The following is a 110,623-nucleotide window of genomic DNA, read 5'->3' on the forward strand; positions in this document are numbered from 1 at the left end:
GAGGCTGCGCCGGTTTCGCATCATTGCGGAAGGATGCGGCTTTATAGCGGCGATTTTCGCAAAAGCAAGGCGATTCGGTGGAACCCGCGCGGGGGCAGGCGCGTTTCGGCGTTTTGGAAGGAGTTATCCAGATGAAACGGACGATGATTGCAGCCGCCTTTGCCGCGGCCCTGCCCGTGGCGGTTCTGGCGCAGGATGCGCCCGAAAGCGGAACCTATGTGTTCGACAGCGATCACGCGCAGGCGCTGTTTTCGTGGAGCCACATGGGCTTTTCCACCAGCTATGGCATGGTGAACGGCATTGAAGGGCAGGTTGTTCTGGACGCTGAAAACCCGGAAAACTCGACCGTCGAGGCACGTTTCCCAGCGGTGTCGATGCAGACCGTTTCCCCCGGTCTGGACGAGCATCTGAAATCCGAGGATTTCTTTAACGGCGACGGTGGCGAGGTGACTTTCGTTTCCACCGGGGTCGAGCCGGGCGAAGGCAATCTGGCCCGCGTCAGCGGCGATCTGACCCTGAACGGGCAGACGCAGCCGGTGGTGCTGGATGTGGTGCTGAACCACAGCGGCGAAAACCCGATGGCGCAAAAGCCTGCCGTCGGCTTTACCGGCACCACGGTCATCAAGCGGTCCGACTTTGGCCTGGGTGCCTTTGTGCCGGCGGTCAGCGACGAGGTTCAGGTGACGCTGAACATCGAGGCGATGAAGGAATAATCCTTGCCCGATCTGGCGATCAAGCGCGCCTATGATCCGCCCGCGCCCGATGACGGGGCGCGGGTTCTGGTGGATCGGCTGTGGCCGCGCGGCCTGACGCATGAGGCATTGGCGCTGGATCTGTGGCTGAAAGACATCGCCCCCAGCGATGAGCTGCGGCGTGAATTTCACCACGATCCGACCCGCTGGCCCGAGTTTCAGCGGCGCTATGCCGCCGAACTGGCCGGGAATCCTGCGGTGCAGACCTTGTGCGATCTGATGGCCAAGGGGCGTGTGACACTGATCTATGCGGCCAAGGATCAGGTTCATAACAACGCCGCCGCATTGCGGGACTGGTTCAGGGGGCACTGACGCGCGGGTTGCGAGGCAGCGCCCCAAGGTGCGTATTTAGGCAAACAGGAAGCCGGCGGTCACTCTGAGGGAGGGGCCGCTTTTTTCGTGGTTTTTCGGGTTGTGGCTTTTTTGGCGGCGGGTTTTTTCGCGGTTGCCTTTTTGGTGGTCGCCTTGGATTTGGCCGCTGCCTTTTTCGGGGATTTTGCGGCTTTGGCGGCGATCAGTTCCAGCGCCTGTTCCAGCGTGATGTCTTCGGGGGTGACATCGCGGGGCAGGGTGGCGTTGATCTTTTCCCATTTCACATAAGGGCCATAGCGGCCATTCATCACCTGAATGGCGCCGCCATCGGGGTGATCGCCCAGTTCTTTCAGTGGTGCGGCGGCGGTGCGGCCTCGGGTCTGTTTGGCTGCCAGCACCTCGACCGCGCGGTTCATGCCGATGGTGAACACCTCGTCCACATCGGGCAGGTTGGCATATTTCGACCCATGTTTGACATAGGGGCCAAAGCGGCCGATGGCGGATTCGATCATCACCCCGTCTTCGGGATGAGGGCCGATCTGGCGTGGCAGGTTCAGCAGCATCAGCGCGCGATCCAGATCGAGGCTGGCGGCGTCCCAGCCCTTGGGGATCGAGGCGCGGGGTGGTTTCGGGGTATCCTCGGTCGCCTCGCCGCGCTGGACATAGGGGCCAAAGCGGCCCACCCGCAGGCTGATTTCATCGCCGTCGTCATGGCCCAGCACGCGGTCGCCCACGGGGTCTTGGCCATCGGGGGCCGACAGCGGGCGGGTATAGCGGCATTCGGGGTAATTGCCGCAGCCGATGAAGGCCCCGCCCGAGCGTGCGGTTTTCAGGTTCAGCCGCCCCTTGCCGCACAGCGGGCATTCGCGCGGGTCGCCGCCATCGGCGCGCGGCGGGTAAAGATGCGGCGCCAGAGCGTCGTCGATGGCGGTCAGCACCTCGGAGATGCGTAGTTCTGACGTGCCTTCGAGCGCCTTGGTGAAGTCGCGCCAGAATCGGGTCAGCACCTCGCGCCACAGGCGGTCGCCGGCGCTGATTTCATCCAGCTCGGTTTCCATTTCGGCGGTGAAATCATAGCTGACGTAGCGCGGAAAATATTCGGTCAGGAACACCGTGACCAGCCGCCCCTTGTCCTGCGGGATCAGGCGTTGGCCATCCTTGCGCACATAGTCGCGATCCTGAATCGTGGTGACGATGCTGGCATAGGTCGAGGGGCGGCCGATGCCCAGTTCCTCCATCCGTTTCACCAGCGTCGCTTCGGTATAGCGGGGCGGGGGCTGGGTGAAATGCTGGCGCGCGGCGGTGGCGGCGCTGGTGGCCGCGATCAGGCCGGGGGCGGTTTTCATGTCTTGCGGGGCGTCGGGCAGGTCGCCGCCCTTTTCCGCCGCCTTGGCCAGTTCGGCGGTAAAGCCGCCCGCGACGGGCTGCGCGGGTTCGCCCTTGGCGATCTGCGGCAGGCGGGCGCTGTCTTCGCCGTCGTCATCGTCGCGGCCCTGATCGTAAACGCGCAGAAAGCCGTCGAACAGCATCACCTGCCCGGTGGCGCGCAGGCCTACCTGAGCGTCGGGGCTGGCGATTTCGACCGTGGTGCGTTCCATCCGCGCGGCTTCCATCTGGCTGGCCAGCGTCCGCTTCCAGATCAGGTCATAGAGCTTGCGCTGATCTTCGGCGGTGACGCGCAGCTTGTCGGGGGACAGCATCATATCCGTGGGGCGGATACATTCATGCGCCTCCTGCGCGTTCTTGGCCTTGTTCTTATACATGCGCGGGCTTTTCGGCAGGTATTGGTCGCCGAATTTCGTCTTGATCGCGTCGCGGGCGGCCATCACCGCCTCGGGGGCCATGTCGATGCCGTCGGTCCGCATATAGGTGATGTAGCCCGCCTCATACAGGCGCTGCGCGGTGGACATGCAGGCCTTGGCGCCCATGCCCAGCTTGCGGCTGGCCTCTTGCTGCAAGGTGCTGGTCATGAAGGGCGGCCAGGGGTTGCGGCTGGCGGGTTTGGCGGTGACATCGGTCACAACCAGATCGCGGCTGGAAACGGCGCTGACGGCCATGGCGGCGGCCTGCGCATCGGGCAGATCGAAGCGGTCCAGCTTTTTTCCCGCCAACGTAGTCAGCGTGGCGTCATATTCATCGCCGCCCGGCGTGGCCAGACGGGCATGGACCGACCAGTATTCGCGGGCGCGGAATGCCTCGATCTCCATTTCGCGGTCAACGATCAGGCGCAGGCAGACCGATTGCACCCGGCCTGCCGATTTCGCGCCGGGCAGCTTGCGCCACAGCACGGGCGACAGGTTGAAGCCGACCAGATAATCCAGCGCGCGGCGGGCCAGATAGGCATCGACCAGCGCCTGATCTATCTGGCGCGGGTTGGCCATCGCCTCGGTCACGGCGGATTTGGTGATGGCGTTAAAGGTGACGCGGCTGACCGCTTTGCCCTTTTTCAGCGCCGGGGCCAGGGCCTGTTGCAGATGCCAGCTGATCGCCTCGCCCTCGCGGTCGGGGTCGGTGGCCAGGATCAGGCGGTCGTCCTGGGCCAGTGCGTCGCGGATCGCCTTGACGTGCTTTTTCGAGTCTGCGGCGATTTCCCATTTCATATCAAAGTCATGTTCGGGATCGACGCTGCCATCCTTTGGCGGCAGATCGCGCACATGTCCAAAGCTGGCCAGCACCTTGTAATCGCCGCCGAGGTATTTTTCGATGGTTTTGGCTTTGGCCGGAGATTCGACGACGACGACGGGCATGGGCTTCTCGCTAAGGCGCTGCAATCGGGGCGTGAACATGGGGGGCGGGCGGGCGGCTGTCAACTGTCACGCTGAGGCCGGGGTGGCAAGGCGGGGCTGGAACCGGCGGTGAAACGGGTGATACTGGCCCGGCACAACAAGGAGTCCGCCATGTCTGACACCCCCCGCCTGACCGGCGCGCCCGTGCCGGATTTCACCCCGCCGCCTATGCCCGGCCCGGCCCGGATCGAGGGGCGTTTCGTGACGCTTGAACGGCTGGACCCGGCGCGCCATGCCGAGGCAATCTGGCAGGCGGCACGGGGGGCGGACTGGATCTGGGATTATCTGGGCTATGGTCCGTTTGCCGCGCCAGAGGATTACCGGGCCTGGGCGGATGGCGTTGCATCGGGGGCGGACCCTTGTTTCTATGCGGTCTTGCCGGATCAGGATGCGGCGGGGGTGGCGTCGTTCCTGCGCATCGACCCGAACAACGGCGTGGCTGAGCTGGGGCATATCCTGTTGACGCCACGGGTGCAGCGGACCCCGGCGGCGAGTGAGGCGCTGATGCTGATGATCCGCTGGGCGTTTGAAAATGGTTATCGCCGGTTCGAATGGAAATGCGATGCGCTGAACGCGCCCTCGCGGCGGGCGGCGCTGCGGCTGGGGTTTACCTTCGAGGGCGTTTTTCGCAAGCATATGATCTATAAAGGGCGCAATCGCGATACGGCGTGGTTTGCGATCACCGATGATGAATGGCCGGCGCTGCGTGGGGCCTATGATGCGTGGCTGGCACCTGCGAATTTCGATGCCGAGGGGCGGCAGCGGGAAAGCCTTTCGGCGCTGACCGTGCGGGCCTTGCCGGGGCGGGGCTGAGACGCGCCGGCGTGGCGGGGCGGTTCGGAAATGGCAGCGCGGCGTTGGCTGCGCCGGAGTCATGCGTATTTGGGCAAACAGGAAGCCGGCGGGGTTCTGCGGGATAAAGGTGGCCCCGGAGGAGCGGTCCGGGGCCGGGCAGGGTCACGGGGTTCGGATGCCGTGGCTGCCTAGTTATGCGTGTGTGTGCCGGTTGTGTGGGGGTGGGGTTCAGACCTCGCCCACGGCGGCCAGACGGTCCTGCACCAGGCCGCTGATCCGCGCCAGATCGCCTGCGACGGCGTGGCCCGCTTCGTGGTCGCGGGCCAGAGCGGTGGCGGCCTGTTCCAGCGGTGCGTCATGGGCCGAGCGGGCGACGCCAGCCAGAAAGCGGGCGATATAGTCGATCGCGGCGGTGTCGGTTGCGCCCGACAGAACCTCGGCCACATGGGCCAGATCGTCGCGCAGTGCGGCGGAATCGGGCGAGATGACGTCATCGGGCAAAAGGCGTGGTCCTGCCGGTTGCGATTCGGCGGGCAGGGCCGACAGGATCGCCTGTTGAAAGACGGCAAGGCTTTCGACCGGCTTGGCCAGAAAGCCGTTGGCCCCGGCCGCCATCGCTGCCGCTTCGTTATCGGGATCGCCAGACAGGCCAAGGATCACCGGCACACGCGGTTCGGCGCCGTGGATGCGCGCGATCAGTTCGGCACCGTTGCCATCGGGCAGGCCCATATCCGCGATGACCACCGCCGGACGATAGGTCAGCAGGTGGCGCGTGGCCGATTTCAGGCTGTCGGCGCGGCGAATGCGCGCGCCCGAGCGCAGGCACAACAGGCGCACCGCCTCGCTGGCAAAGCGCGAATCTTCGACCACCAGCACGGTCAGGCCCGTCAGCGGGCGCCCCGGCAAGCTCATCCTCCAGGCGGGCAAGCTGCCCATGCCGGTTCCGACTTCTGTCTGCATCGCCATTCCCCTGCGAATCGTCATCTGATCCCTTGGTAGCGCGGCAAACACTAAGATCGGGTTAACGGCGGCGGGTTTCTCTTTCCCTTGGCGGCCATGATCCGTAAACACGGGGAAACGGAGGATACCATGATCGGACGCCTGAACCATGTCGCCATTGCTGTGCCTGATTTGCAGGCTGCCGCGGCGCAATACGAAAACACGCTGGGGGCCACCGTGCGCCCGCCGCAGGACGAACCCGATCACGGCGTGACAGTGGTGTTCATCGAACTGCCGAACACCAAGATCGAACTGCTGTATCCGCTGGGTGAAAACAGCCCGATTCAAGGGTTTCTGGACAAGAACCCTTCGGGCGGGATCCATCATATGTGCTTTGAGGTCGAAGACATCATCGCCGCCCGCGACAAGCTGAAATCCGAAGGTGCCCGCGTTCTGGGCACCGGCGAGCCCAAGATCGGCGCGCATGGCAAGCCGGTTCTGTTCCTGCATCCCAAGGATTTCAACGGCTGCCTGATCGAGCTGGAGCAAGTCTGATGAACCTGACTGGCGGCATCGTTCTTTATACTGTGCTGTGGTTTCTGGCGCTGTTCGTGATTCTGCCCATCGGGCAGCGCAGTCAGGCCGATACTGGTCAGGTGGTGCCCGGCACGCCTGCGGGCGCGCCGCATGACCCCCGGCTTGGGCGCAAGGCGCTGATCGCGACCGGGGTTGCGGCGGTGATGTGGGCGGTGATCGCCTGGCTGATACTGGGCGATGTCGTCACCCGCGCCGACATCATCGCGTTCGAGGCGTGGTTGCGCGGATAAGGTGAAACAGGTGCGTAAAGGCCGCGGCGGCCAGCACCGGCACCACGATATTCAGCACCGGCACGGTCAGCAGCAGCGCGATCAGCACGCCCGCCCATGTGATGCGGGTGTTGTTGACCTGACGCAGCGCCGTCGCCTGTGGTTCGTGAAGGTGACGGCGGGCGGCCATCTGGAACAGCTCTCGTCCCAAAAGCCAGCCGTTGGCGCCGTAGAACAGCACCGGCGAAAATGGCCCTAGGATCGGCATGGTTATCAGCGACAGCAGCGCCACCACGATCACCGCGCCCATCACCGCCATGGATTCCAGCAGACCGTCCATGAAATCCAGCGATTGGCCCTTGGCGTGGGGATAGTGCGTCTCCTCGACCGCATTTGCGACGTTTTCGGCGAACAGGCCCGAAAAGGCGGCGGCGACCGGGGCCATCAGAAAGAACCCGATCAGCGGGAACAGCGCCAGCGAAGCCCATGACAGCGCCGTGCCGAAATCAATCGGCCCCCAGAAGGGCAGGGTGAAACCGCCCGGAACAAAGGTTCGGATCAGGAAAAACACCACCGCTTGCAGCGCGATGAACAGGCCGATGGTCAGCGCGATCCCCGTCAGCACAATGCCAAAGATGCGCGGACGCAGCATGTCGGTCAGCGCGCGGCTGAGGGCGATGAAGACCATTACAGCCACCCGGTTTTGGCGGCGATGTCGGGGCGGGGACGGTCGGGCGGGGCTTCGCCCCGGCTGCCGATGTGGATCAGGCCGGCGACACGCTCGCCCGGTGTGACGCCAAGATGCGCGGCGGCGAAATCCTGATCGAGTGCGGCAAAGCCCGTCAGCCACGCAGCCCCCCAGCCCGAGGCCAGCGCGGCATTGACCAGACCCAGACAGACCGCCCCCGCCGACAGGACCTGTTCCCACTCGGGCACTTTGCCGCTGGGCACGGGGGACGAGATCACGGCGACGATCACCGGGGAATCAAAGGCCGAGGCGGCTTTGTCTGCGGCGGCCTGATCTTGTGTGGCCTGAAGGACGGCGGCGTGCAGGTCGGGCTTGATCCGGTCCAGCGCGTCGCGGCTGATGACGACAAAGCGCCATGGTTCCAGCTTGCCGTGATCGGGGGCGCGGGCGGCAAGGGTCAGCAGGTGCATGATCTGGTCGCGGTCGGGGCCGGGTTCGCGCAGCATCTTGGGCGGGTGCGAGCGGCGGGTGGCCAGAAACGCCTGCGCGGCGTCGTTGCGGTGATCCATGGCTGTCTCCTTTTGTCGCGATGGATGTAATGGCGGCGGGCGTGGTTGAACAGGGCTTGCGGGCGGTTCGGCACGGGCCGATGATCGCAGCATGGACGATCTGACGCATCTGGCCCGGCCGGGCACCGAAATCGCTGTGCGGGTGACGCCGCGCGCCGGGCGGAATGCCGTGGTTGCGGCTGATGGCGTGCTGCGGGTCTATGTCACCACCGTGCCCGAGGACGGCAAGGCCAATGTCGCGGTGCAAAAGCTGTTGGCCAAGGCCATCGGCGTGGCGCGCACGCGGCTGGTTCTGGTGCGCGGGGTGACTGCGCGCGACAAGCTGTTCCGGGTTGAGGGGTAGCGCCCCAAGGTGCGTATTTAGGCAAACAGGAAGCCTGCCTATGGGCGCATGACGTAATTGCCTTGGGGCAGGTTCAGGGCGGCGCGCAGTTCCTGTAACTGTTTCATGCTGAAGACGACGGTGGCCAGGGAGTCGCCCTCGGGCGAGAGTTGTTCGACCAGCACCCGGTCGTCAAAGGCGGTGATGACGATATCTTCGCTAAGCGGGCGGGTGCCCGGTTCGGCTTCGTCGATCAGGGTGATGACGGTCGAGTCAAATTCATGCTCGATGGTAAACATGGGTTATTCTTTCAAATTTTCGGCACAATAGGGCCAGCGGTTGCCTGTTCGCGGATTGCGGCACTGGTGCGGTGCGGGTCATGCCGTTAGATTGGCCGCAAAGCCGTATGGTCGGCAAGGGGCAGTTCGGGGGGCAGAACATATGCACAAGCGCAGCAAAATTGCAGCTATCCTTACCACGGCCTGTGTCGGGCTGGCAGGCTGCGTTGTGCAGGTGCCGGTCGATGGGGCAGGGGGGGGCACCCCGCAGCCTTCGGCGCCTGCGCCCTCGACCAGCGCGCCGAACCCCTATCCCGCGCAGGCGTCGGCCACCCCGGTTTCCAACAATCCGCAGGCTGCGGCGCGGGCTTTCGTGTCGGTGATGCAAAAGATGGAGCCGGCGATCGAGCGTGAGTGCATGACCCGCCGCACCCGGCCCATCAACTGCGATTTCCAGTTCGTCGTCGATGATCGCCGGGGGCAGGAGCCGAATGCCTTTCAGACCATCGACGGGCAGGGGCGTCCGGTGATCGGCTTTACCCTGTCGCTGATCGCGGCGGCGCAGAACACCGATGAGCTGGCCTTTGTCGTCGGGCACGAGGCCAGCCATCACATTCTGAACCACCTGTCGCAAAAATCCAGCGCGGCCACGGCGGGGGCGGTCATTCTGGGGGGGCTGGCGACGGTCTATTCCGGCAACCCCACAGCCGTGAACACAGCCAGCCGTATCGGGGCGACGGTCGGATCGCGCTATTACTCGAAAGAGTGGGAGCTGGAGGCGGATTATCTGGGCGCCATCATCACGCTGAACGCCGGTTATGATCCGCAGCGGGGCGCGGCCTTCTTTGCGCGGATGCCTGATCCGGGCGATCAGATCCTGGGGTCGCATCCGGCCAATTCGCAGCGTGTCGCGCAGGTGCGCCGCGCTGTTTCGGATGTTCGCTCGGGCCGCGCGCGCTGATTTGATCTGGATCATTTTGCGCCTGCGGCCCTGCCATGCCTGTGCAGTGGTCGCAGGTGATTCGTCGATATTGAACCCGTTTTCCAAACTTTGCAGTTCAATATCGCAATGGCAGCGAAATGAATTCAACCATAAGGCGTAGAGGCCGCTGCCGAGGCCGAAAGTTAAGATGTGGTAAATTTACCACTGACCCTTTGATGGAAGGTCATGAAGGCTGACTAAAAAAAATTTACTCCACTGGCCGGGAACCTGTCCAAATAGTCAGGCGTTCTGCCCTTCATGAAGTTCGATGCCGGTCTGCATTCCTTTCAGTTCATGTAATTTTTCACCGGTTTTTCTGATTCGCACTGTGCAACTTCTGTCCGGGTCGCGCGGCGTTGTGACCTTGCGTCACAAGATGCCGAACAGCCTGCCATCCCCGCTTGCAAAGATGTAGTTTACCCAGGGTAAGCGTACGGGATTGCGAGGAAATTAAACCAAAATTCCAAATCATGGCTTTACTCGGATTTGGATGAACATATGATCCAACTTGCGAACAGGGACACCGGCAGATTCTGAATGCCGGTTCGGAGAGGAAGGACCATCAGAAGATGATCGGCGTAGTGGTGTGGAGCAGTGCAGACCGTGAAAAGGCGGTCATCTGGTGCGAGGATCAGGGGGCACTGGCCTATCTGCAAGGGCGTGAAAATCTGGCGATGCCGGGTATGGGCTGGCCCGAGGCCGGCGACCTGATGGAACTGGAAACCGAATTTCTGGCCTCGCTGCGTCATGCTCGCCACGTCGCTCTGTTAAGCGAGGCGGAATGCCCTGGCCTGCCCGACGCGCTGCGCCGCGCACCCGAACCCGATGAGATGCGGCTTCGTCTGGTGTCTTCGCGCGAGGATGCGCCGAAGGCCAAACCAGCGTCGGCGCACGCCCCGCTGCGCCGCGTTACGGTGACCTCTGTCGCAAGCTGATACTGCCCGTCACGGCACGAAAAAAGGCGGCGCGGAGCAATCCGGCCGCCTTTTTCATGTCCGCCGTCGCCCCTAGTGGCCGCGCGCCAGTGCCGCAACGCCGGTGCGGGCCATGTCGATCAGCCCCAGCGGGCGGATCAGATCGGCAAAGGCGTCCAGTTTCTGCGGCGCGCCGGTGATTTCGAACACAAAGCTTTCCAGCGTCGAATCCACGACCTTGGCGCGGAAAATCTCGCCGATGCGCAGCGCCTCGACCCGCTTTTCGCCTTGGCCCGCGACCTTGAACAGACCCAATTCCCGCTCAACCGAGGCGCCCTCGACCGTCAGATCGTGGACCTCGTGAACGGGGACGATGCGGCCCAGTTGCGCCTTGATCTGTTCGATCACCGCAGGCGTGCCGCGGGTGACAACGGTGATGCGCGACCGATGGCCGGTGTGGTCCACCTCGGCCACGGTCAGGCTGTCGATGTTGTATCCGCGCCCGGAAAACAGCCCGATGACGCGCGCCAGCACGCCCGGTTCGTTTTCCACCAGCACCGCCAGCGTATGGCTTTCGCGCAGGTCCGCGTTCGGGTCGCGCAGGTCATAGGCGGAATGGCTGGATGCGCCGCGTTCGATTTTCAGTGCCGACATGGGATCAGCCCCTTCTTGATTGTCCAAATCCTTGGGCATCCGGGGGCAGCCCCCCGGTCTGCGTCACACCAGAACCGCGCCGTCAGCCTTGATCGCGCCTTCGGTCGAGGCCTCGCCCAACAGCATCTCATTATGCGGCTTGCCCGAGGGGATCATCGGGAAACAGTTTTCGTGCTTTTCGACCAGCACATCCAGAATGAACGGGCCGTCGTAATCCAGCATTTGCTGGATCGCCGCGTCCAGATCGGCCGGGTCGCGCACCTGCGCGCCCTTGCAGCCGAAGGCCTCGGCCAGTTTGACGAAATCGGGCAGGCTTTCCGACCACGACTGGCTGTAGCGTTCACCATGCAGCAATTGCTGCCATTGGCGCACCATGCCCAGCCGTTCGTTGTTCAGGATGAACTGCTTGACCGGGGCGCGGAACTGAACGGCGGTGCCCATTTCCTGCATGTTCATCAGCCAGCTTGCGTCGCCAGCGATGTTGATGACCAGCGCCTCGGGGTGGGCGACCTGCACGCCGATGCTGGCCGGCAGGCCATAGCCCATCGTCCCCAGCCCGCCCGAGGTCATCCAGCGGTTCGGCTGATCGAAGTGCAGGAACTGCGCCGCCCACATCTGATGCTGGCCCACCTCGGTCGCGATATAGCGGTCGCGGCCCTTGGTCAGCGCCTCAAGCCGTTCCAGCGCGAATTGCGGTTTGATGACGCTGGTGCTGTTGGTGTAGGACAGGCATTTCCTGGCCTTCCATTCGTCGATCTGTTGCCACCACTTGCCCAAGGCGTCGGTGTTCACCTTGCGCCCGCGCGCCTTCCAGATTTTCAGCAGGTCTTCCAGCACATGGCCGACATCGCCCAGAATCGGCAGATCGACGCGGATCACCTTGTTGATGGATGACGGGTCGATGTCGATATGCGCCTTGACCGATTGCGGGCTGAAGTCGGCGGTGCGGCCTGTGATGCGGTCGTCGAAACGGGCACCGATGTTAATCATCAGGTCGCAGCCGTGCATGGCCAGATTGGCCTCATACAAGCCATGCATCCCCAACATGCCCAGCCAGTTGCGCCCCGAGGCCGGATAGGCCCCCAGCCCCATCAGGGTCGAGGTGATCGGAAATCCGGTCGTATCGACCAGTTCCCGCAAAAGCTGGCTGGCACCGGGGCCAGAGTTGATGACGCCGCCGCCGGTATAAAAGACCGGGCGTTCGGCACGCTCGATCAGTTCGGCCAGCCGCGTGATCGCGTCCTGATTGCCTTTGCGCGGCGGGGCATAGTTGCTGTTGTCGGTCTGGCGCGGGCCGGTATAGGTGCCTTCGGCGAATTGCACATCCTTGGGGATGTCGATCAGCACCGGGCCGGGCCGCCCCGAGGTGGCGACGTGAAACGCCTTGTGGATCGTTTCGGCCAGCTTGTCGGTGTCTTTGACCAGCCAGTTATGCTTGGTGCAGGGGCGGGTGATGCCCACGGTATCCGCCTCTTGGAAACCGTCGGTGCCGATCATGAAGGTCGGAACCTGCCCCGACAGCACCACCAGCGGAATCGAATCCAGCAGCGCATCGGTCAGCCCGGTGACGGCATTGGTCGCGCCGGGGCCGGATGTCACCAGAACGACCCCCGGTTTGCCGGTCGAGCGGGCATAGCCTTCGGCCATGTGAACCGCGCCCTGTTCGTGGCGCACCAGAATGTGCTTGATGTCGTTCTGCTGGAAAATTTCGTCATAAATCGGCAAGACGGCCCCGCCGGGATAGCCGAATACGGTATCGACGCCCTGATCGCGCAGCGCCTCGACCACCATCCTCGCACCCGTCATTGTTCGGGACATTGCCGTATCTCCAGTTTTGAACAAACAAACGCGCAGCCCCTTGCTGCGCCGCCGCAAATTATGGCCGGTGCGGGGGATCGTCAATGGCTGGGGCTGGATAAAATGGCGCGGTGTGGCGATTTTTTGAAACTATCTTGCGCCCGCGCCATCCATGGCGAAACTATTTGTCTGGCTGCGGCAATTGTATGCGCGCCACCTGTTCGACGATCGGATCAACCGACAGCGGATGCGCCTCGCTGTTGTGGCTGGCGGGGTTGCCGATGGGCTGCCAGACGCCGCCCTTATAGATTTCCAGCGCCGAAAATTTCGCCTTGTAGTCCATCTTGCGGCTGCCCGGCACCCAATAGCCCAGATAGACAAAGGGCAGGTTGGCCGCCCGCGCGATTTCAATATGGTCGAGGATGATATGCGTGCCAAGGCTGGCCTCGGTCAGGGCCGGATCATAAAAGCTGTAAACGAGGCTTAGCCCGTCATCCAGCACATCGGTCAGGCAGACGGCAGCCAGATGTTCCGACCCGGCGATAATCTGTCCGTCATCGGCCAGATCAGCGCAGCGGTATTCGATCACGCGGGTCTTGACCGGCGTTTCCTCGATCATGGCGGCGAATTCAAAGATGTCCATGTCGGCCATACCGCCATCGGCGTGGCGGTGGTCCAGATAGCTGCGGAACAGGTCATACTGTTCCTCGGTCGCCCATGCGCTGGTGGCCAGCCGCCGGATTGCGGCATTTCGTCGCATGATGCGCCGCTGCGTGCGCGAGGGCGTGAAATCGGCCACCCGGATGCGGGCCGACATGCAGGCCACGCAGCTTTCGCAACTGGGACGATACAGCACGTTCTGCGACCGCCGGAACCCCTGTCGCGACAGGGTATTGTTCAGCGCATTGGCGTTTTCGCCATGCAGGGCGGTGAACAGTTTGCGTTCGGCCCGCCCGTGCAGATAGGGGCAGGGCTGAGGGGCCGTTACATAAAACTGCGGCACTTGGGGAAGGGTGTGGCGCATCAGCGATCTTGCGTTGGAATCCGATAAGGTCAGACGTTACCCAATAACGCGCCGTTTAACAGCACAAATCTGACAAGTCAGCTAACAGTCTGTTTACGGATGCCCCGGCGCGTTCCCGCGTTGACGCGGCCCGGTGCCACGTTATCGTGCGCGATCATGAGCTTTGTCGATCAGATCCGCCGCCAGCCCGTTCCTCTTGACCCGACCCGCGCCGATGCCGTGCGGCAGACCGCTGCGGGCGCGCCGCCTGCGCTGGTTGACCTGATGGCGGGGGCGGCGGGGTCCAGCCCCTATCTGGCCGGGCTGATCGACCGCGAAGGCGCGTGGTTTCTGGAACAGCGCGATCATGCCGATGTGGTCGTCCGCGAAACGGCAGGGTTCGACGAACTGGACGCCGACGATCTTGGCCCGGCGCTGCGCCGCGCGAAACGCCGCGTCGCGCTGTATGCCGCGCTGGCCGATCTGGGCGGGGTCTGGGAATTGGAGCAGGTCACGGGCGCGCTGTCCGATCTGGCCGACCGCGCCGCCGATCTGGCGCTGCGGGTTCACATCGCGGCCGAGGCGCGGCGCGGCAAGCTGCCCCTGTCGCGCGACGGCACCGATGCGGGCGGGCTGTTCGCGCTGTCCATGGGCAAGGGCGGCGCGCGCGAGCTGAATTATTCGTCCGACATCGACCTGATCGTGCTGTTCGACGATGCCGCCTATGATCCCGATGACGTCCCCGAGGCCCGCGCCGCCCTGATCCGCGCCACGCGCAAGGCCGCCGCGCTGCTGTCGGATGTCACCGAACACGGCTATGTCTTTCGCACCGACCTTCGGTTGCGCCCCGATGCGGCGGTGACGCCGATCTGCATGTCGGCATCCGCCGCGCTGACCTATTACGAGGCCGAGGGCCGCACATGGGAACGCGCCGCCTATATCAAGGCCCGCCCGGCGGCGGGCGATCTGGCGGCGGGGGCGCGGTTCCTGCGCGACCTGCGCCCCTTTGTCTGGCGCAAGCATCTGGATTTCGCCGCGATTCAGGATGCCCACGACATGCGGCTGCGCATCCGCGATCACAAGGGGCTGGGCGGCCGGCTGGCCGTGCCGGGCCACAACATCAAGCTGGGCCGCGGCGGCATCCGCGAGATCGAGTTCTTCACCCAGACCCGGCAGTTGATCGCCGGCGGGCGCGACCCCGACCTGCGCTGCCGCGATACGGTGGGCGGGCTGGCGGCCTTGGCGGCCAAGGGCTGGATACCGCAGGCCGTGGCCGAGGAACTGACCGCGCATTACCGCGAACACCGCGACATCGAACACCGCATCCAGATGGTCAACGACGCGCAGACCCATTCGCTGCCCAAAGATGACGCGGGTCTGGCGAAAATCGCCGCGCTGATGGGCGAAACCGATGTGGCGGCGTGGTCCGACCGGCTGCTGGCGCGGCTGGAGCGGGTGCATGACCTGACCGAGAATTTCTTCGCCCCCGGCGAGGCCGACGACCTGCCCCCCGTTTCGGACGAGGCGCAGGCGATCATCGACCGCTGGCAGGGCTATCCCGCGCTGCGCACCGAGCGGGCGCAGCAGATCTTTCGCCGGGTGCAGCCCGAACTGCTGTCGCGCATGTCCCGCGCCGCCCACCCGGACGAGGCACTGGCCCGCTTTGACAGCTTTCTGGCCGGACTGCCCGCCGGGGTGCAGTTGTTTTCCCTGTTCGAGGCCAACCCCTCGCTGATTGCGCTGATCGTGGACATCTGCGGCACCGCTCCGGGGCTGGCGGCCTATCTGGCGCGGCATCAGGGTGTGCTGGATGCTGTGCTGGGCGGGTCGTTCTTTGCCCCGTGGCCGGGCGCCGAGGGGCTGCGCGCCGAACTGACCGCCGTGCTGGACAGCGCGCTGAATGCGCCGGGCGGCGGCTATGAAGCCGCGCTGGATACCGCCCGCCGCTGGGCGCATGAGTGGCATTTCCGCATCGGCGTGCATCACCTGCGCGGGCTGATCGACGCCGACGAGGCGGGCGGTCAATATGCCGATCTGGCCGATGCGGCGATCGCGGCGCTGTTCCCCGTGACCGCCGCCGATTTCGCCCGCCGCCATGGCCCGCCGCCCGGTCGTGGCGCGGTGGTGCTGGGCATGGGGTCCTTGGGCGCGCGGCAGTTGAACGCCGGTTCCGATCTGGACCTGATCGTGATCTATGACGCGGATGGGGCAGATCAGTCGGATGGCCCGCGCCCGCTGGCCGCGCGGCCCTATTATGCAAGGCTGACGCAGGCGATGATTACCGCCGTGTCCGCCCCGACCGCCGAAGGCCGCCTTTACGAAGTGGACATGCGCCTGCGCCCCTCGGGGCGGCAAGGCCCGGTGGCGACCTCGGTTCAGGGCTTCGAGAATTATCAGATGAGCGAAGCCTGGACATGGGAGCATCTGGCCCTGACCCGTGCCCGAGTGGTGGGCCGGGCCGGGCCGGATGCGGATGCGCTGGTCGATCAGGTGGAATCGCTGCGCCTGTCGGTGCTGAAGGCCAAGGGCGGCGCGGCACAGGTGATGCCCGATCTGGCCGACATGCGCCGCCGCATCTTTGCCGCCAAGCCGGTCAATGGCGCGTGGGAAGCCAAGGTCGGTCCGGGCCGCCTGCAAGACATCGACCTGCTGGCCCAATCCTACGCTCTGCGCGCCGGCGACCCGGCCCGTGGCACGGCAGCGCAACTGCGCACCGGCCGCCGCGCCGGGCTGGCCGACAAAGCCGCGACCGAGGTGCTGACCAGCGCCCACCGCTTCCTGTGGCGCCTGCACGCCTCGGCCCGGCTGCTGACGGAAAAGCCGCTGGATATGGCCGAAATCGGGCACGGCGGGCAGGAATTCCTGCTGCGGGAAACCGGCAGCGAAACGCTGGATGCGCTGGCCCACAGGCTGGCCGACCACACCAATGCCGCCAGTGCCCTGATCGCAGCCGAATTGCCGCATGACGATGGTGAACAGGGCGAATCAGACGCCCGACCCTGACCAGCCGATCAAAACGCCTGATGGCACCGCCGCCTGCTAATCTGCCCCCTCTGGTCAGGCGGCCCGGGCAGGAGCCTCCGGCGGGGGGCGCAAAGCCCCCCCCTGCGACCGTTCGCATAGATCGGGAGCGGTTCAGCCGAGGTGGTCAGATCAGCCCGGCATGGGCCATGGCGGCGTCGATCTGTTTGCGGGTTGCATCGGTCAGGCCGACCAGCGGCAGACGCACCCTTTCGTCGCACAGGCCAAGGCGTGACATGGCATATTTCGCGCCCACCAGCCCCGGTTCGACAAAGATGGCGATGTGCAGCGGCATCAGCTTGTCCTGATATTCCAGCGCGGTTGCATAATCGCCGCGCAGCGTCGCTTGCTGAAATTCGGCGCAGAGCTTGGGCGCGACATTCGCCGTGACCGAGATGCAGCCGACACCGCCATGCGCGTTGAACCCCAGTGCAGTCGCATCCTCGCCCGAAAGCTGGATGAAGTCGGCCCCGCAGGTCATGCGCTGGCATGATACCCGCTCCAGCTTGCCGGTGGCGTCCTTGACGCCGACGATCCGTGGCAGGCGGGCCAGTTCGCCCATGGTTTCCGGTGTCATGTCGATCACGGAACGGCCCGGAATATTGTAGATGATGATCGGAATATCCGCCGCTTCGTGCAGTTCGGTGTAATGCGCGATCAGCCCGGCCTGAGTCGGCTTGTTGTAATAGGGCGTCACCACCAGCGCGGCATCGGCACCCACCTCGGCGGCGAATTGCACCAGCCCGCGTCCTTCGCGCGTCGAGTTCGACCCGGCCCCCGCGATCACCGGCACCCGGCCTGCAGAGACATCGACCACCACTTCGATCACTTTGCGGTGTTCGTCATGGGTCAGGGTCGGGCTTTCGCCGGTGGTGCCGACCGGCACGATGGCGTGGCTGCCTTGGTCTATATGCCACTCGACCAGCTTTTTCAGCGTGTCCAGATCCAGCTCGCCGTCCGGTGTGAACGGCGTGATGAGGGCAGGCATCGACCCTTTGAACATGACACGCTCCTGTGTGGTTTCGCGATGTGGTTTGTCTGGCTTAGCGCCGCTGGCCGGTCTTGCCAAGGATGTGTCTTGCTTATCTGCGCCATGGCCCGCACAACAGGCCGCAATGAAACAGCCGTTCCAAAACCTGTCCCGCGCCGCCCTGCTGGCGTTTGGTATGATTGCCCCCGCACAAGCCGAAAACGCGGGCGCGATGGCGCTGGCCCTGTCCGCCGCCGAGGCGCGCGACTGGACCACCGCCCGCGATGCCGCTGCGGCATCCGGCCCGCTGGCGGAAACCATTGTCGGCTGGCAGGCGCTGCGGTCGGGGCATGGCGAATTTGCCGATTATCTGGCCTTTGTGCGCCGCCATCCCGATTGGCCGGGGCTGGATCTGTTGCGCCAGCGCGGTGATGCCAAGCTGCGCCCCGGTCTGCCCGCGGCCGATGTGATCGCCTGGCTGGATGGCCGCCCGCCGCAAACCCTGGCGGCCGAACAGGTGCTGCTGGCCGCGCTGCCCCCCGATCAGGCGGCGGCGGAACGCGCGCGGTTCTGGGCGCAGGCCGCGCTGTCGGTGGCGGATGCGGCGGCGTTTCTGGCCGCTTATCCCGATCTTGCCCCGCTGACCGGCGCGCGGATCGCCTATCTTCTGGATCAGCAGGAATGGGCCGCAGCCGAGGCCTCCTTGCCCCTGCTGCCCGAGGCCGACCGCGCGTTGCCCGCCGCGCGCATCGCCTTGCAGGCGGGGCGGCAAGGGGTGGACGATCTGATCCTTGCGCTGCCCGACGATCAGCGCGCCGACCCCGGCCTGACGCTGGATCGCTTTTTGTGGCGGGTGCGCAACCGCAATGCCGACGGTGCCCGCGCCCTGATGCTGGACGCATCCACCAGCGCCGAGGCTCTGCGCCGCCCCGAGCTGTGGGGATCGCGCCGGGCCGATTATGCGCGCGCGGCGATGCGGGCCGGCGACTGGCCGCTGGCCGAGCGGTTCGCGGCAAACCACTTTCTGCCGCAGGGCGACCGGAACTATGCCGATCTGGAATGGCTGGCTGGCTATGCCGCGTTAAGGCAGGGGGCCGCGGATCGGGCGCTGGACCACTTCCTGCATCTGGAAACGCAGGTCGGCGCGGCGATCAGCACATCGCGCGCGCTGTATTGGCAGGCCCGCGCGCTGGATGATCTGGGCCGGTCGCGCGATGCGCAGGCCACCTTTGCCCGCGCGGCGCAATTCCCGGGCACCTATTACGGCCAGCTTGCGGTCGAACGCAGCGGCGCGGCCATGCCCGCCGGTTTCGCCGTCACCGGACCGGCCATCGACACGCTGCCCGACTGGCGCGGCAGCGATCTGCGCCGGGTTGAACCCTTTCGCGCCGCGCTGTGGTTGATCGCCACCGGCCGCCGGGACGAGGCGCAGCGGTTCCTGATCCACCTTGCCGCCACCGCCTCGCCGGATGACATCGCCCGCATGTCGCGCCTGATGTATGAAGCCGGTGCGCCCTGGTTCGGCCTGCGCCTGTCGAAACAGGCGGCCAGCAAGGGGGTGATCTTTCCGGCGGCGCATTTCCCGCTGACCGATCTGGCGGACAAGGATCTGGGCGTGCCCACCGAACTGGCGCTGTCCATCGCCCGTCAGGAAAGCGAGTTCAACCACCGCGTCGCCAGCCACGCCGGGGCGCAGGGGCTGATGCAGGTCATGCCCGATACCGCCCGCGACATGGCGCGGCGCATAGGCGAACCCTATGACCTGTCCCGGCTGACCAGCGATCCGGCCTATAACGCCCGTCTGGGCGGGGCCTATCTGCGCGGGCTGCGCGACAGGTTCGGGGCCTCGGTCGCGCTGGTCGCTTCGGGCTATAACGCCGGGCCGGGGCGGCCTGCACGCTGGCTGGGCGATTTCGGCGATCTGCGGCAGGGGGCCGATCCGGTGGATTGGGTCGAACTGATCCCCTTTGACGAAACCCGCAACTATGTGATGCGCGTGGCCGAGGCGCAGCCGATCTACCGCGCCCGCCTGTCGGGCAAGCCCGCGCCCATCGTGCCGACCTTTGACCTGACCGGCGGCGGGATCATGCCACCCCCGCCGCTGCGGCTGACGCTGGCCATGTCGCGCCCGCCAGTGGCCAAACCCTTTATCGGCCCGCAACTGCCGCCCGACTGGCGCCCGCCCGTAACACCGCAGGATGTGATCTGGCCTGAAACGGCGGCCGGGCTGGTGCCGCCCGGAACAGGCAGCGCCTCGCTCAGCTTTGGCGGCGCTGCCGGGTCCGCCACAAGGTGAACAGCCCGGCGGCCACCACGATGGCCGCGCCGATCACCACATTCAGCCGCAGCGTTTCGCCAAAGATCAGCACGCCGATAAAGCTGACCCAGACAAGCTGCGTATAGGCAAAGGGTTGCAGCGCCGAGGCCTCGGCCAGCTCATAGGCTTTTATCAGCATGAAATGCGATGAAATCGCCGTCACGCACAGCAGGGCCATCCAGATCCAGTCGCCCGGCGCCAGCCAGACCCATTCGCGCAGCCCGACAAAGGTGATCGCAACCGCCCCGGCAATCCCGGTCCAGAAAAAGCTGACCACCGCCGGATCGTCACGGGCCACCAGCCGCGTCAGCAGGCCGTAAACCGCAAACATCACCGCCGCGATCAGGGGCAGGGCGGCAGCCGGGGCAAACACCGTCCCGCCAGGGTTCAGCACGATCAGAATGCCGACAAAGCCCACGCCGATGGCCAGCCACCGCCGCCAGCCGACCTTCTCGCCCAGAAAAGGCCCCGACAGCGCCGCCACCAGCAGCGGATACACGGTAAACACGGCGTGGGTCTCGACCAGCCCCAGCCGCACAAAGGATTCGACCATCACCACGACTTCCGCGACCAGCAGAACGCCGCGAAAGATCTGCGTCACCGGCCGCTTTGACCGGATCGCCCGGCGCAACCCGCCCGGCTGGCGCGACACCAGCCAGATCACGAACAGCGCAAACACCCAGAACCGCAGCATCACGATCAGCACAGGGGGATAGTCGCCCGCCAATTGCCGCGATAACCCGTCCTGCATCGCAAAGATCAGACTGGTCGCGCACATCAGCACGATGCCCAATCCCGTGCGATCCCGTATCGGAGCCGCAGGGGGCGGCACGGCGGTCTGCGGCAGAGGCGTGGTCTTGTCGGGCATGGCGGCCTCTTGGCAGGTCAAAATCTGTGCGTGACGCAAACCATCGGCCCAAGCCGCCGCAGAATCAAGGCGCGGAAACGGACAAATCCGGGATAACCGCCCGCCCCCCGCACAATATAAAAACAGCCCGGCAAAACCCGCGCCGGACCCGATCTGCGCCTTGAACCAGACAGGCGCATCTTTGGTCGTCAAATATCCCACAGGGGGTCCGGGGGATGTGAAATCCCCCGGCCTTCGGGCGGGTCAGTTCCGCGCCCGGTCCACCATCTTGCCCTTGGAAATCCACGGCATCATCTCGCGCAGCTTGGCACCGACCTGCTCGATCTGATGTTCGTCATTGATGCGGCGGGTCGCCTTGAACGAGGGCTGGCCGACGGCGTTTTCCTGCATGAAGTCGCGCACGAACTTGCCGGTCTGGATGTCGCGCAGAACCGCCTTCATCCGCGCCTTGGTTTCGTCATAGGGCAGGATGCGCGGGCCGCTGACATATTCGCCATATTCGGCGGTGTTGCTGATCGAATAGTTCATGTTGGCGATGCCGCCTTCATAGATCAGATCGACGATCAGCTTCACTTCGTGCAGGCACTCGAAATAGGCCATCTCGGGTTCATAGCCCGCCTCGACCAGCGTTTCAAAGCCCATGCGGATCAGTTCGACCAGACCACCGCACAGCACCGCCTGTTCGCCGAACAGATCGGTTTCGCATTCCTCGCGGAAGTTGGTCTCGATGATGCCCGAACGCCCGCCGCCAATGGCCGAGCAATAGGACAGCGCGATGTCCATCGCCTTGCCGGTCGCGTCCTGATGCACCGCGACCAGGCAGGGCACGCCGCCGCCTTTGGTGTATTCGCCGCGCACGGTGTGGCCGGGGCCTTTGGGGGCCATCATGATGACATCGACGCCGGGCTTCGGCTCGATCAGGCCGAAATGCACGTTCAGGCCGTGGGCGAATGCAATCGCCGCGCCTTCGCGCAGGTTGTCATGGACGTATTTCTTGTAGGTTTCCGCCTGCAATTCGTCGGGCATGGTGAACATGATGAGGTCGGCCCATTTGGCGGCCTCGGCGATTTCCATGACTTGCAGGCCCTCGCCCTCGGCCTTGGCGCGGCTGGGGCTGCCTTCGCGCAGGGCGACGACCACGTTCTTGGCACCCGAATCGCGCAGGTTCAGCGCGTGGGCGTGCCCCTGAGAGCCATAGCCCAGAATGGCGACTTTTTTATCCTTGATAAGGTTCACGTCGCAGTCGCGGTCATAGTAAACGCGCATGATCTTTTCCCTGATAGCGTTTCGATGCTGTCTTTCTAGGGCGAGTGGGCATTCAGGTCTGTTCATTTTTCACGGATTATGCGTAACTATCGTCGAATTCATGCCGCTATTTGGAGTTTTTCGAAAAAATCATGCCTGATGCCACGGACCGCCGGATTCTGCGCCAGCTTTTGGCCGACCCCGATCTGCCTAATCCCGAACTGGCGCGCCGTGCCGGGGTGACGGCCGCCAGCCTGTGGCGGCGGCTGGAACGGCTGCGCGAAACCGGCGTCTTGCAGGGGGTCGAAGCGCGGATCGACTGGCGCGCCCTGGGGTGGGAGGTCGAGGTCAGCTTGCGCTTTACACTCGATAAAACCAACCCGCGCGCCTTTGACGAATTTCTGGCCGCCGCGCGCGAGGTGCCCGAGGTCACGGAAATCCAGACTTTTCTGGGCAGCGTGGATATTCGCCTGTCGGTGATTGCGCGCGATATGGCGCATTGGCAGCAGATCTATCGCGACCGAATCCTGACCTTGCCGCATGTGTCCGACAGCGATGCGCTGATGCTGGTGTCCACCATCAAGAACAGCGGAGCCTTGCCGCTATGACAGCCGATGACACCGATCTGGCGATCCTGCGCCTGCTGGCGGCGGATGCGACGCAAAGCGCGGCGGATATTGGCCGCGCGGTCGGCATCGGCCAGCCGGCGGCCTGGCGGCGTATCCGGCGGCTGACCGATGCCGGCGTGATCCGGGGGCGGCGCGTGGTGCTGGACAGCGCCGCGCTGGGGTTCGGGGTGACGGTGTTTCTGGGCATCCGGCTGGCCACCAAGGGCCGCACCAGTCTGGAAGATTTCGAACGCGCCGTCACCGCCATCCCCGAGGTGCAGCTGGTTCAGCATGTTCTGGGCCAGTTCGATTACCGTCTGCGCATCACCGCCCGCGATATTTCCGACTTTGAACGCATCCTGCGCCGGCGGATCATGACCTTGCCGGGGGTGGGGCAGGTCGAGGCCAATGTCATGCTGTCCGAGGAGCGCCGGCCCGGACCTTTGGGGGGGTAGGCGGGGTCGTGCCCCAAGGTGCGTATTTGGGCAAACAGGAAGCCATGGTCCGGGTTGCGGCGGCGTGTGCGGAATATGTGCCGGGTGATATTTTTCCTCTTTTCATCGCGGTTTGGGGGCGGCATAGTTCGCGGCATGACCCGGACCCGACATATCATTGTTCAGACAGGGGCGCATTCCTGCGCGCCCGTTGCCGTGAACCTCCGTGGTCTGCTGCTGCTTACGCTGCGCTGAGCGGGTCCGCCGGGCCGCCGCTCAGTCAGGTTGGTGCCCGGTTTCCCCGAGAACTCAGCGAAAGACAGCGTTATGACCGACAAGAACCGCGTTTACATCTTTGACACCACCCTGCGCGATGGCGAACAGTCGCCGGGTGCCACCATGTCCCATGCCGAAAAGCTGGAAATCGCCCAGATGCTGGATGATATGGGCGTCGATATTATCGAGGCCGGTTTCCCCATCGCATCCGAGGGCGATTTTGCCGCCGTGTCCGAGATTGCCCGGCAGGCGCAGAACAGTGTCATCTGCGGGCTGGCGCGGGCGCAACTGCCTGACATCGACCGCTGCTGGGAGGCGGTGAAGCACGCCCGTCGCCCGCGCATTCACACCTTTATCGGCACCTCGCCCCTGCATCGGGCGATTCCGAATCTGGATATGGACCAGATGGCCGAGCGGATCGAGCAGACCGTGACCCATGCCCGCAACCTGTGCGACAATGTGCAGTGGTCGCCGATGGATGCGACCCGGACCGAACATGATTACCTGTGCCGCGTGGTGGAAATTGCCATCCGCTGTGGCGCGACGACGATCAATATTCCCGACACCGTGGGCTATACCGCGCCGCGCGAATCCGCCGATCTGATCCGTATGTTGCTGGAGCGGGTGCCGGGGGCGGATAACATCATCTTTGCCACCCATTGCCACAACGATCTGGGCATGGCGACGGCCAATGCCTTGGCGGCGGTCGAGGCGGGGGCGCGGCAGATCGAATGCACCATCAACGGTCTGGGCGAACGCGCGGGCAATACTGCGCTGGAAGAAGTCGTCATGGCGCTGAAGGTTCGCCACGACATCATGCCCTTTGATACCGGCATCGACACGACGAAAATCATGGGGATCAGCCGCCGCGTGGCGCAGGTCTCGGGCTTTCCGGTGCAGTTCAACAAGGCGATCGTCGGCAAGAATGCGTTCCTGCATGAATCCGGCATCCATCAGGATGGCGTGCTGAAGAATGTCGAGACCTTTGAAATCATGCGCCCCGAGGATATTGGCCTGACTGCCGCCAATATCGCCATGGGCAAGCACTCGGGCCGCGCCGCGCTGCGGTCCAAGCTGGCCGAGCTGGGCTTTGACGTGGGCGACAATCAGCTGAAGGATGTGTTTGTCCGCTTTAAGGCGCTGGCCGACCGCAAGAAGGAAATCTTTGACGAAGACCTAATCGCGCTGATGCAGGACAGCGCCGCGAATACCGGCGACGATCATTTGCAGGTCAAGCATCTGCGCGTGGTCTGCGGCGGCGGGGAACCGGCACTGGCCAGCCTGTCGATGGCCGTGGATGGCGAGGAAAAGACCGTCGAGATGCACGGCGACGGGCCGGTGGATGCGGCCTTTAACTGCGTCAATGCGTTGTTCCCGCACAAGGCGGTTCTGCAACTGTATCAGGTCCATGCCGTGACCGAGGGCACGGATGCGCAGGCCACCGTTTCCGTCCGGCTGGAGGAAGACGGCCGGATCGCCACCGGGCAGGCGGCGGATACCGATACGATTCTGGCCAGCGTCAAGGCTTATGCCGGGGCGCTGAACCGGCTGATCGTGCGCCGTGCCATGACCGGGCCGGATGCGGATGCGAAACAGATCAGCATGTATTCGCATTGAGGGATGTGCCGGGGGCGTCTGGTGACGGCCCCGGTTTCACTATGCCCAATGGGCGGGGCGCAGGCTTTCCAGGTCGATCCCGGCAAGATAGGGGAAATGCCGGTTCAGGCTGGCGTCAAAGGCCGTGCGGTCCAGCCGGGTCAGATGGGGTGGCAATTTGTTCAGATCCAGCGCGCGCGAATCTGACGGCCAGCGCAGCAGCAGGGTGGCCGGGGCATCATGCACGATCAGGCTGGTCATCAGTTGACCGACGCGGAAATGCGGGCGGGTAAAGATGCTGAGCCGCGGGTTGGCCACGCGCATCGCCAGCCCGCCGCCCAGAAAGGGCAGGTTCATCGCCAGCAAGGTCGTGGGCTGGCCCGGATACAGCGCCACGTTCAGCCCGAGGGCAAAGCTGATGGCGTATTGGCTGATCCCTGCCAGCCGCCGGGCGTTCGCGCGCAGGCGGATGATATAATCGGCGGCCAATGCGTCGTCGTCATCCAGCCGGAACTGCACCAGATCGCCGCCGCTGGCCTTGTGCAGCTCCAGCAGGGTGGGGCGCAGCGCGTCGCTCAGATCGGTTTCGTCTGTCACCAGCAGGTGAATTTCGTCATGCCCGTCGCACAGGTCGCGCAGCCGGCTCAGCCAGTGGCCGGGCATCCGGGCCGAGGTGACGATCAGGAACACGAACCCCGGCTGTTGTTGCGCCAGAACCGAGGGCAGGCAGATGGTCTCAAAGGCGTGAAACCGCGCGGCCATGCGGTCATCGGCATAAAGATTGGCGGCGGCGCCGGTCAGAAACGCCTCGGTCCGTTCGGGGCGGCCGCGAAAAGCCGCGAAATCCGACTGTCCCAGAAAGGAAAACCGGCAGATGCCAAGGATGACAGGGTGGGGCATATGGACCTCGGGTGCGGCTAATCGGGTTGCTGCTGGGTAACGGCGGCACCTGCTGCGGTCAACAGATGGCGAAACCCCGCCCGTTACACGCTTAACGGGCTTTCGCACCGGCGCGCGGGCCTCTATACGGGGCCACGCCATGGCGTGGGGCGATTCCGCGCCGTCCGCACATGGGCGCGGGCAAAATCAGACGGGCAGACGGCAGGCCGGAAAACCGGCGTGAAAGGATAGCAGGCATGGCATTCGGCGGGTTGTTTTCGACCGACATCGCGATTGATTTGGGCACGGCCAACACGCTGGTCTATGTCAAGGGCAAGGGGATCATCCTGAACGAACCCTCGGTCGTGGCCTATCACGTCAAGGACGGCAAGAAACAGGTGCTGGCCGTGGGCGAGGACGCGAAACTGATGCTGGGCCGCACCCCCGGCAGCATCGAGGCGATCCGCCCGATGCGCGAAGGCGTCATCGCCGATTTCGACAGCGCCGAGCAGATGATTAAGCACTTCATCAAAAAAGTGTTCAGGCGCACGACGTTTTCCAAGCCCAAGATCATCGTCTGCGTGCCGCATGGCGCGACTCCGGTCGAAAAGCGGGCGATCCGGCAGTCGGTTCTGTCGGCTGGCGCGCGCAAGGCGGGGCTGATCGCCGAACCCATCGCGGCGGCGATCGGGGCGGGGATGCCGATCACCGAACCCACCGGCAGCATGGTCGTGGACATCGGCGGCGGCACCACCGAAGTGGCGGTTCTGTCGCTGGGCGATGTGGTTTATGCGCGCTCGGTCCGGATCGGCGGCGACCGCATGGACGAGGCGATCATCAACTATCTGCGCCGCAACCAGAACCTGCTGATCGGGGAATCGACGGCGGAACGGATCAAGACCAGCATCGGCACCGCGCGGATGCCCGATGACGGGCGCGGGGCCACGCTGATGGTGCGCGGGCGCGATCTGCTGAACGGTATTCCCAAGGAAATCGAGATTACCCAGGCCATGGTCGCCGAGGCGCTGTCGGAACCCGTGCAGGCGATTTGCGAGGCGGTGATGGTCGCGCTAGAGGCGACGCCGCCCGATCTGGCCGCCGACATCGTGGATCGCGGTGTCATGCTGACCGGCGGCGGGGCGATGCTGGGCGATCTGGATCTGGCGCTGCGCGAACAGACCGGCTTGTCGATCACGCTGGCCGATCAACCGATGAGCTGCGTTGCGCTTGGCACCGGCAAGGCGCTGGAATACGAAAAGCAGCTGCGCCACGTCATCGACTACGACAGCTGACGGGCGACGCGCCGTGGCAGCCAGAGGGCCGGACTATATCACGCCGCTGCGGCGGGTGCTGATCGCCCTGCTGGCGCTGGTTCTGCTGACCATGTTCCTGTTCTGGCGCATCGACAGCCCGCGCGCCGAACGGGCGCGGGTGGCGCTGATCGACCGTTTCGTGCCCTCGTTCGAATGGGCGCTGGTGCCTGTGACCCGGCTTAGCCAGATGGTTGCGGGTTTTCAGTCGTATTCGCGGCTTTATGAACAGAATCAGGAACTTCGCCGCGAATTGCAGCGGATGACGGCGTGGAAGGAAGCCGCCGTTCAGCTAGAGCAGGAAAACGCCAAGCTGTTGGCGCAGAACAATGTGCGGATTGATCCGGCGCTGACCTCGGTCACGGGAATGGTGACAGTGGACAGCGGCACGGCCTTTCGTCAGTCGCTGTTGCTGAATGTCGGCGCGCGTGACGGGATCGTGGACGGTTGGGCCACGATGGACGGGCTGGGGCTGGTCGGGCGCATTTCCGGCGTGGGCGAACGCACCAGCCGCGTTCTGTTGCTGACCGATCCCAGCAGCCGGGTGCCGGTGACGATCCAGCCCTCGGGGCAGCACGCGCTGCTGAGCGGCGATAACACGCCGCGCCCGGTGCTGGATTTCATCGAGGGGCCGGAAAACGTCCGCCCCGGCGACCGGGTTGTGACCTCTGGCGATGGCGGGGTGTTTCCGCCGGGCCTGCTGGTCGGGCAGGTGGCGCAAGGGGCCGACCGGCGGATGCGGTTAAGCATGGCGGCGGATTACGGGCGGCTTGAATTTCTGCGCGTCGTCCGCAGCCAGCCGGGCGAGGTTCTGCCCGACAACGGATCGCTGATTACCCAAGGCGTCGTGCCCTCGGCGCCCGAACAGGACATCGACCTGATGCCCGGCTTTAACGGCGCGTCACCCGCCGCCCCCGCGGATGCGGCAGATGATTGAGGGCGCGCGCGGGCGGATGCTGGCGGGCACCGGCCTGTTCTGCATCTGTATCCTCGGGCTGCTGTTCATGCGCCTTTTGCCGCTGAACGGCGGGCTGGTCAGTTGGCCCGGTCCCGATCTGGGCCTGTGCCTGACCTTTGCCTGGCTGCTGCGCCGCCCCGCGCAGGTGCCCGCGCTGCTGATCGCGGCGCTGTTTCTGCTGGAAGACGTGATGCTGTATCGCCCCATCGGCCTGTGGGCGCTGATCGTGCTGCTGGGGTCTGAATCAGCACGCTTGCGTGAACACCGTTGGCGCGAGCATCCCTTCATGGTTGAATGGTTGCGCGTGTCGATCCTGATCGGGCTGATGATGCTGGGGTATCGCATCGCGCAGGTGCTGGTTCTGCTGCCGGTTCCGGCTTTGGGGCAGGTGATGCTGCAATATATCGCAACCGTAGCGGCCTATCCGCTGGTGGTTGTCGTGGCGCGCTGGACCCTCGGCCTGCGCCGCGTCAGCCCGGCGGATGCCGACAAACTTGGGTGGTCGAGGTGAAGAAATCTCCCCGCGAAATCATCGAAAGCAGCCGCCAGATCGGGCGGCGCGGCCTGTTGCTGGGGGCGATGCAACTGGGCGTCGCCGGGGCGCTTGGCTGGAAAATGCGGTCGATGCAGCTTGACCATGCCGATGAATACCGGCTGCTGTCTGACGGCAATTCGATCAAGATCAGGCTGCTGCCCCCGGCGCGCGGGCTGATCCACGACCGCAACGGCGTGCTGGTGGCGGGGAACGAACAGAACTACCGCGTGACCCTGACGCGCGAGGATGCGGGCGGCGATGTCGAAGGCGTGCTGCGCGCGCTGTCGCGGCTGATCCCGCTGCCCGACGACCGTATCGCCGCGCTGTTAGAGGAGTTTTCCAAACGCAGCGCCATCACGCCGATCAGCATCGCCGACCGGCTGACATGGGATCAGTTCAGCGCTATCGCGGTGAACGGCCCGGCCCTGCGCGGGGTGACGCTGGAATCCGGCCTGTCGCGCAGCTATCCGCGCAAGGGCGATCTGGCGCATGTGATGGGCTATGTCGGGCCGGTCAGCGATTACGACCTGTCCCGGATCGAGGAACCCGATCCGGTGCTGCGCTTGCCGGAGTTCCAACTGGGCAAAGTCGGTATCGAATCCAAGCTGGAAGACGTGCTGCGCGGCAGCGCCGGTGCCCGCCGGGTCGAGGTGAACAGCGCCGGCCGCGAGATGCGCGAACTGGGCCGGCAAGAGGGGATTCAGGGCAGCACCGTGCAACTGACCATCGACGCACGGCTGCAAAACTATGCCGAACAGCGCCTTGGCGAAGAAAGCGCGGCTGCCGTCGTCATGGATGTGCGCACGGGCGAGCTGATCTCGATCACCTCGGCCCCGACGTTCGATCCGAACGCCTTTGTGCGCGGCATCTCCAGCGCCGATTACCGCTTTTTGATGGAACACGATCACCGCCCGCTGGCCGACAAGACGGTGCAGGGGGTTTACCCGCCGGGGTCCACCTTCAAGATGGTGACGCTGCTGGCCGGGCTGGAATCGGGGATCATCAACGCGGGCTGGCGGTCGTATTGCCCCGGCTATACCACCGCAGGGGGTCGCCGCTTTCACTGTTGGAGCAGGGGCGGACACGGCAGCGTGGACGCGATCAAAAGCCTGGAAGAAAGCTGCGACGTTTACTATTACGACCTGTCGCAGCGCATCGGCATCGACCGTATTGCCGCGATGGCGCGCAAGCTGGGCATCGGTGTGCGCCACGATCTGCCCATGTCGGCGGTGGCCGAGGGGATCGCCCCCGACCGCGCGTGGAAGCGCGCGCGTTACGATCAGGAATGGCAGGTCGGCGACAGTCTGAACGCCTCGATCGGGCAGGGCTATGTGCTGGCCTCGCCGCTGCAACTGGCGGTGATGACGGCGCGTATCGCCTCGGGGCGGGCGGTCGAGCCGCGGCTGATCCGCGCCATCAACGGCGTGTCGCAGATCCCCGACACGCCCTTCCCGGAACTGGACATCAGCGCCGCCAATCTGCGCGTGGCCCGGCGCGGCATGGATGCGGTGATGAACAGCGCGCGCGGCACCGCAAAACGGTCGCGCATCCTGCCTGATGAGTGGCGCATGGCGGGCAAGACCGGCACCAGTCAGGTGCGCAACATCACCGCCGCTGAACGGGCGCGCGGGGTGATCCGCAACGATCAACTGCCGTGGAACCGGCGCGACCATGCGCTGTTCGTCTGCTATGCGCCGTTCGATAACCCGCGCTATGCGGTGTCGGTGGTGGTGGAACATGGCGGCGGCGGGTCCACCGCCGCAGCGCCGATTGCGCGCGACATCCTGCTGTTTGCGCTGGCGGGCGGGCTGCCGCCGCTGAATGCGGTGCCATCCGATCAACAGGTGCCGATGCGCGACCGCAACGAAGCGATGGAGCTGTTCGAGCCGGAACCCGCCCCCGCCGCGCGGACACGGGCATAAGGGGCGCGGCATGTCGTATCTGAACTATCAGGTTGCCCAGACCCCGACCGGGCTGCGCAAGTTTCTGTTCATCAACTGGCCGCTGGTATTCCTGATTACGGCGGTTGCCTGCACCGGGTTTCTGATGCTGATCTCGGTCGCCGGGGGCAGGGCGGACACCTGGGCCGAGCCGCAGATGTATCGCTTTGCCGTCGGTATGGTGATGATGATCGGGCTGGCCTTTGTGCCGATGTGGTTCTGGCGCGGGATCTCGGTCCCGTTCTATGTGCTGTGCTTTCTGCTGCTGGTGGCGGTGGATCTGTTCGGCACCATCGGCATGGGGGCGCAGCGGTGGATCGACCTTGGCCCGATCCGGTTGCAACCATCGGAATTGATGAAGATCGCGCTGATCCTGCTGCTGGCGGCCTATTACGACTGGCTGGACCCGGACCGGGTGTCGCGCCCGCTGTGGGTGCTGATCCCGGTGGTGCTGATCCTTGTGCCAACGGCGCTGGTGCTGATCCAGCCCGACCTTGGCACCTCGATCATGCTGGTGACGGGCGGCGGGATCGTGATGTTCGCGGCGGGGGTGTCGCTGTGGTATTTCGGCGTTGTGATCGCCATGGCGGTCGGGCTGGTGGTGGCGGTGATGCAAAGCCGGGGTACCGACTGGCAGTTGCTGAAGGATTACCAGTTCCGCCGCATCGACACCTTTCTTGACCCGACCGCCGACCCGCTGGGGGCGGGATACAACATCATCCAAAGCCAGATCGCGCTGGGGTCGGGCGGCTGGTCGGGGCGCGGCTTTATGCAGGGCACACAGTCGCGGCTGAACTTTCTGCCCGAAAAGCACACCGACTTTATCTTTACCGTGCTGGCCGAAGAATTCGGCTTTATCGGCGCGTCATCCTTGCTGGCGCTGTATCTGCTGATCGTGGGCTTTTGCCTGTATTCGGCGCTGACCAACCGAGACCGCTTTGCCAGCCTGATTACCATCGGCATCAGCGGCACGTTTTTTCTGTATTTCGCCATCAACATGGCCACGGTAATGGGGCTGCTGCCGGCCAAAGGCTCGCCGCTGCCTCTGGTCAGCTATGGCGGCACCTCGCTGATGATTCTGATGATCGGGTTCGGGCTGGTGCAATCGGCCCATGTCCACAGGCCAAGGTGACATCATGCGCGTTCTGTTTTCCGCCCCCGATGCATACTGGCCCGCATGGGCACCCGCCCTGCACGCGGCCTGCCCGGATATGGACCTGCGCCGCGATGGCCCGCCCGACACGTTCGACGCCATCATCTATGCGCCGGGCGGGCTGACCGACTTCGCGCCCTATACGAATGCGCGACTGGTCCAGAGCCTGTGGGCCGGGGTCGAACGCATCATCGGCAACCCGACGCTGACGCAGCCGCTGGCGCGGATGGTCGATCCGGGGTTGCGGCAGGGAATGGCGGAATATTGCACCGGCTGGGTGATGCGGGCGCATCTGCATATGGACGCCTGTGTGCAGGATGGCGTCTGGCGGGGCGGGCAGGTGCCGCCTCTGGCCGCTGATCGCCGCGTCACCGTGCTGGGCATGGGCGAACTGGGCAGCGCGGTGGCCGCCATGCTGCGCGGCATCGGCTTTGATGTGGCGGGCTGGTCGGCATCCGGGCGCGGGGCGGAATTTGCCGGGGCAGAGGGCCTGCCCGACGCGCTGGCGCGGGCCGAGGTGCTGATCTGCCTTTTGCCCGATACGCCCGACACCCGCGATCTGCTGAATGCTGCGCGGCTGGCGATGCTGCCGCGCGGGGCGTGGGTCATCAATCCGGGCCGCGGCACGCTGATCGACGACGATGCGCTGTTGTCTGCGCTGGATACGGGGCAGGTCGGCCGCGCCGTGCTGGACGTGTTTCGGGCCGAACCGCTGCCGCCGGACCATCCGTTCTGGGCGCATCCGCAGGTGTTCGTCACCCCGCATATCGCGGCTGAAACCCGGCCTGCGACGGCGGCGGGGGTGGTGGCCGAAAACCTGCGCCGGGTGATGGCGGGGCAGGTGCCGCTGTATCTGGTGGACCGGGCGCGCGGCTATTGATCGCGCGGGGGGGCGGGGGGCTGTTCGTGCAGCCTGGCGGCCTCGGCCCGTGCCCTGGCGATGCGGGCCTCCATCTTGCGGACGCGGCGGTTGTGATAGGCGCGGATCACCGGCACGGTCAGGTAATGACAGGTTACGGCCGCGATCAGGCCGGGGCCAAGGCCGCCGATCAGATAGGGCAGGAACACCTGCTCGGAAAAATGCGCCAGATGATCCCAATGCGCCGTGGCCTCGGTGAACAGGGCCAGAAAATTGTGCCAAAGCTGCGCGGTCGCGCGTGAGAACTCGCCGAAAATGCGCTGAGGGCTAAGCTGGCCGGGCAGGCCCAGCATCCAGCGGCCCAGGGTCAGCGACACCGCCGCGATAAAGGGAAAGGTGATCGGATTGCCGACAAAGGTGGCCAGCAGCGCGGCCAGAATATTGCCCCGGATCAGCCAGGCAATCAGCGCCGAGGCAAGAAAATGCAGGCCGAACAGCGGCGTGAACGAAATGAACACCCCCGCCGCCACCCCGCGCCCGATGCGGTGCGGCTGGTCGGGCAGGCGGCGGACGCGGTGCAGGACATAGGTGGCAGCCCGCCGCCAGCCGCCGCGCGGATAGACAATATCCGATGCCATCTGGCTGTAGCTGCGCGGTTTGCGGCGTTTGAACAAAGCGCCCCCCTGGACTTGTTACACGGCGGCCCGGCCCGGCGGTCAGGGTTTGCGGTCCGGGTCGCGCACCCTTGCAACCTGCGCCACATCGCTTTCGGCCTCAAGGGCTGTCAGCAGATTGTGCAGATGTTCGCGGTCGCGCAGGGCGACCTCGATGCGCAGGCGATAAAAGTCGGGCTTGCGGTTCACGAATTCGAGGTCGGAAATATTCGCCCCCTGCGTGCCGATCAGCGTGCAGATGCGCCCCAGAACGCCGGCGTCGTGGCGGATCGTCAGGTTAAGCACGGTGGAATAGGCGGCGGGGTGGTGCCCCTCGCGCCAGCGCAGATCGACCCAGCGGTCGGGGCTGTCCTCGTATTCGGCCAGAACCGGGCAGTCGATGGCGTGGATCACCACCCCCTTGCCGCGATAGGTGATGCCGACGATTCGTTCCCCCGGCAGCGGGTTGCAGCAGGGCGCACGCTGAAAGCTGGTGTCGGCCTCTAGCCCGGCAAAGGGGCGGCGGGCGTCCACCTCGTCCTGGCGTTGGGCCAGTTCGGGATACAGCGTGGACAGCACCGCCTGCACCGAGACTTCGGCGCTGCCGATCCGGGCCAGCAGTTCGTCGCCGTTCGGCAGGCCCATCTGCCGCGCGGCGGTGCGCAGCGCCTTGTCGGTGACGCGGCGCCCGACATGTTCAAAGCCCACCCGCGCCAGTTCGGCGCCAAGGCGGATAAAGCGGCCACGGTCTTCCTCGCGCAGCGAGCGGCGGATCGCGGCCTTGGCGCGGCCCGTCACCACGATGTCCAGCCATGTCGCCTGCGGTCGCTGACCGGCTGCGGCGATCACCTCGACCGACTGGCCGTTTTTCAGCCGCGTCCACAGCGGCACGCGGATGCCGTCAACCTTGGCGCCAACGCAGGAATTGCCCAGACGGGTGTGGATCGCATAGGCAAAGTCGATCGGGGTTGCCCCGCGCGGCAACTGGATCACGTCGCCAAGCGGCGTAAAGCAGAAGACCTGATCGGAATACATCTCAAGTTTGACGTGTTCCAGAAATTCGTCGTGGTTTTCCTCGCCAAAGCGTTCGGTCAGGGTGGCGATCCATTCCGCCGGATCGACGGCAAAGGGGTTCTGCGTGCGCACGCCGTCGCGATAGGCCCAATGTGCGGCCACGCCCGCCTCGGCCACTTCGTGCATCTGGCGGGTGCGGATCTGAACCTCGACCCGCTTGCCGTCGCGCCCCGATACAGTGGTGTGGATCGAACGATAGCCGTTGACCTTGGGCTGGCTGATGTAATCCTTGAACCGCCCCGGCACCGCGCGCCAGCGATGGTGGATGATGCCAAGCGCGCGGTAACAATCCGTTTCCGACCGGGTGATGATCCGAAACCCGTAGATGTCGGATAACCGGCTGAACGCCAATTGTTTTTCCTGCATCTTGCGCCAGACCGAGAACGGCTTTTTCGCGCGGCCGTAAACATCGGCGTCGATGCCTTCGCGTTCCAGTTCGCTGCGGATGTCGGCGGTGATCTGGCCGATCACATCGCCCGATTCCTTTTGCAGGCTGACAAAGCGGCGGATGATCGAGTTTCGCGCCTCGGGGTTGATGACCTTGAAGGCAAGGTCTTCCAGTTCCTCGCGCATCCATTGCATCCCCATGCGCCCGGCCAGCGGGGCGTAGATGTCCATGGTTTCACGCGCTTTTTGCAACTGTTTGTCGGGGCGCATCGACCGGATGGTGCGCATGTTGTGCAGCCGGTCGGCCAGCTTGACCAGAATAACGCGCAGATCGCGCGACATGGCCATGAACAGTTTGCGAAAATTTTCGGCCTGTTTGGACTGTGCGCCTGACAATTGCAGGTTGGTCAGCTTGGTGACGCCATCGACCAGATCGGCAATATCGCGCCCGAACAATTCCCGCACCTCTTCCCAGGTGGATCGGGTGTCCTCGATCGTGTCATGCAGCAGGGCGGTGACGATGGTGGCGTCATCCAGCCGCATTTCGGTCAGAATCGCGGCGACGGCAACGGGATGGGTAAAGTAAGGCTCGCCCGAGTGGCGAACCTGACCTTCGTGCATTCGCTGGCCGTAATCATAAGCAGCGCGGATCAGTTCCTGATTCGAGCGCGGGTTATAATTGCGCACCAGAACAATCAGGTCTTCGACATCCATCATTGCCGCCGAAGATCCCATTCTGGCGTTAGTCGCGCTGGTTCGCTTCCAGCATCATGCGCAGCATCCGTTCCTCGGATTCTTCATCGGCGGGCTTGGGACGGTCGATTTCCGCGCCAAGCAGCAGGGCCATCGCGTCCTCTTCCGGTTCGTCCACCTCGATCTGGGTCTGGCTGGATTCGATCATCCGTTCGCGCAGGTCATCGACGGGCTGCGTTTCTTCGGCGATTTCGCGCAGGGCGACCACCGGGTTCTTGTCGTTGTCGCGGTCCAGGGTCAGCGTTGCACCTGCGGCAATTTCGCGCGCACGATGCGATGCAAGCATCACCAGATCGAACCGGTTCGGAACCTTGTCAACGCAATCCTCGACGGTTACGCGGGCCATGAATCACCTATTGTTTGCGAATCGCACATCCGGGGCGAAAACGCATAACTGATGGCCTGCGCAGCAAATGTCAAGCCCGGACCATGCCTTGCAGCGCCTGCGGCGGCAGCGCCGCCAGCATCTGCGCCACTGTCTGCCCGGTGCGCGGATGCCGCCAGCCGGGCGCGATTTCGGCCAGCGGCAGCAGCACGAATCCCCGGTCCTGCATCCGCGGATGCGGCAGGATCAGTTCGCCGGGCGTTTCGGCCTGCTGGCGGTCCGGGGGCAGGGCGCGCCATTCGTCCTGAGTCTGCGCATCAGGCAAAACCAGCCCGTTCCAGCCGATCAGATCCAGATCGGCGGTGCGCGCCGTCCACCGCCCTTGCCGCTGACGATCCAGCCGCGCTTCGGTATCGTGCAGTCGCGCAAGCAATTGGTGCGGCGTCATGGCGCAGGTCAGAATCGCGGCTGCATTGCAAAACTCTGGCCCACTTCCTGCGGGATGTGCAGGAGTTGCCCAAAAGTGACTGATTGCACGGATTGAAACTTCTGGCTGCGCGTGCATGATCGCCAGCGCGGTTCGCAGTGTCTGTGCAGGATCGCCCGCCCGGGACGGCAGATTCGCGCCAAGCGCAAGCAGGATTTGTGATGATTGCTTCAATTGTCTGCCCTGACCGTCCGGCCGATATGAATTTGTAGCCGAGCAGTCAGTTTCACCCAGCACGCAGCAAAAACGAAGGCCAAAAACGAATGTTCTACAAAGACGACAGGCTTGCACTGTTTATTGACGGATCGAACCTCTATGCCGCCGCCAAGGCACTGGGCTTTGACATCGACTACAAGCTGCTGCGACAAGAATTCGAACGCCGGGGCAAGCTGATCCGCGCCTATTACTACACCGCGCTGCTGGAGGGCGAGGAATATTCGCCCATCCGCCCGCTGGTCGATTGGCTGAACTACAACGGTTATTGTCTGGTGACAAAGCCGGCCAAGGAATACACTGACGCCATGGGCCGCCGCAAAATCAAGGGCAACATGGACATCGAGCTGTGCGTCGATGCGATGGAGCTGGCCCCGCGTCTGGATCACGCCGTGCTGTTTTCCGGCGACGGCGATTTCCGCCCGCTGGTCGAGGCGTTGCAGCGGCAGGGCCTGCGGGTTTCGGTCGTGTCCACCATCCGCAGCCAGCCGCCGATGATCGCCGATGAATTGCGCCGTCAGGCGGATAACTTCATCGAACTGGACGCGCTGCGCGACATCATCGGCCGCCCCCCGCGCGAGAATGCCGCGCCCGAGGCGTGATCGGATAAAATCGGGGGCGAAATCTGCTTGACGCCCCCGACGCCGGGGGCTAATCACCCCCCCACGCCGAGGCGTTCGACACCAGTCGATCACATCGGGGGCGACGTGCTGCAAGGTGCGGCAGCGGACTGTAACTCCGCCGGGGAGACCCATGCCTGGTTCGATTCCAGGGTCGCCCACCATTTCCATTTTCATTCCGGTTCTATGGTGGCCTTTATTGGCATCACCCTGCGGCATATGCGCGCGCTGTGGTGTCAATTGCGGCTGATGTGCCGGCGGCATGGATTGCGTCCATTGCCACCGGCTGATTTGCCGCCCCGGCGCGGTTACTGCCCGGCCAGATGGGTTGCCAGCGCGCGGCTCTGCCAGTCGGTCAGTGCCTGATCTGCCGCGCGGTCGCGGGCTGGACGCCAGTCGGGATCACTGCCAAAGCGGGTGTCCAGCCGCGCCATCAGCCCCTGTGCGGTCCCATCGCCCGCAGCCCCGGCCAGCGCGGCCAGCCGCCATGCCATCAGATAGCCGCGCGGCACGCCGCTGCCTTGCTCATAGGCCAGTGCCGCGTCGCGCAGCGCCGTGATCGAGGCAAAGGTGTCATCGGGCAGGGCGCTGTCCACGGCGGGTTGCGCGGCCAGCAGGTCGGCCATGGGCAGATGCGACTCGATCCGGTCCAGCATGGCCAAGGCCCCGGCTTGCCCCGCCTGCGCCGCGCTTTGCGCCAGCGCATAGGCCGCCGCCGGGTCGGAGGCCAGCCGCAGATCGGCCAGAACCAGCGCCACCTCGGGGTCGTCGTTGGCCAGCGGGGTCAGCAGATCAATGGCGCGCGCGGTGTTCTGCGGCAGGCCCTGACCCCGCGCCAGGGCCAGCCCGGTGGCGCGCGCGTCGCCCGCATCGGGCGCGGCCATCAGCGCAAGGGGCGGCACCGGCGCTGTGTTGGAAAAGCGCGGGCGGAACAGGTCGGCGGCCATATCAGACGTTTGCCACAGGGTCGTGTCAAAGCTGACCGGCTGATCGGGGCGGATCTCTGCGGTGATCTGGCCCGGCTGCGCGACAAAGCTTTTCAGCGCGGCGACAAACCCCTGTTCCATTTCGTGCCGGGCGGTGCCGGGGGCGGCTGTCACCATCTGATCCAGCGCGGCAGGGGATGTGGCATGGGGCGGCAGCATCGGCTGCACGCGCTGCCACAACCCGTTGTCCTGCACGGTCAGATGCGCCGATCGCAGCGTGCCGCGCAGCCCGGCGTCCTGCTGCGATGGGGGTTGCACCTCGCCGACCATATCGCGCAGCAGCGAGGGGGCGGTCAGCGCCAGATAGTCGAAATCGGCGGAGGCCTCGATCCGGGCAAGGTCGGGGGCGATCATCACGATGTCGGCGGCATAGGCCCCGCTGCCGCTGCCTTGCCGGATGTCTGCCGACAGATGCGACAGGTTGATCTGGCTCTGCCCGGTAAAGGCGGAAATCATGATCGCATTCGGGCCAAAGCAGTTGTTGGCGATGCTGACCCCGGCGGCATCGGCGCGCATCGCCAGATCGTCGCCGCCCCAGAACGACAGCCCGGTCAGGCTGATGCGATCCACGGAAATGTCGCAATTGGCATTGTTCACGACGGGGCCGATATGCAGATCGCGGATCGTCAGCGCCCCGCGCGCGGCATCGGCTTCCAGCGCGCCATAGCGCACATCGGCAACCATCCGGGCATAAGTGACCACGATCCGCAGCAGACCCGCGCCAATATCCGCCGCAGAAATCACCGGCTGCGGCTGGAGGGCTGGCTGCGCTGCCGCCATCATCGGCAGGGCCGGACAAATCAGCGCGCCCATGGCGCAGGTGGACAGCAGGCGTTTGACTGTGATGTGCATCCGGGGTTCCCTCTTGGCGTGGCGGCAGGTTGACATGAGCCTGCGCTAAATCCAAGCAGAGAGCAGGTTCAGGCGCAGGGTCCAACCTGAATGCGGCAACAGGAAAGAGCGGATATGTTCAATATTCTGGCGGTGGTGCAGCACGGACGGCTGGCGTTTGAATCGCTGATTCTGACGGCCTCGCTGCGCGCCAATGCGCCCGATTGGCAGGGCCGCCTGATTCTGGCCGAGCCGTTGCCTCAGGGTGCATGGGCCGGGCATGACACCGCCATCAGCGATCCGATCCGCGATGCGCTGACCGACATGGGGGCCGAGATCGTGCCCTTTACCGCGCATCATTTCGGCGCCGCCTATCCCTTTGGCAACAAGATCGAGGCGCTGTCGGCCTTGCCCGCCGATCAGCCGTTTCTGTTTCTGGATACCGACACGCTGGTTATGGGCGCGCTGGATCAGGTGCCGTTCGATTTCGACCGCCCCGCCGCCTCGATGCGGCGCGAGGGCACATGGCCGGAACCGCCGCTGTATGGCCCGGATTACGCGGCGATCTGGCGGTCTCTGTATGATCGTTTCGGGCTGGAATTCGACAGTTCGCTGGATACCCGTCAGCCGGCGGATCACTGGGAGCGGTTTCTCTATTTCAACGCCGGCTGGTTCTTTGGTGCCGATCCGGCTCGGTTCGGGCAGCGGTTTCTGGATTGGGCCTTGGCGGTGCGCAACGATCCGGGCGATGCGCTGGCCTGTCAGTCGCTGGACCCGTGGCTGGATCAGATCGTGCTGCCGCTGGTTGTCCACTCGTTCGGGGGCGGACGCCCCGGCCCGGAACTGGCCGGGCTGGATGGCGACGTGACCTGCCATTACCGCAACCTGCCGCTGTTATACGCCCGCGAAAGCGATGCGGCGGTCGATGCGCTGGAACGGGCCGTCGCACCCAACCGCATCAAAAAGCTGCTGCGCGATTGGGAACCGGCGAAAAAGCTGATCTATCAGGGCAAAGGCCGCGAAAAGGTGCGCAGCATGTTTCAGGGCGCGCCGCTGCCCAGCCGGGAACAACCCCTGCGGCACCGGATCAAGAACGCGGGCTGGTGGCTGGTGTGACCGAGGCAAGGGCAGGGGCAGGGGCCTGAGGCCGCATCGCGGCGCGCCACGTTTGCGGCGCGCCGGATCGTGTCAGCCCAGAACCTGATTACAGCGGGCGCAGGTGCCGGGGTGGGCGTGGGTTCCCACATCCGGCAGGATTTTCCAGCACCGCTGACATTTTTCGCCATCAGCCGTTTCAAAGACCACGCCGATGCCGGGGATTTCCGGCAGGCGGAACGCCTCGGCGGGCAGGGGATCGTCGGTCAGGTGAATGCCCGAGGTGATGCAGATGTCGTGGAAATTCACCGACTTCAGCGCCGCCAGCGTGGCCTCGTCGCGGATATGCACGACCGGGGCGGCTTCGAGGCTGGCGCCGATCACCTTGTCGCTGCGCTTGATTTCCAGCGCCGCCGTCACCACGCGGCGGGCACGGCGCACCAGTTCCCATTTGGCGGCCAGCGGCTCGTTCAGCCAGTCGGCGGGGGTGGTGGGGAAATCGTGCAGGTGAACGCTGTCGTCTTGGGACGGAAAGCGGGCCAGCCAGACGTCTTCCATCGTGAACGGCAGGATCGGGGCCAGCCATGTCACCAGCCGATGGAACAGGATGTCCAGCACCGTCCGCACCGCCCGTCGCCGCGCGCTGTCGGGACCGTCGCAATACAGCGCATCCTTGCGGATGTCGAAGTAAAAGGCCGACAGGTCCAGCGTGCAGAACTGGAACAGCGTCTGGAAAACGCCCTGAAAATCATAGCTGTCATAGCCGCGCCGGACGGCGTGATCCAATCCGGCCAGCCGGTGCAGAACCCATTGTTCCAGTTCCGGCATCTCGGCGGGGGCGACACGTTCGGATTCGTCGAACCCGGCCAGCGCACCCAGCAGGAACCGCAGCGTGTTGCGCAGGCGGCGATAGGCGTCGGCGGTGCCTTTCAGGATTTCCTTGCCGATGCGGCTGTCGGCCGTGTAATCGACCTGCGCCACCCACAGGCGCAGAATATCGGCACCGTATTCCTTGACCACATCGGCGGGCAGCACGGTATTGCCCAACGATTTGGACATTTTCATGCCCTTTTCGTCCAGCGTGAACCCATGCGTCAGCACCCCGCGATAGGGCGCGCGCCCGCGCGTGGCGCAGGCTTGCAGCAGCGAAGACTGGAACCAGCCGCGATGCTGGTCGGTGCCTTCCAGATACAGATCGGCGATGCCATCGGGCGTGCCATCGGCCCGGTCGCGCAGCACAAAGGCGTGGGTCGATCCGCTGTCGAACCACACGTCCAGCACGTCCATGACCTGTTCATAGTCGTCGGGGTTCACGATCCCGTCCAGCATCCGCGCCTTGAAGCCGTCCTGATACCAGACATCCGCGCCGCCCGCCTCGAACGCCTGAATGATGCGGGCGTTCACCCGGTCGTCGCGCAGCAGAAAGTCGTCGTCGGTCGGCTTGACCCCCTTGCGCACAAAGCAGGTCAGCGGCACGCCCCACAGCCGCTGGCGCGACAGGTTCCAGTCGGGCCGCCCCTCGACCATGGAAAAGATGCGGTTGCGCCCGGTCTGCGGTGTCCATGTCACCAGCTTGTCGATGCTGGTCAGCGCGCGGGCGCGGATCGTGTCGCCATATTCGTCCATGCCATCGGCCAGAGGCTTGTCGATGGCGGCGAACCATTGCGGCGTGTTGCGATAGATCAGCGGTGCCTTGGACCGCCAGCTATGCGGATAGGAATGTTTCAGCCTGCCCTTGGCCAGCAGCGCGCCCGCCCCGTGCAGGGCCTTGATATTGCTGACATTGCCCGGGCCTTCCTTGCCGTCCGGCTGAACGATCAATTGCCCGCCGAACAGCGGCAGATCGGCGCGATAGCTGCCATCGGGTTCGACGTTATAGGTCATCGGCAGGCCATGCGCCTGACCCAGCAGATAGTCATCGTCGCCGTGGCTGGGCGCGGTGTGGACAAAGCCGGTGCCCGCATCCTCGGTCACATGATCGCCGGGCAGCATGGGAACGTCGTAATCCCACTCGCCCGCGCCGCCCTCAATGCCGCGATAGGGGTGGGCGAGGATCAGCCCGGCCAGCTCGTCCGCCGACACATCGCGCAGCCGGGTAAAGGCCGTGACCTTGGCCGAGGCCATCACGCCCTCGGCCAGCGCATCGGCCAGAACCAGACGCTCGCCCGGTTGAGCGGTGGCGTTTTCCGCCGTCTCGCCCACCTCATACAGACCATAGGCGATGCCCGGCCCATAGGCGACGGCACGGTTCTGCGGAATGGTCCAAGGGGTCGTGGTCCAGATCACCACAGACCCGCCGTCCAGCCCGCCGTCAACCGGGCGGAACCGCACCCAGACCTGATGGCTGGTGTGGTCGTGATATTCGACCTCGGCCTCGGCCAGTGCGGTCTTTTCGACCGGCGACCACATCACCGGCTTGGACCCCTGATACAGGCTGCCGTTCATCAGCAGCTTCATGAACTCGCCCGCGATGACCGCTTCGGCGTGATAGTTCATGGTCAGGTAGGGATCGTCCCATTTGCCGGTGACGCCAAGGCGCTGAAACTCGGCCCGCTGGACGCCGACCCAATGTTCGGCAAAGCGGCGGCATTCCTGGCGGAAGTCGATGGGATCAACGGCGTCCTTGTCCTGCCCCTTGGCGCGATACTGTTCCTCGATTTTCCATTCGATCGGCAGGCCGTGGCAATCCCAGCCGGGCACATAGCGCGCATCGCGGCCCATCATCTGCTGGCTGCGGACGATGAAATCCTTCAGCACCTTGTTCAGCGCGTGGCCGATATGCAGGTTGCCGTTCGCATAGGGGGGGCCATCGTGCAGAATGAACGGCGCGCGGTCTCCGCCTTGCGCGCGCAGCTGGTCGTAAATGCCCAGCCTGTCCCAACGGTCCAGCCATTCGGGTTCGCGCGCGGGCAATCCGGCGCGCATGGGGAAATCGGTTTCGGGCAGAAAAACGGTGCTGCGATAATCGGGGGTCTGGTCGCTCATCGGGGCGGAATCCTTGGTCAAACGTGGCAGGCAAGCATGATCCCGGCGGTAAGGAAACCCCTTGCCGCCGGGCGGATAATTCGGTCAATCCGGCCCGTCCAGAACATGCCCGCCTGTATAAAAACGCGCTGCCACCGCCGCAAGGGCACATTCCTGCGCAAACGGCGGCTGTTTTCCGTTTGCGGCGCAGGCAGCGGGGCCGTGCCGACCCCGCCGCGACCTCAGCCCCGGCCGCGATAGCCGGGCACGCCCTGATCGGGGACCCACACCCCTTGCGGCACGGTGCCGGTCTGCCAGAACACGTCAATCGGCATCCCGCCGCGCGGATACCAATAGCCGCCGATGCGCAGCCATTGCGGCGACAGCAGATCGGCCAGACGGCGGCCGATAGACACGGTGCAATCTTCGTGAAACGCGCCATGATTGCGAAAGCTGCCCAGAAACAGTTTCAACGACTTGGATTCCACCAGCCAGTCGCCGGGCAGATAGTCGATCACCAGATGCGCGAAATCCGGCTGGCCGGTCATCGGGCACAGGCTGGTGAACTCGGGCTGGGTAAAGCGCACCAGATACACTTGCCCGGCCTGCGGGTTGGGCACACGTTCCAGAACCGCCTCGTCAGGCGATTGCGGCAGAGGAGTGGCCTGACCAAGCTGAGTCAGATCGTCGGTGTAATGGGACATGATGGCTCCTGTTTTGGCCGGGTGGGCTGCGACCGGTGCGGACAGGATAGCAGGCGGGCGGTCAGAGCGTCCAGAAACACCTGCACCTTGGCGGGGATCATGCGCCCCGGCGGCATCAGCGCATGAATGGCGCCTTCGGTTCGGCCCTGCCAGTCGGGCAGCACCCGCACCATCCGCCCCGAGATCAGCGCAGGCTGCGCCAGCCAGTCGGTCGCCAGCAGAATACCCGCGCCGTCCAGCGCAGCGGTCAGCAGCGCGTCCGAGCTGTCGCAGACCAGTGGCCCCTGCGGGCGCAGATCATGGATCTGCCGCCCGTCAGTCAGCGACCACTCGGGCCAGAAGGCATTGCCGGTAAAGCCAAGGCAGGCATGGTTCGTCAGGTCGCGCGGATGATCCGGCATTCCCCGCGCGGCGATATAGGCGGGTGCGGCAACCAGAATGTCGCGGTATTCCCCCAGCTTTCGCATGGTCAGCGAACTGTCTTGCGGTTGCCCCATGCGGATGGCCAGGTCATAGCCGTCGGCCAACAGATCGACGCGGCGGTTCGACAGGCTCAGATCCAGCCGGATGTCGGGCCAGCGGGCGATAAAATCCGCCAGCAGCGGTGCAACAGCCACCATGCCAAAGCTCTGCGGGGCCGAGACGCGCAGCACGCCTTGCGGCGCGGCGGCCAGATCGGCGGCCTCGCGCCCGGCGGCGTCCAGTTGTTCCAGCAGATTGCGCACCCGCAGGTGATAGCGCGCCCCCGCCTCGGTCAGGGCAACCCGCCGCGTGGTGCGTGCCAAAAGACGGGTGCGCAGGCGTTCCTCAAGCCGCCGCACCCGGCGCGATATCAGCGAGGCATCAACCCCGATTGCCCGCGCTGCCGCGACGAAACTGCCCTGATCGGCCACGGCGGCAAAAGCGGTGATTTCGTCAAAAGATTGCGGACTTTTCTGCATCAGTCAAATGCTTGGTGCCGGGATTATCTGTCCGATCATAGGGTCTATATCCGTTCCACACAATCGACAGGAGAGCATTATGAAGACCTATCTCGTCATCGGTGCCGGTCCGGGCATGAGCCTTGCCACGGCGCAAAAATTCGCGGCGCAGGGCTTTCGCGTCGTGCTGGCCGCGCGCAATGCGGATCGTCTGGCCGAACTGGCGGAACAAACGGGCGGGGCGGTTGAAACGCATGTGCTGGATGCGACAGATCCACAGGCCGTTGCGGCGCTGATCCACGCGGTCGAGACGCAGGGCGGCATCGACGTGCTGCACTATAACGCCGCCCGTATCCGCAAGGGCAGCGTGACCGAACAGCCGCTGGACAGTTTCAACGCCGATCTGGCCGTGAATATTGGCGGCGCGCTGGCCGCGATCCATGCCGCCGCCCCGGCGATGAAGGCGCGTGGTTCGGGCACGATCCTGCTGACCGGCGGTGGCTTTGGTTTGAGTCCGCATCCCGACTATGTGTCGCTGAGCATCGGCAAGGCGGGAATCCATGCGATTGCCGCGGCATTGTTCGACGATTTTCGCGCCCATGGCGTGCATGTCGCTGCGCTGGTGGTGAAAGGTTTCGTTAACGCACAGGGGCGTGATGCCGGACCAGTGGCGGATGTATTCTGGTCGATCTACGATCAGGCCCCCGCCGATTGGCAACCCGAGGTGGTTTACACCCCCATCGGGAACTGATCGTCCTGCGGCAAATCGCGCCGCCTCTTGCCCGGCGGATAGACATGGCCCATGTTCGGGCCATGATCCCGCCGCGCTTTGACATCTCGCCCGAACAGATCGACCGCGTTGTGGCGGTGTTCTATGCCGCGATCCGCCGGCACGAGGTGCTTGGCCCGGTGTTCAGCCGCCACGTTCACGACTGGCCCGAACACGAGGCCAGAATCGCCGCATTCTGGCGCAATGCCATCCTGTTCCAGCGCGGCTATGACGGCAATCCGATGCGTGTTCACATGGCGGCGGGGGATGTGCGCGCCGAGCATTTTACCCCATGGCTGGCGCTGTTCGACGAAACCTTGCGCCGCACGCTGCCACCTGAACCGGCCGCCGCATGGTCGGCCCTGGCCCATCGCATCGGGGCCGGTTTGCGCATGGGGGTGCAGGATCTGCGCGACCGCGCGCCGGGGCCACCCGTGCTGCGATGAAAGGACACCGCATGACGACGCTTTTGCAGATGGATTACGTCGAGTTCTACAGCCCCGACCTGGAGGCGACGCAAGGTTTCATGGCCCGCGCCTTTGGCTGGGATTTCGTCGATTACGGCCCGGATTACCGCGATATTCAGGGCGCAGGCATTGGCGGAGGGGTCGAACGCGCCGCCGCCTCGGCGCCGCTGATTATCCTGAAAACCGACGATCTTCAGGCGGCCTATGACCACATCACCGCCGCCGGGGCCAAAATCACGCGCGAGATTTTCGATTTTCCCGGCGGGCGGCGGTTTCAGTTCCGCGAACCGGGCGGCACGGAAATGGCGGTCTGGACCCCGGCCTAGGGCTGACGCGGCGGGCGCGGACGATACAGCGGCAAGGCCCAGCCCCACACCATGCTGCCAATCCGCAGCGCCAGCACGACCGCCGCGCAGGCCAGCAAGGCGGCGGGCTGCGGCAGGCCCAGCCACACCAGCAGCACCGCCGTCAGCGCACCGCCAAATGCCGCCGTGATATACAGCTCGCCCTGACGAAAGATCATCGGGACTTCGTTGCCGACCACATCGCGCATCAGCCCGCCAAAGGTGCCGGTGGCGATCCCCATCAGCACCACGATCACCGGCGACACGCCAACCCCCAACGCGACACCCACTCCGGCGGGCACCGCGATGGCCAGCGCAAAGGCATCCAGCCACAGCAAGGCGCGCGCCCGGCTTTCCAGCAGATGCGCCGTCCAGAACACTGCCGCCGCCGCCAGAGCCGCCATCACGATCAGCGAGGGCCGCGCCACCCAGACCAGCGGCGCGCGATCCAGCAGCAGATCGCGCAGCGTCCCGCCCCCGACAGCCGTCAGCGCCGCCATAAAGACGAACCCGGTCAGGTCCAGTTGCTTGCGGCTGGCCACCAGCGCCCCGGTTAGCGCAAAGATCAGCGCCGAGGTATAATCCAGCGCCAGAATCAGTGCGGCCAGCGTCACTTGAACGGCTCCATCCCGGCGCGGGCCAGTTCGTCGGCGCGTTCGTTTTCGGCGTGCCCGGCATGGCCCTTGATCCAGCGCCATTCCACCTGATGCCGCGCCTGCGCCGTATCCAGCCGCTGCCACAGCTCGACATTCTTCACCGGCTTTTTGTCAGCGGTGCGCCAGCCGTTGCGCTTCCATCCGTGAATCCACTGGGTGACGCCGTTTTTGACATAGGCGCTGTCGGTGGTGATGACGATGCTGGCAGGCCGCGTCAGTGCCTCAAGCGCGGAAATCGCGGCCATCAACTCCATCCGGTTGTTGGTGGTGTCCGGCTCGCCGCCCTGCAACTCGCGCTCTTTCACGATGCGATCGCCATCCATGGCGCGCATCAGAACCCCCCAACCACCGGGGCCGGGATTGCCACTGCACGCGCCATCGGTCCATGCGAAAAGATCAGGCATCCAACCTCACATAGCCCGGCAACGCGGCCACCCGGTCCAACCAACGGCCTATACCGGGAAAGCGGGCCATCTCGAAACCGCCCCGCTCGCCCGCCGTATGCGTATAAGCATAAAGACAAACATCGGCCAGCGAGACGGCATTCCCGACCAGCCAATCATGCACAGCCAGCCGCGACTCCATCAGTGCCAGCAGGGCGTGGCCGCGTTCCAGCAATTCGGCCAAGCGTTCCGGCGTCGCCAGATGAGCCTTTGACGGATAGAAATTCAGTGCCGCTCGAACGGCAATCACGCCTTCATGCTGGTTCTGCTCCCAAAACATCCATGACAGCATCTGCGCGCGGTCAAAGGGATCGGCAGGCACAAAATCGCTGCCCTCCGCCAGCCAGCACAGGATCGCATTCGATTCCGCCAACCGCCGCCCGTCATCCAGTTCCAGCACCGGAGCCTTGCCAAAAGGCAAAGCATCCGCCTTTTTGACCGCTTCCATCTCGACCGAGGAATCCCCAATATCCACAATCTCGGCCCGCTGTCCCAGCAAAGCCAGCAAAAGCCGCACCTTATAGCTGTTTCCAGAAGAAGGCATCGAATACAGCCGCATGATCCCGCCTCGTCTTTCGTTTGAAAATATCCTCTGGGGGTCCGGGGGGCGAAGCGCCCCCGGTTACAACGCTTCGCGCAGAACCCGAGGCACCTTGAATTCCACCCGCTCTTGCGCGGTTTCCACGATTTCAACAGTCAGGTCATAGCGATCACGGAAAGCGTCGATCACCTCGTTCACCAACACTTCGGGCGCGCTGGCCCCGGCGGTCACACCGACCGCACGCGCGCCCGCGATGGCGCGCCAGTCGATGGCATCGGCGCGCATCACCAGTTGTGAATAGGCGCAACCCGCCGCGCGCCCCACCTCGACCAGACGTTTCGAGTTGCTGGAATTCGGCGCCCCGATCACCAGCAGCGCATCAATCTGCCCGGCAATCGCCTTGACGGCGGCCTGACGGTTGGTGGTGGCATAGCAGATGTCCTCTTTCGCGGGGCCGATGATCCCCGGAAAGCGCGCCTGCAAGGCGGCAACGATTTCGGCGGTGTCATCAACCGAAAGCGTGGTCTGCGTGATATAGGCCAGCCGCGCCGGATCGCGCGGCGTGATCGTGGCCACATCAGCCACGGTTTCCACCAGAATAACCTCGCCTTCGGGTAGCTGCCCCATGGTGCCCAGAACTTCGGGGTGGCCCTCATGGCCGATCATCACCATTTGCAGCCCCTCGGCGTGGTGGCGTTCCGCCTCGACATGCACTTTGGAGACCAGCGGGCAGGTGGCATCGACGAATACCATATCGCGCCGCCGTGCCTCGGCCGGAACGGATTTCGGCACCCCATGGGCAGAAAAAATCACCGGACGGTCATCGGGGCATTCGTCCAGATCCTCGACAAAGACGGCGCCCTTTTCGCGCAGGGAATCGACGACATATTTATTATGCACGATTTCATGCCGGACAAAGACGGGCGCCCCCCATTTTTGCAGCGCCAGTTCAACGATCTTGATCGCCCGGTCCACTCCGGCGCAAAATCCGCGCGGCGCGGCCAGATACAGGGTCAGTGGAGGCTTTGCGTGTTCCATGGCCGTGGCCTAGCGTGAAGCGGCCCGACAGTCCAGCGCAACACCGGGGGCGTCGGGCCAAGTGCCCCAAGGTGCGTATTTAGGCAAACAGGAAGCCGGGGCGTCGCCTGCTATGGGCTGGCGTGGCTGGCCGCAGGGCAGGGTTTGGGCTGCTTCCTGTTTGTTCAAATACGCATCTTGGGGGGCTGTCTGTGACGTCGGCGCGGGCTTTGGGATTGCGCGTTGCCCTTGCCATCACCTGCCGATCCGCCGCACAACAGCCGGGCAGAAGGAAAGGAAAGCCGATGGCTGACAACAGGGGTGGCGCGCGTAAGCCTGCATGGGTGATCGACAAGGAACGCGCGCGGCGCGCGGCGGCGGCTGAGACGATCTGGCTGTTCGGGCTTCATGCGGTGCGCGATGCGCTGGCCAATCCGGCGCGGGACAAGCTGCGGCTGGTGTTGACACGCAACGCCGCAGACCGGCTGGGCGATACCGGCGGCATTGAACCCGAGATCGTCGATCCGCGTGTTTTCACCAAGACCGTGCCGATTGCCGATGAAAGTGTGCATCAGGGCGCTGCGATCGAGGTCAAACCGCTGCGTTGGGGCAGCATTTCCGAAGTGGCGCTGCGTAATGTTCCCGGCGCGCCCCGGCCGCTGATCGTGGCGCTGGACCGGGTCAGCGATCCGCATAATGTCGGTGCCATTCTGCGCAGTGCCGAAGTCTTTGGCGCCCGCGCTGTTATCGCGCCGGCCCGCCATTCCGCGCCCGAAACCGGGGCCTTGGCCAAGACGGCATCGGGCGCGTTGGAACGACAGCCTTATCTGCGCGTGCCCAATCTGGCCGATGCGCTGATTTCGCTGCGCGAGATGGGGTTTATTCTGATCGGCCTTGATGGCACCGGGGCTGCAACCTTGCCGCAGGTGCTGGCCGATCTGCCGGGGCGGGCGATCTGTCTGGTTCTGGGGTCCGAGGGGCCGGGGATGCGGGCGCGCACGCTGTCGCTGTGCGATCATGTGGTGCGCATCCCCTTTGCTGCCGATTTCGGGTCGCTGAACGTGTCGAATGCGGCGGCGATTTCGCTCTATGCTGCGACGCAAGACTGAGGTGCAAGACTGAGGCAGGCGGGACACGCTCTTTCACTATTGCGCGAAACCATGCAGCCATGCGTTGAGAATCTGCCTGGCTGCTGCCAGATAGATGTCCACCCCAGCCAGCCAAGCCGCAGCCATGCCCCGACCGATTTCCCGACCCGCCCTTGCCTTTGCCTTTTCCGCCGTGACCACCTGCCTTGCCGGTGCTGCCGCCGCGCAGGATTGGGCGTTAGAGGGGTATGATCCGGTCGGGTTTCAGGATCAGGGCCGGGCGGTGCCGGGGCGGGCCGATATTCACACCATGTGGAAGGGCAACCTGTGGCTGTTCGCCAACGATCAGCACCGGCTGGCCTTTGAATCGAACCCGCGCGCCTATGTGCCGGGCTTTGACGGGCTGTGCCCCGTCGCCCTGTCCGACGGGCGCGAGGAAAAGGGCGATCCGCGCTTTTTCGTCGTTATCGGGGATCGGCTGTATCTGACCCGCTCTGATTCGGCCCGGCATACGCTGATGAGCACGCCGCGCGATGTGCTGAACGATGCCCGCCGCCATTTCGCGGCCACGGGGCACTAGGTTCAGGCCCGGTCCCTGCCACGACAGAAATTCACGTTTTCGCGACGGCTCTGGAACTTTGTCCGTCGGATAACCATTTCCTTGACTGAACATGACCCCGGAACGGTCGTGTTCGGATCACTGTCCCTCGTTCCGCGACTTGCGCCCGGCCTTATGGACCGGGCGCTTTTTCTATGTCAGATTGGCCGGACTTTGGGACGAGGTGACGATGACAGGTGCAATCCTTTTGCATCCGCAAGATACATCCGACGAAGATGCCATGATCGCGCAGATCGCGCGGCAGGTAAAAGTTGTCGCCGTTGTCGGGCTTTCGCCCAATACAGACCGCCCGTCGTGGGGCGTGGCGCGTTACCTGCAATCGCAGGGCATCCGGGTCATTCCGGTGAATCCGGGCCATGCGGGCGGCACGATCCTGAATGAAACCGTTTATACCGATCTGGCCGCGATTCCGGCGGATGCCGGTGTGCAGATGGTGGATGTTTTCCGCCGCTCGGATGCGGTGGCGGGCATCGTCGAACAGGCGATGGCCCATCTGCCCGATCTGAGTGTGATCTGGACCCAGATCGGTGTGCGTGACGATGCGGCGGCACAGCGCGCCCGTGACGCCGGGCTGACCGTCATTCAGGACCGCTGCCCCAAGATCGAGTTTCCGCGCCATCTTTAAGGGGGAGGCCCTGCGGGGCCGGGAGGGATGGCGCGACACGAAGGGCCAGAGGCGATCTCTGGCCCTTCACCATTTCAGGCGCTGCGCCGGATCAGTTCGACGCGGTTTGCAGCAGGTCGGTGATCCGGCGGACCGAGGCGCGGCGGTTTTCGCGGATGTCGCCCTCGGCGCGGATTTTCAGGAACCGTTCGCCATAACCCTGCACCACCATGTTTTCCGGCGGCACCTGGAAATATTCGGTCAGCGCAAGGGCCACCGATTCCGCCCGGCGGTCAGACAGGGCAAGGTTCATCGCCTCGGCCCCTACGGTGTCGGTGTGGCCTTCGATCATAAAGATCTCGCGCGGGTTGGCGCGCACGGCGTCCGAGATGACCTTGCCCAGCGTCGCCAGTTGCCGTGCCTGATCGGGCTTGATCGCGGCCGATCCGGTGTCAAAGGTGATCGCGGCGACATCGACCGGGGCGACCAGCGCCCGCACCTCGGGGATGTTGCGGATCTGGCCAAGGGTAAAGCGGCGGTTCGCCTGCGTTTCAGCGGCCAGTGCGGCGCGAAGCTGTTCTTCGCTGTTCGGATTGGTGACGGCCACCGGGCGCGCGGGCGGCGGCAGCGACGAAACGTCCACCGGCGTCACATCGGCGGTGTCGTCGATCAGTTGCGTGCGGGTGCCATCCGCCGAAATCAGCGTGCGGCGCAGCACGCGCAGGTTGGCGTCGCGGATGGTGACGACGCGGCTGCCATCTTCGCGGGTGACGATGGTGCGCGACGATCCGTCATCGAAGTTTTCGGTGGTGACGGTGCTGCCGGGCTGGCGCAGCAGGGCCACTTCGTCCTTGATGACCTCTTGGCTGCCATCGGGGCGGGTGACGACCACGCGGTCATCCGTGGACAGGGCGACCTGACGGTTGTTGTTCAGCATGGTGCCCACGGCCACGGCACCCGCGCCAAGGATCAGCGCGCGGGCCAGATCGGACGAGCTACTGCGCGCCTGCTGGCCGCCCTCGGCCGGGGCGGTCTGCACCGCCTGACCGGCCTGCGCCAAGGCGTCGCGCAGGCTGGATTCGAAATCCTCGCCCGACGAACGGGTGTTATCCTCGGTCACGCGCTGTTCCACGGCGGGGGCGTCTGCCACGGCGTCGTCATTCAGCGCGGCGGCGGCAGGGGCGGCGGTTTCGGACGCGGCCTCGGTCGCGGCGGCGGTTTCGGGGGTGTCTTCCTCGGGGGCGCGGAGTTGCAGCGTTCCGTTGTCGGCCACGCGGTAAACCTGACGCGCGGCGGGGGCCATTACCAGCCGGCCCTGATCGTCGGTTTCAACGGTCACGCCGCCGGGCGTCATCAGCGCCACGCCATCGCCACAAGGCTGCGCCGCGCCGGTTTCGCAGGTCAGATCGCTGCCGGTCAGCCCGCTGGCGACCTCGGCCCGCAGGATTTCGGCCAGACGCGGCATCCGCTGTTGCCGGGTCTGCGAGGTTTCGCTGCCGGACAGCGCCAGAACGGCATCGGCGGCGGGGGGCGTTACCTCGACCTCGGCCGTGGCTTCTTCGCCGGTCAGCGCGGCGGCAAGGCCCGCTGCGGCGGCTGCGGTGGCCTCGGCTGCGTTGCCGGCGACATCGGTGACGGAATCGGCCACACCGGCGGCCGTATCGCGCGCGGCATCGGCGGCCTGTTCGACGACCTGACCGACGCTGGTGGTTTCCGGTTCAGGTTCGGGCGCGGGTTCCTGTTGCGCCGTTTCAAGGGCGGCGGCCAGTTCCGATTCCGACGGCGACGCGGGCTCATCGGCGGCGGCCTGAACCTCGTCGGCGGCGATGGCGGCCTCGTCTGCGGCTTGCTCGGCATCCTGCGCGGCCTGAGCTTCGGCCTCGATCGCGGCGGCTTCGGCCTGTGCGGCACCGCTGGCGGGCACGACAGTGCCATCGCTGCCCATCATGTTGATCTGGTGATCGCGCGGAGCCAGCACGATGCTGCCGTTATCCGCAACCTGCACCGTCACCCCCTGGGGCGTGACCAGCGCGTCGGCATCATCGCAGGGGCGTTCGGTGCCGCTGGCGCATTGCAGATCGGCCACCGTCAGCCCGTTGGCCAGTTCCTGCCCCAGCACGCCAGCCAGTTCGGGCATCCGTTCGGCGCGCACCGGGCCTTGTTCGGCGGCAACATCGTCAGCGATACGCAGTTCTGCCATGCCGGCCTGTGGCACGATCATGGCAAGTATGGCGGCAATGGCGGTCGAATTCTGAATGATGTGGCGCATGAACGGTCCTTTTCGCTGGCTGCAACGGTCGTCTGACCACAGCATAACCGCCCCCCGCACCAAGGGTTCCCCAAAAGCGCGTGATAACCGCGTGATGAGCGATCACACCTCGGGCAGGTTGCCGGTCATGGTCAGCAGGCGGTCGGCCATCGACAGCAATTCATCGGCATCAATGGTAAAGCCGCCCTCGGCGGTGCGTCCGACGACAAAGCCATAGGCGATGTCCATCAGCCGCGTCCATTCGTGATGCGGGTTGTAAAAGCGGTCAGGCGGTTGCAGCACCAGAACGGCACCGCCCGGACGAATGCCATACTGCGCATGGCACATCTGGCTGCCCTCGACCGAGATAATCAGCGAGGCATCCAGCAACTGCCGGATGAATTCCCCGGTGTCGTCCTCGGGGGTCAGAATAGTGATGCCCGCCTGTTCCAGTACGGGTTCCAGTTCGGGCCAGTTCACGATGTCGCGGTTCGCACCGCTGCCGCCACGGCGGATGAACACGATGCGGCCCGGCTGAACCGGGGCGATCTTGCCGCGCATCCGGTCGCGCAGCCGGGTAAAACGCTCGGCTTTGGACAGGTTAAAGCCCAGTTCGCGCACCAGTGTCAGCGAGGGGGTGGAAAAGGCCGCAACCTCGTGCCAGTCGTGATCGAAAAGCTGTTCATAGGCCGCTGCGTCCTTCCACACCGGGCGGGGCAGGGACAGCAGGCCGGGGTGGTCGCGGTAATGTTCGAACACCGTGGTGTCATCTGCGACCCAGTGGCCGAAAAACTTCAGCCCCTGGGCCGAGTTGGCCAGCACCACCGGGCTGTCAATCGGTTCCGCATTGCGGATCTGGCTGAAACCGGGGCGCTGCGGGCTGATGGCATAGTGGCCATGCTGCGAAAACACCATGCCGCCTGCGACCGTGGCTGGTCCCAGCTCGAACACGTCTGCCGGCACCTCAAGAAAGGCGGTGGCGGTCAGCTTCATCACCTCGCTGTGCAACTCGCGGCCAAAGCCGCAGGCGGTGACGCGGCTTAGCTGATCGGGGTCGAACACTGCCGTGCGGCACGGGACCATCTGGCCGTTCGGTTTGGGCTGCGGCGCGGGCAGGCCGTGATACTGGCCCCGCGGAAAGTTCAGCCGATAGGCCAGGCTGTTACCTATCCGTTCCGCATGCTGTTTCAGGAAAAGCGCCGAGGCCGAGAGAGCAGAGGAAGCCATGAAAACCCAGAACGTCTGATTGCAAGAAACACAAGGCGGGTTCGCATGAACCCGCCCTGCTGTCAACGCAAGCGAATTGGGTGCCGGATCGGCGGCGGTGTCAGATGCCGTCGCCGACGAAGGCTTTTTCGACCACGAATTCCTTGGGGTCGCTGTTGGCGCCTTCGCGCAGGCCAAAGCCCTCTAGCACGGCCTTGACATCGACGTTGAAGGCAAGGCTGCCGCAGATCATGGCGCGGTCGGTTTCGGGCGACATCGGCGGCAGGTTCAGGTCGGTGAACACCTTGCCCGAGGTCATGTTGTCGGTGATCCGGCCCATCAGCGGCGATTCTTCGCGCGTGGTGGTGGGGTAATACAGCAGGCGGTTAGCGAAATCTTCGCCATAAAGTTCGCCCAGCAGCGGATCGTGACGCAGATTTTCCACCAGTTCGCGGCCGTATTCCAGTTCATCCGTGGTGCGGCAGGTGTGCATCATCACGACCTGTTCATAGCGTTCATAGGTTTCGGGGTCGCGCATCAGGCTGGCGAAGGGCGCAATGCCGGTGCCGGTGGCCAGAAACCACATCCGCTTGCCCGGCAACAGCGCGTCCAGCACCAGCGTGCCGACAGGCTTGGGGCGCAGGATGATCTGATCGCCCGGCTGGATATGTTGCAGCCGCGATGTCAGCGGGCCGTCCGGCACCTTGATCGAATAGAACTCCAGCTCGTCATCCCAGTTGGGCGAGGCGATGGAATAGGCGCGCAGCAGCGGTTTGTCGTTATCGCCCAGCAGGCCGATCATCACAAACTCGCCCGAGCGAAAGCGCAGGCTGGCGGGGCGCGTCACGCGAAAGGAAAACAGCCGGTCGGTCCAGTGTCTGACAGAGGTGACGGTCTGCGCGTCGGGCAGGGTTTTCTTGGGGGCAGCGGTTTCGGCCACGGGAAGATCCAGTGTCATCTGTGAATTCCTGAATGTGTCTATGCCAAGCGGGGCGGCAGGGGAACCCCGCTCAGCCCGCCAGTTTGGCGCGGTGATCGAAGTCTTGCCAGTCGGCGCGGGCCAGCCATTGGTCCTGCGGCTGGCGGGCGGCCAGTTCGGCGGTGATTTCCACCTCGTCAAAGCCGACGCGGCGGGCCATGGCATATTGATCGGCGATCAGCTTGCCGGTGGCGCGCAGGCGTCCGGTAAAGCCCAGTTCCCGCAGACGGCGCGCCAGCGTAAAGCCGCGCCCGTCGCCCATGGCGGGAAAGTCCAGCGCGATCAGGCCGTGGTGGATGTGATCGACCAGTTCCGCCGGCAGCGTGTCGGATGTCAGGGTCACATCGGGGGTGGCGTCAACGGGGTGAAAGCCATCGTCGCGAACCAGAATATTGCTCATGCCGGAACCTTTCCGCGGACCATCTTGCCGCCGATAAAATGAATGCCGCATTCGGTTTTTTCGCTGCCACGCCAACGGCCTGCGCGCGGGTCTTCACCCGGTTTCACGGGTGAGGTGCAGGGCGCGCAGCCGATCGAGGGATAACCCCGTGCGACCAGCGGGTGACGCGGCAGGCGGTTTTCGATCATGTAATCCTGCACATCCTGCGCGCGCCAGTGGGCCAGCGGATTGATCCGCAGGCGCGAGGGTTCTTCGGGTTCGAAGAACTCCAGCGAGGTGCGCTCGCCCCCCTGAAAGCGTTTGCGCCCGGTGATCCATGCGTCGAATTTCGACAGCTCGCGTTCCAGCGGGATGGTCTTGCGAAAGTCGCAGCAGGCGTCGGTGCTGAACTGATGCAGGGTGCCGTCGGGGTCGTTGCGGGCGACCTCGGCATCGGTGGCGCGAACCACCTGCACATTGGTCAGGCCCAGTTTGGCCGCAACCTCGGCCTGATATTCCAGCGTTTCGGGGAACAGCATCTGCGTGTCGATGAACAGCACCGGCAGACCCGGCGCGGTTACGCTGACCATATGCAGCAACACCACCGATTCGGCGCCAAAGGACGATACCAGCGTCACCCGGCCCAGATCGGGGTCGTTCACGGCGCGGCGCAGCACCTCGACCGCCGCGTGATGGCGGTAACGGTCGTTCAGCCGCGCGGCATGATCTTGCAGCGGCTCATCCAGCATGTTTGACAACCTCGGGATACAGCGCGGCCTTGAAGGGCGCTTGCCCAAGGCGGCGATAGGTGTCGATAAAGCGTTCCTGCGGCCCGCTGCGCAGGTCCAGATAGGCGCGCAGCAGCCGGTCGATGGCGGGCACCACCTCGTCATGCGGGAAACCGGCCCCGGCGCGTTCGCCGATGGCGGGGATCTCGGTGCCGTCGCCGCCAAGGGTGATCTGGTAATTCTCGACCCCGGCGCGATCCAGCCCCAGAATGCCGATATGGCCCAGATGGTGATGCCCGCAGGCGTTGATGCAGCCCGAGATGCGGATTTTCATCTTGCCGATTTCGTCCTCCAGCCCCTGCGCGCGGAAATGGTCGGCAATGTCCTGCGCAATCGGGATCGAGCGGGCGGTGGCCAGCGTGCAGTAATCCATGCCGGGGCAGGCGATGATGTCGCTGGTCAGCCCGGCATTGGCGGTGGCCAGCCCGGCGTCCAGCAGCGCGTCATACAGCGCCTCGATGTCGGATTTGTGGACATGCGGCAGCACCACGTTCTGATCGTGGCTGATGCGGATGTCGCCATGCCCGAACCGTTCGGCCAGCGTGGCGATCAGGCGCATCTGTTCGCTGGTGGCATCGCCCGGCGTCACGCCCGGCGCCTTTAGCGTGACCACGACCGAGGCATAGCCCGGCGCGCGGTGCGGGTGCAGGTTGGTATCGCTCCACGACCGGAAACCGGGGCGTGCCGCGCGGGCGGCGTCGAACCCGTCCGTGTCCGCAACGCGGAATTCCGGCGCGGCAAAGCGTTCGCGAAAGCTGGCCAGCGCATCACGGTCGGCCCCCGTAAAGGCGCGGCGACGGTTGGCGAATTCTTCCTCGGTTTCGGCGCGGAAGATGTCGATGCCGCGTTCGGCAACGGTGATCTTGATCCGCGCCTTGTATTTGTTGTCGCGCCGCCCCGACAGGTTATAGGTGGCGATGATCGCTTCCAGATAGGGCAGCAGGTCTTCGGCGGGCAGGAACTCGCGGATGACCTGACCCAGCATCGGCGTGCGGCCCAGACCGCCGCCGACCCATACCTGAAAGCCGGTCTGCCCGTCCTGCCGCACGATGCGCAGCCCGATGTCATGGGCGGCGACAAGGGCGCGGTCTTCGGCCCCGGCAGAGATGGCGATCTTGAACTTGCGCGGCAGGAACTGGAACTCGGCGTGGTCAGTGGACCACATGCGGATCATTTCAGCCCATGGGCGCGGGTCTTCGATTTCATCCGCGGCAGCACCGGCGAAAACGTCGGTGGTGGTGTTGCGGATCGTGTTGCCGCTGGTCTGGATCGCGTGCATCCCGACCGAGGCCAGCGCGTCCAGCATATCGGGCACGTCAACCAGTTTCGGCCAGTTGAACTGGATGTTCTGCCGCGTGGTAAAGTGGCCATAGCCCCGATCCCACCGATCCGCGATTTCCGCCAGCATCCTGATCTGCGTCGGGCTGATCGTGCCATAGGGGATCGCCACCCGCAGCATATAGGCGTGCAATTGCAGGTAAACGCCGTTCATCAGCCGCAGCGGACGGAACTCATCCTCGGTCAGTGACCCGTCCAGACGGCGGGCGACCTGCGCGCGGAACTGCGCGGCGCGGTGGCGGACATATTCATCCGAGGTGGTGCGGGAATCAAACATCTGCGGTCTCCGGCTGGCGGGTGCTGGCGGGTTGGAACGGTGCGGAAGGCTGGGCGCGGTGCGCATAGTTGGTCGGCCCGTGCTGGCGGAACGCCTCGCGGAAATGGGTCGGCTCGGGGCCGTTGGGGCCTCGCTTGGCCTCGATCAGATAGGGGCCGACGACAATATCCGACTGTGCCAGCGCCTCGATCAGTGCGATCTGGGCGATGGCTTCGTCTTCGAACAGCGTGGCCTGGCGGGGATCGTGGGTCCAGCCGCCGTCGCACATCCACACGTTATGACCTTCGCGCAGATGGTTGGCGGTGATGACACCGGGTTTGACCTGCGTGGGCGCAAAGGCTTTGGACATGGAAGCACCTATCGTTTGGATAGCATGTATATAGAATTTTGTTCTGGATTTTGGCGATAGGGTCGGAAAAATAAGGATGATTGGTTCGAGAGGTTGCCCAATGGCTGAACAAGGTTCCAAAACATCCCCGGCAGAGGAAATCGCGGTCCGTCTGGACGATGTGGATAGGAAAATCCTTGCGCTGCTGCAAGAGGATGCCAGCCTGTCGCTGGATGAAATGGCCCGCCGCGTGGGCGCATCCAAGACTCCGGTCTGGAACCGCATCCGCCGCCTGCGCGAAGCCGGGGTGATCCGCCGTCAGGTCGCCATTCTCGACCCCGAGTCGCTGGGGCTTGAGGCGTGTTTCTTTGTTCTGGTGCGCACCAGCGAACATGACCCCGACTGGGCGGCGCGCTTTCTGGCCGCCGTCCGCGCCCGCCCCGAGGTGATCGAGGCGCACCGGCTGGCCGGCGACATCGACTATATCCTGAAGGTGCAGGTGCGTAACGCCCGCGCCTATGACCGTTTCTATCAGGCGCTGATCTCCGAGGTGAAAATCCACAACGTCACCGCCCTGCTGTCGATGGAGGAGCTGAAGGCGACCAGCGCGCTGCCGATCCCCGACCTGCCCGCAGGCAAGGCGCAGGGCTAAGGCGGCGCGGCTTTGTGGCCTTGCTGCGGGTCGGGCGCGCGGGCTAGTCTGCGCGCATGAAAGATAAAGATACAGTCACCATCTGGCACAATCCCAAATGCAGCACCTCGCGCAATGCGCTGGCGCTGATCCGTGATGCGGGCATCGACCCCGTGGTGCGCGATTATCAGAAAGACCCGCCTTCGGCGCAGGAAATCCGTGATGCGCTGGCGGCGTTGGGGGTGCCTGCCCGCGACCTGATCCGGCAAAAGGGAACGCCCTATGACGATTTGGGCCTGGGCGATCCGTCGTTAAGCGATGACGACCTGATCGCCGCCATGGCCGCGCATCCGATTCTGATTCAGCGCCCGGTGGTGTTTTCAGCCAAAGGCGCGGTGATCGGGCGACCTGTCGAGGCCGTGCGCAAGGTCTTGCCCTGATGCGCCTGCGCCATCTGCCTGACCCGCATCATCTGCCTGCGCTGGAACCGGGGCGTTTCCGCCCGCGTCCGGCGGCGGGGCTTGGCCCGGATGATCCGCCGGTGCGGGTGCTGTTGCTGTATGGCAGCCTGCGCCGGCTCAGCTATTCGCGGCTGGCGGCAGAAGAGGCCGCGCGGCTGCTGATCGCCATGGGGGCAGAGGTTCGGCTTTTCGATCCTGCCGACCTGCCCTTTCCCGACCAGCACGCGGACGGCCACCCCGCCATTGCCGAGTTGCACGAGCATGTGCTGTGGAGCGATGCGATGATCTGGTCCAGCCCCGAAACGCATGGCCAGATGTCCGGGCTGATGAAGGCGCAGATCGACCATATTCCGCTGAACATCGGGGCGATCCGCCCGACGCAGGGGCGCTGTCTGGCCTTGATGCAGGTCTGCGGCGGCTCGCAGAGCTTCAACGCGCTGAACGCCATGCGCGTGATGGGCCGCTGGATGCGGATGTTCACCATTCCCAACCAGTCGTCGGTGGCGCGCGCCCATGCCGAGTTTGATGAAAACGGACGGATGCGGGCGTCGCCCTGTTATGACCGGATCGTTGATGTGGCCGAAGAACTGATCCGCTTTACCGTGCTGACCCGCCCGCATCGCGACCAGTTGGCCGACCGCTATTCCGAGCGACCGGCGGCGGGTTGAGGGGCGCTAGCTGCTGTTGGGGCTGGCGCGGGGGCAGGGGGGCTGTCTGCCCCCCGTCGCGTTCCGCGACTCCCCCCGAGGATATTTGCCGGACCAAAGATGCGGGTCAGACGACGGAACATGCGCCGGTGTCTGCGGAGCCGGCGGTGGCGCGGAAGGCGGCGAACAGTTCCCGGCCCATGCCCTGGCTGCCGGGTGTGGGGTCGAAGGGGGCGGGGGTGCGGGTGTCCCAGCCCTGGGTCAGGCAGTCGATCGTGCCTGCGGTTGCGTCCATGCGGATCATGTCGCCGTCGCGGATCAGTGCCAGCGGGCCACCGTTTGCGGCCTCGGGGGCGATGTGGATGGCGGCGGGCACCTTGCCCGAGGCGCCGGACATGCGGCCATCGGTCAGCAGCGCCACGCGCAGGCCGCGATCTTGCAGCACTGCAAGGATCGGCGTCAGCGAGTGCAGTTCCGGCATTCCGTTGGCGCGCGGTCCCTGAAAGCGGACGACGACCACGGTGTCCGAGGTGAACTCGCCCGCCTTGAACGCGGTCTTGACCTGTTCCTGATCGCTGAACACGCGGGCCGGGGCCTGAATGATGTGGCGTTCCGGGGCGACTGCGGATGTCTTGATGACGCCGCGGCCAAGGTTTCCGGCCAGTTGTTTCAGCCCGCCGGTGGGGGCAAAGGGATCGCTGGCGGGGCGCAGGATCTTGTCGTTCAGCGTTTCGCGTGCGCCGGTTTCCCAGCGGATTGCGGTGCCGTCCAGTTTCGGTTCGGCGGTATAGCCGTCCAGCCCGGTGCCGTTGATGGTTTTCACATCGGCGTGCAACAGGCCCGCATCCAGCAGGTGGCCAATCATATAGCCAAGGCCGCCTGCGGCGTGGAAGTGGTTCACGTCGGCCAGCCCGTTCGGATAGACGCGGGCCATCAGGGGCACGGTTTCCGACAGATCGTGGAAATCTTCGAGGTCGATCAGCACGCCGGCGGCGCGGGCCATGGCGGGCAGATGCAGGATCAGGTTGGTCGATCCGCCGGTCGCCATCAGCCCGACGATGCCGTTGACGAAGGCGCGTTCGTCCAGCACCTCGCCCGCGGGCAGGTAGTCGTTGCCAAGGCGGGTAATGGCGGCGGCGCGGCGAGTGGCCGCCACGGTCAGGGCCTGACGCAGCGGGGTGTTGGGGTTGACGAATGATGATCCGGGCAGGTGCAGGCCCATGAACTCCATCAGCATCTGGTTGCTGTTGGCGGTGCCGTAAAAGGTGCAGGTGCCGGGGCTGTGATAGCTGGCCATTTCGGCGGCCATCAGCGCGTCGCGGCCCACCTCGCCTGCGGCGAATTGCTGGCGGACCTTGGCTTTTTCGTCATTGGGCAGGCCGGATGGCATGGGGCCGGCAGGGACAAAGACGGCGGGGATGTGGCCAAAGGTCGCGGCGGCGATGACAAGGCCCGGCACGATCTTGTCGCAGACGCCCAGATACATGGCGGCGTCGAACGTGTCATGGCTGAGCGCCACGCCTGTGGCCAGCGCGATCACGTCGCGGGAAAACAGCGACAGCTCCATCCCGGCGCGGCCCTGCGTCACGCCGTCGCACATGGCGGGCACGCCGCCCGCGACCTGCACGGTGGCGCCTGCATCATGACCGGCGGCGCGGATGATGTCGGGGAATTTCTCATAGGGCTGATGGGCGGACAGCATGTCATTATAGGCGCTGACGATGCCGATATTGGGTTTGCGGGTGGTCGCCAGATCGTCCTTGTCGTCCATCGCGGCATAGGCATGGGCCTGATTGCCGCAGGACAGATGCGCCCGACGCGGGCCTTGTTCAGCGGCGGCGGCGATTTTCGCCAGATAGGCGGCGCGGCTGGCGGCGGACCGTTCGCGGATCCGGTCGGTGACACGTTCAACTGTGGCGTTCAGGCGCATCGCGATGTTCCTTGAGGCTGCTGTTCCGCGCAAGATAGGCCGTTAGCGTTAACGACGCAACCGGCGGTGGCGGCGATTTCTGGCATCACGCAGGGGATTTGGCGGCGCGCGACCGTTGACCACGGCAGGCGCGAGGGCTAAACCGGCAGCAGCCAAACCCGTCGCGGGTGAGCCATGACCCCCTCGCGACCCAAAGGGGGACATGTCCGTGGAAACGCTGTTGCAGGAATATCTGGCGCGGGAATACCTGCCGATCCTGATCTTTTTCGGGATGGCGTCGGCGCTTGCGCTGGTGCTGATTCTGGCCGCCGTCGTGCTGGCCGTGCGCAACCCTGACCCGGAAAAGGTCAGCGCCTATGAATGCGGCTTTAACGCTTTCGACGATGCGCGGATGAAATTCGACGTGCGATTCTATCTGGTCGCGATCCTGTTCATCATCTTTGACCTTGAGGTGGCCTTCCTATTCCCCTGGGCGGTCAGCTTTGCGGCCCTGTCGGATGTGGCCTTCTGGTCGATGATGGTGTTCCTGGGCGTGCTGACCGTCGGCTTTGCTTATGAGTGGAAGAAAGGGGCGCTGGAATGGGCGTGATGACCGGCGCGAATACCGCAGGCATTGACCGCGAACATGACGTGCGGCTGATGAATCGTGAATTGCAGGACAAGGGTTTCCTGCTGACCACGACCGAAGACATCATCAACTGGGCGCGCAACGGCAGCCTGCACTGGATGACCTTTGGTCTGGCCTGCTGCGCGGTGGAAATGATCCAGCTGTCGATGCCGCGCTATGATCTGGAACGGTTCGGCACCGCGCCGCGCGCCAGCCCGCGCCAGTCGGACCTGATGATCGTGGCGGGCACGCTGACCAACAAGATGGCGCCTGCGCTGCGCAAGGTCTATGACCAGATGCCGGAACCGCGCTATGTGATCTCGATGGGGTCCTGCGCCAATGGCGGCGGCTATTACCATTACAGCTATTCGGTGGTGCGGGGCTGTGACCGCGTGGTGCCGGTGGACATTTATGTGCCCGGCTGCCCCCCCACGGCCGAGGCGCTGCTGTATGGCATCCTGCAACTTCAGCGCCGCATCCGGCGCACCGGAACGCTGGTGAGGTAAGCCATGGCTGACGCAATCGCCCCCGTTTATCCCGATGTTGATGCGCTGGCCGAACTGGCCGAACATATCGCGCTGCGCCGCCCCGATGATGTGGTGGAGACCAGCATCGCGCTGGGTGAGCTGACCGTGACGGCAGTGGCCAACAACATCGTCGAACTGGCCGAGTTTCTGCGCACCGATCCAAGCTGCCGCTTTGCCTCGCTGATCGACATCACGGCGGTGGATCATCCGGGCCGCACGGCGCGGTTCGATGTGGTCTGGCACTTTCTGTCGATGTATCGCAACCAGCGCATCCGCATCAAGGCAGCCGTGCGCGAGGATGAGGCCGCGCCCTCGCTGACCGGCGTGTTCCCCAATGCCAACTGGTATGAGCGTGAAGTGTTCGACATGTTCGGCATCGTCTTTGCCGGGCACGAGGATCTGCGCCGCATCCTGACCGATTATGGTTTCCGCGGCCATCCGCTGCGCAAGGATTTCCCCACCACCGGCTATGTCGAGGTGCGCTATGACGACGCTGCAAAGCGCGTCGTTTATGAACCCGTCAAGCTGGTGCAGGAATACCGCCAGTTCGACTTTCTGTCCCCGTGGGAGGGCGCAAAATATGTGCTGCCCGGCGATGAGAAGGGGACGGAAAAGTGAAACCGGGCCTGACAGTCGGATCGGTGCATCGTCACAGCCTGGCTGTGGGCGAGGGGCAGTTGGTGCCCGCACTGTTCGGCGGAACGGCCTTTTCCGACATGCCTGCGGTTTTCGCTGCCGACAAACTGGCCGTCAAGCGCGCCGCTGCCGGATTGGGGGCATGATGGGCTTGATCTTGCAACAGGGCGAGGTTCCGGGGCGCTGCCTGTGCGGCGCGTGCCGCTTTGCCGCCCGGCCCGAGGGTGCGGCCCATATCTGTCATTGCAGCATGTGCCGGCAATGGACAGGCGGCATGTTCATCAGCGTGGGCCTGTCGCAGGCACCGCGCTTTGACGATGCTGCACCGCTGGGCGTGTTCCGGTCCTCTGACTGGGGCGAGCGGGTTTTCTGCAAGGATTGCGGGGCCTCGCTGATCTGGCGCACGCAGGACGGGGCGATGAACATGGCCTCGGTTCAGTGTTTCGACGATCCGGGGCGGTTCGCCTTGGAAACCGAGATTTTTATAGACGAAAAACCCGCCAGCTATGCGCTGGCCGGGCAACACCAGACCATGACCGGGGCAGAGGTCATGGCCATGTTTGCCCCCAAGGACGAGGGTTAAGATGATGGACGGCGATATTCGCAACAACAGCTATGACGACGGTTCGGGCGATTTCCTGACCGGCGAACAGCGGTTGCGCAACTTTAACGTCAACTTTGGCCCGCAACACCCTGCGGCGCATGGCGTTTTGCGTCTGGTTCTGGAACTGGACGGCGAGATCGTCGAACGTGCCGACCCGCATATCGGCCTGCTGCATCGCGGCACCGAAAAGCTGATGGAATCGCGCACTTATTTGCAGAACGCGCCCTATCTGGACCGGCTGGACTATGTGTCGCCGATGAACCAGGAACATGCCTATTGCATGGCGATCGAAAAGCTGACCGGCACCGTTGTTCCGCGCCGCGCCAGCCTGATCCGGGTGATGTTCTGCGAAATCGGCCGGCTGCTGAACCACCTGCTGACGCTGACCACTGGCGCGATGGACGTGGGCGCGCTGACCCCGCCGCTGTGGGGGCACGAGCCGCGCGAAGACCTGATGATCTTTTACGAACGTGCTTCGGGTGCGCGGCTGCACGCCAACTATTTCCGCCCCGGTGGCGTGCATCAGGATCTGGACGCCCGCTTTCTGGACGATCTTGAGGCGTGGTGCGAAACCTTCCCGGCCAAGGTCGATGACATCCACACCCTGCTGACCGACAACCGCATCTTCAAGCAGCGGCTGGTGGATATTGGCATCGTGTCGCCCGATGAGGTGATGGCCTGGGGCTTTACCGGCGTGATGGCGCGCGGGTCTGGCCTGTCGTGGGATCTGCGGCGCAGCCAACCCTATGAATGCTATAGCGAATTCGACTTCAAGATTCCGGTTGGCAAGAACGGCGATTGCTATGATCGCTATCTGTGCCGCATGGCCGAGATGTATGAAAGCACCCGGATCATTCAGCAGGCGATCACCAAGCTGCGCGCCGAACCCGTCGGCGATGTGCTGGCGCGCGGCAAGCTGACCCCGCCCAAGCGCGGCGATATGAAGCGCGACATGGAAAGCCTGATCCACCACTTCAAACTGTATACCGAGGGCTTCAAGGTGCCCGCCGGTGAGGTTTACGCCGCCGTCGAGGCCCCCAAGGGCGAATTCGGCGTCTATATGGTGTCGGATGGCACCAACCGCCCCTATCGCGTGAAACTGCGCGCGCCGGGCTTTGCGCATTTGCAGGCGATGGATTTCATGGGGCGCGGCCATCTGCTGGCCGACATCAGCGCCATCATCGCCACTATGGATATTGTGTTCGGAGAGGTTGATCGCTGATGCTGCGTCGTCTTGCCGCCGTCCAGCCGGACAGCTTTGAATTTACGCCTGCCAACCTTGAATGGGCGCGGGCGCAGATGACCAAATACCCCGAGGGTCGCCAGCAATCGGCGGTGATCCCGATCCTGTGGCGCGCGCAGGAACAAGAGGGCTGGTTGTCCCGCCCGGCCATCGAATATGTCGGCAACCTGCTGGGGATGGCCTATATCCGGGTGCTTGAGGTTGCGACATTCTACTTTATGTTCCAGCTTCAACCCGTTGGTTCGGTTGCGAATATTCAGATTTGCGGCACTACGACCTGCATGATTTGCGGCGCGGGTGATCTGATCCGGGTCTGCAAGGAAAAGATCGCGCCGACGCCGCACACCGTGTCGGCAAACGGGCTGTTTTCCTGGGAAGAGGTCGAATGTCTGGGTGCCTGCACCAATGCGCCGATGGTGCAGATCGGCAAGGATTTCTACGAAGACCTGACCGCCGAAAAGCTGTCGGCGCTGATCGACGCGCTGGCCGCCGGGCAGGTGCCGGTCCCCGGCCCGCAAAACGGGCGCTTTTCGTCGGAACCGCTGGGCGGGCCGATTGCGCTGGCGGACCTGAAAGGGACGGGCGCGCCGTATAACGGCAGCGTGCAGCGCGCTGTCGATCTGGGCGAAACGGTCAAGCGCATCGACGGGACCGAGGTTCCGATCCTGACCAAATGGCTGGGCGGCGCGCATCTGGAAACGCCGCCTGATGAAAATGACCCCGCCACGCAGGCACAGGCCGAACGCACCAGCGATGCCGCTGCCGCCAAGGGGGCCGATGACGCCTCCGAGGCCGACCATGATCGTGTCGAGGGTGCGGGCGACCGCGAGCGTGCGGCGGATGCCGCAGCGGCGGCCCAAGACGATACGTCGGGCAACTGACGGGCAAAGGGGATGGGGATGCAACGGACAGACTGCCAGCGAAAATGCCTGATTGCTGCGGCCGGGATCGGTCTGGCCGTCTGGCTGGTTTCTGCCGGCATTGGCGATCTGCACTGGTTCGCCGGGCTGTTCCTTGGGCTGGTGGCCGGTGGCTTGTCTTATGCGCTGGCCGTCTGGCTGGGCTGCGACGATCAGCCCGAATATGATCCGGGCATTTCTGCCGTGCCGCCTGCCGCCGCGCCGGTCGCCTTGGCTGCGGTGCGGCCTGTTGTCGCCGCGCCGGAACCTGCCGCGCCCGCCCCGCAGGAACCTCTGGCTGAAACGGTGGCCGATGTGGTGCCCCAGGAAACTGCGCCGGAACCCACCGCTCTGCCCGTGGCCGAGGAACCGGCGCCTGTTGCTGCGGTGGTTGCGCCTGATCCGGTGCTGCCTGCCGTTTCGGTCGCGGATGATTTTGATGCCCGGCTGACCAAGGCGAAAAAGCCCAAGAAAGACAAGGACGACAAGAAAAAGTCCAAGGCGAAAAAGGCTCGGAAAGACAAGGCCGCCAAGGACGAAAAGCCTGCCAAGGCCAAGAAGGCAAAGAAGGCCAAACCCGTCCCCGCCGAGGATCTGAAGCAGATCAAGGGCGTCGGGCCAAAGCTGGAAAACCTGCTGAACGATCACGGCGTGACGCGGTTTGAACAGATCGCGGGCTGGGATGATGCCCAGATCGACCGCTTTGCCGCGCTGATCGGTCGCATGGGCGCGCGCGTCCGGGCCGATGACTGGGTGGGGCAGGCGCGACTGCTGGCCGCAGGCGAGCAGACCGAGTTTTCGCAGCGCGTCGAGGCGGGCGAGGTATATGAATGATGGCCGGTCATGCCGATACCGCCCAGATGCGCCTTGTCGCCGTGGTGATCGCGGTGGCGATGGTGATGTGGCTGGCGCTGAACTGGGCTGGCGGGCATTATGGCTGGGCGCCGAAATGGGCGTTTCTCGTCGATCTGGCCGCGATCGGCGCTTTTGTCTGGTCGCTGCTGGTGACCTGGCGTATCTGGCGGCGCAGGAACGGGTAAACCCGCCCCAAGAAGGACGTTGATGGAATGCTGAAAGATCAGGACCGCATCTTTACCAACCTCTACGGGATGGGCGATCGCAGCCTTGCGGGGGCAAAGCGCCGCGGCTGCTGGGACGGCACCGCCGACATCATCGCGCGCGGGCGCGACAAGATTGTCGATCAGGTCAAGGCGTCTGGCCTGCGCGGGCGTGGCGGTGCGGGCTTTCCCACGGGGCTGAAATGGTCGTTCATGCCCAAGGAATCTTCGGATGGGCGCCCGTCCTATCTGGTTATCAACGGCGACGAATCCGAACCCGCGACCTGCAAGGACCGCGAGATCATGCGCCACGACCCTCACACGCTGATCGAAGGCGCGCTGATCGCCTCGTTCGCGATGGGGGCGAATGCGGCCTATCTGTATATCCGCGGCGAATTCATCCGCGAGCGTGAGGCGCTGCAAGCTGCCGTTGACGAATGCTATGACGCCGGCCTGCTGGGCAAGAACGCCGCCGGATCTGGCTGGGATTTCGACTTTTACATCCACCACGGCGCCGGTGCCTATATCTGCGGCGAGGAAACCGCCCTGCTGGAAAGCCTTGAGGGCAAAAAGGGGATGCCGCGCATGAAGCCGCCGTTCCCGGCGGGGGCGGGGCTGTATGGCTGCCCGACCACGGTGAACAACGTCGAATCCATCGCTGTCGTGCCGACGATCCTGCGGCGTGGCCCGGAATGGTTCGCAGGCTTTGGCCGCCCCAACAACGCGGGCGTCAAGCTGTTCGGTCTGACCGGCCACGTCAACACGCCCTGCGTCGTCGAAGAAGCCATGTCGATCCCGATGAAGGAACTGATCGAGAAACATGGCGGCGGCGTGCGCGGCGGCTGGAAGAACCTGAAAGCGGTGATCCCCGGCGGCGCGTCCTGCCCGGTGCTGACGGCGGAACAATGCGAAACCGCCATCATGGATTACGACGGGATGCGCGAACTGCGGTCCTCGTTCGGGACCGCCTGCATGATCGTGATGGATCAGGACACCGACATCATCAAGGCGATCTGGCGGCTGTCGGCCTTTTTCAAGCACGAAAGCTGCGGCCAATGCACCCCCTGCCGCGAAGGCACCGGCTGGATGATGCGCGTGATGGAGCGTCTGGTGCGCGGCGAGGCCGAAATCGAGGAAATCGACATGCTGCTGGACGTGTCCAAGCAGGTCGAGGGCCACACCATCTGCGCCCTTGGCGACGCGGCGGCATGGCCGATTCAGGGCCTTATCCGCAATTTCCGCGAGGAAATCGAAGACCGGATCAAGGCGAAACGCACTGGACGCATGGGGGCGATGGCAGCGGAATGAATGCGGGCCGGGCATATGCTCACGCTTCTCTGACGCAGCCGTGTCATGCGGTGCGGCGTCTGGGTGACTATGTGATTGTGCATGTCACTCGAAAGGCACGCACTATGAAAACATGGACCAAACTGACCGTGGCGGCGCTGACGGCTGCCACGCTGGCCACCCCCGCTGCTGCGCTGGAACCGCTGAGCCAGGAAAGATACATTAACGACCGGCTGGTGGCAGCGCGGGTTGCCGACCTGATCCGGCGCGGTTGCCCGTCTATCGACGGGCGGCTTGTCTATGCCTGGAGTCAGGCGCGCGCGCTGAAACGCTATGCCGAACGCAAGGGCTATTCAGCGGCTGAAATCGACGCTTTCCTTGATTCCCGCGCGGACAAGGATCGCATTTATGCCACGGCAGACACCTATCTGCGGCAGAACAATGCAACGGACGAGGCCGGGCTTTGCCGCCTTGGCCGCGAGGAAATCGGAAGGCGCAGCGTGACCGGATCGCTGCTGGTGGCGAAATGAAGCGGATGGTGCGCTGGATCGGGGCCGGGATACTGGCCGCTGCGGTGATGACCATGGTGCTGGCCGACATCGTGCTGGCGGCGCCTGCACCGGAACAATCTGTGGCCGTGGCGGGCCACGCGGATCATACAGCGGGGGTCACGCGGCCCCTGACTGCCAAGTAAGGATGGAATGATGGCGGACCTGCGGAAACTCATCATCGACGGCAAGGAAATCGAGGTCGATCCGAACCTGACGCTGATTCAGGCGTGCGAACAGGCCGGGGTCGAGGTTCCGCGTTTCTGCTATCACGAGCGGCTGTCCATTGCCGGCAACTGCCGCATGTGTCTGGTCGAGGTGGTGGGCGGCCCGCCCAAGCCCGCCGCAAGCTGCGCCATGCAGGTCAAGGACTTGCGCCCCGGACCCGAGGGGCAGCCGTCGGAAATCCGCACCAACAGCCCGATGGTGAAAAAGGCCCGCGAGGGCGTGATGGAATTCCTGCTGATTAACCACCCGCTGGACTGCCCGATCTGCGATCAGGGCGGCGAGTGTGACTTGCAGGATCAGGCCATGGCCTATGGCATTGATTTCAGCCGCTATCGCGAACCCAAGCGCGCGTCCGAGGATCTGAACCTTGGCCCGCTGGTCGAAACGCATATGACGCGCTGCATTTCCTGCACCCGCTGCGTGCGCTTTACCACCGAGGTCGCGGGCATCACCCAGATGGGCCAGACCGGCCGGGGCGAGGACAGCGAGATCACCAGCTATCTGAACATGACGCTGGATTCGAACATGCAGGGCAATATCATCGACCTGTGCCCGGTCGGTGCGCTGGTGTCGAAACCCTATGCCTTTACCGCCCGCCCGTGGGAGCTGACCAAGACCGAATCTATCGACGTGATGGACGCGCTTGGCTCGAACATCCGCGTCGATACCAAGGGGCGCGAGGTGATGCGGATCATGCCGCGCAACCACGACGGCGTGAACGAGGAATGGATTTCCGACAAGACCCGCTTTGTCTGGGACGGGCTGCGGCGTCAGCGTCTGGACCAGCCCTATATCCGCGAAAACGGCCGTCTGCGCGCCGCGACATGGCCCGAGGCCTTGTCGGCGGCGGCTGCGGCGATGAAAGGGAAAAAGGTTGCCGGTCTGATCGGCGATCTGGCCTCGGTCGAGGCGGCCTTCAGTCTGAAAACGCTGGTCGAGGGGCTGGGTGGCAAGGTCGAGTGCCGCACCGATGGCGCGCGTCTGCCTGCGGGGAACCGTTCGGCCTATGTCGGCACGGCGACGATTGCCGACATTGACGATGCGCAGATGATCCAGTTGATCGGCACCAACCCCCGGATCGAGGCGCCGGTGCTGAATGCCCGCATCCGCAAGGCGTGGGCCAGGGGTGCCCAGGTCGGGCTGCTGGGCGAGGCGGTCGATCTGACCTATGACTATGCCCATACCGGCACTGATCGTGCGGCGCTGGAAAGCCTGTCGGGCCGCGAGATTTCGCAGGAAACCAAGGATAAACCGTCCATCGTGATCGTCGGTCAGGGTGCCATCCGCGAAGCCGATGGTGAGGCTGTGCTGGCCCATGCGATGCGTCTGGCCGAGAACAGCAACTCCAAACTGCTGGTGCTGCACACCGCCGCTGCCCGTGTCGGGGCGATGGATGTGGGTGCCGTGACCGAGGGCGGGATGGACGCCGCCATCGACGGGGCCGAGGTGATCTTTAACCTTGGCGCGGACGAGGTGGACATCGACGCGGGTGCCTTTGTGATCTATCAGGGCAGCCACGGCGACCGGGGTGCGCATCGCGCCGACATCATCCTGCCCGCCGCCTGCTATACCGAAGAAAACGGGCTGTTCGTCAACACCGAAGGGCGTCCGCAACTGGCGATGCGGGCGAATTTCCCGCCCGGTCAGGCCAAGGAAAACTGGGCGATCCTGCGCGCGCTGTCTGCCGAACTGGACGCGACCCTGCCGTGGGACAGCCTTGCCGCGCTGCGCCGCGCGCTGATCGAGGCCGTGCCGCATCTGGCGCAGGTGGATCAGGTGGCGGAAAACGACTGGCAGCCGCTGACCCGCTTTGATCTGGGGCGGGCCGGGTTCCGCTATGCGATCAAGGATTTCTACCTGACCAACGCGATTGCGCGCTGTTCTCCGCTGATGGGCGAATTGTCGGCCATGGCTGCGGCGCGTCACATCCCTTCTATGGCGGCAGAGTAACCATGATGCGTCAGACCCTGTTCCCTGTTGTGTCGCTGCTGGCCGCAAGTGTGATGCTTGCCGGTTGCGGTTCGGATGCGGGCGATAGTCTGGCGACGCGCCCGGCCACCAAGCCCGAGGTGCTGACCGCGCAGGTGGTCAACCCGAATGCGGGCAAGGGGCAGGGGCCTTTGACCCGCGCGCAGGTTTCAACCAAATCGGGCGAGATTCTGATTTTGGAACCCGATGGCTCGGTCACGACGATGCGGCTTGATTCGCCGGGCGGGCGCGATGCCTTTGCGGTGACGCAGGCCGATCTGGCGGCGGTCAGCCGCACGGGGGCCGGGGCAGGCGCTGCCGCCCCCGCCGTGATGCGCGCCAGCCGCCGTGGCCCGACCGCGCAGCAGGTGGCGCTGGACGAATTCGCACAGCGGACGCGGCCGGCTCTGCCCGAATGGCGCGCCGGGACCGAGATTGATCCCTCGGTTTTTCTGGGCAGCACGATTTCCGGTCTGTCGCCCGAAAGCCGTGGCGATCTGGTCGAAGTCACGGTAAACCTGCGTCAGGGGGTGGACGCCGATATTGCGTTTTCGTATGCCACCTGCGCATTGGCCGGATGGGCGAAATCGAACGGCGCCGCCTATGCGCGCCACATTCGCACGTTACAACAACAGCGTGACGGCAAGCTGCTGGTCGGGGCGGCCTTTACGTTGTCGAAGACGCGGCCCATGGGCCTGCGGGTGATGGAAACCAACGAGACTCTGCGCGAATGCAGGGCACGCGGAATTCCCGCGGCATAAGGAAAGGGACGGGCGATCATGGCAGGATTCTGGTCATCGCCGCTTGGCTTCGGGATCATCATGCTGGCCCAAGGGCTGGGTGTGATCGCCTTTGTCATGATCTCGCTGATCTTTCTGGTCTATGGCGACCGGAAAATCTGGGCTGCGGTTCAGATGCGGCGCGGCCCGAACGTGGTCGGCCCGTGGGGCTTGCTGCAAACCTTTGCCGATGCGCTGAAATATGTGCTGAAGGAAATCGTCGTGCCCGCCGGGTCCGACAAGTTCGTGTTCTTCCTTGCGCCGTTCCTGTCGATGATGCTGGCGCTGCTGGCCTGGGTCGCGATTCCCTTTGCGCCGGGCTGGGTGATGGCCGACATCAATGTGGGCGTGCTGTTCATCTTTGCCGTCTCTTCGCTTGAGGTATACGGCGTCATCATGGGCGGCTGGGCCTCGAACTCGAAATATCCGTTCCTTGCCTCGCTGCGGTCGGCGGCGCAGATGGTGTCTTACGAGGTGTCGATGGGGCTGATTATCATCGGCATCATCATCTCGACCGGCTCGATGAACCTCAGCGCCATTGTCGAGGCGCAGCGCGGGCTGGGGCTGCTGTCGTGGTATTGGCTGCCGCATCTGCCGATGCTGGTGCTGTTCTTTGTGTCCGCGCTGGCCGAAACCAACCGCCCGCCCTTCGATCTGCCCGAGGCGGAATCGGAACTGGTCGCGGGTCACATGGTCGAATATTCCTCGACGCCTTACCTCTTGTTCATGGCGGGCGAATATATCGCCATCTGGCTGATGTGCGCGCTGATCTCGCTGCTGTTCTTTGGCGGCTGGCTGTCGCCGATTCCGGGCCTGCCGGATGGCGCGATCTGGATGTTCCTCAAGATGGTGTTCTGGTTCTGGATGTTCGCCATGGTGAAGGCCATCGTGCCGCGCTATCGCTATGACCAGTTGATGCGGATCGGGTGGAAGGTGTTCCTGCCGCTGTCGCTGGGTTGGGTGGTCGTGGTGGCCTTCCTTGCGAAATTCCAGGTGTTCGGGGCGTTCTGGGCCCGTTGGGCGGGGGTGTAAAAGATGGCATTCGATCTGGCCAAGGCGACCAAATACTTTCTGATGGTCGATTTCATCAAAGGTTTCGGCATCGGCGTCCGCTATTTCTTTGCGCCCAAGGCGACGCTGAACTATCCCCACGAAAAGGGGCATCTGTCGCCGCGTTTCCGGGGTGAACACGCGCTGCGCCGTTACCCCAACGGCGAAGAACGCTGCATCGCCTGCAAGCTGTGCGAGGCGATCTGCCCCGCGCAGGCGATCACCATCGACGCCGAACCGCGCGCCGATGGCTCGCGCCGCACGACGCGCTATGACATCGACATGACCAAGTGCATCTATTGCGGCTTTTGTCAGGAAGCCTGCCCGGTGGATGCCATCGTCGAAGGCCCGAATTTCGAATACGCGACGGAAACCCGCGAAGAACTGTTCTACGACAAGGCCAAGCTGCTGGATAACGGCGCCCGCTGGGAAGCCGAGATTGCCCGTAACATCGCTTTGGATGCGCCCTACCGATGACCGACGCTTTTCAAAAGCTGTTCTCGCAGATGCTCCAGTCGGGGCAAGAGATGGCGCGCGTCTTTAATCCGGCGCTGGAAAAATTCGACGCCACCGCGTTTGAAAAGCTGATCCCGACGATGCCGGCGGATATGCTGGAACTGTGGTTCGGCAAGACCTTCAACCGCGACGGGCTGGATGCGCGGACGCGGTTTCTGGTGACGATTGCGGCGCTGACGGTGCAGGGTGCCCTGGCCGAGCCGCAGTTGCGCCTGTCGATCCGCCATGCGCGCGAGGCGGGGGCGACGCCGCGCGAAATCGCGGAAGTGATTTATCAGATGGGCATGTTCGGGGGGCTTCCCGCCATGCAGAAGGCGCTGTCTCTGGCGCAGGACGTGTTCGCCGAGGAACAAGAGGACGACCAGCCATGATGACCTTCGCATTCTACCTGTTCGCGATCTGCGTTTGCGTATCAGGCTTCATGGTGGTGATGGCCCGCAACCCGGTCCATTCGGTGCTGTGGCTGATCCTGGCCTTTTGCGCCGCATCGGGGCTGTTCGTGCTGCAAGGCGCAGAGTTCGTGGCGATGCTGCTGATTATCGTCTATGTCGGCGCGGTCGCCGTGCTGTTCCTGTTCGTCGTGATGATGCTGGACGTGGATTTTGCCCAGCTCAAGGGCGAATTTGCGCGCTATCTGCCGCTGGCGCTGCTGATTTCGCTGGTGATGCTGGCGCAACTGGGCATCGTCTATGGCAGTTGGCAAAGCGCCGAAATCGCCCCCGCGCAGCGTGTGGCCCCCATCATGTCTGAAATCCACAACACGCGCGGGATCGGCCTTATCATGTATGACCGCTATCTGCTGCCGTTCCAGATTTCCGGGATGATCCTGCTGGTGGCGATGATCGGGGCGATCACGCTGACCATGCGGCACCGCAAGGACATCAAGCGTCAGGATGTGCTGAAACAGATGTATGCAGACCCCGCGACGCGGATGGAGCTGAAAGACGTCAAGCCGGGGCAGGGGCTGTAAGGATGAGCAGAACAGTTATCGTTGTGGTCGTCGTTGTCGTGGTCCTCTTGGTCTTTGGACGCGGAATTTTCGGCTGAACGGCATCTGCAAGCTGTTCTATCCGAACGGCGTGAACTAAACACCCATCCGGCGGGGATGCGCCGGGACCGAGAGAACCGGCAACAGCCCGGAGGGACAGAAACGATGATCGGATTGACGCATTATCTGGTGGTGGGGGCGATTTTGTTCGTCACCGGCATCTTTGGCATTTTCGTGAACCGCAAAAACGTCATCGTCATTCTGATGTCGATCGAACTGATGTTGCTGGCGGTGAACATAAACTTTGTCGCGTTTTCGACGCATCTGGGCGATCTGGCGGGGCAGGTGTTCACCATGTTCATCCTGACCGTCGCCGCGGCCGAGGCGGCGATCGGCCTTGCGATCCTTGTCGTGTTCTTCCGCAACCGTGGCTCGATTGCGGTGGAAGATGTCAACGTGATGAAGGGGTAAGGCCATGACGACGATCATTCTCTTTGCCCCTCTGCTTGGGGCGATCATCGCCGGGTTCGGCTGGCGCCTGATCGGCGAACAGGCCGCGCAATATCTGACCACCGGCATTCTGTTCCTGTGCGCCGCGCTGTCGTGGATCGTGTTCCTGACCTTTGACGGCGTGACGCAGCATATCCCGGTGCTGGACTGGATCGTGACCGGCGATTTCGCGGCGGAATGGGCGATCCGGCTGGACCGCCTGACCGCGATCATGCTGATCGTCGTGACCTCGGTTTCTGCTTTGGTTCACATGTATTCAATGGGTTACATGGCCCATGACGATAACTGGGACCATCACGAACACTATAAGGCCCGGTTCTTTGCCTATCTGTCCTTCTTTACCTTCACCATGCTGATGCTGGTGACGGCGGACAACCTGCTGCAAATGTTCTTTGGCTGGGAAGGCGTGGGCGTCGCCTCTTATCTGCTGATCGGGTTCTATTACCGCAAACCTTCGGCCAACGCCGCCGCGATGAAGGCGTTCGTGGTGAACCGGGTCGGTGACTTTGGCTTTCTGCTGGGGATTTTCGGCATCTACTGGATGACCGGCTCGATCCAGTTCGACGCGATCTTTGCGCAGGTGCCGGAAATCGCTGCCAGCCAGTTCCACTTCCTGTGGCGCGACTGGCCGGCCGCCGATCTGCTGGCGCTGCTGCTGTTCATCGGGGCGATGGGGAAATCGGCGCAGCTTTTGCTGCACACCTGGTTGCCCGACGCGATGGAAGGCCCGACCCCGGTTTCGGCGCTGATCCACGCCGCGACCATGGTGACGGCAGGGGTGTTCCTTGTCTGCCGCATGTCGCCGCTGTTTGAATTCGCGCCTGATGCCAAGATGTTCGTGGTCATCATCGGTGCCACCACCGCATTCTTTGCCGCGACCGTGGGTCTGGTGCAGAACGACATCAAACGTGTGATCGCCTATTCGACCTGTTCGCAGCTGGGCTATATGTTCGTGGCGGCGGGTGTCGGGGTTTACTCGGTGGCGATGTTCCACCTGTTCACCCATGCCTTTTTCAAGGCGATGCTGTTCCTTGGCGCGGGCTCGGTGATCCATGCGATGCACCATGAACAGGATCTGCGCAACTATGGCGGCCTGCGGAAAAAGATCCCGCTGACCTTCTGGGCGATGCTGATCGGCACGCTGGCGATTACCGGCGTTGGTATTCCGCTGACCCATATCGGCTTTGCCGGCTATCTGTCCAAGGACGCCGTGATCGAAAGCGCCTATGCCTCGGGCGTAGGTTATGCCTTCTGGATGCTGGTGATTGCGGCGCTGATGACCAGCTTTTATTCGTGGCGGCTGATGTTCATGACCTTCTGGGGCAAGCCGCGCGGCGACCATCATGCGCATGACCACGCCCATGAAAGCCCGGCGGTGATGACCATTCCGCTGGCGGTTCTGGCGGTTGGCGCGATCTTTGCCGGGATGGTCTGGTATGGCAGCTTCTTCGGGTCGGAAGACCGGGTGCGCGGTTACTTTGGCCTGCCCGTCGCCGAAAGCCATCAGGCCGATGCGGGTCACGAGGCCCCGCTGGACGGTGCCGTGGCCGAGGCACCCCATGCCGAGCCGCAGGGCGAGGCGCTGCACGCCGCCGCCGGTGCCGCCAGCGACCCGTCCGAGGTCAGCGTGGTGGCGATGACACCGGGCGCGATTTACATGCACCCAGACAACCATGTTCTGCATGACGCCCATTATGTGCCCACCTGGGTCAAGCTGTCGCCCTTTGTGGCGATGCTGACCGGCCTGTTCCTGGCGTGGATTTTTTATATCCGCGCGCCGGATACGCCCGCGCGCCTTGCCGCCGCACAGCCGCATTTGTATCGCTTCCTGCTGAACAAATGGTATTTCGACGAGCTGTATGACCTGATCTTCGTCCGCCCCGCAAAGTGGCTGGGCCGGTTCCTGTGGCAGCAGGGCGACGGGCGCACGATTGACGGGGCGATCAACGGCCTTGCCATGGGCGTCATCCCGCGCCTGACCCGTTTCGCCGGCCGTGTTCAATCCGGCTATCTGTTCCACTATGCCTTTGCGATGGTCCTTGGAATTGTGGCCTTGCTGATCTGGGTGATGCTGCGGAGCGCGCACTGATATGACGAGCCTTCTTTCCATCATCACCTTTCTGCCCATCGTTGCTGCGGGTATTCTGGCGCTGTTCTTGCGCGGCGATGATGCCGCCGCACAGCGCAACGCCAAGTGGCTGGCGCTGATCGCGACCAGCGCCACCTTCCTGATCTCGCTGTTCGTGCTGTTCGGGTTTGACCGTTCGAACACCGGCTTTCAGTTTGTGGAAGACCGCGAATGGATCATGGGGCTGCGCTATAAGCTGGGCGTGGACGGCATCTCGGTTCTGTTCGTGATGCTGACCACCTTCCTGATGCCGCTGACGATCCTGTCCACCTGGGATGTCAGCAAGCGCGTCAAGGAATACATGATCGCCTTCCTGCTGCTGGAAGGTCTGATGATCGGCGTGTTCGTGGCGCTGGATCTGGTGCTGTTCTATCTGTTCTTCGAGGCAGGGCTGATCCCGATGTTCCTGATTATCGGGATCTGGGGCGGTCAGAACCGGATCTATGCGGCGTTCAAGTTCTTTCTCTATACCTTCCTAGGCTCGGTGCTGATGCTGGTGGCGATGGTGTCGATGTATCGCATGTCGGGCACCACCGATATTGTCGCGCTGCTTGATCCGGCGCGCACGGCCTTTCCGTCGGAAACCATGCGCATTCTGGGCATCAGCGTGATCGGCGGGGTGCAGACGCTGCTGTTCCTGGCGTTCTTTGCCAGCTTTGCCGTCAAGATGCCGATGTGGCCGGTTCACACCTGGCTGCCCGATGCGCACGTTCAGGCGCCGACCGCCGGTTCGGTGGTGCTGGCCGCCGTGCTGCTGAAGATGGGCGGCTATGGCTTTCTGCGCTTTAGCCTGCCGATGTTCCCGGTCGCCAGCGACATGTTCCAGCCGGTGGTGTTCTGGATGTCGGCGATTGCCATCGTCTATACCTCGCTGGTGGCGCTGGCGCAGTCCGACATGAAAAAGCTGATCGCCTATTCCTCGGTCGCCCATATGGGCTATGTGACGATGGGGATTTTCACCGCCAATCAGGTCGGTGTCGATGGCGCGATCTTTCAGATGCTGTCGCACGGCTTTATCTCGGGCGCGCTGTTCCTGTGCGTCGGCGTGATCTATGACCGGATGCACACGCGGGAAATCGACGCTTATGGCGGGCTGGTGAACCGGATGCCGGTCTATGCGCTGGTGTTCATGTTCTTCACCATGGCCAACGTCGGCCTGCCCGGCACCTCGGGCTTTGTGGGCGAGTTCCTGACCCTGCTGGGCGTCTTCCGTGAAAACACCTGGGTCGGCCTTGTTGCGACTTCGGGCGTCATCCTGTCGGCGGCCTATGCGCTGTGGCTGTATCGCCGCGTGACGCTGGGGGCGCTGGTCAAGGAAAGCCTCAAGACCATTGCCGACATGACCAGCCGCGAAAAGTGGATCTTTGCGCCGCTGATCGCCATGACCCTGATCCTTGGCGTCTATCCGCGCCTTGTGACCGACATCACCGGCCCTGCGGTTGCGAACCTGCTGGCCAATTACCACGCATCCATTCCGGCCGAGCCGGTGGCCGAGGCCGCCGCTGCGGCGACCGGGCATTAAGGGGGCCGACATGACCGCGCTGGATTTCTCAATCGTCCTGCCCGAGTTTCTGCTGGCCGTCTATGCGATGGCCGCGCTGCTGGCGGGGGCTTATCTGGGCAAGGACGCCATCGCGCGCCCGATCCTGTGGACAACGGTGGCGGTGCTGCTGGTGGTGGCGCTGCTGATCGGCTTTGGCGGGCGGGCGGACCAGACCGCATTCTTTGGCATGTTCATCGACGATGCCTTTGCGCGTTTTGCCAAGGTCGTCGTGCTGATCTCGGCCGCTGCCGTTCTGGCGATGAGCGCCGAATATATGCTGCGCCGCAATCTGCTGCGGTTCGAGTTTCCGATCCTGATCGTGCTGGCCGCGCTTGGCATGTGCCTGATGGTTTCGTCGAATGACCTGCTGACGCTGTATATGGGCCTCGAATTGCAGTCGCTGTCGCTTTATGTGGTGGCCGCGATGCGCCGCGACAGCGCCCGTTCGTCCGAGGCGGGGCTGAAGTATTTCGTTCTGGGCGCGCTGTCTTCGGGTCTGCTGCTGTATGGGATGTCGCTGGTTTATGGCTTTGCCGGAACCACGAGTTTTGCCGGCGTGATGGCGGCGGTATCGGGCGGCGAGCATCTGTCGGTCGGGCTGCTGTTCGGTCTGGTGTTCCTGCTGGTCGGCCTTGCCTTCAAGGTGTCGGCGGTGCCCTTCCATATGTGGACGCCGGACGTTTACGAAGGTTCGCCGACCCCGGTGACAGCCTTCTTTGCCACCGCGCCCAAGGTGGCGGCGATGGCGCTGATCGCGCGGGTGATGTTCGGTGCCTTTGGTCAGGCCACGGCTGACTGGTCGCAGATCATCGCGGCGCTTGCGGCCATGTCCATGTTCCTTGGCGCGATTGCCGGGATCGGGCAGCGCGACATCAAGCGGCTGATGGCCTATTCATCCATCGCGCATATGGGCTTTGCGCTGGTCGGTCTGGCGGCGGGCACGGCCTATGGTGTGCAGGCGATGCTGCTGTATATGACCATCTATGCGGTGATGAACGTCGGTGCCTTTGCCTTTATCCTGTCGCTGGAACGTGACGGCCGCCCGGTGACAGATCTGGCCAGCCTGAACAGCTTTGCCAGTGCCGAGCCGATGAAGGCGTGGGCGGTGCTGTTCCTGATGTTCAGCCTTGCCGGTGTGCCGCCCTTCCTGGGCTTTTTCGCCAAGCTGGGCGTGCTGTCGGCGGCGGTTGATGCGGGGATGACATGGCTGGCGATTGCTGGCGTGGTCGCTTCGGTGATTGGTGCGTTTTATTACCTGCGCATCGTTTACTACATGTTCTTCGGCGCCGAGGCCGAGGGGGTTCACAGCCGCATGGGCGTGGTTCAGACCGTGGCGCTGCTGGTTCCGGCTGCGGTGCTGCTGATCGGTGCGGCGACGATGTTCGGCGTGGATCGCGCGGCGGCAACCGCTGCGGATACGCTGGTCGGGGCTGCGGCGATTGCGCCTGTGGATGCGCCTGTCGCGGGGCAGGGTGCTGCTGTCACCCCCGGCGGCGACGGGTGAGCCTGCCCGCCGATACCCGGACGGATTGGCCTGATGGCGTTGCGCGGCATATTCTGTCGCGCTGCGATTCCACCAATGCCGAGGCGCTGCGGCTGGCCCCCGGCCTGTCTGGCGCGGCGTGGATCATGGCGCGCGAACAGACAGCGGGCCGTGGGCGGCGCGGGCGCGGCTGGTCGATGCAGACCGGTAACTTTGCCGCCACCCTGCTGATGCGTCCGACCGGCGGGCCTGCGGATGCCGCCCAGCTGTCGTTTGTCGCCGCACTGGCCTTGCATGATGCGTTGCGTGACGCGGCTGGCCCTGCCGCGCGGTTGTCGATCAAATGGCCCAACGATCTGCTGCTGAACGGCGGCAAGGTGGCGGGCATCCTGCTGGAAAGCGGTGGCAGCGGCGCGCGGCTGGATGCGCTGGCCATCGGCATCGGCGTGAACCTGATCGCGGCCCCCCCTGCGGATGCGCTGGAACCCGGTGCCATGCCCGCCGTCAGCATCGCCGGGGAAACCGGCCTGACCATCGCGCCCGAGGATTTTCTGGACCTGCTGGCCCCCGCCTTTGATCGCTGGCTGCGGCAGATGACTGCCTATGGCTTTGCGCCGATCCGCACCGCATGGCTGGCGCGCGCCGCGCATCTGGGCGGCACCGTCACCGCCCGGACCGGCAAGGCCGAAATCACCGGCACCTTTGAAACCATCGACGACAGCGGCGCGCTGATCCTGAAGACCTCGCAGGGGCGTCAGGCGATCCCGGCGGCCGATATTTACTTTAGCGAAAGCTGATCCATGCTGCTGTGCATTGATACTGGCAATACCAACAGCGTGTTTTCCCTTTGGGATGGCGAGCAATTCGTCTCGCATTGGCGGATCAGCACCGATCCCCGGCGCACGGCGGACGAATATTTCGTCTGGCTGCAAACCATGATTTCGCTGACGCATTTTGATCTGGACATTGATTCCTGCATCATCAGCTCGACCGTGCCGCGCGTGGTGTTCAACCTGCGTGTGCTGTGCAACCGCTACTTCAACACGCGCCCGCTGGTGGTCGGCAAGCCCGACTGCCTGCTGCCCATGGCCCCGCGGGTCGAGCCGGGGTCGGCGGTCGGTCCCGACCGGATCGTGAACACCTGGGCGGCCCATGTGCGCCACGGCGGCGATCTGGTGGTGGTCGATTTCGGCACCGCCACCACCTTTGACGTGGCCGACACCGACGGGGCCTATATCGGCGGGGTGATCGCGCCGGGGGTGAACCTGTCGCTTGAGGCGCTGCACATGGGCGCGGCCTCGTTGCCGCATGTCGATGTGACCATGCCGCCGCAGGTGATCGGGCGAAATACCGTGGCCTGTATTCAGTCTGGTATCTTTTGGGGTTATATCGGTCTGGTGCAGGGCATCGTGCAGAAAATCCGCCAAGAGCGGGCCAGACCGATGAAGGTGATCGCAACCGGCGGGCTGGCCCCGCTGTTCGATCAGGGCTTCGATTTGTTCGACGCGATCGAGGACGATCTGACAGTCCACGGTCTGCGGCTGATTTATGACCACAACAGGGAGGCGGGAAATGTCTGATCGTCTGATCTATCTGCCGCTGGGCGGCGCGGGCGAGATTGGGATGAACGCCTATATCTACGGCTATGGCCCGGCCGGGAAAGAGCGGCTGATCCTTGTCGATCTGGGCGTCACCTTTGGCGACATGGACAGTGCGCCGGGGATCGACCTGATTATGGCCGACCTGCGCTGGCTGGAAGAAAACAAGCATCGGCTTGAGGCGATTTTCATCACCCACGGCCATGAAGATCACGTCGGCGCCCTTGGCCTGTTGTGGAACAAGCTGAAAAAGCCGGTCTATTGCCGCCCCTTCACCGGCGCGCTGGCCCGCATGAAGCTGGAAGAGGCGGGCATCGCCCCCGATGCGGTTCAGATCACCGGCCCCCGGCCCGAAGTGGTGCAGGCTGGCCCGTTCACTGTGCAGTTCGTCCCGATCAGCCACTCGATCCCTGAAAGCGCGGCACTGCTGATCGACACGCCTGCGGGTAGAATCATGCACTCGGGCGATTTCAAGCTGGACGGCACCCCGGTGGTGGGCGAAGCCTTTGACCCGATCATGTGGCATCAGATCGCGGGCGAAGGACAGGGCATCAAGGTTCTGGCCTGCGATTCGACCAACGTCTTCAGCCCGCAGCCGGGCCGCTCCGAGGCGATCCTGGCCAACCCGCTGCTGGATTTCGTCATGGCGCAGCCGAATATGGTCGTCGCCACCACCTTTGCCAGCAATATCGCCCGCCTGAAAACACTGGCCGAAGCCGGGATCGCATCGGGGCGTCAGGTCTGCCTGCTGGGGCGCGCGATGCGCAAGATGGTGCAAACGGCGCTGGATACCGGCATCCTGACCGATTTCCCCGATACCATCGGCCCCGAACAGGCATCCGAACTGCCGCGCAACAAGGTGCTGCTGATCGTCACTGGCAGTCAGGGCGAACGCCGGGCAGCCTCGGCACAACTGTCGCGCGGGCGCTATCTGGGGCTGCAACTGAAAGAGGGCGACAGCTTCCTGTTCAGCTCGCGCACGATTCCGGGCAACGAACGCGGTGTGATCCGTATCATGAACGCTCTGTCGGAACTGGGTGTCGATGTGTTCGATGCCGATGACGGCACCTTCCACGTCTCGGGCCATGCCAACCGCCCGGATCTACAGGCGGTGCACGATCTGATAAAGCCCGACATCCTGATTCCGATGCACGGCGAACATATGCACCTGCGCGAACATGCGAAAATGGCGCGCGCCAAGGGCATTGCCTCGGAAATCGCGGTGAACGGCACCATGCTGGACCTGACCGGCCCGACCCCGAAAATCGTCGATCAGGTGGAAACCGGGCGGCTGTATCTGGATGGCACGATGCTGATCGGCGCGATGGATGGCATCGTGCGCGACCGTATCCGCATGGCACTGAACGGCCACGCGCTGGTCTCGGTGATCGTGGATGAGGATGACAATGTTCTGCCCGATGCCTGGGTCGAACTGATGGGCCTGCCCGACATCACCCGCAACGGCCAGCCACTGGCCCGCCATATCGAAACCGAACTGGCCGAGGTTCTGGAACGGGCCGACGCCCGCATGGTGCACGATGACGCAAAAATGGACGAAGCGATCCGCCGCGCCACCCGCCAGATCGCCATGGAAGAAATCGGCAAAAAACCCGAAGTCACCGTAATCATCAGCCGCCTGATGGCCGACTGACCCGTCTTTCGTTTCCAAATATCCTCTGGGGGTCCGGGGGGTGAAGCGCCCCCGGCCTTTGGGCACAACCTTGCAACAGATCATGACCGACGAACCCGAAACCTTTGATCCCAACCCGCCGCGCCGTAATTTCTATGGCCGCCGCCACGGCAAGACTCTGCGGCAAAGCCAAAAGGGCTATCTGGCAGAGGATCTGGGCGATCTGCGCCCGCGGGGCATCACCGTGGCGGACAATCCTGACCGCGAACCGATCGACCCGGCCGGGATCTTTGGCGATGACCGTCCCGTCTGGCTGGAGGTTGGCTTTGGCGGTGGCGAACATCTGGTTCATATGGCCGCGCGCTATCCGCAGGTGGGCATCATCGGGTGCGAGCCGTTTATCAACGGCGTAGCTATGCTGCTGGGCAAGATCCGCGCGGCGGGTGTCACCAACCTCAGCGTTCATCCCGGCGATGCGCGTGACCTGATGGATGTGCTGCCCGATGCGGTGCTGGACCGGGCGTTTCTGTTATATCCCGATCCATGGCCCAAGGCGCGCCATCACCGCCGGCGCTTTGTCACGCCGGAACATCTGATCCCGCTGGCGCGCATCATGCGCCCCGGCGCTGTTTTCCGCATCGCCAGCGACATCCCCGATTACATGCGCCAATCCCGCGAACAGGTGCCGCCCGCCGGGTTTGAACTGATAGCCGATACCGATCAGCCATGGGATGACTGGCTGTCCACGCGCTATGAGCAAAAGGCCCTGCGCGAAGGTCGTGTGCCGCATTACCTGACATTCCGGCGTCAGGGTTAGGGCATCAGCACGCGGGGGCCAGCCCCCGCACCCCCGGGATATTTGCAAACGAAAGACAGAGCGGGTTAGCCGAGTGAGGCGACCCATTCCGGCACGGTCTGGCTGGCCGGGCCGATGATGCGTTGGGCAAAGTCGCGTCCGTTGGCGCTGTCGGCGAGGTTCAGTTCCACGCAGCGCACACCCGCGCGGGCGGCGTGTTGGGCGAAGCCTGCGGCGGGATAGACCTGACCCGAGGTGCCGATGGCGGCGAAAAGGTCGGCCTCGTCCAGTGCGTCCCAGATTTCGCGCATATGTTTGGGGATTTCGCCGAACCAGACGATGTCGGGGCGTGTGGTCTGCGAACCGCAGTGGGGGCAGTGATCGCTGGTGTGCATGACTGCCGGGGCCTGCCAATCCCAGCGGCAGACGGTGCAGGTTGCACGGTCCAGAGCGCCGTGCATATGGATGACGTGGCGGTTGCCTGCGCGTTCGTGCAGGTCGTCCACGTTCTGCGTGACAAGGGTCAGTTCGTGGTTCTGCGCCAGTTGCGCCAAGGCGAAATGTGCGGCATTCGGCTGGGCTTGCGTGGCTTTGGCCCGGCGCTGGTTGTAGAATTCATGGACCAGTTCGGGGTCACGCTCGAACGCTTCGGGGGTGGCCACGTCTTCGACCCGGTGGCCTTCCCAAAGTCCGTCAGGGCCGCGAAAGGTGGCCAGCCCGCTTTCCGCCGAGATACCCGCGCCGGTCAGAACCACGATGCGCATGGCGGTCAGCGGCGGCAGTACATTTCGGCGGAGGACGCAAACGAGCGATAGCGCGCCCAGAAGGCATTGTCGGCGTCGCGTTTCGACATCCGCACCTCTTGCGCCTTGTGCGGTTCGCGGAAGAATTGCGCGGCGCGGCGCTGATCGGCGCGCGACAGGGTTTGATTGGCGACCTGCTGGATGCAGCCACACAGCGGTGCGTTCCCGCGCGCGCGGTCAGAGCGGACGCAGGCGCTGTCGATCGGTCCGGCCATGGCCAGCGGGGTGGTCAGCACGACGGCGGCGGCCGCGATGATAAAGCGGTTGAGCATGATTCTGTCTCCTCGGGTTCCGGCCTTGGTGATCGGGCGGTGGCCCCGCCTCTGATTTGTCAGCTTATCCACAAGATATAGCCAAAATTCCAGGCCGGGTCCAATAAGGGAAAGTTTGGCGCGGATAGGGGGGCTGGCCCCCGTGTGGCCTATATCTTGTGCCCTGTCCGGGTCAGATCGGTTCGGGCGTATAGCCGGCGTCGCGAATCACTGCCTGGGCGGTCTGGCTGTCCAGCCGCTGCACATCGACGGTTTTCATGTCCAGGTCGATGACGGCATCGCCGCCTGCCGCCGTCACGGCCTTTTCGATGGCAGCCTTGCAATGGCCGCAGGTCATATCCTCGACTTTGAACAGCATTCTGTTTTTCCCCGATTGACGCCCGTCATGCGCCGGGCCAAACCTCGGGAATGAGCTTCGCCCGCCGCCCTTTGCCTCGTCAACCCCGCCATGCATAATCTGCGGGCTGCCCTGTCGATGATCGGTGCGATGGCGCTGTTCGCGGTTGAGGATATGTTCCTTAAGCTGCTGGCCGAGCGGCTGTCGGTGGGGCAGGTTCTGGTGATGACGGGCACGCTGGCGACGGCGGTGTTCTGGGCGCTGATCGCGGCGCAGGGCGGGCGGTTGTGGACGCGCGAACTGCTGCACCCCATGGTGATGCTGCGCAATCTGGGCGAGGGGCTGGCTTGCGTTCTGTTTCTGTCGGCGCTGGTGCTGGGGGATCTGGCGACGGCCAGCGCCATTCTTCAGGCGCTGCCGCTGATGCTGACCTTGGGCGCGGTGGTGTTCTTGCGCGAGCGGGTAGGCTGGCGGCGGTGGCTGTCGATTCTGGTCGGCATGATCGGCGTGCTGATCGTCGTGCGGCCGGGAACCGAGGCGTTTCAGCCGGCATCCGCGCTGGCCGTCGGGGGCGTGCTGATGCTGACCATGCGCGATCTGGCAACGCGGAGGGTGCCGCCGGGGATCTCGTCCAAGGCACTGACGGCTTCGGCTTTTGCGTCGCTGGTGCCGTCCGGGCTGGTCTGGGTCGCGCTGCAACCGGGGCCGGTGCTGACACCTGATCTGACCGAAACCCTGCAATTGCTGTGCGCGGTGGCCTTTGGCCTGTGCGCCTATATGCTGATGGTTGCAGCCATGCGCCTGGGGGAAATCGCGGTGATCGCGCCGTTCCGCTATACCCGGCTGCTGTTCGCGCTGATCCTAGCGGTTTTGGTGTTCGGCGAACGGCCCGACGCCGCCACTCTGACGGGCGCGGCGATCATCGCGCTGGCGGGCATGGCTGCCATGTGGCGCGAGGCGCGGCTGGCGCGACGAGGACGGTAAATCCCCCTTTTCGCACCCCGCGCGCCCTTGTATAGCCGGGCCATGACCGACCTTGATCTCATCCGCAATTTTTCCATCGTGGCCCATATCGACCACGGCAAATCCACCTTGGCCGACCGGCTGATCCAGATGACGGGGACTGTCGCCGAACGCGACATGAAGGCCCAGTTGCTGGACAGCATGGATATTGAACGCGAACGCGGCATCACCATCAAGGCGAACACCGTGCGTATCGAATATCCGGCGAAGGATGGGCGCACCTATGTGCTGAACCTGATCGACACCCCCGGCCACGTCGATTTCGCCTATGAGGTCAGCCGCTCGATGCGCGCCGTCGAAGGCAGCCTGCTGGTGGTGGACGCGACGCAAGGGGTCGAGGCGCAGACGCTGGCCAACGTCTATCAGGCGATTGATGCTGACCACGACATCGTGCCGGTGCTGAACAAGATCGACCTGCCCGCAGCCGAACCTGACCGCGTGAAGGCCCAGATCGAGGATGTGATCGGCATCGATGCTTCCGACGCGATTCCGATTTCCGCCAAGACCGGCCTTGGTATCCCCGACGTGTTGGAGGCCATTGTCACGCGTCTGCCCGCGCCAAAGGGCGACCGCGATGCGCCGCTGAAAGCGATGCTGGTTGATTCGTGGTATGACCCCTATCTGGGCGTCGTCGTGATGATTCGTGTCATGGACGGGGTGATCCGCAAGGGCGACCGCATCAAGATGATGCAGACCGGCGCGATTTACGGCATCGACAAGCTGGCGGTTTTGCGCCCGCAGATGCAGGATATTGCGGAACTGGGGCCGGGGGAAATCGGCGTTCTGACGGCATCCATCAAACAGGTGCGCGATACCCGCGTTGGCGATACCATCACGCATGAACGCAAGGGCACCGATACGCCGCTGCCCGGTTTTAAACCCGCGCAGCCGGTGGTATTCTGCGGTTTGTTCCCCGTCGATGCCAATGATTTCGAGGCGCTGCGCGACGCCATCGAGAAACTGGCGCTGAACGATGCCAGTTTCAGCTATGAGATGGAAACTTCGGCGGCGCTTGGCTTTGGTTTCCGTTGCGGTTTCCTTGGGCTTTTGCATCTTGAGGTAATCCGCGACCGGCTGGAGCGGGAATACGACCTTGATCTGATTACCACCGCGCCGTCAGTTGTTTTCAAGCTGCATATGAAAGACGGCGAGGTGCGCGATCTTCATAACCCTGCCGATATGCCCGACCTGACCTATGTCGATCATATCGAGGAACCGCGCATCAAGGCTACGATCATGGTGCCAGATGAATATCTGGGCGATGTTCTGAAACTGTGTCAGGACCGGCGCGGTATTCAGATGGACCTGACCTATGCCGGTTCCCGTGCGATGGTGGTTTATGACCTGCCGCTGGCCGAGGTTGTTTTTGATTTCTATGATCGCCTGAAATCCGTGACCAAGGGCTATGCGTCGTTCGATTACCAGATCAGCGAATATCGCGAAGATTTCTTGGTGAAAATGTCCATCCTTGTGAACGACGAACCCGTTGATGCGCTGGCCATCATGGTTCACCGCGACCGCGCCGAAACGCGCGGCCGAGTGATGGTGGAAAAGCTGAAAGACCTGATCCCCCGGCATATGTTCAAAATCCCGATTCAGGCCGCAATTGGCGGACGGGTTATCGCCCGCGAAACCCTGTCTGCCATGCGCAAGGACGTGACCGCGAAATGCTATGGCGGCGACGCGACCCGCAAGAAAAAGCTGCTGGAAAAGCAGAAGGCGGGGAAAAAGAAGATGCGCCAGTTCGGTAAGGTCGAAATCCCGCAGACGGCGTTTATTCAGGCGTTGAAGATGGATAATTGAGCGAGGGCTATGACGATGGCCCGCCTTTGATGAACATTGCCTGGCTCTCTCGTGTGGTTCAGCCGTTTGGCTGGGCGCGCGTTTTGCTGGCAGTGTTCTTGGCCGTTACGCTGCATGTGTTTGCGGTGATGCAAGGGCTGGCATCTTCAACCAAGATATTGGTCGGTGGCCAATTCGGATTGGCCTTGGCAGTTCAATTGTCATTCGCCTTGGCTGGTGCGGGGGCGATAAGCGTCTTATCCAGATTCCCGATTGTCTTAGTGTTCTCACTTATATCCGGTTTTCGGAACCGTCCCACGGCAGCGCATTGGATGATGCTTGTAAATGGTCTTGCCAGCCTGATTTATATCCTGACCGCCGTCGGTCTCTATATGGGGCTTTCGTCTGTCAGCGGTCTGTTTGGCTTTATCTGGCAGGGGATTGGTCTTTCGCTGATGATTGCCCTGCCTGTTCTTGGGTTGTTGTGGGTTGCGGTGCGCTTCGTTCCTGCTGTCGGAAAATTGCAGAGGACACCCGAAAAGGTGATAGATCAACCTGAATTGACAACAGCACTGTTGGCTTTGGTGATTGTTACGGTTGCAATGATGTCGGGTTCGGCGCGGGCAACCTTTATGCTGGATCATAATCCAGTTGTAGAGGTCTTCGCTGCGGATGCGCCGGCCCAGCCCATGCGGCTGATCTTGTCGTCAGGCGATTGGGTTCTTTTTGTAGACAGTCAATGCCGCCCCATCTATTATTCTCTGGCGGTGATAAATAAAATCGAGCATCGCCCAAAGGCTCAGGACAGCTTTCCGTATTGTTCAGATGCTGACAAAAGCGCAGCTCAAAGCTGACCGCGACGCATCATTTCCGTTTCTTCCTCTGCGCGCCCATCCCCCACATTGCCATCCACGCCTCGACCCAGGCCTTTTGCCATTCCTGCATCATGGCCGTCTGCGTCTTGCGCATTTCAGCCATCATCTGACCACGGGCGGCGGCGGTTATCTGGTTGGCGGCTGACAGCCACATGCTCATCCATGGGTTTTTCATTGTTGGGCCTTTCGTTGTTGTTACCCCGCCTCGCGCACCCGTTCTTCGACGACTTCGAAGGGGACGCCCGGTTCGTCCTTGGCGCAGCGGATCACCAGCGAGGTCTTGACGCTGGCGACGTTGGGGGCGGCGGTCAGGTGTTCGGTCAGGAACCGCTGAAAGCTGGGCAGGTCGGGCGAGGTGCATTTCAGGATAAAGTCGATCTCGCCGTTCAGCATATGGCATTCGCGGACCAAGGGCCAACTGCGGGCCAGTGTTTCAAAGGCGGACAGGTCGCGTTCGTGCTGGCTGGCCAGCCGGACCATGGCGAAAACCTGCACTTCGAACCCCAGTTCGCGCGGGTCGATGTCGGCGTGATAGCCGCGGATATGGCCGGTTTCCTCAAGCGCGCGGACGCGGCGCAGGCAGGGTGGCGCGGAAATACCGACCCGGCGGGCCAGTTCGACGTTGGTCATGCGACCATCCGCCTGCAACTCGGCCAGAATTCTGCGGTCGATCTCATCCAGCCGTGTGCCTGCCATTTCTTCCTGTCCTCGCCCGAAATTCAGACGGAAACTATCCGTTTGGCCGGTCTTGCGCAATATTATTTCGCGGAATTGTGCTGCATTGCAGAACGGGGCGGCGCCCACTACCTAGGGCGAAACCAGACGAGGCGATCATGTCCAGCACACACACGCAACTTTTGATTATCGGTTCCGGCCCTGCGGGCTATACGGCGGCGGTCTATGGCGCGCGGGCGATGCTGAACCCGCTGCTGATCCAGGGGATGCAGCCCGGCGGACAGTTGACCATCACCACCGAAGTCGAAAACTGGCCCGGCGAGGTCGAGATCCAAGGCCCCGATTTGATGGTCAAGATGGAGGCGCATGCCCGCGCCATGGGGGCCGAGATCGTGACGGATCTGGTGACGGAACTGGATCTGTCGGTGCGCCCCTTCCGTGCGGTCCGCGATTCCGGCGCAGTGGTAACGGCGGATGCGGTGATTCTGGCGACGGGGGCGCAGGCCCGCTGGCTGGGTCTGTCGTCCGAGGAGAAATTCAAGGGCTTTGGCGTCAGCGCCTGCGCCACATGCGACGGCTTTTTCTATCGCGGGCGCGAGGTTCTGGTGGTTGGCGGCGGCAATACGGCGGTCGAGGAGGCGCTGTTCCTGACCAAATTCGCCAGTAAAGTGACCTTAGTGCATCGCCGCGACAGTCTGCGGGCGGAAAAGATTTTGCAACAGCGGCTGCTGAACAACCCCAAGGTGCAGGTGATCTGGGATCACGAGTTGGACGAAGTGCTGGGCGACGACAACCCGCTGGGCGTTACGGGCGCGCGGCTGCGCTCGGTCAAGGATGGCTCGGTGCAGGATGTGGCGGTGGCGGGGGTGTTCATCGCCATTGGCCACGCGCCGGCCAGCGAATTGGTCAAGGATCAGTTGGAGCTGCATAACGGCGGTTACGTCAAGGTCGAACCGGGCAGCACGCGCACTTCGATTCCCGGGGTGTTCGCGGCGGGCGATCTGACCGATCACGTCTATCGGCAGGCCGTGACCAGCGCGGGCATGGGCTGCATGGCGGCGCTGGATGCGGAACATTGGCTGGCCGAACAGGCGGTTGTCGCGGGTTGACGCCGGGCAGGGGGCGCGGCTGTGCCCCCGACCATCCGCTTGCTTGCGCTGCGCCGCCGCATCGTTAGGATCGCGCCACCCGACCTGACAAGAGGCGCGCATGTTCAAGAAAATCCTGATTGCCAACCGCGGCGAAATTGCGATCCGCGTGATGCGGGCGGCGAACGAACTGGGCAAACGGACGGTCGCCGTCTATGCCGAGGAAGACAAGCTGTCGCTGCACCGCTTCAAGGCCGACGAAGCGTATCGCATCGGCGAAGGGCTTGGCCCCGTCGCGGCCTATCTGTCGATCCCCGAGATCATTCGGGTGGCCAGGGAATGCGGCGCGGATGCGATCCATCCCGGCTATGGTCTTTTGTCGGAAAACCCTGATTTTGTAGATGCTTGCGCGGCGGCGGGGATCGCCTTTATCGGGCCGCGTGCCGATACGATGCGCGCGCTGGGCGACAAGGCGTCGGCGCGGCAGGTGGCGATCAAGGCGGGCGTGCCGGTCATCCCCGCGACCGATGTTCTGGGCGACGATTGGGACGCGATCCGGGCCGAGGCTGCGGACATCGGCTATCCTCTGATGCTGAAGGCCAGTTGGGGCGGCGGTGGGCGCGGGATGCGGCCGGTGCTGTCGCCTGACGAGTTGGAAGCCAAGGTGCGCGAGGGGCGGCGCGAGGCCGAGGCCGCTTTTGGCAACGGCGAAGGCTATCTGGAAAAGATGATCCAGCGCGCCCGCCATGTCGAGGTGCAGTTGCTGGGCGACACGCATGGCGGCCTTTACCACCTGTATGAACGCGATTGCACGGTGCAGCGCCGCAATCAAAAGGTGGTCGAGCGCGCGCCCGCGCCCTATCTGTCCGAGGCGCAGCGGGCCGAAGTGTGCGAACTGGCGCTGAAAATTGGTCGCGCGGTCGGGTATCAGAACGCCGGCACGGTCGAATTCCTGATGGATATGGATTCGGGCGCATTTTATTTTATCGAGGTAAACCCGCGCGTTCAGGTGGAACATACCGTTACCGAGCAAGTCACCGGAATTGATATTGTTCAGGCGCAGATCAAGATTGCCGAAGGCGCGACTCTGGCCGAGGCGACGGGAATGGGCGCGCAGGGTGCAATCACCCTGTCGGGCCATGCGCTGCAATGCCGGGTGACGACTGAAGACCCGCAGAATAACTTTATCCCCGATTATGGCCGGATCACAGCCTATCGCACGGCGACCGGCATGGGTATTCGTCTGGACGGCGGAACGGCCTATGCGGGTGGGGTTATCACGCGGTTTTATGACAGCTTGCTGGTCAAGGTTACGGCTTGGGCGCAAACCCCGGATCAGGCGATCAAGCGTATGGACCGGGCGTTGCGCGAATTTCGTGTTCGCGGGGTTTCGACCAATATCGACTTTGTGATTAACCTGCTGAAACATCCGGTGTTTCTGGCCGATGAATATACCACAAAGTTCATTGATACCACGCCCGATCTTTTCACCTTCCGCAAGCGGCGCGACCGGGCGACCAAGATTTTGACCTATATCGCGGATATTTCGGTCAACGGGCATCCCGAAACCGCAGGCCGCCCCGCGCCGCCTGCCGAGGTGCGCCCGCCCGTGCCGCCCGCGCCCAAGGCCGATCCTGCGCCCGGAACCCGGCAATTGCTAGAGGAAAAAGGCGCGCAGGCGGTGGCCGACTGGATGGCGGCGCAGAAACGTCTGCTGATAACCGACACGACGATGCGTGATGGCCATCAGTCGCTGTTGGCGACGCGGATGCGTTCGATCGACATGATCCGGGTTGCGCCGTCTTATGCCGCAAATTTGCCGGAACTGTTCAGCGTGGAATGCTGGGGCGGGGCGACATTTGACGTGGCCTATCGCTTTTTGCAGGAATGCCCGTGGCAGCGACTGCGTGATATTCGGACAGCGATGCCCAATCTGATGACGCAGATGTTGCTGCGCGCGTCCAATGGGGTGGGTTATACGAACTATCCTGATAATGTCGTGCAGTCCTTTGTGAAACAGGCGGCGGAAACGGGCATTGACGTGTTCCGCGTGTTCGACAGCCTGAATTGGGTTGAAAACATGCGTGTCGCCATGGATGCAGTGATTGACAGCGGCAAGGTGTGCGAGGCGTCGATCTGTTATACCGGCGATATTCTGAACCCGGATCGGGCGAAATATGATCTGAAATATTATGTCGCCATGGGGCGTCAGTTGCGCGATGCCGGTGCGCATGTTCTGGGCCTGAAAGATATGGCCGGGCTTTTGAAACCCACCGCCGCCGGTGCGCTGATCCGCGCCCTGAAAGATGAGGTCGGCCTGCCGATCCATTTCCACACCCATGACACCAGCGGCATGGGCGGGGCCTCGATTCTGGCGGCGGCCGAGGCGGGCGTGGATGCGGTCGATTGCGCCATGGATGCGCTGTCGGGCAATACCAGCCAGCCGACGCTGGGTTCGGTGGTCGAGGCGCTGGCGCGCACCGACCGCGACACCGGGCTGGACATTGGCGCGATTCGGGCGATTTCCAACTATTGGGAACGTGTGCGCGAAGGGTATGCCGCCTTTGAATCCGGCCTTCAGGCCCCCGCCTCCGAGGTTTACCTGCACGAGATGCCGGGCGGGCAGTTTACCAACCTCAAGGCGCAGGCGCGCAGCATGGGGCTGGAGGATCGCTGGCACGAGGTGGCGCAGACCTATGCCGATGTGAACCGCATGTTCGGCGACATCGTTAAGGTCACGCCCTCGTCCAAGGTGGTGGGCGATATGGCCTTGATGATGGTCGCGCAGGGGCTGACGCCCGCCGATGTGCTGGACCCCGCGCGCGAGGTTTCTTTCCCCGACAGTGTGGTTGACATGATGCGCGGCAATCTGGGGCAGCCCCCCGGCGGCTGGCCCGAGGCATTGCAGCGCAAGGTTCTGAAGGGCGAGGCGCCGATCACCGACCGCCCCGGCGCGCATCTGCCGCCCGTCGATCTTGAGGAAACCCGCGCCCGTGTCAGCGCCGAACTGGAAGGCCGTGCCCTCGATGACGAGGATCTGAACGGCTATCTGATGTATCCCAAGGTTTTCCTTGATTACATGGGCCGCCATCGCCTTTACGGCCCGGTGCGCACCTTGCCGACGCGGACCTTTTTCTATGGGATGCAGCCGGGTGACGAGATCAGCGCCGAGATCGACCCCGGCAAGACCCTGGAAATCCGCCTGCAAACGCTGGGCGAAACGGATGAAAACGGCGAGGTCAAGGTTTTCTTCGAGTTGAACGGCCAGCCGCGTGTGGTGCGGGTGCCGGATCGTTCCGCCACCGCTGCGGCGGCCGCGCGGCCCAAGGCGGATGCGGCGAACCCCGGCCATATCGGCGCGCCGATGCCGGGGGTGGTCGCCTCGGTCGCGGCAAGCGCCGGGGCCAAAGTGGCGCAGGGCGATCTGCTGTTGACCATCGAGGCGATGAAGATGGAAACCGGCATTCACGCGGATCGCGCCGGCACGGTGAAGGCGGTTCATGTGGCCGCCGGGCAGCAGATCGACGCCAAGGATCTGTTGGTGGAAATCGAATGAGCGAGTCACCGGGGGGCTTCGCGCCCCCCGGACCCCCTGCGGGATATTTGGAAACGAAAGACGGGGCGGGTTGCCCTGATATGGTGACGGATGACTGATCTGCCGGTGGTGCGTTTGCGCCCGAAATCGAAGCCTCAGGCCATTCGCCACGGGTTTCCCTGGGTTTATGCCGATGAGCTGGTGCTGGACCGCCGGTCGCGTGCGATTGCGCCGGGGGCCTTTGCCGTGCTGGAGGACGCCGAGAGGGTGCCGCTGGCCTTGGTGACGGTCAACCCCGCGTCCAGGATTGTGGCGCGGGTGATGGATACTGATCCGGCGGCGGCGGTGGATGATGCGTGGCTGCGGGCGCGGCTGGCGCGGGCCTTGGTGATGCGGGAACGGTTGTATGATGCGCCGTTCTATCGGCTGGTTCATGCCGAGGCGGATGGCTTGCCCGGTCTGGTCATCGACCGTTTCGGCGATGTTGCGGTGATGCAGCCGAATGCCGCCTGGGCCGACCGCATGGCCGGGGATATTGCCGCCGCGCTGGTCGGGGTGACGGGCGTGCGCACGGTGATCCTGAACGGGCAGGGGCGCGCCCGTGGGCTGGAGGGGCTGGATGAGCGGACCGAGGTTCTGATCGGCACGGCCCCCGATGCGCCGGTTCAGGTGCCGATGAACGGGGCGATTTATCTGGCCGATCTGCTGGGCGGGCAAAAGACCGGGTTGTTTTATGACCAGCGGCCCAACCATGCCTTTGCGCAGCGGTTGGTTGGCGGGGCGCGGGTGCTGGATGTGTTTTCGCATGTCGGCGGCTTTGGTCTGGCGGCGCTGGCTGCCGGGGCGGCTCATGCGACCTGTGTCGATGGCAGCGCCCCCGCGTTAGAGCTGGCGCAGGCTGGGGCGCAGGCGATGGGGGCGGCGGATCGGCTGACCGTGCAGCGCAGCGATGCCTTTTCCGCGCTGATCGCCTTGCGCGATGCGGGGCAGCAGTTCGATGTCGTCATCTGCGATCCGCCCGCCTTTGCCCCCGCCAAGCCCGCGCTGGAGGCCGGGCTGCGCGCGTATGAGAGGGTTGCCTTGCTGGCTGCGCCGCTGGTGGCGCCGGGGGGCTATCTGGGTCTGTGTTCGTGCAGCCATGCCGCTGATCTGGCCTCGTTCCGCAATGTCAGTGCGCGGGGGATCGGGCGCGCCGGGCGGCGGGCGCAGTTGATCCACAGCGGGCAGGCCGGGCCGGATCATCCGGTTTTGCCGCAACTGGCCGAATCGGGTTATCTGAAGGCGCTGTTCTTTCGGCTGGACGGATGAGGGCGGTTCTGGATGCCTGCGTTCTTTACCCGACGGTGCTGCGGGAAATCCTGACCGACCCGGCGCTGGTGGCGCATTACGCGCCGGTCTGGACGCCGCGCCTGCGGGATGAGTGGCTGCGCGCCGCCGACCGGCACGGCATTCGCGCCGCAGCAGGGGCCGAGGCGGCGCTGCTGGCTGACCGTATCCCGCCTGCGGCTGATGCGCGCGCCATTCCGGCGGTCGATCTGCCCGATGCTGCCGATCTGCATGTGCTGGCTGCGGCGATTGATGCCGATGCGGCGCTGATCGTGACCCTGAACCTGCGCGATTTTCCGCAGCGGGTGCTGGCGCCGCTGGGCGTTCGGGCGCTGCATCCCGATGCGTTTTTGCTGGATCTGCACCGCGATCATCCCGCCGCCGTGGTGCAGGCTGTGCGGGCCGTCCATGATCGGGCCGTGCGGCTGGGGGGCGATCTGCCGCTGCGCGCCTTGCTGAAACGCTCGGGGTTGCCGCGTCTGGCCAAGGCGCTCGCTTGATGGTGGTTGCCGTTATCGCTAACCATCGTTAAGCGAATGAGGCGCAAAGAGGAGTCAGCCATGGTTTCGCGTGTCATCCCGGTCGAGGATTTCGATCTGGTCATTTTCGGCGCCACCGGAGATCTGGCGCATCGCAAGATTTTACCGGGCCTTTATCGTCGCTTTGTTGCCGGGCAGATTCCCGAAACCGCGCAGATCATCGGTGCGGCGCGCACGCGGCAGGACGATGCTGCATTCCGCGAACAGGTGCGCGGGGCAGTGGTTGAATTTGGCGATGTGGCAGCGGACGAACCGCAACTCGGGTCGTTTCTGGCGCTGATCGGTTATGTGCCGATTGATGCCACCGGCGAGGGCGGCTGGTCCGAACTGAAATCGCGGATGCGGCCGGGCGCGGTTCATGCGTTCTATTTCTCGGTCGCGCCGTCGCTGTTTGGCGATATTGCGCAGCGTCTGGCCGGGCATGGCATTGCCGATGAAAACAGCCGGATCGTGGTGGAAAAACCGTTTGGCCGCGATCTGGAATCGGCGCGGGCGCTGAACGCCACGCTGGCGCTTCATTTCAGCGAAGAGCAGATTTACCGGATCGACCATTATCTGGGCAAGGAAACCGTGCAGAACCTGATGGCCGTCCGGTTCGCCAATATCCTGTTCGAACCGCTGTGGAAGGCGGAATACGTCGATCATGTGCAGATCACCGTTGCCGAAACCGTGGGCGTGGCCGGGCGCGGCAGCTATTATGACAAATCCGGTGCGATCCGCGATATGGTGCAGAACCATATGATGCAACTGCTGTGCCTGATCGCGATGGAGCCGCCCTATCATTTCGATCCCAACGCCGTGCGCGATGAAAAGCTGAAGGTGATCCGGGCGCTGGAACCCGTTGGCCCGGATGACATCGTGCGCGGGCAATATCAGGCCAATGGCGACGGCGCATCTTATGTCGAGGATGCCGAAAACCCCGATTCCCGCACCGAAAGCTATGTCGCGATGAAGGTGCGCATCGCCAACTGGCGCTGGCAGGGCACGCCATTTTATCTGCGCACCGGCAAAAAGCTGCGTGCCCGCACCAGCGAGATTGCCATCACCTTCAAAGAGCCGCCGCACTCGATCTTTGACGAAGGGGTGCCCAAGGCGGACCAGCTTGTCATCCGCCTGCAACCGAACGAGGGTATGAATCTGAAGGTAATGATTAAAGAGCCGGGGCCGGGCGGAATGCGTCTGGTTCAGGTGCCGCTGGACATGACCTTTGCCGAGGCGCTGGGCGCGGATGGGGCGGATGTGCCCGACGCCTATGAACGGCTGATTATGGACGTGATCCGCGGCAACCAGACTCTGTTCATGCGCGGCGACGAGGTCGAGGCCGCATGGGCCTGGACCGACCCGATCATTCAGGCATGGGACGCAGGTCAGGCCCGGCCCGAGCCTTATGACGCCGGATCGTCCGGCCCGGAAGAGGCGCTGCGGCTGCTGCATCGCGATAACCGCCGCTGGCGCGAAATAAGGGCGTAAGTCTATGGAACTGATCGAATATCCCGACCGTGATTTTCTGGTCCTGTCGCTGGCGCAGGCGATTGCCGGGCAGTTGGCCCAGCATCTGCGCACGGCGGAACGCGCCTCGCTGAGCGTTCCCGGCGGAACCACGCCCGCGCCGGTGTTCGACACGCTGTCCGGCTCGGATCTGGATTGGGGGCGGGTCAGTGTCATTCTGGGCGATGAACGCTGGGTTGACGGCGAACATCCCCGGTCGAACGCCCGGCTGCTGCGCCGTCATCTGCTGAAGGACAAGGCGGCGGTGGCGAACCACATCCCGCTTTATACCGGCGATGCCGACCCTGAAACGGCGGCGGATGCGGTGGCGGCGCAGATCGCGCCGCATCTGCCGCTGACGGTGGCCTTGCTGGGCATGGGGCATGATATGCACACCGCCAGCCTGTTCCCCGATGCGCCGATGCTGGCGCAGGCGCTGGCCTCGGACGCGCCGCCGGTGATGGCGATCCGCGCCGACAGCGCGGGCGAGCCGCGCATCACCCTGACCGCTCCGGTCCTGCGCGGGGCCTTGGCGATCCACCTGATGATCTTTGGCCCGGAAAAGCGCGAGGTGCTGGACAAGGCGCTGACCCTGCCGCCCGAACAGGCGCCGATCCGCGCCTTTCTTGACAACGCAACCGTGCATTGGGCTGAATGATGACCACGATCTGGAACCGCCTTGCCGATTACCGCGCCGCGCAGGGCGATCTGCGCATCGACGCGCTGTTCGATGACCCGACCCGCGCGGATGCGTTCTGCATTCAGGCCGACGGGCTGGCCTTTGACTATTCCAAGACGCTGATCGACGCGGGGGCGCGCGATCTGCTGGTTGCGCTGGCCGATTCCGCCGGGCTGGCCGCGCGGCGGCAGGCGATGTTCACCGGCGCCCGCATCAACGAGACCGAGGGCCGCGCCGTTCTGCACACCGCCATGCGCAACCCCGATACGCCGGTGCAGGTCGATGGCGTGGATGTGTCGGCGGGCATCCGCGACACGCTGGCCCGGATGCGCGCCTTTGCCGATGCGGTGCGCAGCGGGGCGATTGCGGGGCAGGGCGGGACCTATACCGATGTGGTGAACATCGGCATCGGCGGCTCGGACCTTGGGCCGGCGATGGCCGCGAGGGCGCTGTTGCCCTTTGCCGATGGGCCAAGGCTGCATTTCGTGTCCAACGTCGATGGTGCCGATATTGCCGATACGCTGGCCGGGCTGGACCCGGCGCGGACGCTGGTGATCGTCGCCTCGAAAACCTTTACCACCATCGAGACGATGACCAACGCCGCCACCGCCCGCGACTGGATGGCAGCCGCGGTCGCCGACCCTGCGGCGCAATTCGCCGCCGTATCCACCGCGCTGGACAAGACCGGAGCGTTCGGCATCCCGGCGGACCGGGTGTTCGGTTTCGAAGATTGGGTCGGCGGGCGCTACTCCGTCTGGTCGCCCATCGGGCTGTCGCTGATGATCGGCATCGGTCCCGATGATTTCGACCGCTTTCTGGCGGGCGGCGCGGCGATGGACGCGCATTTCCGCAGCGCCCCGCTGGCGCAGAACATGCCGGTGATGCTGGCGCTGACCGGCATCTGGCACAACCAGATCTGCGGCTGGCCCACCCGCACCGTGCTGCCCTATGACCAGCGTCTGGCGCGCCTGCCCGCCTATCTGCAACAGCTCGAAATGGAATCGAACGGCAAGCGGGTGGCGATGGACGGATCAGACCTGCCGCGCCCCTCTGGCCCGGTGGTCTGGGGCGAGCCGGGGACAAACGGCCAGCATGCGTTCTATCAACTGATCCATCAGGGCACTCAGGTCGTGCCGTGCGAGTTCATTCTTGCCGCGCGCGGGCACGAGGGGCACCTGAGCCACCATCACCGCCTGCTGATGGCGAACTGTCTGGCGCAGGCGGCGGCGCTGATGACCGGCCGCACGCTGGATCAGGCCCGCGCGATGATGCAAAAGGCCGGGCTGACCGGGGACGAGCTGGAACGGCAGGCCCGCCACCGCGTCTTTCCGGGCAACCGGCCCTCGACCCTGCTGCTGATCCCGCAGCTTGATCCCTTCACACTGGGCCAGATCATCGCGCTTTATGAACACCGCGTGTTCGTCGAGGGGGTGATTCTGGGCATCAACAGCTTTGACCAGTGGGGGGTAGAGCTGGGCAAGGAGCTGGCCAAGCAACTGGAACCCTTGCTTGAGGGCAAACCGGGGCAGGCCGACCCTTCGACCCGGCATCTGATTGATCTGATCCGCAGTGCATAAGGCGGCGCGGTTTCGCCCAAAGGTGCGTATTTGGGCAAACAGGAAGCGGTCAGGGTTGGTTCATCCGCGCCACGCGGCGGTCCATGATCCGGCGCCACAAGGGCGGGATCAGCGCGATGGCCGCCATCACGGCGATCGGATAGGGCAGCAGCGGGCGGTTGTCGGGGATGCGCAGCGCCGGGTAAGGGCGCAGCGGGTTCATGTGGTGATCGGCATGGCGCGGCGCGTTCACCAGCATCAGCGAGGATACGGGATGCGGGCTGTCCCATGAATGGCGCGGGCCGACGGGTTCGGCGCGTCCATCGGGGGCAATGCGGCGGCGCAAGCCATAGTGCTGGACGTAATCCGACAGCAGGATCTGCATCTGCGCGTAAAGGCTCAGCCCCAGATAATCGGCCAGCCCGTGCGGCCCGGTCAGCGTGGCCACCGCGATCATGCAGGCCAGCCCGCCGCCCACCCACCACAGATAAGGGTTCGCCCGGCCCGCGCGTCGCGCCGACAGTGCCTGTTCCGCCGTCAGCCCGGCGCGGAACGACCCGACCCACGCGCGCAGGGCAAAGCGCCAGAAGCCCTCACCCGTCCGCGCCGAATTCGGATCAGCGCCGGTGGCGACATGGACATGATGCACCAGCCGATGCGCCGAAACATGATGCCCGAACAACATGCTGACATAAACCGCAGCCCCCAGCCGAAACAGGCCGCGCGCGCCGCGATGGATCAGTTCGTGCCCGACGGCATGGCCGACCTGCCCGGCATACATCCCCGCGGCCAGAAACAGTGCCACCCGTTGCGGCCAGCCCAGATCGCCGCCCGACAACCGCAGCACCGCCACTGCCAGCACCGCCAGATGACACAGCGCCAGCACAACCAGCCCCGCATCTGCCCGGTGGTCCACACCGTCCCCCTGCCCAAAGCCGCGCGCCAGCAGCGTATCTGCCGCAGGCCCGGCCACTGCCAGCAGGATCAGGGCCGCCCAGACCCAGCCCGACAGGATCAGCACCGCAGGCAGCGCGCCCACAACAACAAAGGCCGCAACCGGCGGGACATATCGCATCTGTTTCATGGCGCTACCCTAGCGCACCTGCTGCAAACCGCCAGCCGCTTCCTGTTTGCCCAAATACGCATCTTTGGGCGGGACGCCGCTCTTTTCCTTTGACCGCGCAACCGTTACCCTCTGCGCGAACAAAAGGATCGCTGCATGTCGTTTTTCTCGAAACTGCGCGAGCGGCTGACCCGCTCATCCACCAAGATCGGGCAGGGGCTGGATGATCTGGTGGCCGAGGATACCCCCCCGCAAACCCCGCCTGCGCCGACACCTGAACCCGCGCAGCAGCCCGGCCTGATCGGTCGGCTGTTCGGTGCCGCCTCAGCGGACGAACCGCGCCGCGCCCTTGATGATGCCATGCTTGAGGATCTGGAGGATATGCTGATCCAGTCCGACATCGGCGTGGATACCGCCCTGCGCGTCACCGCCAATATCGCCGAAGGCCGCATGGGTCGCCGTGTTTCGGCCACCGAACTGAAACAGCTTCTGGCGGCGGAAATCGAACGGATCATGTCGCCGGTGGCCCGCCCTCTGCCGCTGTTCCCGAAAAAGCCGCAGGTGGTGCTGGTGGTCGGCGTCAACGGCTCGGGCAAGACCACGACCATCGGCAAGCTGGCCAGCCAGTTCCGCGCTGCTGGCAAGAATGTGGTGATTGCGGCGGGCGATACCTTTCGTGCCGCCGCTGTTGAACAGCTTCAGGTCTGGGGGCAGCGCGCGAGCGTGCCGGTGATGACCGCGCCCGAAGGCAGCGACCCGGCCAGCCTTGCCTATGACGCGCTCGCTCGGGCCGAGGTCGAGGGTGCCGATCTGCTGATGATCGACACTGCGGGCCGGCTGCAAAACCGCGCCGATCTGATGGAGGAGCTGGCCAAAATCGTCCGCGTCATCCGCAAGCGCGACCCCGAGGCGCCGCATAACACCCTGCTGGTGCTGGATGCGACCACCGGGCAAAACGCCATTTCGCAGGTCGAGACCTTTCAAAAGCTGGCCGATGTGTCGGGGCTGGTGATGACCAAGCTCGACGGCACGGCGCGCGGCGGGGTCTTGGTGGCGCTGGCCGATAAATTCGGCCTGCCGATCCACGCCATCGGCGTGGGCGAGCAGATCGACGATCTGGATGCTTTTGATGCAGGCGATTTCGCCCGCGCTCTGGTGGGGTTGGAATGATGCTGAAACAGACCTTTGCTGCTGCCTCGCTGATGCTGGCTGCGACGGCGGCTGATGCGGCCACGGGCTGCGTCGGGCGCGACCTGATCGCGGAACTGCCGCAGGCCGAGCGCGACCGGATTGCGGCGGCGGTGGCCGATGTGCCCTATCATCAGGGGCTGCTGTGGCAGGCAAGCCGCGATGATGCGCAGATCACCATCGTCGGCACCTATCACTTTGCCGACCCGCGCCATCAGGCAACGATGCAGACCATCGCCCCGGCACTGTCCGATGCCGCGCTTGTTATGGTCGAGGCCGGGCCTGAGGAACAGGAGCAACTGACCAACGTGCTTGCCTTGAACCCGTCGCTGATGGTGGATGCCGATGGCCCGACGCTGCCGGAACGTCTGTCTGACGATGAATGGGATACCCTCAGCAGCGCCATGGCCGAACGGGGGATGCCCGCCATCATGACCGCCAAGCTGCGGCCGTGGTATGTGTCGCTGATGCTGGGGATCTCGCCCTGCATGATGGCCACCTTCGCCGAAAGCGGGATCAAGGGTTCGCTGGATGATCTGCTGATCCAAGAGGCCGTGTCGCACGATATTCCCATCCGTGCGCTGGAACCGTGGGACACTGTGTTCACCCTGTTCAGCGACCTGACGCCCGATCAGGAAATCGGGATGCTGCGGGTAATGTTGCCGCAGGCGGAATATGCCGATGATTACGCGGTTACGCTGTCCAACGCCTATTTCTCGGGCGATGTCTGGCAGTTGTGGGAATTCGGGCGGCTGGATGCCGAAAATCACTCGGGCCTGTCGCAAGCCGAGGTCGAGGAACAGTTCACCCTTGCCGAAGACCTGCTGATGAACCGCCGCAACCAGAACTGGATCGCTCCGTTGATCGAGGCCGCTGAAACTGCGGCTCAGGACGGCAAGGGCATCGTCGCCGGTTTCGGTGCCCTGCATCTGCCGGGTGAACAGGGGGTGCTGAACCTGCTGGCGGGGCAGGGCTGGACCATCGAAAGACTGGATGGATGAGCCTGTCGTGATTGCCCTTGCCAGGGCCGGTGTGCCCGACCCCCAAGGGCTGCATAATATGCCGCGCTGGCAATCGCTCGGCATGGGGCGACGGGCCACTGTCCCGGCCTGTCGGCAAGCGACAGCCTGAATTGCGCAGCTTCTGGCAACGACATGGGCGGTTTCTGGTGGCCTTTGCCATCGGGCTGACCGCCGCCATGCTGCTGCCGCTGTCGCAGGGCGACCGGCTGCTGATCGGGGCTGATCTGTTCTTTGCCTGCTATCTGATCCTGATGGCGATCAAGGGGCGTCACCTGACCTCTGACGACCTGCGCCGCCATGGCCAGACCGAGGATGAAGGGATCGCCTTTATCCTGACCCTTGCCGTGATCGGGGTGGGCGTCGGGCTGTGGGCGGTGGTCGGCGTGCTGAACGCGCCACATGACGTTATCAGCCCGGTGCGCGCGGCGCTGGCCGTGGCCTCGGTGCCGCTGGGGTGGGCGACAATCCACACGGTCATGGCCTTTCACTATGCCCGGATGCATTATCAGCAGGGATGTGCGCCGGGGCTGAACTTTCCCGCAAGCCCTGCCGCTGGGCAGGCGTCACACCCCGGTGTGCGCGATTTCATCTATTTCAGCTTTACCATCGGCATGGCCGTGCAAACCGCCGATGTCGCCATCTGCCGCAGCGATATTCGCCGCACGGTAACGCTGCATGGCGCGCTGTCGTTTTTTTATAATACTGTCATTCTGGCGCTGGCCGTTAACGCGGCTGTCACGCTGGGCGGTTGAGCGTCGGGCGGCAGGCTCAGCCCCAAAGGTCCGACAGTGCCTTGGCCGGGTCATCCGCCGACCAGATTTCAGTGCCGATGGCCAGAAAATCGCAGACCGGAGACAGGTTTGTGACCAGATCGCGGTTCAGCGCGCCTTCGGCGACCACGGGCAGTTCGATCATTTCCGACCACCAGGCGAACAGATCCTGCGGGGCAGGGGTGCCGCGCCCAAGCGCGGTGTCCCCCACCGGCCCGAACGAGACGTAATCTGCCCCCGCCTCGCCCGCAGCTATGCCGTCATGGCGCGAGGCCCCGCAAAAGGCCCCGACGATGGCATCTGCCCCCAATTCCTTGCGCGCCGCCCGGATTCCGCGTGCGCCATCGGTCAGATGCACCCCGTCCAGCCCGTGCCGCTGCGCCAGCAGAATGTGATCCTCGATCACCACGGCGATGTCGCGGGCATGGGCGATTTCGCGCACCAGATCGGCGATGCGGCCCAATTCGGCCTCGTCCCCTGCGCCGGGGATGCGGATGCAGGCGACCGGCGCGGTGTCCAGCACGGCGGACAGCCGACCGGCCAGATCCGAGGCCGAGGCCGCAGGCGGCAAGATCAGGTAAAGCTGCGGCTGTTGGTCCATGGCCATTCCTTTCATGTTCCGCCCGCCATAACGCAGCGGCGGCTTGCATAAAAGTGTCACCATCACATTGACGGCGGAAAAGGTGGCCCTAGTGTGTTGCCGGGGTTCGACTCCCTGAAATGGGCGGGCGGGGTGTGCGCGACAGCGCCGCAGAAAACCCTGTGCGCTTTTACGGTGGTTCGTACAAACCCCGCCGCCGATGCTGGCCCTTGCGGGCAGCCATTTGCTGGCCATGCAGGCTTTGGGCCTCCGCCAGCGGGTCGCGGTGTCGGCGGCGGGTCATGCGGCAAGGGGGGGCTATGGCGCTGATTTTGACATTTGCCGTGCTGGCGGTCTTGGTGGGTGCCGCCGTTTGGTCGTATCGCCGTGCCCATGTGGTGATCGGGCCGGGCTGGCAGGGTGTGTTGTATCATAACGGCCAGTTTTTGCGCGCCCTGCCGCCGGGGCGGCACCGCATTCCCGTGACGGGCACGGTTGATCTGCGGCGCGTTTGGGGCGGTCAGGCGACGGGCCTTGCCCAACGGGTCGAGGTGATAACGCAGGATCAGTTCGCCTTTCGCCTGACGCTGATGGTGCAGGTCCGTGTCAGCGATGCGGCGCTTTTGACCCGGACGCAGAATCTTGGGGCTGAAACCTATGGCGATCAGTTGGCCAATTTCCTTGATCCTTACCTGCGCGCCGCCGCCAGCCGGGTGATTGCGGGCATGACGCTGGATGCGGCATTGGCCGGGCGCGATGCTTTGGCCGCTCAGGTTGCCGATGCGATGGGCCAGCCCGTGCCGGGGGTCGAGGTGACGGGCCTGATGCTGCTTGAGGTCACGACGCCCCCCGAAGTTCGCCGCATGTTCACCGAGGTCGAACGCACCCGGCGCGAGGGGCTGGCCGCGCTGGAACGCGCGCGGGCGGAACAGGCGTCGCTGCGCGCCCTGGCCAATGCGGCGCGGGCGCTGCAATCGAACCCGGCACTGGCGCAGTTGCGGATGATTCAGGCGGCCGAGGGGGCGCGCGGGGCCAAAACCTTTGTTCTGCACGCGCCGGGAACGGTGCCGGATGCAGGCGACCCCTTGCCCTGATCGCGGCCTCGCGCTAGGGCCGCGCGCATGAACGCCCCCATCATCATTCTTGTGCGCCCGCAGATGGGCGAAAACATCGGTGCCGCCGCGCGCGCCATGCTGAACTTTGGCCTGACCGAGATGCGGCTGGTCGCGCCCCGTGACGGCTGGCCCAATCCGCGCGCCGTCGCCATGGCCTCGGGGGCTGCGGGGCAGGTGCTGGACCGGGCGCGGGTCTATCCGACGCTGGCCGAGGCGATGGAGGGCGTCGATCTGGCCTTTGCCACCACCGCCCGCGGGCGCGAGCTGACCAAGCCCGTCCACACGCCCGAAACCGCCATGGCGCAGGTGCGCGGGCATACGGGGCAGGCGGCGGTAATCTTTGGCCCCGAACGTGCGGGTCTGGAAAACGATGACATCGTGCGGGCCAATGCCATCATTACGGTGCCGGTAAACCCCGGCTTTGCCTCGCTTAATCTGGCGCAGGCGGTGCTGTTGACGGGTTATGAATATTCGCGCGGGCTATTGCCCGATCAGCCCGCCCCGCCGGGTCGCCGCCCGCCGGGCGAGGTGCCCGCCGACCGGCTGGAGGTCGAGCGTCTTGCCGATCACTGGGAAGACCGGCTGGGCGAGGCGGGCTTTTTCTTTCCGCCCGAAAAGGCCCCCACGGCCAAGCTGACCCTGCGCAATCTGTGGTCGCGGATGCCGTTGACGCGCGGCGATGTGCAGGTGCTGCACGGCGCCTTGCGGCAATTGGTGCGCCGCCGCGATTAACCGGCGGTTTTCATCAGCACCAGCCCGGCCACGATCAGCCCCGCCGCGATCAGGCGCATCGGGCTGGCGGCCTCACCCAGGATCAGGATGCCGACGGTAAAGGCCCCGATCGCGCCGATTCCGGTCCAGATCGTGTAGGCGGTGCCCAGTGGCAGGCTGCGCATCGCCAGTGCCAGCAGGCCAAAGCTGCTTGCCATCAGGACAAAGGTCAGGATTGTGGGGCCAGGCAGGCTGAACCCTTCGGATCGTTTCATCGAAAAGGCCCAGCCGATTTCCAGCAGGCCCGCGAATACCAGATAAATCCACGCCATGACGTTTCCCCTTGCGGTTATGCCGCCGGGCCGTCCCGGACTTGAACCCCGTGATCGGGTGGGGACGTGGCCCCGTTTGGCAAGGTGCCGCCCCAAGGTGCGTATTTGGGCAAACAGGAAGCGGCTGACCCTGCGTGACTCAGGTGACGCACGGCGCGCGTCGGGTCAAGGGGGCGTTCCCCCTTGCCATCGCCGCCCGGCGCGGTCAAATTCCGCCCCGACCGAAAGGAGCCTGCCATGGCCAAGCGCCCCGTTTTTCAGGAAGTGAGTCAGGCGGCCCGCCCGACCGCCACCACCGGCATGATCGACGCCGCCCCCAAGGGCGCGCGCCGTGCGATCCGTCTTTGGCTGATCGTGCTGTTCGCGCTGGTCGCGGCGATGATTGCGTTGGGCGGGGCGACGCGGTTGACCGGATCGGGGCTGTCGATCACCGAATGGCGACCCGTGACCGGGGCCATTCCGCCGATGGATGCTGCCGCGTGGCAGGCGGAATTCGAACGCTATCAGCAGATCGACCAGTTTCATCAGGTCAACCCCGACATGGATCTGGCCGGGTTCAAGCAGATTTACTGGTGGGAATGGGCGCATCGGCAGCTTGGCCGGCTGGTCGGACTGATCTGGGCGGCGGGTTTTGCGCTGTTTCTGGCGCGGCGGCAGGTGCCGACCGGCTGGGTGCCGCGTCTGTTGGGGCTTGGTGCCTTGGGCGGGCTGCAAGGGGTGATCGGCTGGTGGATGGTGTCTTCGGGGTTGGGCGAGGGGATGGTGCGCGTCGCCAGCTATCGCCTTGCCGTGCATCTGGGGCTGGCCTTTGCCATCCTTGGCCTGATCGCCTGGTATGTGCTGGACCTGTCGCGGTCCGAAGCCGATCTGATGCGCGCTCGCCGTGCCGGAGACAGGCGGTTGTTCGGGGCGGCGACGGGGCTGATGCATCTGACATTCGTGCAAATCCTGATTGGCGCGCTGGTTGCCGGGATCGACGCCGGTCGCAGCTATACCGGCTGGCCAACCATGGGGGGCGAGTGGATTCCCGCCGCGATCTGGGACAGTGCGCTTGGCTGGCGCAACCTGTTCGAAAACCCCGCCACGGTGCAGTTCACCCATCGCATCGTCGGCTATCTGCTGGCGATCATGGCCGTGGTCGTCTGGCTGCGGGCGCGCCGGTCGCCGCATCCGGTGACGCGCGGGGCCTTTGGCGTGATGCTGGTGATGGTTGCGGTGCAGATCGGGTTGGGTATCCTGAACGTGATCCATGCCTCGCCCCTTGGCTTGGCGCTGATCCACCAGATCGGGGCGGTGGCGCTGTTCGTGCTGATCCTTCGTGCGCGGCACCATGCCCGCTATCCTTTTGAAACCTCTGTTCGGGGAACCATCCGATGAGCGCATTCGACGATCTGCTGGCCTTTCAGCGCCAGACCGAGGCTTTGGCATCCGTCGCCGGGCGGCTTGGCTGGGATCAGGAAACCGTCATGCCGCGCGGTGCCACCGAACAGCGGGCCGAGGAAATGGCCGCGATGGAATCGGTGTTGCACGAACGCCGCACCGATCCGCGCATCGGCGAATGGCTGGCGGCGGCGCAGCCGGGGACCGAGGCCGAAACCCGCATCGCCGAACTGATCGCCCGCGATTTCCACCGCAGCGCGCGGGTGCCTGCCCGGCTGGCGGCAGACATCGCGCGGCAGACATCCCTGGCGCAGGGCATCTGGGCCGAGGCGCGCGCCAATGACGCGCCGCAGGATTTTCTGCCGACGCTGGATAATATCCTGATGCTGATGCGCGAAAAGGCCGCGCATCTGGCCGATGGCGGCGATCTGTATGATGCGCTGCTGGACGATTACGAACCCGGCGCGCGCGGCGATGATATTGCCGCGCTGTTCGATGCCATGCGCCCCCGCCTTGTCGCGCTGCGCGAGGATGTGCTGGGGGCCGATGCGCAGCCTGCCGCGCTGAGCGGGCATTTCGCCCATGACACCCAGATCCGTCTGGCCCGCACCTGCGCCAGTGCCTTCGGCTATGACTGGTCGCGCGGGCGGCTGGATATTGCCGTGCATCCGTTCAGCTCGGGCGGCTGGCAGGACAGCCGCATTACTACGCGGGTGGTGGAAACCGATCCGTTCAACTGCCTGTATTCGACCATCCACGAGGTCGGCCATTCCACCTATGAACTGGGCATCGACGATGATTACGCCTTCACGCCGCTTGGCCGGGGCGTGTCGATGGGCGTTCACGAAAGCCAAAGCCGCATCTATGAAAACCAGATGGGCCGCGGGCGCGCCTTTACCGGCTGGCTGTATCAGCGGATGAGCGAAGCCTTTGGCGGGCTGAGCGTAGCCGATGCCGATGCCTTTTACGCCACCGTGAACCGCGTCACCCCCGGCTATATCCGCACCGAGGCGGATGAGGTGCAGTATAACCTGCACATCATGCTGCGCTTTGATCTGGAACGTGATCTGATCGCCGGGCGTCTGGATGTCGAGGATTTGCTCGAGGCATGGAACGCCCGTTTCCTGCGCGATTTCGGCGTGGCGGTGGATCGGCCCGCGAATGGCGTCTTGCAGGATGTTCACTGGTCGGTCGGCCTGTTTGGCTATTTCCCGACCTATGCGCTGGGGAATGTCTATGCCGGTTGTCTGAACGCCGCCATGCGCGCCGCCGTGCCAGATCTTGACGCCGCCCTTGCGCGTGGCGAAGCCGGGCCGGGCGTTGAGTGGTTGCGCGAGAATGTCCAGCGCCACGGCGGCCTGCTGCCGCCCCGCACGCTGATCGAGAACGCAACCGCCGCTGCCATCAGCCCCGAACCGCTGCCGGATTATCTGGAGGCGAAATTCGGCGAAATTTACCGGCTGTGATGGGGGGCGTTCGTTACGCTTTCCGAAGGTGAACAAGCAGGTCTTGCGCAAGGG

At 64.3% G+C, this 110,623-nt stretch carries 113 protein-coding genes, 1 tRNA gene and 1 pseudogene (1 of these 115 cut by a window edge); 74 read left to right on the top strand and 41 right to left on the bottom strand.

The genetic code is table 11. From position 1 onward, the window contains the following. Positions 1-131 precede the first annotated feature (131 nt). Together Q4G14_RS07775 and Q4G14_RS07780 are read left to right on the top strand one after the other, a co-directional pair. Positions 132-713, top strand: a complete 582-nt coding sequence (locus Q4G14_RS07775) for a YceI family protein (protein ID WP_303361170.1) — start codon at positions 132-134, stop codon at positions 711-713. Positions 714-716: 3 nt separating this feature from the next. Continuing rightward, a complete protein-coding gene (locus Q4G14_RS07780; protein ID WP_303361171.1) occupies positions 717-1,064 on the top strand; it encodes a DUF488 domain-containing protein in 348 nt (115 codons plus the stop codon). Positions 1,065-1,123: 59 nt separating this feature from the next. On the opposite strand, the gene topA is transcribed toward Q4G14_RS07780, so the two are convergent. Continuing rightward, positions 1,124-3,811 carry a type I DNA topoisomerase gene (topA, locus tag Q4G14_RS07785; RefSeq protein ID WP_303361172.1) on the bottom strand — a complete coding sequence of 896 codons (2,688 nt, stop codon included), beginning with the start codon at positions 3,809-3,811 and terminating at the stop codon, positions 1,124-1,126. A gap of 150 nt (positions 3,812-3,961) precedes the next feature. Between topA and Q4G14_RS07790 the strand changes: the two genes are divergently transcribed. After that, complete coding sequence (locus Q4G14_RS07790; RefSeq protein WP_303361173.1) at positions 3,962-4,663, top strand: GNAT family N-acetyltransferase; 702 nt, start codon at positions 3,962-3,964, stop codon at positions 4,661-4,663. Positions 4,664-4,873: 210 nt separating this feature from the next. On the opposite strand, the gene Q4G14_RS07795 is transcribed toward Q4G14_RS07790, so the two are convergent. Beyond that, positions 4,874-5,557: a response regulator gene (locus Q4G14_RS07795; protein ID WP_303361174.1), complete on the bottom strand. Its 684-nt coding sequence runs from the start codon at positions 5,555-5,557 to the stop codon at positions 4,874-4,876. Positions 5,558-5,734: 177 nt separating this feature from the next. On the opposite strand from Q4G14_RS07795, the gene mce reads away from it, so the two are divergent. Both mce and Q4G14_RS07805 read left to right on the top strand, forming a co-directional pair. Then, a complete protein-coding gene (gene mce / locus Q4G14_RS07800) occupies positions 5,735-6,139 on the top strand; it encodes a methylmalonyl-CoA epimerase (RefSeq protein ID WP_303361175.1) in 405 nt (134 codons plus the stop codon). Further along, positions 6,139-6,411, top strand: a complete 273-nt coding sequence (locus Q4G14_RS07805; RefSeq protein ID WP_303361176.1) for a DUF1467 family protein — start codon at positions 6,139-6,141, stop codon at positions 6,409-6,411. Before mce ends, Q4G14_RS07805 begins: the two co-directional genes overlap by 1 nt. Here Q4G14_RS07805 and Q4G14_RS07810 read toward each other — a convergent pair. Beyond that, positions 6,380-7,078 carry an EI24 domain-containing protein gene (locus tag Q4G14_RS07810; RefSeq protein WP_303361177.1) on the bottom strand — a complete coding sequence of 233 codons (699 nt, stop codon included), beginning with the start codon at positions 7,076-7,078 and terminating at the stop codon, positions 6,380-6,382. The genes Q4G14_RS07805 and Q4G14_RS07810 overlap by 32 nt on opposite strands. Then, positions 7,078-7,647 (bottom strand): nitroreductase, encoded by a 570-nt coding sequence (locus tag Q4G14_RS07815; RefSeq protein WP_303361178.1) that lies wholly within the window; start codon positions 7,645-7,647, stop codon positions 7,078-7,080. The genes Q4G14_RS07810 and Q4G14_RS07815 overlap by 1 nt, the downstream gene beginning before the upstream one ends. A 91-nt stretch (positions 7,648-7,738) precedes the next feature. Here Q4G14_RS07815 and Q4G14_RS07820 point away from each other — a divergent pair, with 91 nt between their 5' ends. Continuing rightward, a complete protein-coding gene (locus Q4G14_RS07820) occupies positions 7,739-7,990 on the top strand; it encodes a DUF167 domain-containing protein (RefSeq protein ID WP_303361179.1) in 252 nt (83 codons plus the stop codon). 38 nt (positions 7,991-8,028) lie between these two features. Here Q4G14_RS07820 and Q4G14_RS07825 read toward each other — a convergent pair whose 3' ends face one another. After that, positions 8,029-8,268: a hypothetical protein gene (locus Q4G14_RS07825; protein WP_303361180.1), complete on the bottom strand. Its 240-nt coding sequence runs from the start codon at positions 8,266-8,268 to the stop codon at positions 8,029-8,031. A gap of 142 nt (positions 8,269-8,410) precedes the next feature. Here Q4G14_RS07825 and Q4G14_RS07830 point away from each other — a divergent pair, with 142 nt between their 5' ends. Both Q4G14_RS07830 and Q4G14_RS07835 read left to right on the top strand, forming a co-directional pair. Beyond that, the gene (locus Q4G14_RS07830; RefSeq protein WP_303361181.1) at positions 8,411-9,208 is read left to right on the top strand and encodes a M48 family metallopeptidase; all 798 of its coding nucleotides are present in this window, start codon (positions 8,411-8,413) and stop codon (positions 9,206-9,208) included. Positions 9,209-9,798: 590 nt separating this feature from the next. Then, positions 9,799-10,164: a hypothetical protein gene (locus Q4G14_RS07835; RefSeq protein WP_303361182.1), complete on the top strand. Its 366-nt coding sequence runs from the start codon at positions 9,799-9,801 to the stop codon at positions 10,162-10,164. 72 nt (positions 10,165-10,236) lie between these two features. On the opposite strand, the gene ilvN is transcribed toward Q4G14_RS07835, so the two are convergent. The 3 genes from ilvN to Q4G14_RS07850 all read right to left on the bottom strand — a co-directional run bounded on the left by ilvN (position 10,237) and on the right by Q4G14_RS07850 (position 13,618). Next, complete coding sequence (gene ilvN, locus Q4G14_RS07840) at positions 10,237-10,797, bottom strand: acetolactate synthase small subunit (RefSeq protein WP_303361183.1); 561 nt, start codon at positions 10,795-10,797, stop codon at positions 10,237-10,239. A gap of 63 nt (positions 10,798-10,860) precedes the next feature. After that, positions 10,861-12,615 carry an acetolactate synthase 3 large subunit gene (locus Q4G14_RS07845; protein ID WP_303361184.1) on the bottom strand — a complete coding sequence of 585 codons (1,755 nt, stop codon included), beginning with the start codon at positions 12,613-12,615 and terminating at the stop codon, positions 10,861-10,863. Between the two features lie 160 nt (positions 12,616-12,775). Next, a complete protein-coding gene (locus tag Q4G14_RS07850; protein ID WP_303361185.1) occupies positions 12,776-13,618 on the bottom strand; it encodes an arginyltransferase in 843 nt (280 codons plus the stop codon). A gap of 156 nt (positions 13,619-13,774) precedes the next feature. Between Q4G14_RS07850 and Q4G14_RS07855 the strand changes: the two genes are divergently transcribed. Next, positions 13,775-16,600 carry a glutamine-synthetase adenylyltransferase gene (locus Q4G14_RS07855; protein ID WP_303361186.1) on the top strand — a complete coding sequence of 942 codons (2,826 nt, stop codon included), beginning with the start codon at positions 13,775-13,777 and terminating at the stop codon, positions 16,598-16,600. 145 nt (positions 16,601-16,745) lie between these two features. On the opposite strand, the gene dapA is transcribed toward Q4G14_RS07855, so the two are convergent. Continuing rightward, positions 16,746-17,621 (bottom strand): 4-hydroxy-tetrahydrodipicolinate synthase, encoded by an 876-nt coding sequence (dapA, locus tag Q4G14_RS07860; protein WP_303361187.1) that lies wholly within the window; start codon positions 17,619-17,621, stop codon positions 16,746-16,748. 112 nt (positions 17,622-17,733) lie between these two features. Here dapA and Q4G14_RS07865 point away from each other — a divergent pair, with 112 nt between their 5' ends. Then, positions 17,734-19,884, top strand: a complete 2,151-nt coding sequence (locus tag Q4G14_RS07865; RefSeq protein WP_303361188.1) for a lytic transglycosylase domain-containing protein — start codon at positions 17,734-17,736, stop codon at positions 19,882-19,884. Here Q4G14_RS07865 and Q4G14_RS07870 read toward each other — a convergent pair. Both Q4G14_RS07870 and ilvC read right to left on the bottom strand, forming a co-directional pair. After that, entirely contained in the window at positions 19,847-20,773 is a 927-nt protein-coding gene (locus Q4G14_RS07870; RefSeq protein WP_303361189.1) for a DMT family transporter, read from the bottom strand. The genes Q4G14_RS07865 and Q4G14_RS07870 overlap by 38 nt on opposite strands. Positions 20,774-21,016: 243 nt before the next feature. Next, a complete protein-coding gene (gene ilvC / locus Q4G14_RS07875; protein WP_303361190.1) occupies positions 21,017-22,039 on the bottom strand; it encodes a ketol-acid reductoisomerase in 1,023 nt (340 codons plus the stop codon). A 131-nt stretch (positions 22,040-22,170) separates the two neighbouring features. Here ilvC and Q4G14_RS07880 point away from each other — a divergent pair, with 131 nt between their 5' ends. From Q4G14_RS07880 to Q4G14_RS07890, 3 genes are all read left to right on the top strand, one after another. Then, positions 22,171-22,626 (top strand): Lrp/AsnC family transcriptional regulator, encoded by a 456-nt coding sequence (locus Q4G14_RS07880; protein ID WP_303361191.1) that lies wholly within the window; start codon positions 22,171-22,173, stop codon positions 22,624-22,626. Further along, positions 22,623-23,081 carry an Lrp/AsnC family transcriptional regulator gene (locus tag Q4G14_RS07885; RefSeq protein WP_303361192.1) on the top strand — a complete coding sequence of 153 codons (459 nt, stop codon included), beginning with the start codon at positions 22,623-22,625 and terminating at the stop codon, positions 23,079-23,081. The genes Q4G14_RS07880 and Q4G14_RS07885 overlap by 4 nt, the downstream gene beginning before the upstream one ends. 306 nt (positions 23,082-23,387) lie before the next feature. Beyond that, positions 23,388-24,953, top strand: coding sequence for a 2-isopropylmalate synthase (locus Q4G14_RS07890; RefSeq protein WP_303361193.1), 1,566 nt, complete (start codon positions 23,388-23,390; stop codon positions 24,951-24,953). 39 nt (positions 24,954-24,992) lie between these two features. On the opposite strand, the gene Q4G14_RS07895 is transcribed toward Q4G14_RS07890, so the two are convergent. After that, the gene (locus tag Q4G14_RS07895; RefSeq protein WP_303361194.1) at positions 24,993-25,832 is read right to left on the bottom strand and encodes a glycosyltransferase; all 840 of its coding nucleotides are present in this window, start codon (positions 25,830-25,832) and stop codon (positions 24,993-24,995) included. Between the two features lie 236 nt (positions 25,833-26,068). Between Q4G14_RS07895 and Q4G14_RS07900 the strand changes: the two genes are divergently transcribed. Genes Q4G14_RS07900 through Q4G14_RS07925 form a run of 6 tightly spaced genes read left to right on the top strand, consistent with a single transcriptional unit; the run spans position 26,069 to position 32,587 of the window. Further along, a complete protein-coding gene (locus tag Q4G14_RS07900; RefSeq protein WP_303361195.1) occupies positions 26,069-27,103 on the top strand; it encodes a rod shape-determining protein in 1,035 nt (344 codons plus the stop codon). Between the two features lie 13 nt (positions 27,104-27,116). After that, positions 27,117-28,058: a rod shape-determining protein MreC gene (gene mreC / locus Q4G14_RS07905; RefSeq protein WP_303361196.1), complete on the top strand. Its 942-nt coding sequence runs from the start codon at positions 27,117-27,119 to the stop codon at positions 28,056-28,058. After that, complete coding sequence (locus Q4G14_RS07910) at positions 28,042-28,590, top strand: rod shape-determining protein MreD (RefSeq protein WP_303361197.1); 549 nt, start codon at positions 28,042-28,044, stop codon at positions 28,588-28,590. Before mreC ends, Q4G14_RS07910 begins: the two co-directional genes overlap by 17 nt. Further along, positions 28,587-30,536: a penicillin-binding protein 2 gene (gene mrdA, locus Q4G14_RS07915; RefSeq protein WP_303361198.1), complete on the top strand. Its 1,950-nt coding sequence runs from the start codon at positions 28,587-28,589 to the stop codon at positions 30,534-30,536. Before Q4G14_RS07910 ends, mrdA begins: the two co-directional genes overlap by 4 nt. Before the next feature lie 10 nt (positions 30,537-30,546). Further along, positions 30,547-31,686: a rod shape-determining protein RodA gene (gene rodA, locus Q4G14_RS07920; protein ID WP_303361199.1), complete on the top strand. Its 1,140-nt coding sequence runs from the start codon at positions 30,547-30,549 to the stop codon at positions 31,684-31,686. A gap of 4 nt (positions 31,687-31,690) precedes the next feature. Beyond that, a complete protein-coding gene (locus tag Q4G14_RS07925) occupies positions 31,691-32,587 on the top strand; it encodes a glyoxylate/hydroxypyruvate reductase A (RefSeq protein WP_303361200.1) in 897 nt (298 codons plus the stop codon). Here Q4G14_RS07925 and Q4G14_RS07930 read toward each other — a convergent pair. From Q4G14_RS07930 to folK, 4 genes are all read right to left on the bottom strand, one after another. After that, positions 32,581-33,204 carry a DUF2062 domain-containing protein gene (locus Q4G14_RS07930; RefSeq protein WP_303361201.1) on the bottom strand — a complete coding sequence of 208 codons (624 nt, stop codon included), beginning with the start codon at positions 33,202-33,204 and terminating at the stop codon, positions 32,581-32,583. The two genes, Q4G14_RS07925 and Q4G14_RS07930, sit on opposite strands and share 7 nt — an antisense overlap. 78 nt (positions 33,205-33,282) lie before the next feature. Further along, the gene (locus Q4G14_RS07935) at positions 33,283-35,397 is read right to left on the bottom strand and encodes a bifunctional (p)ppGpp synthetase/guanosine-3',5'-bis(diphosphate) 3'-pyrophosphohydrolase (protein WP_303361202.1); all 2,115 of its coding nucleotides are present in this window, start codon (positions 35,395-35,397) and stop codon (positions 33,283-33,285) included. 25 nt (positions 35,398-35,422) lie between these two features. Then, positions 35,423-35,779 (bottom strand): DNA-directed RNA polymerase subunit omega, encoded by a 357-nt coding sequence (gene rpoZ, locus Q4G14_RS07940; protein WP_303361203.1) that lies wholly within the window; start codon positions 35,777-35,779, stop codon positions 35,423-35,425. Positions 35,780-35,849: 70 nt separating this feature from the next. Further along, positions 35,850-36,536: a 2-amino-4-hydroxy-6-hydroxymethyldihydropteridine diphosphokinase gene (gene folK, locus Q4G14_RS07945; RefSeq protein WP_368661339.1), complete on the bottom strand. Its 687-nt coding sequence runs from the start codon at positions 36,534-36,536 to the stop codon at positions 35,850-35,852. On the opposite strand from folK, the gene Q4G14_RS07950 reads away from it, so the two are divergent. Together Q4G14_RS07950 and Q4G14_RS07955 are read left to right on the top strand one after the other, a co-directional pair. Continuing rightward, on the top strand, positions 36,509-37,060 hold the full coding sequence (locus Q4G14_RS07950; protein ID WP_303361204.1) for an NYN domain-containing protein: 552 nt from the start codon (positions 36,509-36,511) through the stop codon (positions 37,058-37,060). The genes folK and Q4G14_RS07950 overlap by 28 nt on opposite strands. Positions 37,061-37,158: 98 nt before the next feature. Then, a tRNA-Tyr gene (locus Q4G14_RS07955) sits at positions 37,159-37,242 on the top strand. Positions 37,243-37,386: 144 nt separating this feature from the next. Here the strand turns inward: Q4G14_RS07955 and Q4G14_RS07960 are convergent. After that, positions 37,387-38,916 (bottom strand): hypothetical protein, encoded by a 1,530-nt coding sequence (locus tag Q4G14_RS07960; RefSeq protein ID WP_303361205.1) that lies wholly within the window; start codon positions 38,914-38,916, stop codon positions 37,387-37,389. Between the two features lie 114 nt (positions 38,917-39,030). Between Q4G14_RS07960 and Q4G14_RS07965 the strand changes: the two genes are divergently transcribed. Beyond that, the gene (locus Q4G14_RS07965; protein ID WP_303361206.1) at positions 39,031-40,011 is read left to right on the top strand and encodes a hypothetical protein; all 981 of its coding nucleotides are present in this window, start codon (positions 39,031-39,033) and stop codon (positions 40,009-40,011) included. A gap of 72 nt (positions 40,012-40,083) precedes the next feature. On the opposite strand, the gene ileS is transcribed toward Q4G14_RS07965, so the two are convergent. The 3 genes from ileS to Q4G14_RS07980 all read right to left on the bottom strand — a co-directional run bounded on the left by ileS (position 40,084) and on the right by Q4G14_RS07980 (position 44,599). Beyond that, complete coding sequence (ileS, locus tag Q4G14_RS07970; protein ID WP_303361207.1) at positions 40,084-42,975, bottom strand: isoleucine--tRNA ligase; 2,892 nt, start codon at positions 42,973-42,975, stop codon at positions 40,084-40,086. Positions 42,976-43,196: 221 nt separating this feature from the next. Next, complete coding sequence (queF, locus tag Q4G14_RS07975; protein WP_303361208.1) at positions 43,197-43,658, bottom strand: preQ(1) synthase; 462 nt, start codon at positions 43,656-43,658, stop codon at positions 43,197-43,199. Continuing rightward, the gene (locus Q4G14_RS07980; RefSeq protein ID WP_303361209.1) at positions 43,634-44,599 is read right to left on the bottom strand and encodes a LysR family transcriptional regulator; all 966 of its coding nucleotides are present in this window, start codon (positions 44,597-44,599) and stop codon (positions 43,634-43,636) included. The genes queF and Q4G14_RS07980 overlap by 25 nt, the downstream gene beginning before the upstream one ends. A 79-nt stretch (positions 44,600-44,678) precedes the next feature. Between Q4G14_RS07980 and Q4G14_RS07985 the strand changes: the two genes are divergently transcribed. Genes Q4G14_RS07985 through Q4G14_RS07995 form a run of 3 tightly spaced genes read left to right on the top strand, consistent with a single transcriptional unit; the run spans position 44,679 to position 46,140 of the window. Continuing rightward, a complete protein-coding gene (locus Q4G14_RS07985) occupies positions 44,679-45,329 on the top strand; it encodes an SDR family oxidoreductase (protein ID WP_303361210.1) in 651 nt (216 codons plus the stop codon). A 44-nt stretch (positions 45,330-45,373) separates the two neighbouring features. Beyond that, a complete protein-coding gene (locus Q4G14_RS07990; RefSeq protein WP_303361211.1) occupies positions 45,374-45,793 on the top strand; it encodes a group III truncated hemoglobin in 420 nt (139 codons plus the stop codon). An 11-nt stretch (positions 45,794-45,804) separates the two neighbouring features. Further along, positions 45,805-46,140 carry a VOC family protein gene (locus Q4G14_RS07995; RefSeq protein WP_303361212.1) on the top strand — a complete coding sequence of 112 codons (336 nt, stop codon included), beginning with the start codon at positions 45,805-45,807 and terminating at the stop codon, positions 46,138-46,140. On the opposite strand, the gene Q4G14_RS08000 is transcribed toward Q4G14_RS07995, so the two are convergent. From Q4G14_RS08000 to ispH, 4 genes are all read right to left on the bottom strand, one after another. Further along, positions 46,137-46,766 (bottom strand): trimeric intracellular cation channel family protein, encoded by a 630-nt coding sequence (locus Q4G14_RS08000; protein ID WP_303361275.1) that lies wholly within the window; start codon positions 46,764-46,766, stop codon positions 46,137-46,139. The genes Q4G14_RS07995 and Q4G14_RS08000 overlap by 4 nt on opposite strands. A 2-nt stretch (positions 46,767-46,768) precedes the next feature. Then, positions 46,769-47,218, bottom strand: a complete 450-nt coding sequence (rnhA, locus tag Q4G14_RS08005) for a ribonuclease HI (protein ID WP_303361213.1) — start codon at positions 47,216-47,218, stop codon at positions 46,769-46,771. Further along, entirely contained in the window at positions 47,211-47,816 is a 606-nt protein-coding gene (locus Q4G14_RS08010) for a glutathione S-transferase family protein (protein WP_303361214.1), read from the bottom strand. The genes rnhA and Q4G14_RS08010 overlap by 8 nt, the downstream gene beginning before the upstream one ends. 63 nt (positions 47,817-47,879) lie before the next feature. Next, on the bottom strand, positions 47,880-48,836 hold the full coding sequence (gene ispH / locus Q4G14_RS08015) for a 4-hydroxy-3-methylbut-2-enyl diphosphate reductase (protein WP_303361215.1): 957 nt from the start codon (positions 48,834-48,836) through the stop codon (positions 47,880-47,882). Between the two features lie 284 nt (positions 48,837-49,120). On the opposite strand from ispH, the gene Q4G14_RS08020 reads away from it, so the two are divergent. The 3 genes from Q4G14_RS08020 to Q4G14_RS08030 all read left to right on the top strand — a co-directional run bounded on the left by Q4G14_RS08020 (position 49,121) and on the right by Q4G14_RS08030 (position 51,147). Continuing rightward, positions 49,121-49,924 carry an RNA methyltransferase gene (locus Q4G14_RS08020; RefSeq protein ID WP_303361216.1) on the top strand — a complete coding sequence of 268 codons (804 nt, stop codon included), beginning with the start codon at positions 49,121-49,123 and terminating at the stop codon, positions 49,922-49,924. Positions 49,925-50,018: 94 nt separating this feature from the next. Further along, complete coding sequence (locus Q4G14_RS08025; protein WP_303361217.1) at positions 50,019-50,483, top strand: YHS domain-containing (seleno)protein; 465 nt, start codon at positions 50,019-50,021, stop codon at positions 50,481-50,483. A gap of 91 nt (positions 50,484-50,574) precedes the next feature. Beyond that, on the top strand, positions 50,575-51,147 hold the full coding sequence (locus tag Q4G14_RS08030; protein ID WP_368661340.1) for a CoA-binding protein: 573 nt from the start codon (positions 50,575-50,577) through the stop codon (positions 51,145-51,147). 91 nt (positions 51,148-51,238) lie between these two features. On the opposite strand, the gene Q4G14_RS08035 is transcribed toward Q4G14_RS08030, so the two are convergent. The 7 genes from Q4G14_RS08035 to Q4G14_RS08065 all read right to left on the bottom strand — a co-directional run bounded on the left by Q4G14_RS08035 (position 51,239) and on the right by Q4G14_RS08065 (position 58,690). Further along, positions 51,239-53,395 carry an OmpA family protein gene (locus Q4G14_RS08035; RefSeq protein WP_303361218.1) on the bottom strand — a complete coding sequence of 719 codons (2,157 nt, stop codon included), beginning with the start codon at positions 53,393-53,395 and terminating at the stop codon, positions 51,239-51,241. Between the two features lie 102 nt (positions 53,396-53,497). Next, the gene (locus tag Q4G14_RS08040) at positions 53,498-54,601 is read right to left on the bottom strand and encodes a glycosyltransferase 61 family protein (RefSeq protein WP_303361219.1); all 1,104 of its coding nucleotides are present in this window, start codon (positions 54,599-54,601) and stop codon (positions 53,498-53,500) included. Between the two features lie 100 nt (positions 54,602-54,701). Next, positions 54,702-55,538 (bottom strand): ferredoxin--NADP reductase, encoded by an 837-nt coding sequence (locus Q4G14_RS08045; RefSeq protein ID WP_303361220.1) that lies wholly within the window; start codon positions 55,536-55,538, stop codon positions 54,702-54,704. Positions 55,539-55,590: 52 nt separating this feature from the next. Then, entirely contained in the window at positions 55,591-55,959 is a 369-nt protein-coding gene (locus tag Q4G14_RS08050) for a DUF934 domain-containing protein (RefSeq protein WP_303361221.1), read from the bottom strand. Beyond that, positions 55,956-56,687, bottom strand: a complete 732-nt coding sequence (locus tag Q4G14_RS08055) for a phosphoadenylyl-sulfate reductase (protein ID WP_303361222.1) — start codon at positions 56,685-56,687, stop codon at positions 55,956-55,958. The genes Q4G14_RS08050 and Q4G14_RS08055 overlap by 4 nt, the downstream gene beginning before the upstream one ends. Then, positions 56,677-58,341 (bottom strand): nitrite/sulfite reductase, encoded by a 1,665-nt coding sequence (locus Q4G14_RS08060; RefSeq protein WP_303361223.1) that lies wholly within the window; start codon positions 58,339-58,341, stop codon positions 56,677-56,679. The genes Q4G14_RS08055 and Q4G14_RS08060 overlap by 11 nt, the downstream gene beginning before the upstream one ends. Then, positions 58,334-58,690: a DUF2849 domain-containing protein gene (locus Q4G14_RS08065; RefSeq protein ID WP_303361224.1), complete on the bottom strand. Its 357-nt coding sequence runs from the start codon at positions 58,688-58,690 to the stop codon at positions 58,334-58,336. The genes Q4G14_RS08060 and Q4G14_RS08065 overlap by 8 nt, the downstream gene beginning before the upstream one ends. A gap of 139 nt (positions 58,691-58,829) precedes the next feature. Between Q4G14_RS08065 and Q4G14_RS08070 the strand changes: the two genes are divergently transcribed. From Q4G14_RS08070 to arsH, 3 genes are read left to right on the top strand one after another with little or no spacing between them, the layout of a single operon-like run. After that, positions 58,830-59,321: an Lrp/AsnC family transcriptional regulator gene (locus tag Q4G14_RS08070; protein WP_303361277.1), complete on the top strand. Its 492-nt coding sequence runs from the start codon at positions 58,830-58,832 to the stop codon at positions 59,319-59,321. 56 nt (positions 59,322-59,377) lie between these two features. Beyond that, positions 59,378-59,740 (top strand): arsenate reductase (glutaredoxin), encoded by a 363-nt coding sequence (gene arsC / locus Q4G14_RS08075; protein ID WP_303361225.1) that lies wholly within the window; start codon positions 59,378-59,380, stop codon positions 59,738-59,740. Continuing rightward, the gene (arsH, locus tag Q4G14_RS08080) at positions 59,740-60,429 is read left to right on the top strand and encodes an arsenical resistance protein ArsH (RefSeq protein ID WP_303361226.1); all 690 of its coding nucleotides are present in this window, start codon (positions 59,740-59,742) and stop codon (positions 60,427-60,429) included. The genes arsC and arsH overlap by 1 nt, the downstream gene beginning before the upstream one ends. A gap of 106 nt (positions 60,430-60,535) precedes the next feature. Here the strand turns inward: arsH and edd are convergent, their stop codons facing one another. Continuing rightward, on the bottom strand, positions 60,536-62,338 hold the full coding sequence (edd, locus tag Q4G14_RS08085; protein ID WP_303361227.1) for a phosphogluconate dehydratase: 1,803 nt from the start codon (positions 62,336-62,338) through the stop codon (positions 60,536-60,538). Positions 62,339-62,540: 202 nt separating this feature from the next. On the opposite strand from edd, the gene Q4G14_RS08090 reads away from it, so the two are divergent. The 26 genes and pseudogenes from Q4G14_RS08090 to Q4G14_RS08215 all read left to right on the top strand — a co-directional run bounded on the left by Q4G14_RS08090 (position 62,541) and on the right by Q4G14_RS08215 (position 84,985). Next, positions 62,541-62,927, top strand: coding sequence for an NADH-quinone oxidoreductase subunit A (locus Q4G14_RS08090; protein ID WP_303361228.1), 387 nt, complete (start codon positions 62,541-62,543; stop codon positions 62,925-62,927). Continuing rightward, on the top strand, positions 62,918-63,451 hold the full coding sequence (locus tag Q4G14_RS08095; protein WP_303361229.1) for an NADH-quinone oxidoreductase subunit B family protein: 534 nt from the start codon (positions 62,918-62,920) through the stop codon (positions 63,449-63,451). The genes Q4G14_RS08090 and Q4G14_RS08095 overlap by 10 nt, the downstream gene beginning before the upstream one ends. 3 nt (positions 63,452-63,454) lie before the next feature. Next, on the top strand, positions 63,455-64,090 hold the full coding sequence (locus Q4G14_RS08100) for an NADH-quinone oxidoreductase subunit C (RefSeq protein WP_303361230.1): 636 nt from the start codon (positions 63,455-63,457) through the stop codon (positions 64,088-64,090). Beyond that, positions 64,087-64,254 carry a hypothetical protein gene (locus tag Q4G14_RS08105; protein WP_303361231.1) on the top strand — a complete coding sequence of 56 codons (168 nt, stop codon included), beginning with the start codon at positions 64,087-64,089 and terminating at the stop codon, positions 64,252-64,254. Before Q4G14_RS08100 ends, Q4G14_RS08105 begins: the two co-directional genes overlap by 4 nt. Next, positions 64,251-64,691 (top strand): GFA family protein, encoded by a 441-nt coding sequence (locus Q4G14_RS08110; RefSeq protein WP_303361232.1) that lies wholly within the window; start codon positions 64,251-64,253, stop codon positions 64,689-64,691. The genes Q4G14_RS08105 and Q4G14_RS08110 overlap by 4 nt, the downstream gene beginning before the upstream one ends. A 1-nt stretch (position 64,692) precedes the next feature. Continuing rightward, positions 64,693-65,934, top strand: coding sequence for an NADH-quinone oxidoreductase subunit D (locus tag Q4G14_RS08115; RefSeq protein WP_303361233.1), 1,242 nt, complete (start codon positions 64,693-64,695; stop codon positions 65,932-65,934). Then, positions 65,934-66,638: pseudogene (gene nuoE, locus Q4G14_RS08120) on the top strand (NADH-quinone oxidoreductase subunit NuoE); the annotation flags it as partial. The gene Q4G14_RS08115 and the pseudogene nuoE, both read left to right, overlap by 1 nt. A gap of 216 nt (positions 66,639-66,854) precedes the next feature. Beyond that, complete coding sequence (locus Q4G14_RS08125) at positions 66,855-67,688, top strand: hypothetical protein (RefSeq protein WP_303361234.1); 834 nt, start codon at positions 66,855-66,857, stop codon at positions 67,686-67,688. Continuing rightward, complete coding sequence (locus Q4G14_RS08130; protein WP_303361235.1) at positions 67,685-67,894, top strand: DUF5337 family protein; 210 nt, start codon at positions 67,685-67,687, stop codon at positions 67,892-67,894. The genes Q4G14_RS08125 and Q4G14_RS08130 overlap by 4 nt, the downstream gene beginning before the upstream one ends. A gap of 27 nt (positions 67,895-67,921) precedes the next feature. Next, complete coding sequence (nuoF, locus tag Q4G14_RS08135) at positions 67,922-69,220, top strand: NADH-quinone oxidoreductase subunit NuoF (RefSeq protein WP_303361236.1); 1,299 nt, start codon at positions 67,922-67,924, stop codon at positions 69,218-69,220. A 104-nt stretch (positions 69,221-69,324) separates the two neighbouring features. Further along, positions 69,325-69,729 carry a DUF5333 domain-containing protein gene (locus tag Q4G14_RS08140; RefSeq protein ID WP_303361237.1) on the top strand — a complete coding sequence of 135 codons (405 nt, stop codon included), beginning with the start codon at positions 69,325-69,327 and terminating at the stop codon, positions 69,727-69,729. 5 nt (positions 69,730-69,734) lie between these two features. Further along, entirely contained in the window at positions 69,735-69,893 is a 159-nt protein-coding gene (locus tag Q4G14_RS08145; protein WP_303361238.1) for a hypothetical protein, read from the top strand. 10 nt (positions 69,894-69,903) lie between these two features. After that, a complete protein-coding gene (nuoG, locus tag Q4G14_RS08150) occupies positions 69,904-71,925 on the top strand; it encodes an NADH-quinone oxidoreductase subunit NuoG (protein WP_303361278.1) in 2,022 nt (673 codons plus the stop codon). A gap of 2 nt (positions 71,926-71,927) precedes the next feature. Then, positions 71,928-72,704 (top strand): hypothetical protein, encoded by a 777-nt coding sequence (locus Q4G14_RS08155; protein ID WP_303361239.1) that lies wholly within the window; start codon positions 71,928-71,930, stop codon positions 72,702-72,704. Positions 72,705-72,722: 18 nt separating this feature from the next. Beyond that, positions 72,723-73,754 carry an NADH-quinone oxidoreductase subunit NuoH gene (gene nuoH, locus Q4G14_RS08160; protein WP_303361240.1) on the top strand — a complete coding sequence of 344 codons (1,032 nt, stop codon included), beginning with the start codon at positions 72,723-72,725 and terminating at the stop codon, positions 73,752-73,754. Between the two features lie 3 nt (positions 73,755-73,757). After that, the gene (nuoI, locus tag Q4G14_RS08165) at positions 73,758-74,249 is read left to right on the top strand and encodes an NADH-quinone oxidoreductase subunit NuoI (protein ID WP_303361241.1); all 492 of its coding nucleotides are present in this window, start codon (positions 73,758-73,760) and stop codon (positions 74,247-74,249) included. After that, positions 74,246-74,659, top strand: coding sequence for a carboxymuconolactone decarboxylase family protein (locus Q4G14_RS08170; protein ID WP_303361242.1), 414 nt, complete (start codon positions 74,246-74,248; stop codon positions 74,657-74,659). The genes nuoI and Q4G14_RS08170 overlap by 4 nt, the downstream gene beginning before the upstream one ends. Then, on the top strand, positions 74,656-75,258 hold the full coding sequence (locus Q4G14_RS08175; RefSeq protein WP_303361243.1) for an NADH-quinone oxidoreductase subunit J: 603 nt from the start codon (positions 74,656-74,658) through the stop codon (positions 75,256-75,258). The genes Q4G14_RS08170 and Q4G14_RS08175 overlap by 4 nt, the downstream gene beginning before the upstream one ends. 183 nt (positions 75,259-75,441) lie before the next feature. Next, positions 75,442-75,747, top strand: coding sequence for an NADH-quinone oxidoreductase subunit NuoK (gene nuoK, locus Q4G14_RS08180; RefSeq protein ID WP_303361244.1), 306 nt, complete (start codon positions 75,442-75,444; stop codon positions 75,745-75,747). A 4-nt stretch (positions 75,748-75,751) separates the two neighbouring features. Then, positions 75,752-77,875, top strand: a complete 2,124-nt coding sequence (gene nuoL / locus Q4G14_RS08185) for an NADH-quinone oxidoreductase subunit L (protein WP_303361245.1) — start codon at positions 75,752-75,754, stop codon at positions 77,873-77,875. A gap of 1 nt (position 77,876) precedes the next feature. Further along, a complete protein-coding gene (locus Q4G14_RS08190) occupies positions 77,877-79,436 on the top strand; it encodes an NADH-quinone oxidoreductase subunit M (RefSeq protein WP_303361246.1) in 1,560 nt (519 codons plus the stop codon). Between the two features lie 10 nt (positions 79,437-79,446). After that, positions 79,447-80,961 (top strand): NADH-quinone oxidoreductase subunit NuoN, encoded by a 1,515-nt coding sequence (nuoN, locus tag Q4G14_RS08195; protein WP_303361247.1) that lies wholly within the window; start codon positions 79,447-79,449, stop codon positions 80,959-80,961. 2 nt (positions 80,962-80,963) lie between these two features. Then, positions 80,964-81,737, top strand: a complete 774-nt coding sequence (locus Q4G14_RS08200) for a biotin--[acetyl-CoA-carboxylase] ligase (RefSeq protein ID WP_303361279.1) — start codon at positions 80,964-80,966, stop codon at positions 81,735-81,737. A gap of 3 nt (positions 81,738-81,740) precedes the next feature. Next, positions 81,741-82,520, top strand: coding sequence for a type III pantothenate kinase (locus tag Q4G14_RS08205; protein ID WP_303361248.1), 780 nt, complete (start codon positions 81,741-81,743; stop codon positions 82,518-82,520). Then, on the top strand, positions 82,513-84,189 hold the full coding sequence (locus Q4G14_RS08210; RefSeq protein ID WP_303361249.1) for a ribonuclease J: 1,677 nt from the start codon (positions 82,513-82,515) through the stop codon (positions 84,187-84,189). The genes Q4G14_RS08205 and Q4G14_RS08210 overlap by 8 nt, the downstream gene beginning before the upstream one ends. A gap of 82 nt (positions 84,190-84,271) precedes the next feature. Next, on the top strand, positions 84,272-84,985 hold the full coding sequence (locus Q4G14_RS08215; protein ID WP_303361250.1) for a tRNA (guanosine(46)-N(7))-methyltransferase TrmB: 714 nt from the start codon (positions 84,272-84,274) through the stop codon (positions 84,983-84,985). A gap of 65 nt (positions 84,986-85,050) precedes the next feature. Here Q4G14_RS08215 and Q4G14_RS08220 read toward each other — a convergent pair whose 3' ends face one another. The 3 genes from Q4G14_RS08220 to Q4G14_RS08230 all read right to left on the bottom strand — a co-directional run bounded on the left by Q4G14_RS08220 (position 85,051) and on the right by Q4G14_RS08230 (position 86,397). Then, the gene (locus tag Q4G14_RS08220; protein ID WP_303361251.1) at positions 85,051-85,728 is read right to left on the bottom strand and encodes an NAD-dependent deacylase; all 678 of its coding nucleotides are present in this window, start codon (positions 85,726-85,728) and stop codon (positions 85,051-85,053) included. A 5-nt stretch (positions 85,729-85,733) separates the two neighbouring features. Next, positions 85,734-86,039: a hypothetical protein gene (locus Q4G14_RS08225; protein WP_303361252.1), complete on the bottom strand. Its 306-nt coding sequence runs from the start codon at positions 86,037-86,039 to the stop codon at positions 85,734-85,736. A gap of 172 nt (positions 86,040-86,211) precedes the next feature. Continuing rightward, positions 86,212-86,397 carry a heavy-metal-associated domain-containing protein gene (locus tag Q4G14_RS08230; protein ID WP_303361253.1) on the bottom strand — a complete coding sequence of 62 codons (186 nt, stop codon included), beginning with the start codon at positions 86,395-86,397 and terminating at the stop codon, positions 86,212-86,214. Positions 86,398-86,487: 90 nt separating this feature from the next. Here Q4G14_RS08230 and Q4G14_RS08235 point away from each other — a divergent pair, with 90 nt between their 5' ends. From Q4G14_RS08235 to Q4G14_RS08245, 3 genes are read left to right on the top strand one after another with little or no spacing between them, the layout of a single operon-like run. Continuing rightward, entirely contained in the window at positions 86,488-87,360 is an 873-nt protein-coding gene (locus Q4G14_RS08235) for a DMT family transporter (protein ID WP_303361254.1), read from the top strand. 42 nt (positions 87,361-87,402) lie between these two features. Next, positions 87,403-89,202 (top strand): translation elongation factor 4, encoded by a 1,800-nt coding sequence (gene lepA / locus Q4G14_RS08240; protein ID WP_303361255.1) that lies wholly within the window; start codon positions 87,403-87,405, stop codon positions 89,200-89,202. Then, on the top strand, positions 89,199-90,035 hold the full coding sequence (locus Q4G14_RS08245) for a hypothetical protein (protein WP_303361256.1): 837 nt from the start codon (positions 89,199-89,201) through the stop codon (positions 90,033-90,035). The genes lepA and Q4G14_RS08245 overlap by 4 nt, the downstream gene beginning before the upstream one ends. A gap of 10 nt (positions 90,036-90,045) precedes the next feature. On the opposite strand, the gene Q4G14_RS08250 is transcribed toward Q4G14_RS08245, so the two are convergent. Next, positions 90,046-90,231 (bottom strand): hypothetical protein, encoded by a 186-nt coding sequence (locus tag Q4G14_RS08250; protein WP_303361257.1) that lies wholly within the window; start codon positions 90,229-90,231, stop codon positions 90,046-90,048. Positions 90,232-90,251: 20 nt separating this feature from the next. Further along, positions 90,252-90,752: an Lrp/AsnC family transcriptional regulator gene (locus Q4G14_RS08255; protein ID WP_303361258.1), complete on the bottom strand. Its 501-nt coding sequence runs from the start codon at positions 90,750-90,752 to the stop codon at positions 90,252-90,254. Positions 90,753-90,889: 137 nt separating this feature from the next. On the opposite strand from Q4G14_RS08255, the gene trxB reads away from it, so the two are divergent. The 7 genes from trxB to pgi all read left to right on the top strand — a co-directional run bounded on the left by trxB (position 90,890) and on the right by pgi (position 100,963). Beyond that, the gene (gene trxB / locus Q4G14_RS08260) at positions 90,890-91,840 is read left to right on the top strand and encodes a thioredoxin-disulfide reductase (protein WP_303361259.1); all 951 of its coding nucleotides are present in this window, start codon (positions 90,890-90,892) and stop codon (positions 91,838-91,840) included. Positions 91,841-91,940: 100 nt separating this feature from the next. Continuing rightward, the gene (locus tag Q4G14_RS08265) at positions 91,941-95,375 is read left to right on the top strand and encodes a pyruvate carboxylase (RefSeq protein WP_303361260.1); all 3,435 of its coding nucleotides are present in this window, start codon (positions 91,941-91,943) and stop codon (positions 95,373-95,375) included. Positions 95,376-95,465: 90 nt separating this feature from the next. Beyond that, positions 95,466-96,662, top strand: a complete 1,197-nt coding sequence (locus tag Q4G14_RS08270) for an RSP_2647 family RNA methyltransferase (RefSeq protein ID WP_303361261.1) — start codon at positions 95,466-95,468, stop codon at positions 96,660-96,662. Beyond that, positions 96,659-97,180, top strand: coding sequence for an RSP_2648 family PIN domain-containing protein (locus Q4G14_RS08275; RefSeq protein WP_303361262.1), 522 nt, complete (start codon positions 96,659-96,661; stop codon positions 97,178-97,180). Before Q4G14_RS08270 ends, Q4G14_RS08275 begins: the two co-directional genes overlap by 4 nt. A 60-nt stretch (positions 97,181-97,240) precedes the next feature. Next, on the top strand, positions 97,241-98,689 hold the full coding sequence (gene zwf, locus Q4G14_RS08280) for a glucose-6-phosphate dehydrogenase (RefSeq protein ID WP_303361263.1): 1,449 nt from the start codon (positions 97,241-97,243) through the stop codon (positions 98,687-98,689). 4 nt (positions 98,690-98,693) lie between these two features. Next, positions 98,694-99,365: a 6-phosphogluconolactonase gene (gene pgl, locus Q4G14_RS08285; RefSeq protein WP_303361264.1), complete on the top strand. Its 672-nt coding sequence runs from the start codon at positions 98,694-98,696 to the stop codon at positions 99,363-99,365. Continuing rightward, entirely contained in the window at positions 99,365-100,963 is a 1,599-nt protein-coding gene (gene pgi / locus Q4G14_RS08290) for a glucose-6-phosphate isomerase (RefSeq protein WP_303361280.1), read from the top strand. Before pgl ends, pgi begins: the two co-directional genes overlap by 1 nt. A 49-nt stretch (positions 100,964-101,012) precedes the next feature. Here pgi and Q4G14_RS08295 read toward each other — a convergent pair whose 3' ends face one another. Then, a complete protein-coding gene (locus tag Q4G14_RS08295; RefSeq protein WP_303361265.1) occupies positions 101,013-102,026 on the bottom strand; it encodes an alkane 1-monooxygenase in 1,014 nt (337 codons plus the stop codon). Between the two features lie 135 nt (positions 102,027-102,161). Between Q4G14_RS08295 and ftsY the strand changes: the two genes are divergently transcribed. The 3 genes from ftsY to Q4G14_RS08310 all read left to right on the top strand — a co-directional run bounded on the left by ftsY (position 102,162) and on the right by Q4G14_RS08310 (position 104,967). Further along, positions 102,162-103,175 (top strand): signal recognition particle-docking protein FtsY, encoded by a 1,014-nt coding sequence (ftsY, locus tag Q4G14_RS08300; RefSeq protein ID WP_303361266.1) that lies wholly within the window; start codon positions 102,162-102,164, stop codon positions 103,173-103,175. Beyond that, positions 103,172-104,194, top strand: a complete 1,023-nt coding sequence (locus Q4G14_RS08305) for a TraB/GumN family protein (protein WP_303361267.1) — start codon at positions 103,172-103,174, stop codon at positions 104,192-104,194. The genes ftsY and Q4G14_RS08305 overlap by 4 nt, the downstream gene beginning before the upstream one ends. A 131-nt stretch (positions 104,195-104,325) precedes the next feature. Further along, entirely contained in the window at positions 104,326-104,967 is a 642-nt protein-coding gene (locus Q4G14_RS08310; RefSeq protein ID WP_303361268.1) for a DUF1345 domain-containing protein, read from the top strand. Between the two features lie 16 nt (positions 104,968-104,983). On the opposite strand, the gene Q4G14_RS08315 is transcribed toward Q4G14_RS08310, so the two are convergent. Further along, complete coding sequence (locus Q4G14_RS08315; RefSeq protein ID WP_303361281.1) at positions 104,984-105,592, bottom strand: thiamine phosphate synthase; 609 nt, start codon at positions 105,590-105,592, stop codon at positions 104,984-104,986. A 293-nt stretch (positions 105,593-105,885) separates the two neighbouring features. Between Q4G14_RS08315 and Q4G14_RS08320 the strand changes: the two genes are divergently transcribed. Together Q4G14_RS08320 and Q4G14_RS08325 are read left to right on the top strand one after the other, a co-directional pair. Further along, positions 105,886-106,659: an SPFH domain-containing protein gene (locus tag Q4G14_RS08320; protein ID WP_303361269.1), complete on the top strand. Its 774-nt coding sequence runs from the start codon at positions 105,886-105,888 to the stop codon at positions 106,657-106,659. 27 nt (positions 106,660-106,686) lie between these two features. Continuing rightward, the gene (locus tag Q4G14_RS08325; protein WP_303361270.1) at positions 106,687-107,412 is read left to right on the top strand and encodes an RNA methyltransferase; all 726 of its coding nucleotides are present in this window, start codon (positions 106,687-106,689) and stop codon (positions 107,410-107,412) included. On the opposite strand, the gene Q4G14_RS08330 is transcribed toward Q4G14_RS08325, so the two are convergent. Further along, the gene (locus Q4G14_RS08330) at positions 107,409-107,723 is read right to left on the bottom strand and encodes a multidrug efflux SMR transporter (protein ID WP_303361271.1); all 315 of its coding nucleotides are present in this window, start codon (positions 107,721-107,723) and stop codon (positions 107,409-107,411) included. The genes Q4G14_RS08325 and Q4G14_RS08330 overlap by 4 nt on opposite strands. 237 nt (positions 107,724-107,960) lie before the next feature. Here Q4G14_RS08330 and ctaA point away from each other — a divergent pair, with 237 nt between their 5' ends. Then, a complete protein-coding gene (ctaA, locus tag Q4G14_RS08335) occupies positions 107,961-109,100 on the top strand; it encodes a heme A synthase (RefSeq protein ID WP_303361272.1) in 1,140 nt (379 codons plus the stop codon). Beyond that, on the top strand, positions 109,097-110,569 hold the full coding sequence (locus Q4G14_RS08340; RefSeq protein WP_303361273.1) for a carboxypeptidase M32: 1,473 nt from the start codon (positions 109,097-109,099) through the stop codon (positions 110,567-110,569). Before ctaA ends, Q4G14_RS08340 begins: the two co-directional genes overlap by 4 nt. Positions 110,570-110,582: 13 nt before the next feature. Here Q4G14_RS08340 and Q4G14_RS08345 read toward each other — a convergent pair whose 3' ends face one another. Then, positions 110,583-110,623: the 3' end of a LysR substrate-binding domain-containing protein gene (locus Q4G14_RS08345; protein ID WP_368661343.1), read on the bottom strand. It continues 613 nt past the right edge of the window; the window shows 41 of its 654 coding nt (coding positions 614-654); the start codon falls outside the window, past its right edge; it ends in the stop codon at positions 110,583-110,585.

Origin of the sequence: Paracoccus sp. (in: a-proteobacteria) (assembly GCF_030538755.1) — a bacterium.
Lineage (GTDB): Bacteria > Pseudomonadota > Alphaproteobacteria > Rhodobacterales > Rhodobacteraceae > Paracoccus.

Coding starts and splice junctions, on each gene's coding strand:
- Q4G14_RS08140 (WP_303361237.1), top strand. CDS start 69,325: ATGAAAACATGGACCAAACTGACCGTGGCGGCGCTGACGGCTGCCACG.
- nuoL (WP_303361245.1), top strand. CDS start 75,752: ATGACGACGATCATTCTCTTTGCCCCTCTGCTTGGGGCGATCATCGCC.
- Q4G14_RS07935 (WP_303361202.1), bottom strand. CDS start 35,397: ATGATGGATGTCGAAGACCTGATTGTTCTGGTGCGCAATTATAACCCG.
- Q4G14_RS08265 (WP_303361260.1), top strand. CDS start 91,941: ATGTTCAAGAAAATCCTGATTGCCAACCGCGGCGAAATTGCGATCCGC.
- Q4G14_RS08050 (WP_303361221.1), bottom strand. CDS start 55,959: ATGAGCAATATTCTGGTTCGCGACGATGGCTTTCACCCCGTTGACGCC.
- Q4G14_RS07995 (WP_303361212.1), top strand. CDS start 45,805: ATGACGACGCTTTTGCAGATGGATTACGTCGAGTTCTACAGCCCCGAC.
- Q4G14_RS07805 (WP_303361176.1), top strand. CDS start 6,139: ATGAACCTGACTGGCGGCATCGTTCTTTATACTGTGCTGTGGTTTCTG.
- Q4G14_RS07845 (WP_303361184.1), bottom strand. CDS start 12,615: ATGTCCCGAACAATGACGGGTGCGAGGATGGTGGTCGAGGCGCTGCGC.
- Q4G14_RS08155 (WP_303361239.1), top strand. CDS start 71,928: ATGATGCGTCAGACCCTGTTCCCTGTTGTGTCGCTGCTGGCCGCAAGT.
- Q4G14_RS08110 (WP_303361232.1), top strand. CDS start 64,251: ATGATGGGCTTGATCTTGCAACAGGGCGAGGTTCCGGGGCGCTGCCTG.
- nuoG (WP_303361278.1), top strand. CDS start 69,904: ATGGCGGACCTGCGGAAACTCATCATCGACGGCAAGGAAATCGAGGTC.
- Q4G14_RS08250 (WP_303361257.1), bottom strand. CDS start 90,231: ATGAAAAACCCATGGATGAGCATGTGGCTGTCAGCCGCCAACCAGATA.
- Q4G14_RS08025 (WP_303361217.1), top strand. CDS start 50,019: ATGTCCACCCCAGCCAGCCAAGCCGCAGCCATGCCCCGACCGATTTCC.
- nuoK (WP_303361244.1), top strand. CDS start 75,442: ATGATCGGATTGACGCATTATCTGGTGGTGGGGGCGATTTTGTTCGTC.
- queF (WP_303361208.1), bottom strand. CDS start 43,658: ATGTCCCATTACACCGACGATCTGACTCAGCTTGGTCAGGCCACTCCT.
- Q4G14_RS07880 (WP_303361191.1), top strand. CDS start 22,171: ATGCCTGATGCCACGGACCGCCGGATTCTGCGCCAGCTTTTGGCCGAC.
- Q4G14_RS07890 (WP_303361193.1), top strand. CDS start 23,388: ATGACCGACAAGAACCGCGTTTACATCTTTGACACCACCCTGCGCGAT.
- Q4G14_RS07775 (WP_303361170.1), top strand. CDS start 132: ATGAAACGGACGATGATTGCAGCCGCCTTTGCCGCGGCCCTGCCCGTG.
- ftsY (WP_303361266.1), top strand. CDS start 102,162: ATGTCGTTTTTCTCGAAACTGCGCGAGCGGCTGACCCGCTCATCCACC.
- Q4G14_RS07825 (WP_303361180.1), bottom strand. CDS start 8,268: ATGTTTACCATCGAGCATGAATTTGACTCGACCGTCATCACCCTGATC.
- pgl (WP_303361264.1), top strand. CDS start 98,694: ATGGAACTGATCGAATATCCCGACCGTGATTTTCTGGTCCTGTCGCTG.
- Q4G14_RS08045 (WP_303361220.1), bottom strand. CDS start 55,538: ATGACACTGGATCTTCCCGTGGCCGAAACCGCTGCCCCCAAGAAAACC.
- Q4G14_RS07885 (WP_303361192.1), top strand. CDS start 22,623: ATGACAGCCGATGACACCGATCTGGCGATCCTGCGCCTGCTGGCGGCG.
- Q4G14_RS07980 (WP_303361209.1), bottom strand. CDS start 44,599: ATGCAGAAAAGTCCGCAATCTTTTGACGAAATCACCGCTTTTGCCGCC.
- Q4G14_RS08275 (WP_303361262.1), top strand. CDS start 96,659: ATGAGGGCGGTTCTGGATGCCTGCGTTCTTTACCCGACGGTGCTGCGG.
- Q4G14_RS08030 (WP_368661340.1), top strand. CDS start 50,575: ATGACCCCGGAACGGTCGTGTTCGGATCACTGTCCCTCGTTCCGCGAC.
- Q4G14_RS08225 (WP_303361252.1), bottom strand. CDS start 86,039: ATGCTCAACCGCTTTATCATCGCGGCCGCCGCCGTCGTGCTGACCACC.
- trxB (WP_303361259.1), top strand. CDS start 90,890: ATGTCCAGCACACACACGCAACTTTTGATTATCGGTTCCGGCCCTGCG.
- Q4G14_RS08230 (WP_303361253.1), bottom strand. CDS start 86,397: ATGCTGTTCAAAGTCGAGGATATGACCTGCGGCCATTGCAAGGCTGCC.
- Q4G14_RS08255 (WP_303361258.1), bottom strand. CDS start 90,752: ATGGCAGGCACACGGCTGGATGAGATCGACCGCAGAATTCTGGCCGAG.
- Q4G14_RS08270 (WP_303361261.1), top strand. CDS start 95,466: ATGACTGATCTGCCGGTGGTGCGTTTGCGCCCGAAATCGAAGCCTCAG.
- Q4G14_RS08060 (WP_303361223.1), bottom strand. CDS start 58,341: ATGTTTGATTCCCGCACCACCTCGGATGAATATGTCCGCCACCGCGCC.
- nuoN (WP_303361247.1), top strand. CDS start 79,447: ATGACCGCGCTGGATTTCTCAATCGTCCTGCCCGAGTTTCTGCTGGCC.
- Q4G14_RS07795 (WP_303361174.1), bottom strand. CDS start 5,557: ATGAGCTTGCCGGGGCGCCCGCTGACGGGCCTGACCGTGCTGGTGGTC.
- Q4G14_RS08130 (WP_303361235.1), top strand. CDS start 67,685: ATGATGGCCGGTCATGCCGATACCGCCCAGATGCGCCTTGTCGCCGTG.
- rnhA (WP_303361213.1), bottom strand. CDS start 47,218: ATGCCTGATCTTTTCGCATGGACCGATGGCGCGTGCAGTGGCAATCCC.
- Q4G14_RS08115 (WP_303361233.1), top strand. CDS start 64,693: ATGATGGACGGCGATATTCGCAACAACAGCTATGACGACGGTTCGGGC.
- Q4G14_RS08215 (WP_303361250.1), top strand. CDS start 84,272: ATGACCGACGAACCCGAAACCTTTGATCCCAACCCGCCGCGCCGTAAT.
- rodA (WP_303361199.1), top strand. CDS start 30,547: ATGTCGTATCTGAACTATCAGGTTGCCCAGACCCCGACCGGGCTGCGC.
- Q4G14_RS07985 (WP_303361210.1), top strand. CDS start 44,679: ATGAAGACCTATCTCGTCATCGGTGCCGGTCCGGGCATGAGCCTTGCC.
- Q4G14_RS07990 (WP_303361211.1), top strand. CDS start 45,374: ATGGCCCATGTTCGGGCCATGATCCCGCCGCGCTTTGACATCTCGCCC.
- Q4G14_RS07900 (WP_303361195.1), top strand. CDS start 26,069: ATGGCATTCGGCGGGTTGTTTTCGACCGACATCGCGATTGATTTGGGC.
- rpoZ (WP_303361203.1), bottom strand. CDS start 35,779: ATGGCCCGCGTAACCGTCGAGGATTGCGTTGACAAGGTTCCGAACCGG.
- arsH (WP_303361226.1), top strand. CDS start 59,740: ATGCGCCTGCGCCATCTGCCTGACCCGCATCATCTGCCTGCGCTGGAA.
- Q4G14_RS08320 (WP_303361269.1), top strand. CDS start 105,886: ATGGCGCTGATTTTGACATTTGCCGTGCTGGCGGTCTTGGTGGGTGCC.
- Q4G14_RS07865 (WP_303361188.1), top strand. CDS start 17,734: ATGAAACAGCCGTTCCAAAACCTGTCCCGCGCCGCCCTGCTGGCGTTT.
- Q4G14_RS08145 (WP_303361238.1), top strand. CDS start 69,735: ATGGTGCGCTGGATCGGGGCCGGGATACTGGCCGCTGCGGTGATGACC.
- Q4G14_RS07965 (WP_303361206.1), top strand. CDS start 39,031: ATGTTCAATATTCTGGCGGTGGTGCAGCACGGACGGCTGGCGTTTGAA.
- Q4G14_RS08090 (WP_303361228.1), top strand. CDS start 62,541: ATGTCCGTGGAAACGCTGTTGCAGGAATATCTGGCGCGGGAATACCTG.
- ctaA (WP_303361272.1), top strand. CDS start 107,961: ATGGCCAAGCGCCCCGTTTTTCAGGAAGTGAGTCAGGCGGCCCGCCCG.
- nuoH (WP_303361240.1), top strand. CDS start 72,723: ATGGCAGGATTCTGGTCATCGCCGCTTGGCTTCGGGATCATCATGCTG.
- Q4G14_RS07850 (WP_303361185.1), bottom strand. CDS start 13,618: ATGCGCCACACCCTTCCCCAAGTGCCGCAGTTTTATGTAACGGCCCCT.
- Q4G14_RS08175 (WP_303361243.1), top strand. CDS start 74,656: ATGATGACCTTCGCATTCTACCTGTTCGCGATCTGCGTTTGCGTATCA.
- nuoI (WP_303361241.1), top strand. CDS start 73,758: ATGGCATTCGATCTGGCCAAGGCGACCAAATACTTTCTGATGGTCGAT.
- Q4G14_RS08010 (WP_303361214.1), bottom strand. CDS start 47,816: ATGCGGCTGTATTCGATGCCTTCTTCTGGAAACAGCTATAAGGTGCGG.
- Q4G14_RS07895 (WP_303361194.1), bottom strand. CDS start 25,832: ATGCCCCACCCTGTCATCCTTGGCATCTGCCGGTTTTCCTTTCTGGGA.
- Q4G14_RS07930 (WP_303361201.1), bottom strand. CDS start 33,204: ATGGCATCGGATATTGTCTATCCGCGCGGCGGCTGGCGGCGGGCTGCC.
- Q4G14_RS08095 (WP_303361229.1), top strand. CDS start 62,918: ATGGGCGTGATGACCGGCGCGAATACCGCAGGCATTGACCGCGAACAT.
- Q4G14_RS08020 (WP_303361216.1), top strand. CDS start 49,121: ATGGCTGACAACAGGGGTGGCGCGCGTAAGCCTGCATGGGTGATCGAC.
- Q4G14_RS08035 (WP_303361218.1), bottom strand. CDS start 53,395: ATGCGCCACATCATTCAGAATTCGACCGCCATTGCCGCCATACTTGCC.
- ilvC (WP_303361190.1), bottom strand. CDS start 22,039: ATGCGCGTTTACTATGACCGCGACTGCGACGTGAACCTTATCAAGGAT.
- Q4G14_RS08315 (WP_303361281.1), bottom strand. CDS start 105,592: ATGGCCATGGACCAACAGCCGCAGCTTTACCTGATCTTGCCGCCTGCG.
- mce (WP_303361175.1), top strand. CDS start 5,735: ATGATCGGACGCCTGAACCATGTCGCCATTGCTGTGCCTGATTTGCAG.
- Q4G14_RS07830 (WP_303361181.1), top strand. CDS start 8,411: ATGCACAAGCGCAGCAAAATTGCAGCTATCCTTACCACGGCCTGTGTC.
- ilvN (WP_303361183.1), bottom strand. CDS start 10,797: ATGTCGGCACTGAAAATCGAACGCGGCGCATCCAGCCATTCCGCCTAT.
- arsC (WP_303361225.1), top strand. CDS start 59,378: ATGAAAGATAAAGATACAGTCACCATCTGGCACAATCCCAAATGCAGC.
- Q4G14_RS07820 (WP_303361179.1), top strand. CDS start 7,739: ATGGACGATCTGACGCATCTGGCCCGGCCGGGCACCGAAATCGCTGTG.
- Q4G14_RS07870 (WP_303361189.1), bottom strand. CDS start 20,773: ATGCCCGACAAGACCACGCCTCTGCCGCAGACCGCCGTGCCGCCCCCT.
- Q4G14_RS08040 (WP_303361219.1), bottom strand. CDS start 54,601: ATGGCTTCCTCTGCTCTCTCGGCCTCGGCGCTTTTCCTGAAACAGCAT.
- Q4G14_RS07810 (WP_303361177.1), bottom strand. CDS start 7,078: ATGGTCTTCATCGCCCTCAGCCGCGCGCTGACCGACATGCTGCGTCCG.
- Q4G14_RS07790 (WP_303361173.1), top strand. CDS start 3,962: ATGTCTGACACCCCCCGCCTGACCGGCGCGCCCGTGCCGGATTTCACC.
- nuoF (WP_303361236.1), top strand. CDS start 67,922: ATGCTGAAAGATCAGGACCGCATCTTTACCAACCTCTACGGGATGGGC.
- Q4G14_RS07835 (WP_303361182.1), top strand. CDS start 9,799: ATGATCGGCGTAGTGGTGTGGAGCAGTGCAGACCGTGAAAAGGCGGTC.
- lepA (WP_303361255.1), top strand. CDS start 87,403: ATGACCGACCTTGATCTCATCCGCAATTTTTCCATCGTGGCCCATATC.
- pgi (WP_303361280.1), top strand. CDS start 99,365: ATGACCACGATCTGGAACCGCCTTGCCGATTACCGCGCCGCGCAGGGC.
- ispH (WP_303361215.1), bottom strand. CDS start 48,836: ATGGAACACGCAAAGCCTCCACTGACCCTGTATCTGGCCGCGCCGCGC.
- Q4G14_RS07815 (WP_303361178.1), bottom strand. CDS start 7,647: ATGGATCACCGCAACGACGCCGCGCAGGCGTTTCTGGCCACCCGCCGC.
- Q4G14_RS08330 (WP_303361271.1), bottom strand. CDS start 107,723: ATGGCGTGGATTTATCTGGTATTCGCGGGCCTGCTGGAAATCGGCTGG.
- topA (WP_303361172.1), bottom strand. CDS start 3,811: ATGCCCGTCGTCGTCGTCGAATCTCCGGCCAAAGCCAAAACCATCGAA.
- ileS (WP_303361207.1), bottom strand. CDS start 42,975: ATGAGCGACCAGACCCCCGATTATCGCAGCACCGTTTTTCTGCCCGAA.
- Q4G14_RS08065 (WP_303361224.1), bottom strand. CDS start 58,690: ATGTCCAAAGCCTTTGCGCCCACGCAGGTCAAACCCGGTGTCATCACC.
- Q4G14_RS08125 (WP_303361234.1), top strand. CDS start 66,855: ATGCAACGGACAGACTGCCAGCGAAAATGCCTGATTGCTGCGGCCGGG.
- edd (WP_303361227.1), bottom strand. CDS start 62,338: ATGCGCCTGAACGCCACAGTTGAACGTGTCACCGACCGGATCCGCGAA.
- Q4G14_RS08055 (WP_303361222.1), bottom strand. CDS start 56,687: ATGCTGGATGAGCCGCTGCAAGATCATGCCGCGCGGCTGAACGACCGT.
- Q4G14_RS08100 (WP_303361230.1), top strand. CDS start 63,455: ATGGCTGACGCAATCGCCCCCGTTTATCCCGATGTTGATGCGCTGGCC.
- Q4G14_RS08340 (WP_303361273.1), top strand. CDS start 109,097: ATGAGCGCATTCGACGATCTGCTGGCCTTTCAGCGCCAGACCGAGGCT.
- Q4G14_RS08235 (WP_303361254.1), top strand. CDS start 86,488: ATGCATAATCTGCGGGCTGCCCTGTCGATGATCGGTGCGATGGCGCTG.
- Q4G14_RS07910 (WP_303361197.1), top strand. CDS start 28,042: ATGCGGCAGATGATTGAGGGCGCGCGCGGGCGGATGCTGGCGGGCACC.
- Q4G14_RS08190 (WP_303361246.1), top strand. CDS start 77,877: ATGACGAGCCTTCTTTCCATCATCACCTTTCTGCCCATCGTTGCTGCG.
- Q4G14_RS08170 (WP_303361242.1), top strand. CDS start 74,246: ATGACCGACGCTTTTCAAAAGCTGTTCTCGCAGATGCTCCAGTCGGGG.
- dapA (WP_303361187.1), bottom strand. CDS start 17,621: ATGTTCAAAGGGTCGATGCCTGCCCTCATCACGCCGTTCACACCGGAC.
- Q4G14_RS08210 (WP_303361249.1), top strand. CDS start 82,513: ATGTCTGATCGTCTGATCTATCTGCCGCTGGGCGGCGCGGGCGAGATT.
- Q4G14_RS07960 (WP_303361205.1), bottom strand. CDS start 38,916: ATGCACATCACAGTCAAACGCCTGCTGTCCACCTGCGCCATGGGCGCG.
- Q4G14_RS08295 (WP_303361265.1), bottom strand. CDS start 102,026: ATGAAACAGATGCGATATGTCCCGCCGGTTGCGGCCTTTGTTGTTGTG.
- Q4G14_RS07925 (WP_303361200.1), top strand. CDS start 31,691: ATGCGCGTTCTGTTTTCCGCCCCCGATGCATACTGGCCCGCATGGGCA.
- Q4G14_RS08305 (WP_303361267.1), top strand. CDS start 103,172: ATGATGCTGAAACAGACCTTTGCTGCTGCCTCGCTGATGCTGGCTGCG.
- Q4G14_RS07950 (WP_303361204.1), top strand. CDS start 36,509: ATGTTCTACAAAGACGACAGGCTTGCACTGTTTATTGACGGATCGAAC.
- Q4G14_RS07855 (WP_303361186.1), top strand. CDS start 13,775: ATGAGCTTTGTCGATCAGATCCGCCGCCAGCCCGTTCCTCTTGACCCG.
- zwf (WP_303361263.1), top strand. CDS start 97,241: ATGGTTTCGCGTGTCATCCCGGTCGAGGATTTCGATCTGGTCATTTTC.
- Q4G14_RS08220 (WP_303361251.1), bottom strand. CDS start 85,728: ATGCGCATCGTGGTTCTGACCGGCGCGGGTATCTCGGCGGAAAGCGGG.
- Q4G14_RS08325 (WP_303361270.1), top strand. CDS start 106,687: ATGAACGCCCCCATCATCATTCTTGTGCGCCCGCAGATGGGCGAAAAC.
- Q4G14_RS08205 (WP_303361248.1), top strand. CDS start 81,741: ATGCTGCTGTGCATTGATACTGGCAATACCAACAGCGTGTTTTCCCTT.